This is a genomic window from Enterobacter sp. MGH119, assembly GCF_001037675.1.
GTDB classification, from domain to species: Bacteria; Pseudomonadota; Gammaproteobacteria; order Enterobacterales; family Enterobacteriaceae; genus Enterobacter; species Enterobacter hormaechei_C.
Map to the genome: position 1 here is coordinate 250,483 of NZ_KQ089929.1, position 115,343 is coordinate 365,825.

The 115,343-nt window shown below is 56.5% G+C and carries 96 protein-coding genes, 1 tRNA gene and 1 pseudogene (2 of these 98 only partly in view); 57 read left to right on the forward strand and 41 right to left on the reverse strand.

Going from position 1 to position 115,343, the window contains the following annotated elements:
- Together pta and ackA are read right to left on the reverse strand one after the other, a co-directional pair.
- Positions 1-630, reverse strand: the 5' end (the start) of a protein-coding gene (gene pta / locus SK53_RS01180) for a phosphate acetyltransferase (RefSeq protein ID WP_022651538.1). 1,512 nt of this gene lie to the left of the window's left edge; the window shows 630 of its 2,142 coding nt (coding positions 1-630); the start codon lies at positions 628-630; its stop codon lies beyond the left edge, outside the window.
- A 75-nt stretch (positions 631-705) separates the two neighbouring features.
- Positions 706-1,908, reverse strand: a complete 1,203-nt coding sequence (gene ackA / locus SK53_RS01185) for an acetate kinase (RefSeq protein WP_015572267.1) — start codon at positions 1,906-1,908, stop codon at positions 706-708.
- A 337-nt stretch (positions 1,909-2,245) separates the two neighbouring features.
- On the opposite strand from ackA, the gene yfbV reads away from it, so the two are divergent.
- The 4 genes from yfbV (at position 2,246) to SK53_RS01205 (ending at position 5,867) form a co-directional block, all read left to right on the forward strand.
- Positions 2,246-2,701 (forward strand): terminus macrodomain insulation protein YfbV, encoded by a 456-nt coding sequence (gene yfbV, locus SK53_RS01190; RefSeq protein WP_045345831.1) that lies wholly within the window; start codon positions 2,246-2,248, stop codon positions 2,699-2,701.
- A gap of 92 nt (positions 2,702-2,793) precedes the next feature.
- Positions 2,794-3,288, forward strand: coding sequence for a YfbU family protein (locus tag SK53_RS01195; RefSeq protein WP_003861461.1), 495 nt, complete (start codon positions 2,794-2,796; stop codon positions 3,286-3,288).
- 11 nt (positions 3,289-3,299) lie between these two features.
- Complete coding sequence (locus tag SK53_RS01200) at positions 3,300-3,959, forward strand: sugar phosphatase (RefSeq protein WP_003861463.1); 660 nt, start codon at positions 3,300-3,302, stop codon at positions 3,957-3,959.
- 75 nt (positions 3,960-4,034) lie between these two features.
- Positions 4,035-5,867, forward strand: a complete 1,833-nt coding sequence (locus tag SK53_RS01205) for an SLC13 family permease (protein ID WP_023314585.1) — start codon at positions 4,035-4,037, stop codon at positions 5,865-5,867.
- A gap of 53 nt (positions 5,868-5,920) precedes the next feature.
- On the opposite strand, the gene yfbR is transcribed toward SK53_RS01205, so the two are convergent.
- Both yfbR and alaA read right to left on the reverse strand, forming a co-directional pair.
- The gene (gene yfbR, locus SK53_RS01210) at positions 5,921-6,520 is read right to left on the reverse strand and encodes a 5'-deoxynucleotidase (protein ID WP_003861468.1); all 600 of its coding nucleotides are present in this window, start codon (positions 6,518-6,520) and stop codon (positions 5,921-5,923) included.
- Between the two features lie 117 nt (positions 6,521-6,637).
- Entirely contained in the window at positions 6,638-7,852 is a 1,215-nt protein-coding gene (gene alaA / locus SK53_RS01215; RefSeq protein WP_003861471.1) for an alanine transaminase AlaA, read from the reverse strand.
- Between the two features lie 937 nt (positions 7,853-8,789).
- On the opposite strand from alaA, the gene lrhA reads away from it, so the two are divergent.
- The 14 genes from lrhA (at position 8,790) to nuoN (ending at position 25,300) form a co-directional block, all read left to right on the forward strand.
- Positions 8,790-9,728: a transcriptional regulator LrhA gene (gene lrhA / locus SK53_RS01220; protein ID WP_003861473.1), complete on the forward strand. Its 939-nt coding sequence runs from the start codon at positions 8,790-8,792 to the stop codon at positions 9,726-9,728.
- A 631-nt stretch (positions 9,729-10,359) separates the two neighbouring features.
- The gene (gene nuoA / locus SK53_RS01225; RefSeq protein ID WP_003861475.1) at positions 10,360-10,800 is read left to right on the forward strand and encodes an NADH-quinone oxidoreductase subunit NuoA; all 441 of its coding nucleotides are present in this window, start codon (positions 10,360-10,362) and stop codon (positions 10,798-10,800) included.
- A gap of 15 nt (positions 10,801-10,815) precedes the next feature.
- Positions 10,816-11,490 (forward strand): NADH-quinone oxidoreductase subunit NuoB, encoded by a 675-nt coding sequence (gene nuoB / locus SK53_RS01230; RefSeq protein WP_048208308.1) that lies wholly within the window; start codon positions 10,816-10,818, stop codon positions 11,488-11,490.
- A gap of 89 nt (positions 11,491-11,579) precedes the next feature.
- A complete protein-coding gene (gene nuoC, locus SK53_RS01235) occupies positions 11,580-13,382 on the forward strand; it encodes an NADH-quinone oxidoreductase subunit C/D (RefSeq protein WP_003861484.1) in 1,803 nt (600 codons plus the stop codon).
- Positions 13,383-13,384: 2 nt separating this feature from the next.
- Positions 13,385-13,885, forward strand: a complete 501-nt coding sequence (nuoE, locus tag SK53_RS01240; RefSeq protein WP_003861486.1) for an NADH-quinone oxidoreductase subunit NuoE — start codon at positions 13,385-13,387, stop codon at positions 13,883-13,885.
- The gene (gene nuoF / locus SK53_RS01245) at positions 13,882-15,219 is read left to right on the forward strand and encodes an NADH-quinone oxidoreductase subunit NuoF (RefSeq protein ID WP_003861487.1); all 1,338 of its coding nucleotides are present in this window, start codon (positions 13,882-13,884) and stop codon (positions 15,217-15,219) included. The genes nuoE and nuoF overlap by 4 nt, the downstream gene beginning before the upstream one ends.
- A 54-nt stretch (positions 15,220-15,273) precedes the next feature.
- Positions 15,274-17,997 (forward strand): NADH-quinone oxidoreductase subunit NuoG, encoded by a 2,724-nt coding sequence (nuoG, locus tag SK53_RS01250; RefSeq protein ID WP_045894496.1) that lies wholly within the window; start codon positions 15,274-15,276, stop codon positions 17,995-17,997.
- Complete coding sequence (gene nuoH, locus SK53_RS01255) at positions 17,994-18,971, forward strand: NADH-quinone oxidoreductase subunit NuoH (RefSeq protein ID WP_048208311.1); 978 nt, start codon at positions 17,994-17,996, stop codon at positions 18,969-18,971. Before nuoG ends, nuoH begins: the two co-directional genes overlap by 4 nt.
- A 14-nt stretch (positions 18,972-18,985) precedes the next feature.
- Entirely contained in the window at positions 18,986-19,528 is a 543-nt protein-coding gene (gene nuoI, locus SK53_RS01260; protein WP_003861491.1) for an NADH-quinone oxidoreductase subunit NuoI, read from the forward strand.
- 10 nt (positions 19,529-19,538) lie between these two features.
- Positions 19,539-20,093 (forward strand): NADH-quinone oxidoreductase subunit J, encoded by a 555-nt coding sequence (gene nuoJ, locus SK53_RS01265; protein WP_003861493.1) that lies wholly within the window; start codon positions 19,539-19,541, stop codon positions 20,091-20,093.
- On the forward strand, positions 20,090-20,392 hold the full coding sequence (nuoK, locus tag SK53_RS01270; RefSeq protein ID WP_003861496.1) for an NADH-quinone oxidoreductase subunit NuoK: 303 nt from the start codon (positions 20,090-20,092) through the stop codon (positions 20,390-20,392). Before nuoJ ends, nuoK begins: the two co-directional genes overlap by 4 nt.
- The gene (gene nuoL, locus SK53_RS01275) at positions 20,389-22,230 is read left to right on the forward strand and encodes an NADH-quinone oxidoreductase subunit L (protein WP_048208313.1); all 1,842 of its coding nucleotides are present in this window, start codon (positions 20,389-20,391) and stop codon (positions 22,228-22,230) included. Before nuoK ends, nuoL begins: the two co-directional genes overlap by 4 nt.
- Positions 22,231-22,306: 76 nt before the next feature.
- On the forward strand, positions 22,307-23,836 hold the full coding sequence (gene nuoM, locus SK53_RS01280; RefSeq protein WP_003861498.1) for an NADH-quinone oxidoreductase subunit M: 1,530 nt from the start codon (positions 22,307-22,309) through the stop codon (positions 23,834-23,836).
- 6 nt (positions 23,837-23,842) lie between these two features.
- A complete protein-coding gene (gene nuoN / locus SK53_RS01285) occupies positions 23,843-25,300 on the forward strand; it encodes an NADH-quinone oxidoreductase subunit NuoN (protein WP_003861500.1) in 1,458 nt (485 codons plus the stop codon).
- 163 nt (positions 25,301-25,463) lie between these two features.
- Here the strand turns inward: nuoN and SK53_RS01290 are convergent, their stop codons facing one another.
- Together SK53_RS01290 and rbn are read right to left on the reverse strand one after the other, a co-directional pair.
- A complete protein-coding gene (locus SK53_RS01290; protein WP_003859465.1) occupies positions 25,464-26,468 on the reverse strand; it encodes a chemotaxis protein in 1,005 nt (334 codons plus the stop codon).
- Between the two features lie 64 nt (positions 26,469-26,532).
- The gene (gene rbn, locus SK53_RS01295) at positions 26,533-27,450 is read right to left on the reverse strand and encodes a ribonuclease BN (protein ID WP_045350226.1); all 918 of its coding nucleotides are present in this window, start codon (positions 27,448-27,450) and stop codon (positions 26,533-26,535) included.
- A 71-nt stretch (positions 27,451-27,521) separates the two neighbouring features.
- On the opposite strand from rbn, the gene SK53_RS01300 reads away from it, so the two are divergent.
- From SK53_RS01300 to menE, 8 genes are all read left to right on the forward strand, one after another.
- Positions 27,522-27,986 carry a GNAT family N-acetyltransferase gene (locus SK53_RS01300; RefSeq protein ID WP_003859462.1) on the forward strand — a complete coding sequence of 155 codons (465 nt, stop codon included), beginning with the start codon at positions 27,522-27,524 and terminating at the stop codon, positions 27,984-27,986.
- Between the two features lie 50 nt (positions 27,987-28,036).
- Entirely contained in the window at positions 28,037-28,342 is a 306-nt protein-coding gene (gene elaB, locus SK53_RS01305) for a stress response protein ElaB (RefSeq protein WP_017693006.1), read from the forward strand.
- A gap of 86 nt (positions 28,343-28,428) precedes the next feature.
- The gene (gene menF, locus SK53_RS01310) at positions 28,429-29,724 is read left to right on the forward strand and encodes an isochorismate synthase MenF (RefSeq protein WP_003859458.1); all 1,296 of its coding nucleotides are present in this window, start codon (positions 28,429-28,431) and stop codon (positions 29,722-29,724) included.
- A gap of 88 nt (positions 29,725-29,812) precedes the next feature.
- Complete coding sequence (gene menD, locus SK53_RS01315) at positions 29,813-31,483, forward strand: 2-succinyl-5-enolpyruvyl-6-hydroxy-3-cyclohexene-1-carboxylic-acid synthase (protein WP_023314582.1); 1,671 nt, start codon at positions 29,813-29,815, stop codon at positions 31,481-31,483.
- Positions 31,480-32,256, forward strand: a complete 777-nt coding sequence (gene menH / locus SK53_RS01320; protein WP_045350228.1) for a 2-succinyl-6-hydroxy-2,4-cyclohexadiene-1-carboxylate synthase — start codon at positions 31,480-31,482, stop codon at positions 32,254-32,256. The genes menD and menH overlap by 4 nt, the downstream gene beginning before the upstream one ends.
- Positions 32,253-33,110, forward strand: coding sequence for a 1,4-dihydroxy-2-naphthoyl-CoA synthase (gene menB / locus SK53_RS01325; RefSeq protein ID WP_023314580.1), 858 nt, complete (start codon positions 32,253-32,255; stop codon positions 33,108-33,110). The genes menH and menB overlap by 4 nt, the downstream gene beginning before the upstream one ends.
- Entirely contained in the window at positions 33,110-34,075 is a 966-nt protein-coding gene (gene menC, locus SK53_RS01330; protein WP_045345842.1) for an o-succinylbenzoate synthase, read from the forward strand. Before menB ends, menC begins: the two co-directional genes overlap by 1 nt.
- On the forward strand, positions 34,072-35,433 hold the full coding sequence (menE, locus tag SK53_RS01335; protein ID WP_048208315.1) for an o-succinylbenzoate--CoA ligase: 1,362 nt from the start codon (positions 34,072-34,074) through the stop codon (positions 35,431-35,433). The genes menC and menE overlap by 4 nt, the downstream gene beginning before the upstream one ends.
- Here menE and SK53_RS01340 read toward each other — a convergent pair whose 3' ends face one another.
- Genes SK53_RS01340 through SK53_RS01350 form a run of 3 tightly spaced genes read right to left on the reverse strand, consistent with a single transcriptional unit; the run spans position 35,434 to position 38,383 of the window.
- Entirely contained in the window at positions 35,434-36,948 is a 1,515-nt protein-coding gene (locus tag SK53_RS01340; RefSeq protein WP_003859445.1) for a tripartite tricarboxylate transporter permease, read from the reverse strand.
- 11 nt (positions 36,949-36,959) lie between these two features.
- Positions 36,960-37,391, reverse strand: a complete 432-nt coding sequence (locus tag SK53_RS01345) for a tripartite tricarboxylate transporter TctB family protein (protein WP_003859443.1) — start codon at positions 37,389-37,391, stop codon at positions 36,960-36,962.
- Between the two features lie 11 nt (positions 37,392-37,402).
- Complete coding sequence (locus tag SK53_RS01350; RefSeq protein WP_003859441.1) at positions 37,403-38,383, reverse strand: Bug family tripartite tricarboxylate transporter substrate binding protein; 981 nt, start codon at positions 38,381-38,383, stop codon at positions 37,403-37,405.
- 152 nt (positions 38,384-38,535) lie between these two features.
- Here SK53_RS01350 and tctD point away from each other — a divergent pair, with 152 nt between their 5' ends.
- The 4 genes from tctD to SK53_RS01370 all read left to right on the forward strand — a co-directional run bounded on the left by tctD (position 38,536) and on the right by SK53_RS01370 (position 42,581).
- Entirely contained in the window at positions 38,536-39,210 is a 675-nt protein-coding gene (gene tctD / locus SK53_RS01355) for a transcriptional regulator TctD (RefSeq protein ID WP_048208318.1), read from the forward strand.
- On the forward strand, positions 39,197-40,606 hold the full coding sequence (locus SK53_RS01360; protein WP_023314574.1) for a sensor histidine kinase: 1,410 nt from the start codon (positions 39,197-39,199) through the stop codon (positions 40,604-40,606). The genes tctD and SK53_RS01360 overlap by 14 nt, the downstream gene beginning before the upstream one ends.
- A gap of 129 nt (positions 40,607-40,735) precedes the next feature.
- Positions 40,736-41,278 carry a YfaZ family outer membrane protein gene (locus SK53_RS01365; RefSeq protein ID WP_048208320.1) on the forward strand — a complete coding sequence of 181 codons (543 nt, stop codon included), beginning with the start codon at positions 40,736-40,738 and terminating at the stop codon, positions 41,276-41,278.
- A gap of 94 nt (positions 41,279-41,372) precedes the next feature.
- Positions 41,373-42,581, forward strand: a complete 1,209-nt coding sequence (locus SK53_RS01370; protein ID WP_048208322.1) for a nicotinamide mononucleotide deamidase-related protein YfaY — start codon at positions 41,373-41,375, stop codon at positions 42,579-42,581.
- Between the two features lie 31 nt (positions 42,582-42,612).
- Here the strand turns inward: SK53_RS01370 and glpC are convergent, their stop codons facing one another.
- Genes glpC through glpA form a run of 3 tightly spaced genes read right to left on the reverse strand, consistent with a single transcriptional unit; the run spans position 42,613 to position 46,635 of the window.
- The gene (gene glpC, locus SK53_RS01375) at positions 42,613-43,803 is read right to left on the reverse strand and encodes an anaerobic glycerol-3-phosphate dehydrogenase subunit GlpC (RefSeq protein ID WP_003859431.1); all 1,191 of its coding nucleotides are present in this window, start codon (positions 43,801-43,803) and stop codon (positions 42,613-42,615) included.
- Positions 43,800-45,017, reverse strand: coding sequence for a glycerol-3-phosphate dehydrogenase subunit GlpB (gene glpB / locus SK53_RS01380; protein ID WP_003859428.1), 1,218 nt, complete (start codon positions 45,015-45,017; stop codon positions 43,800-43,802). Before glpB ends, glpC begins: the two co-directional genes overlap by 4 nt.
- Positions 45,007-46,635, reverse strand: coding sequence for an anaerobic glycerol-3-phosphate dehydrogenase subunit A (gene glpA / locus SK53_RS01385; RefSeq protein WP_048208324.1), 1,629 nt, complete (start codon positions 46,633-46,635; stop codon positions 45,007-45,009). Before glpA ends, glpB begins: the two co-directional genes overlap by 11 nt.
- A gap of 250 nt (positions 46,636-46,885) precedes the next feature.
- On the opposite strand from glpA, the gene glpT reads away from it, so the two are divergent.
- Together glpT and glpQ are read left to right on the forward strand one after the other, a co-directional pair.
- Positions 46,886-48,238: a glycerol-3-phosphate transporter gene (gene glpT / locus SK53_RS01390; RefSeq protein ID WP_003859423.1), complete on the forward strand. Its 1,353-nt coding sequence runs from the start codon at positions 46,886-46,888 to the stop codon at positions 48,236-48,238.
- 11 nt (positions 48,239-48,249) lie between these two features.
- Entirely contained in the window at positions 48,250-49,302 is a 1,053-nt protein-coding gene (gene glpQ, locus SK53_RS01395; RefSeq protein ID WP_023314569.1) for a glycerophosphodiester phosphodiesterase, read from the forward strand.
- A gap of 23 nt (positions 49,303-49,325) precedes the next feature.
- On the opposite strand, the gene yfaE is transcribed toward glpQ, so the two are convergent.
- The 4 genes from yfaE to ubiG all read right to left on the reverse strand — a co-directional run bounded on the left by yfaE (position 49,326) and on the right by ubiG (position 54,181).
- On the reverse strand, positions 49,326-49,580 hold the full coding sequence (gene yfaE, locus SK53_RS01400; RefSeq protein WP_003859419.1) for a class I ribonucleotide reductase maintenance protein YfaE: 255 nt from the start codon (positions 49,578-49,580) through the stop codon (positions 49,326-49,328).
- Positions 49,580-50,710 (reverse strand): class Ia ribonucleoside-diphosphate reductase subunit beta, encoded by a 1,131-nt coding sequence (nrdB, locus tag SK53_RS01405; protein WP_023314567.1) that lies wholly within the window; start codon positions 50,708-50,710, stop codon positions 49,580-49,582. The genes yfaE and nrdB overlap by 1 nt, the downstream gene beginning before the upstream one ends.
- Before the next feature lie 108 nt (positions 50,711-50,818).
- Positions 50,819-53,104, reverse strand: coding sequence for a class 1a ribonucleoside-diphosphate reductase subunit alpha (gene nrdA / locus SK53_RS01410; RefSeq protein WP_003859415.1), 2,286 nt, complete (start codon positions 53,102-53,104; stop codon positions 50,819-50,821).
- A 348-nt stretch (positions 53,105-53,452) separates the two neighbouring features.
- The gene (gene ubiG / locus SK53_RS01415) at positions 53,453-54,181 is read right to left on the reverse strand and encodes a bifunctional 2-polyprenyl-6-hydroxyphenol methylase/3-demethylubiquinol 3-O-methyltransferase UbiG (protein ID WP_003859413.1); all 729 of its coding nucleotides are present in this window, start codon (positions 54,179-54,181) and stop codon (positions 53,453-53,455) included.
- 146 nt (positions 54,182-54,327) lie between these two features.
- Between ubiG and gyrA the strand changes: the two genes are divergently transcribed.
- Both gyrA and rcsC read left to right on the forward strand, forming a co-directional pair.
- The gene (gene gyrA, locus SK53_RS01420; protein ID WP_047653831.1) at positions 54,328-56,964 is read left to right on the forward strand and encodes a DNA topoisomerase (ATP-hydrolyzing) subunit A; all 2,637 of its coding nucleotides are present in this window, start codon (positions 54,328-54,330) and stop codon (positions 56,962-56,964) included.
- Between the two features lie 135 nt (positions 56,965-57,099).
- Positions 57,100-59,946 (forward strand): two-component system sensor histidine kinase RcsC, encoded by a 2,847-nt coding sequence (gene rcsC / locus SK53_RS01425; protein ID WP_022651523.1) that lies wholly within the window; start codon positions 57,100-57,102, stop codon positions 59,944-59,946.
- Between the two features lie 111 nt (positions 59,947-60,057).
- Here rcsC and rcsB read toward each other — a convergent pair whose 3' ends face one another.
- Together rcsB and rcsD are read right to left on the reverse strand one after the other, a co-directional pair.
- Complete coding sequence (gene rcsB, locus SK53_RS01430) at positions 60,058-60,708, reverse strand: response regulator transcription factor RcsB (protein WP_003859405.1); 651 nt, start codon at positions 60,706-60,708, stop codon at positions 60,058-60,060.
- A 16-nt stretch (positions 60,709-60,724) separates the two neighbouring features.
- Complete coding sequence (rcsD, locus tag SK53_RS01435; protein WP_048208327.1) at positions 60,725-63,397, reverse strand: phosphotransferase RcsD; 2,673 nt, start codon at positions 63,395-63,397, stop codon at positions 60,725-60,727.
- Positions 63,398-64,141: 744 nt separating this feature from the next.
- Between rcsD and SK53_RS01440 the strand changes: the two are divergent.
- The 6 genes and pseudogenes from SK53_RS01440 to mgtE all read left to right on the forward strand — a co-directional run bounded on the left by SK53_RS01440 (position 64,142) and on the right by mgtE (position 71,485).
- Positions 64,142-65,236 (forward strand): annotated as a pseudogene (locus tag SK53_RS01440) (porin OmpC).
- 114 nt (positions 65,237-65,350) lie between these two features.
- Positions 65,351-66,406, forward strand: coding sequence for an FAD:protein FMN transferase ApbE (gene apbE / locus SK53_RS01445; RefSeq protein WP_003859399.1), 1,056 nt, complete (start codon positions 65,351-65,353; stop codon positions 66,404-66,406).
- A 72-nt stretch (positions 66,407-66,478) separates the two neighbouring features.
- Positions 66,479-67,537: a bifunctional DNA-binding transcriptional regulator/O6-methylguanine-DNA methyltransferase Ada gene (gene ada, locus SK53_RS01450; protein ID WP_048208329.1), complete on the forward strand. Its 1,059-nt coding sequence runs from the start codon at positions 66,479-66,481 to the stop codon at positions 67,535-67,537.
- Positions 67,537-68,187, forward strand: a complete 651-nt coding sequence (gene alkB / locus SK53_RS01455) for a DNA oxidative demethylase AlkB (protein ID WP_045343033.1) — start codon at positions 67,537-67,539, stop codon at positions 68,185-68,187. The genes ada and alkB overlap by 1 nt, the downstream gene beginning before the upstream one ends.
- Positions 68,188-68,263: 76 nt before the next feature.
- Positions 68,264-69,907, forward strand: coding sequence for a multidrug ABC transporter permease/ATP-binding protein (locus SK53_RS01460; protein WP_003859392.1), 1,644 nt, complete (start codon positions 68,264-68,266; stop codon positions 69,905-69,907).
- 141 nt (positions 69,908-70,048) lie between these two features.
- On the forward strand, positions 70,049-71,485 hold the full coding sequence (mgtE, locus tag SK53_RS01465; protein WP_006811337.1) for a magnesium transporter: 1,437 nt from the start codon (positions 70,049-70,051) through the stop codon (positions 71,483-71,485).
- Here the strand turns inward: mgtE and SK53_RS01470 are convergent.
- Positions 71,448-72,743 (reverse strand): SulP family inorganic anion transporter, encoded by a 1,296-nt coding sequence (locus SK53_RS01470; protein WP_032610259.1) that lies wholly within the window; start codon positions 72,741-72,743, stop codon positions 71,448-71,450. The two genes, mgtE and SK53_RS01470, sit on opposite strands and share 38 nt — an antisense overlap.
- 187 nt (positions 72,744-72,930) lie before the next feature.
- Between SK53_RS01470 and mqo the strand changes: the two genes are divergently transcribed.
- Positions 72,931-74,580, forward strand: a complete 1,650-nt coding sequence (mqo, locus tag SK53_RS01475) for a malate dehydrogenase (quinone) (RefSeq protein ID WP_003859385.1) — start codon at positions 72,931-72,933, stop codon at positions 74,578-74,580.
- 134 nt (positions 74,581-74,714) lie between these two features.
- On the opposite strand, the gene eco is transcribed toward mqo, so the two are convergent.
- Positions 74,715-75,224, reverse strand: coding sequence for a serine protease inhibitor ecotin (gene eco / locus SK53_RS01480; protein ID WP_047653827.1), 510 nt, complete (start codon positions 75,222-75,224; stop codon positions 74,715-74,717).
- Between the two features lie 202 nt (positions 75,225-75,426).
- Between eco and SK53_RS01485 the strand changes: the two genes are divergently transcribed.
- Positions 75,427-75,687: a DUF2534 family protein gene (locus tag SK53_RS01485; RefSeq protein WP_006811332.1), complete on the forward strand. Its 261-nt coding sequence runs from the start codon at positions 75,427-75,429 to the stop codon at positions 75,685-75,687.
- Positions 75,688-75,753: 66 nt separating this feature from the next.
- Here SK53_RS01485 and SK53_RS01490 read toward each other — a convergent pair.
- From SK53_RS01490 to SK53_RS01500, 3 genes are all read right to left on the reverse strand, one after another.
- Positions 75,754-75,830: transfer RNA gene (locus SK53_RS01490), tRNA-Pro, on the reverse strand.
- Positions 75,831-75,903: 73 nt separating this feature from the next.
- On the reverse strand, positions 75,904-77,664 hold the full coding sequence (gene yejM, locus SK53_RS01495) for an LPS biosynthesis-modulating metalloenzyme YejM (protein WP_003859380.1): 1,761 nt from the start codon (positions 77,662-77,664) through the stop codon (positions 75,904-75,906).
- 19 nt (positions 77,665-77,683) lie between these two features.
- Positions 77,684-77,911: a YejL family protein gene (locus SK53_RS01500; RefSeq protein WP_001135586.1), complete on the reverse strand. Its 228-nt coding sequence runs from the start codon at positions 77,909-77,911 to the stop codon at positions 77,684-77,686.
- A 134-nt stretch (positions 77,912-78,045) separates the two neighbouring features.
- On the opposite strand from SK53_RS01500, the gene yejK reads away from it, so the two are divergent.
- On the forward strand, positions 78,046-79,053 hold the full coding sequence (gene yejK, locus SK53_RS01505; RefSeq protein ID WP_017383403.1) for a nucleoid-associated protein YejK: 1,008 nt from the start codon (positions 78,046-78,048) through the stop codon (positions 79,051-79,053).
- A gap of 51 nt (positions 79,054-79,104) precedes the next feature.
- Here yejK and rplY read toward each other — a convergent pair whose 3' ends face one another.
- Together rplY and SK53_RS01515 are read right to left on the reverse strand one after the other, a co-directional pair.
- Positions 79,105-79,389 carry a 50S ribosomal protein L25 gene (rplY, locus tag SK53_RS01510; RefSeq protein ID WP_003859376.1) on the reverse strand — a complete coding sequence of 95 codons (285 nt, stop codon included), beginning with the start codon at positions 79,387-79,389 and terminating at the stop codon, positions 79,105-79,107.
- 125 nt (positions 79,390-79,514) lie between these two features.
- Positions 79,515-81,275: a DEAD/DEAH box helicase gene (locus SK53_RS01515; protein WP_048208332.1), complete on the reverse strand. Its 1,761-nt coding sequence runs from the start codon at positions 81,273-81,275 to the stop codon at positions 79,515-79,517.
- Between the two features lie 151 nt (positions 81,276-81,426).
- On the opposite strand from SK53_RS01515, the gene rsuA reads away from it, so the two are divergent.
- The 3 genes from rsuA (at position 81,427) to SK53_RS01530 (ending at position 83,970) form a co-directional block, all read left to right on the forward strand.
- Positions 81,427-82,134 (forward strand): 16S rRNA pseudouridine(516) synthase RsuA, encoded by a 708-nt coding sequence (gene rsuA / locus SK53_RS01520; RefSeq protein WP_003859374.1) that lies wholly within the window; start codon positions 81,427-81,429, stop codon positions 82,132-82,134.
- 15 nt (positions 82,135-82,149) lie between these two features.
- The gene (locus tag SK53_RS01525) at positions 82,150-83,349 is read left to right on the forward strand and encodes a Bcr/CflA family multidrug efflux MFS transporter (protein ID WP_003859373.1); all 1,200 of its coding nucleotides are present in this window, start codon (positions 82,150-82,152) and stop codon (positions 83,347-83,349) included.
- 276 nt (positions 83,350-83,625) lie between these two features.
- Positions 83,626-83,970 carry a YejG family protein gene (locus tag SK53_RS01530; RefSeq protein ID WP_048208333.1) on the forward strand — a complete coding sequence of 115 codons (345 nt, stop codon included), beginning with the start codon at positions 83,626-83,628 and terminating at the stop codon, positions 83,968-83,970.
- A 3-nt stretch (positions 83,971-83,973) separates the two neighbouring features.
- On the opposite strand, the gene yejF is transcribed toward SK53_RS01530, so the two are convergent.
- From yejF to SK53_RS01575, 9 genes are all read right to left on the reverse strand, one after another.
- Positions 83,974-85,563 (reverse strand): microcin C ABC transporter ATP-binding protein YejF, encoded by a 1,590-nt coding sequence (gene yejF / locus SK53_RS01535; RefSeq protein WP_023314556.1) that lies wholly within the window; start codon positions 85,561-85,563, stop codon positions 83,974-83,976.
- A 1-nt stretch (position 85,564) separates the two neighbouring features.
- On the reverse strand, positions 85,565-86,590 hold the full coding sequence (locus SK53_RS01540; RefSeq protein WP_023314555.1) for an ABC transporter permease: 1,026 nt from the start codon (positions 86,588-86,590) through the stop codon (positions 85,565-85,567).
- On the reverse strand, positions 86,590-87,684 hold the full coding sequence (locus SK53_RS01545; protein WP_003859369.1) for a microcin C ABC transporter permease YejB: 1,095 nt from the start codon (positions 87,682-87,684) through the stop codon (positions 86,590-86,592). Before SK53_RS01545 ends, SK53_RS01540 begins: the two co-directional genes overlap by 1 nt.
- Positions 87,685-87,693: 9 nt before the next feature.
- Complete coding sequence (locus SK53_RS01550; protein WP_032634211.1) at positions 87,694-89,499, reverse strand: extracellular solute-binding protein; 1,806 nt, start codon at positions 89,497-89,499, stop codon at positions 87,694-87,696.
- A 75-nt stretch (positions 89,500-89,574) separates the two neighbouring features.
- Entirely contained in the window at positions 89,575-91,128 is a 1,554-nt protein-coding gene (locus SK53_RS01555; protein WP_045343042.1) for a cyclic di-GMP phosphodiesterase, read from the reverse strand.
- A 126-nt stretch (positions 91,129-91,254) separates the two neighbouring features.
- Entirely contained in the window at positions 91,255-91,824 is a 570-nt protein-coding gene (gene mepS / locus SK53_RS01560) for a bifunctional murein DD-endopeptidase/murein LD-carboxypeptidase (RefSeq protein ID WP_003859364.1), read from the reverse strand.
- A gap of 415 nt (positions 91,825-92,239) precedes the next feature.
- Complete coding sequence (locus tag SK53_RS01565) at positions 92,240-92,953, reverse strand: phosphatase PAP2 family protein (RefSeq protein ID WP_048208335.1); 714 nt, start codon at positions 92,951-92,953, stop codon at positions 92,240-92,242.
- Positions 92,954-92,986: 33 nt separating this feature from the next.
- Entirely contained in the window at positions 92,987-93,973 is a 987-nt protein-coding gene (locus tag SK53_RS01570; RefSeq protein ID WP_003859361.1) for a CobW family GTP-binding protein, read from the reverse strand.
- A 123-nt stretch (positions 93,974-94,096) separates the two neighbouring features.
- On the reverse strand, positions 94,097-95,563 hold the full coding sequence (locus tag SK53_RS01575) for a mannitol dehydrogenase family protein (RefSeq protein WP_045350241.1): 1,467 nt from the start codon (positions 95,561-95,563) through the stop codon (positions 94,097-94,099).
- A 205-nt stretch (positions 95,564-95,768) separates the two neighbouring features.
- On the opposite strand from SK53_RS01575, the gene uxuA reads away from it, so the two are divergent.
- Positions 95,769-96,959 carry a mannonate dehydratase gene (gene uxuA / locus SK53_RS01580; protein ID WP_015572308.1) on the forward strand — a complete coding sequence of 397 codons (1,191 nt, stop codon included), beginning with the start codon at positions 95,769-95,771 and terminating at the stop codon, positions 96,957-96,959.
- Positions 96,960-97,075: 116 nt separating this feature from the next.
- On the opposite strand, the gene yeiP is transcribed toward uxuA, so the two are convergent.
- Positions 97,076-97,648: an elongation factor P-like protein YeiP gene (yeiP, locus tag SK53_RS01585; RefSeq protein WP_003859355.1), complete on the reverse strand. Its 573-nt coding sequence runs from the start codon at positions 97,646-97,648 to the stop codon at positions 97,076-97,078.
- A 164-nt stretch (positions 97,649-97,812) separates the two neighbouring features.
- Here yeiP and SK53_RS01590 point away from each other — a divergent pair, with 164 nt between their 5' ends.
- Positions 97,813-98,067, forward strand: coding sequence for a YkgJ family cysteine cluster protein (locus SK53_RS01590; RefSeq protein WP_003859353.1), 255 nt, complete (start codon positions 97,813-97,815; stop codon positions 98,065-98,067).
- Here SK53_RS01590 and setB read toward each other — a convergent pair.
- Both setB and SK53_RS23455 read right to left on the reverse strand, forming a co-directional pair.
- Complete coding sequence (gene setB, locus SK53_RS01595; RefSeq protein ID WP_032659595.1) at positions 98,064-99,245, reverse strand: sugar efflux transporter SetB; 1,182 nt, start codon at positions 99,243-99,245, stop codon at positions 98,064-98,066. The genes SK53_RS01590 and setB overlap by 4 nt on opposite strands.
- A 103-nt stretch (positions 99,246-99,348) precedes the next feature.
- On the reverse strand, positions 99,349-99,528 hold the full coding sequence (locus SK53_RS23455) for a hypothetical protein (protein ID WP_156174848.1): 180 nt from the start codon (positions 99,526-99,528) through the stop codon (positions 99,349-99,351).
- A 75-nt stretch (positions 99,529-99,603) separates the two neighbouring features.
- Between SK53_RS23455 and fruB the strand changes: the two genes are divergently transcribed.
- The 3 genes from fruB to fruA are packed head-to-tail and all read left to right on the forward strand — an operon-like array spanning position 99,604 to position 103,374.
- Positions 99,604-100,734 carry a fused PTS fructose transporter subunit IIA/HPr protein gene (fruB, locus tag SK53_RS01600; RefSeq protein WP_003859349.1) on the forward strand — a complete coding sequence of 377 codons (1,131 nt, stop codon included), beginning with the start codon at positions 99,604-99,606 and terminating at the stop codon, positions 100,732-100,734.
- The gene (gene fruK / locus SK53_RS01605; RefSeq protein ID WP_006811313.1) at positions 100,734-101,672 is read left to right on the forward strand and encodes a 1-phosphofructokinase; all 939 of its coding nucleotides are present in this window, start codon (positions 100,734-100,736) and stop codon (positions 101,670-101,672) included. The genes fruB and fruK overlap by 1 nt, the downstream gene beginning before the upstream one ends.
- A gap of 16 nt (positions 101,673-101,688) precedes the next feature.
- Positions 101,689-103,374 (forward strand): PTS fructose transporter subunit IIBC, encoded by a 1,686-nt coding sequence (gene fruA, locus SK53_RS01610; RefSeq protein ID WP_023314547.1) that lies wholly within the window; start codon positions 101,689-101,691, stop codon positions 103,372-103,374.
- Positions 103,375-103,420: 46 nt separating this feature from the next.
- Here fruA and nfo read toward each other — a convergent pair whose 3' ends face one another.
- Positions 103,421-104,278: a deoxyribonuclease IV gene (gene nfo, locus SK53_RS01615; RefSeq protein ID WP_048208339.1), complete on the reverse strand. Its 858-nt coding sequence runs from the start codon at positions 104,276-104,278 to the stop codon at positions 103,421-103,423.
- Between the two features lie 64 nt (positions 104,279-104,342).
- Positions 104,343-105,389 (reverse strand): YeiH family protein, encoded by a 1,047-nt coding sequence (locus tag SK53_RS01620; RefSeq protein ID WP_048208341.1) that lies wholly within the window; start codon positions 105,387-105,389, stop codon positions 104,343-104,345.
- Between the two features lie 97 nt (positions 105,390-105,486).
- On the opposite strand from SK53_RS01620, the gene yieE reads away from it, so the two are divergent.
- Together yieE and SK53_RS01630 are read left to right on the forward strand one after the other, a co-directional pair.
- Complete coding sequence (yieE, locus tag SK53_RS01625; protein ID WP_003859337.1) at positions 105,487-106,353, forward strand: DNA-binding transcriptional regulator YeiE; 867 nt, start codon at positions 105,487-105,489, stop codon at positions 106,351-106,353.
- A gap of 170 nt (positions 106,354-106,523) precedes the next feature.
- Positions 106,524-107,990: an amino acid permease gene (locus SK53_RS01630; protein ID WP_003859336.1), complete on the forward strand. Its 1,467-nt coding sequence runs from the start codon at positions 106,524-106,526 to the stop codon at positions 107,988-107,990.
- Positions 107,991-108,046: 56 nt separating this feature from the next.
- Here the strand turns inward: SK53_RS01630 and SK53_RS01635 are convergent, their stop codons facing one another.
- Both SK53_RS01635 and fghA read right to left on the reverse strand, forming a co-directional pair.
- A complete protein-coding gene (locus SK53_RS01635; protein ID WP_045896695.1) occupies positions 108,047-110,032 on the reverse strand; it encodes a ligand-gated channel protein in 1,986 nt (661 codons plus the stop codon).
- Between the two features lie 268 nt (positions 110,033-110,300).
- Positions 110,301-111,128: an S-formylglutathione hydrolase gene (gene fghA / locus SK53_RS01640; RefSeq protein WP_048208343.1), complete on the reverse strand. Its 828-nt coding sequence runs from the start codon at positions 111,126-111,128 to the stop codon at positions 110,301-110,303.
- 137 nt (positions 111,129-111,265) lie between these two features.
- Here fghA and SK53_RS01645 point away from each other — a divergent pair, with 137 nt between their 5' ends.
- The 4 genes from SK53_RS01645 to galS all read left to right on the forward strand — a co-directional run.
- Positions 111,266-112,414, forward strand: coding sequence for a YbfB/YjiJ family MFS transporter (locus SK53_RS01645; protein WP_003859330.1), 1,149 nt, complete (start codon positions 111,266-111,268; stop codon positions 112,412-112,414).
- A 102-nt stretch (positions 112,415-112,516) separates the two neighbouring features.
- Positions 112,517-113,185 carry a GTP cyclohydrolase I FolE gene (gene folE, locus SK53_RS01650; protein WP_003859328.1) on the forward strand — a complete coding sequence of 223 codons (669 nt, stop codon included), beginning with the start codon at positions 112,517-112,519 and terminating at the stop codon, positions 113,183-113,185.
- 18 nt (positions 113,186-113,203) lie between these two features.
- The gene (yeiB, locus tag SK53_RS01655; RefSeq protein ID WP_032659578.1) at positions 113,204-114,361 is read left to right on the forward strand and encodes a DUF418 domain-containing protein YeiB; all 1,158 of its coding nucleotides are present in this window, start codon (positions 113,204-113,206) and stop codon (positions 114,359-114,361) included.
- A gap of 155 nt (positions 114,362-114,516) precedes the next feature.
- Positions 114,517-115,343 carry the 5' portion of an HTH-type transcriptional regulator GalS gene (gene galS, locus SK53_RS01660; protein ID WP_048208345.1) on the forward strand. It continues 196 nt past the right edge of the window, so the window shows 827 of its 1,023 coding nt (coding positions 1-827); its start codon is at positions 114,517-114,519; its stop codon lies beyond the right edge, outside the window.

Consider the following 115,343-nt stretch of genomic DNA (forward strand, 5'->3'; position numbering starts at 1 on the left):
ATCCTGCAACTTAGCCGGGTCAACTTTGATGACTTTCGCTTTGGAGGAGTCGTCAAAAATTTCGGACAGGTCAGGACGCGTACGGCCCTGCTCATCTACTGGCGCGTTCAGCTTGTTAACAATCACGCCGGTGATGCTGGTGTTTTTCGCACCGCCGAAGCTGCTGCGCGTCAGTTCGATACGCTCTTTCAGCTGCTCTGGGGTATCCGTGCCCTGAGACATCACAAAAACGATCTCTGCGTTCAGGGTTTTCGCGATTTCAAAGTTCAGAGACTGGGCAAACTGGTGTTTACGGGTCGGGACCAGGCCTTCAACCAGCACCACTTCCGCATCCTGCGCGTTTGCGTGGTAGTTGGCAATGATCTCTTCCATCAGCACGTCTTTCTGGTTGCTGGAGAGCAGAGATTCAACGTGGCTCATCTTCAACGGTTCAGCCGCTGGCAGATTGGAGTTCTTGCGAACGATGGTGGTGGTCTGGTCTGGCGCATCGCCACCGGCACGTGGCTGGGCGATAGGCTTAAAGACGCTCAGACGAACGCCTTTGCGTTCCATAGCGCGGATCACGCCGAGGCTGACGCTGGTCAGGCCGACGCTGGTTCCGGTAGGGATCAGCATAATAGTACGGGACACGGTTTATCCTCTTTCGTTACCGCCGCGTTGGGCGGGTTACAAAACAGCACCGCCAGCATTGCTGGCGGTGTGGAATCAGGCAGTCAGGCGGTGTGCGTCTTGCGCGATGACCAGCTCTTCGTTAGTTGGAATAACGATAGCAGGGCGGGTGCCTTCTTTGTTGATGAAGCCAGACTTGCCGAAGCGGGCAGCCAGGTTACGCTCATGATCAACTTCGAAGCCCAGAACGCCCAGTTTGCCCAGGGACAGTTCACGTACCATTGCCGCGTTCTCACCGATACCACCGGTGAAGATAACAGCATCCAGACGGCCTTCCATCAGCGCGGTGTAAGAACCGATGTACTTCGCCAGGCGGTGGCAATAAACGTCCATTGCACGTTTAGCGTCAGCTTTTTCTGCGTAGTTGTCTTCAACGTAACGGCAGTCGCTGGTGACCTCGGTCAGACCCAGCAGGCCAGACTCTTTGGTCAGCATTTTGTTGATGTCGTCAACGCTCATGCCCAGGGTGTCGTGCAGGTGGAAGATGATCGCCGGGTCGATATCACCGGAACGGGTACCCATCACCAGACCTTCCAGCGGGGTCAGACCCATAGAGGTGTCAACACACTTACCGTTGCGGATAGCGGAAACAGAACCACCGTTGCCCAGGTGGCAGGTGATAATGTTGACTTCTTCAACCGGCTTGTTCAGCACTTTTGCGGCTTCCTGAGTCACATAGAAGTGGCTGGTACCGTGAGCGCCGTAACGACGGACGCCGTGCTCTTTGTACAGGCTGTATGGCAGGGCATAGAGGTAAGACTCTTCCGGCATGGTCTGATGGAACGCAGTATCAAACACGGCCACGTTTTTGTCTTTCAGACTCGGGAAGGATTTCAGTGCTTCAGCGATACCGATCAGGTGAGCCGGGTTATGCAGCGGTGCGAAAGACGCAGAGTCTTTGATACCCTGAATCACGGAGTCGTCGATTACCACGGAACTGGTGTATTTTTCGCCGCCGTGGACGATACGGTGACCAATTGCGGTCAGCTGAGCAGACAGTTCTGGTTTTTGTGCCAGAATAGTGTTAACGATAAAGTTCAGCGCTTCACTGTGAGCGGCGCCTGCACCTAAAGCCGCTTCTTGTTTGCTGCCGTCCATCTTCCACTTGATACGTGCTTCAGGCAGATGGAAACATTCGGCCAAACCAGAGAGGTACTCGTCACCGTTGAGCGCATCGATGATGGCGAATTTCAGTGAGGAGCTACCGCAGTTCAGAACCAGTACTAACTTACTCGACATGGAAGTACCTATTATTGATACGTGGCTAAAAAAACGTCAGTGAGTCTAAAAGCGTAACGCATGCTGACCCAGACATTTATGATTAACATCATGCCAAACGAACATTCTGGCAGGATGAAAGAAATACCTATGATTTTAAGCCATTTTGAACATTTTTCAGACAATGGCATAATATGCGATAATTTGACGAGTTAACGCTTATCGTCTACGGCCCTATCAGGCTGGCACAGGATACCCGATACGGGGTAGCGATGACAAAATATTTTGAACGTTGTCATAACCTGTTGTGGTTTTGCACGAAAATTTTAATTTTTATATGTGAAGTTGAGGTACAGCCATGTCGACACCCGAAATCCCGTCCGTGAACTTTTTTAGTCTGTTTCGTCGGGGACAGCATTACGCAAAGACATGGCCGATGGAAAAGCGCCTCGCGCCCATGTTTATTGAAAATCGCACTATTCGCGCCACGCGCTATGCGATTCGCTTTATGCCCCCGATTGCCGTTTTTACCCTGTGCTGGCAGATAGCGTTAGGTGGGCAGCTTGGCCCTGCCGTCGCGACGGCGCTCTTTGCGTTAAGCCTGCCGATGCAGGGGCTATGGTGGTTAGGTAAACGTTCCGTCACGCCACTTCCGCCTTCTATTTTACACTGGTTTTATGAAGTGCGTGGAAAACTGCAAGAGGCTGGCCAGGCGCTGGCACCGGTTGAAGGTAAGCCGGACTATCAGGCGCTGGCGGATACCCTCAAGCGTGCGTTTAAACAGCTTGATAAAACATTCCTCGATGACTTGTGATTGATCATCGAAACGACGACCAAAAGAAGGCACAGTAACAATCAGTTACCGTGTCTTTTTTTTACAGTGCAATGCGCTACAGGAGTCGAAAGATGGAAATGACCCATGCTCAACGTCTGATTTTGTCTAACCAGTACAAGATGATGACTATGCTTGATCCCGATAACGCTGCGCGCTACAGCCGCCTGCAAACCATTGTTGAACGTGGTTTTGGCTTGCAGATGCGCGAACTGGATCGCGAATTTGGCGAACTGAAAGAGGAAACCTGCCGTATCGTTATCGACATCATGGAGATGTACCATGCGCTGCATGTGTCCTGGACCAATCTGAAAGACCAGCAGACCATTGACGAGCGCCGCGTGACGTTCCTGGGCTTTGATGCTGCGACGGAAGCGCGCTATCTGAGCTATGTACGCTTTATGGTGAATACCGAAGGGCGCTACACCCATTTTGATGCGGGTACGCACGGCTTCAACGCCCAGACCCCGATGTGGGATAAGTATCAACGTATGCTGAGCGCGTGGCACGCCTGTCCGCGTCAGTACCATTTAAGCAGCAACGAAATTCAACAAATCATTAATGCCTGACGGAGGTGCGTGTGCAGTGTAAAGGTTTTCTGTTTGATCTGGACGGTACGCTGGTGGATTCGCTGCCGGTGGTGGAGCGCTCGTGGTGCCACTGGGCCGACCGGCACGGCATTGACCATCAGGACGTACTGAATTTCATCCATGGCAAACAGGCCATTACCTCATTGCGGCACTTCCTGGCGGGACGTTCTGAGGAAGAGATTCAGGCGGAGTTCCGCTATCTTGAGCAGATTGAAGCTACCGATACCGAGGGTATCACCGCGCTGCCCGGTGCGCGCGAACTGCTTGAGCACCTGAATGAAGCGCAGATCCCGTGGGCTATCGTCACCTCCGGCTCGGTTCCCGTCGCGCATGCACGCCATAAGGCGGCAGGTTTGCCGACGCCGGACGTCTTCATTACCGCTGAGCGCGTGAAGCGCGGCAAGCCTGAACCGGATGCGTTCCTGCTCGGCGCTGAACTGCTCGGCCTTGCGCCAGCAGAGTGCGTGGTGGTGGAAGACGCGGCGGCAGGCGTGCTGGCCGGGCTGAACGCCGGCAGCCACGTCATTGCCGTTAACGTCCCGGCGGGTTCCCCCCGGCTGGAGGAGGCGGATTTCGTGCTTAACACCCTGACCGCCATCGACGTCTCGAAGGCGTCAGACGGAGTTGTAACCGTCTCGCTAAAAATGTAATCCCATGATATAGCCCCGCATTACCGGGGCTTTTTTATGGCAGAATTGCTTCTCCTCCACTGACAAGGACATGTTGTGAACGGTGAACTGATTTGGGTCCTGAGCCTGCTGTTAATCGCCATCATTCTTTTTGCCACGGGCAAGGTGCGCATGGATGCCGTCGCCCTGTTTGTGATTGTCGCATTCGTTCTGAGCGGTACCCTTTCCCTGCCGGAAGCCTTTTCCGGGTTTAGCGATCCCAACGTTATTTTGATTGCCGCTCTGTTTATTATTGGCGACGGGCTGGTACGCACCGGCGTGGCGACGATGATGGGGTCGTGGCTGGTGAAAGTGGCGGGCAGCAGCGAAACCAAAATGCTGATTTACCTGATGCTGACGGTCGCCGGGCTGGGCGCGTTTATGAGCTCTACGGGCGTCGTGGCCATCTTTATTCCGGTCGTGCTGAGCGTCTGCATGAGGATGCAGATCTCCCCGTCGCGGCTGATGATGCCGTTGAGCTTCGCCGGGCTCATCAGCGGCATGATGACGCTGGTCGCGACGCCGCCGAACCTCGTCGTGAACAGCGAACTGATCCGTGAGGGGCTTGAGGGGTTTAGCTTTTTCAGCGTTACGCCGATCGGGCTGGTGGTACTGGTGATGGGCATTATCTATATGCTATTGACCCGTTTTGCGCTGAAAGGGGAGAAGCAGGATAAAGCCAAAGAGGGCTGGAAGCGGCGCTCTTTCCGCGATCTGATTAAAGAGTATCGTCTGACCGGGCGTGCCCGACGTCTGGCTATCCGCCCGGGGTCGCCTATGGTGGGGCAGCGGCTGGATGACCTTAAGCTACGCGAACGCTATGGCGCGAACGTCATCGGGGTTGAGCGCTGGCGTCGTTTTCGTCGGGTGATCGTTAACGTGAACGGGGTGTCAGAGTTTCGCGCGCGTGACGTCCTGCTGATTGATATGTCCACCGCAGACGTGGATCTGCGGGAGTTTTGTAGTGAGCAGCTGCTGGAGCCGATGGTCCTGCGCGGCGAGTATTTCTCTGACCAGGCGCTGGATGTGGGAATGGCCGAGGTGTCGCTGATCCCGGAATCGGAGTTATTGGGCAAAACCGTGCGTGAAATCGGCTTTCGTACCCGCTATGGCCTCAACGTGGTAGGCCTGAAGCGCGATGGCGTAGCCCTTGAAGGGGCGGTGGTGGATGAGCCGATCCTGCTGGGGGATATCTTCCTCGTGGTCGGCAACTGGAAACTGATTAGCCAGCTCGGGCAGAAAGGCCGCGATTTTGTGGTGCTAAATATGCCGATTGAAGAGAGCGATGCATCACCGGCGCACAGCCAGGCGCCCCATGCGATTTTTTGCCTGGTATTGATGGTTGCCCTGATGCTGACGGACGAGATCCCTAACCCGGTGGCGGCAATAATCGCCTGTCTGTTAATGGGCAAATTCCGCTGTATCGACGCCGAAAGCGCTTACAAAGCGATTCACTGGCCGAGCATCATTCTCATCGTCGGGATGATGCCCTTCGCCCTGGCGCTACAGAAAACCGGCGGGGTGGATTTGATCGTAAAAGGCTTAATGGACGCGGGCGGGGGATATGGTCCGTACCTGATGATGGTTTGCCTGTTCGTCATGTGCGCCACCATTGGTTTGTTCATCTCCAATACCGCAACGGCGGTGCTGATGGCGCCCATTGCGCTGGCGATGGCAAAATCGATGGGCGTTTCGCCGTATCCGTTTGCGATGATGGTTGCGATGGCGGCGTCCGCGGCATTTATGACGCCGGTCTCTTCCCCGGTCAATACGCTGGTGCTGGGGCCCGGGAATTATAGGTTCAGTGATTTCGTGAAGCTGGGTGTGCCGTTCACCGTGCTGGTAATGCTGGTATGCGTGGTGTTAATTCCGGTGTTATTCCCGTTTTAGCGTGAGTGCAGAAACGTAGGCCGGGTAAGGCGGAGCCGCCACCCGGCAAAAAACTACAGCGGCGAATCCTGGCTAATCTCATCCAGTGACAAATGGAAGCTCGGCACAAACACGCGCATAAAGTAGTCCATCTCTTCGCTGCGACGAGATTCCAGCGTTTTTTCCAGACGCGTTTTTGCCAGTAAAAATTCGTTATTCCCGGCGGACAGCTCTTCCAGACACTTCAGGTAGGCGCACAGCGCATCGGCCTGCTTAACCAGAGATTTCTCCTCTTCCGTATACTGATGCTCGTCGATGAGCGGCCCGAAGATATCGCGCAGCTCTTCAGGCACCATGTCGATCAGCTTCTGCTGGGCAATCTTCTCAATAGCTTTATATTCCTGGGCAATCTGCGAGTTGAAATATTTCACCGGCGTAGGCAGATCCCCGGTCAGCACTTCCGATGCATCGTGGTACATCGCCAGCAGGGCGATACGTTCGGCATTCACCTGCCCGTTGAATTTGCGGTTTTTAATCGCGGCCAGCGCGTGCGCGACCATGGCAACCTGTAAACTGTGCTCAGACACATTTTCAGTGCGCACGTTGCGCATCAGCGGCCAGCGGTTGATGAGTTTCAGGCGGGAGAGGTGGGCAAAGAAATGACTCTGACTCATAGGTTACCTTATGTCTTCACTGCGACAGACTTCATTGTGCGGGGAGGGGAGGGAAGATGCAAATTTGCGGATGTTGCAGGCCGGGTAAGCGCAGTGCTACCCGGCGGATAGTCAGCGCTACTGATGGTACCCGGAGAGGAAGCGCCCGAAGCGGCTGATGGCCATTTCGAGATCGTCTTCGCGCGGCAGGGTGACGATACGCACGTGATCCGGCCACGGCCAGTTAAACGCCGTACCCTGAACCAGCAGCACTTTTTCCTGCAACAGGAAGTCGAGCACCATTTTCTGGTCGTCGTGAATATTAAAGCGCTTCGCGTCGATTTTCGGGAACATGTACAGCGCGCCGTTAGGCTTCACGCAGGAGACGCCCGGAATATCATTAATCAATTCCCATGCACGGTTGCGCTGTTCATACAGGCGGCCGCCTGGGACGATAAACTCGCTGATGCTTTGATAGCCGCCGAGTGCTGTCTGGATCGCATGTTGCGCCGGTACGTTGGCGCACAGACGCATGGATGCCAGCATCTCCAGCCCTTCAATGTAGCCTTTCGCATGTTTTTTCGGACCGTTCAGTACCATCCAGCCCTGACGGAAACCGGCAACGCGGTAAGTTTTAGACAGTCCGTTAAAGGTGACCGTTAGCAGATCGGGTGCTAGCGCGGCGATAGAGTGGTGCTGCGCCGCGTCGTACAGGATCTTGTCGTAAATCTCGTCGGCAAAGATGATCAGGTTGTGCTGGCGGGCGATCTCGACGATCTCCATCAGCAGCTCTTTTGAATAGACCGCGCCCGTCGGGTTATTCGGGTTAATGATCACGATACCCCGGGTGCGCGGGGTAATTTTGGCGCGAATATCATCCAGATCCGGGAACCAGTCAGAGGATTCGTCGCACAGGTAGTGCACCGCTTTACCGCTGGACAGGGACACCGCAGCCGTCCACAGCGGATAATCTGGGGCAGGAACCAGCATTTCATCGCCGCTGTTCAGGAGCGCCTGCATCGCCTGAACGATCAGTTCCGAGACACCGTTGCCAATGTAGATATCTTCAACGGTGACGTCGCGCATACCGCGAGCCTGATAGTGCTGCATGATGGCTTTACGGGCGGAGTAAAGCCCTTTTGAATCGCAGTAGCCTTGTGCAGTGGGCAGGTTACGGATCACATCCACCAGGATCTCATCCGGCGCTTCAAAACCAAATGGCGCGGGGTTGCCGATGTTGAGTTTCAGAACCTTATTGCCTTCCTCTTCAAGGCGTTTTGCCTCTTTGAGTACCGGGCCACGGATGTCGTAACAGACGTTGTCGAGCTTGCTGGATTTTTCGATAGGGGACATGAACCTTTAACCTTTTCGCTATTATTGCAACTTCCTGCCGTGGAAGTGTGCACGGAACAATGTACTCCCCCCGCGCTTCGTTTTGAAGGGCGCACAGAAGAAGATTTCGTTCCACCGGGGAATGTCGCTGTGATCGCTTACTCTAACGAGGGAGTGATTTTGTGCCTGAATTTATCGTAATAAAGGTTATTAATGGGTTTTTTATGCTAAAAATTGCATGTAACTATGAATTTTATTCTGATGTAAATAAAAAGACGATTCGGGCTGATGCATTAGTCCCCCTGAGTGATCATTCGTAAAACCTGAATGCTGAGATACCGATTGCCATATTAGCAAAGCCAGGCTAAAAGTTACTCATGTGAAATTAATGTTAAGGGTTATTAATGAATGGCCTGAATCTAAATTAAACTTTATTTATTATTAACGACGAAAATGCAACTTTCGTTAATTTTAATAAAAAGAGTGTAGTTGCTTATCATTGGCGGTAACTCCTTAATATTGCAATAAGACTTATAAATATAGTGGATTTGGGTTAAGATGTGTTTCGGGAATGCAGCATAGCGATAGGCCTGTTACGTATATCGGCTTCTGCTTTTCTGTATTAATCGATTGTTATTGTTAAAGTTATCTCTGGCTGATTGGGTAAGTCACATCTTGCTACGCTGGCAACGCTGCGATATAGATGGCAGAAAACATGTCTTACTCTTTATGGTATTTACATCAACCTGCAAACAAAGAAATATCCTGGACGCAAGAGAATAAAAATAACGTCATGAAACGTGATTTCTGACTGGTGATATACCGCAGTACAATAACTATCTGTCAGGCAGTCTGCCGGGCCGGGATGCGAGGGAAACTCTTCAGAAGGAATTGCTTAACTGTTACACACAGCTTCAACCCGGGCAGCTCCGCACGAGCAACCTGAAAGTGAAAAGATATGATAAATGCAAATCGTCCGATAATGAATCTCGACCTCGATCTGCTGAGAACGTTTGTTGCGGTCGCCGATCTCAACACTTTTGCAGCAGCTGCTGCCGCCGTTTGCCGTACCCAGTCCGCCGTGAGTCAGCAAATGCAGCGGCTGGAACAACTGGTTGGTAAAGAGCTTTTTGCGCGTCATGGGCGTAATAAGCTTTTAACAGAACATGGTATTCAGCTTCTGGGTTATGCCAGAAAGATACTGCGCTTTAATGATGAAGCCTGTATGTCATTAATGTTTAGCAACCTTCAGGGAGTGTTAACATTAGGGGCGTCAGATGAATCAGCAGATACCATTTTACCCTTCCTTCTCAACCGAATTAGCTCGGTTTATCCGAAGCTTGCCCTGGACGTTAGCGTTAAACGCAATGCCTTCATGGTTGAGATGCTGACAGAAAACGAGGTTGACCTGGTGGTCACCACGCATCGACCTGGCCAGTTTGACAGCCTGACGCTGCGTACTTCTCCAACGCACTGGTACTGTGCCGCGGAGTATGTATTGCAGAAAGGTGAGCCGATACCCCTGGTCCTGCTGGATGATCCCAGTCCGTTCCGCGATATGGTGCTGGCAGCGCTCAACGAAGCCAGTATTCCATGGCGCCTGGCGTACGTGGCGTCAACCTTGCCCGCAGTGCGAGCGGCGGTGAAGGCTGGGCTTGGCGTAACGGCCCGTCCGGTGGAAATGATGAGCCCCGATCTGCGTGTGCTGGGTCAATCCGAGGGACTCCCGTCGTTGCCGGATACGGAGTACCTGCTGTGCCATAACGCCGCCAGCAACAACGAGCTGGCAAAAGTGGTATTCGAGGCAATGGAAAACTACCACAATCCATGGCAGTACGCGGCTGTTACTCCCGAAGGAGGGGATGACTCCCTGATTGTGGAAGGGGATTTTGAGTGATCATTCCCTCAAAATTCTCGTAACAAAATGTAAGTGCAAAAAAGAGCCACTCGCATGATTTTTTCCTGCGAGTGGTTTTTTTTGCTATTCATAACCGCGGGCGGAGCAGGGATAAAGCAAATACCGCTTATTTATCAATGCAGAAAATGCTTTTGATTAAGATGTAAACAAGACCTGTTCTAACTTACCTCATACCCCACCGATGTTAAAAAAACAGGAAATATGTTGCTGTTTTTTTGATTGAATTAACAAAAGCGTGTCTCAGATCAAGAAAATACTCCCATTTGGGGGGAGGAATCGTTGGCAAATCCTGTCAAAATAGGAGGGTTATTTTTTTTACTTCCAAAACGGACACGATTCAACAAGATGCATTTGACGGAAAGTCATGTACCCACCAGGGTTAAAGGGCACCAAATGTTAATGAGAATCGCACGTTGTAATTTAATGTGAAGAAACCTTTGTTAAAGTTGACAAAAGGTTATAGAAAGGAGTAAAAAACCCCATCATTTTGCTGTCTATGTCTCATTTCTGACAGTTAGTGTAAGGTTATTTTGTTCCTCCCCATGAATCGATGTGATGCCCATCTGCCAGCAAGAGCAGTGTCGTCGGTATCACTTTTGATGAGTAAGCAATGAGTATGTCAACATCCACAGAAGTCATCGCTCATCACTGGGCATTCGCAATCTTTCTTATTGTAGCCATTGGCCTGTGCTGCCTGATGTTAGTCGGCGGCTGGTTCCTGGGCGGTCGCGCCCGCGCAAGGCACAAAAACACACCTTTCGAATCAGGTATTGATTCAGTAGGTACCGCTCGCTTACGCCTGTCTGCCAAGTTTTACCTGGTAGCCATGTTCTTCGTCATTTTTGACGTGGAAGCGCTTTACCTCTTCGCGTGGTCTACCTCCATTCGCGAAAGTGGTTGGGTGGGCTTTGTCGAGGCCGCAATTTTCATTTTAGTGTTACTGGCCGGTCTGGTTTATCTGGTGCGTATCGGCGCGCTGGACTGGACACCTGTGCGTTCACGCCGTGAACACATCAACCCGGAAAACAGTATCTCTAATCGTCAGCAGTAACAGCGAGGCAATAAGATGGATTATACGCTCACCCGCATAGATCCTAACGGTGAGAATGACCGTTACCCCCTGCAAAAACAGGAGATCGTAACCAACCCCCTGGAGCAAGAAGTCAACAAAAGCGTGTACATGGGCAAGCTCGAACATGCCATGCACGACATGGTCAACTGGGGTCGTAAGAACTCCATCTGGCCATACAACTTTGGCCTTTCTTGCTGCTACGTTGAAATGGTGACGTCATTCACTGCGGTGCATGACGTTGCGCGTTTTGGGGCCGAGGTACTGCGTGCTTCTCCGCGTCAGGCTGACCTGATGGTGGTGGCAGGGACCTGCTTTACCAAGATGGCACCGGTTATTCAGCGTCTTTATGACCAGATGCTGGAGCCAAAATGGGTTATCTCCATGGGCGCATGTGCAAACTCCGGCGGTATGTACGACATTTATTCCGTTGTGCAGGGCGTTGATAAGTTCATTCCGGTGGATGTGTACATCCCGGGTTGCCCGCCGCGTCCAGAGGCCTATATGCAGGCGCTGATGCTGCTCCAGGAGTCAATTGGTAAAGAACGCCGCCCGCTTTCATGGGTTGTTGGCGATCAGGGTGTCTATCGCGCGAACATGCAGTCTGAGCGCGAGCGTAAACGTGGTGAACGTATTGCCGTCACCAACCTGCGTACGCCTGACGAAATTTAATTTGCGCCTGTGGGCCTGGAGAACACCTTCGCATATCACTACTCAAATAGCGCGAAGCCAGGCTTAACAGTCACCACGGACCATTTGCAATGGTGAACAATATGACCGACTTAACCGCGCAAGAAGCCGCCTGGCAGACTCGGGATCATCTCGATGACCCGGTCATTGGCGAACTGCGCAACCGTTTTGGGCCGGATGCCTTTACTGTTCAGGCCACCCGCACCGGGGTACCCGTTGTTTGGGTGAAGCGTGAGCAATTACTGGAAGTTGTCGATTTCCTCAAGAAATTGCCAAAACCTTACGTCATGCTGTTTGACTTACACGGCATGGACGAACGTCTGAGAACGCACCGCCAGGGTCTCCCTGCCGCGGATTTTTCCGTTTTCTACCACCTGATCTCAATAGACCGCAACACGGATATCATGCTCAAGGTGGCATTGTCTGAAAACGACATGCATCTGCCGACGATCACCAAACTTTTCCCGAACGCCAACTGGTACGAGCGTGAAACCTGGGAAATGTTCGGCATGACCTTCGACGGCCACCCGCATCTGACGCGCATCATGATGCCGCAGACCTGGACCGGCCACCCGCTGCGTAAAGACTACCCGGCACGCGCCACCGAATTCGACCCGTTTGAGCTAACCAAAGCCAAGCAGGATCTGGAGATGGAAGCGCTGACCTTCAAGCCGGAAGACTGGGGCATGAAGCGCGGCACCGAAAACGAGGACTTCATGTTCCTCAACCTCGGTCCGAACCACCCGTCTGCGCACGGTGCTTTCCGTATTATCCTTCAGCTTGACGGCGAAGAGATTGTCGACTGCGTGCCTGACATCGGCTACCACCACCGTGGTGCCGAGAAGATGGGCGAGCGTCAGTCCTGGCACAGCTACATTCCGTATACCGACCGTATCGAATACCTCGGCGGCTGCGTGAACGAAATGCCATACGTGCTGGCCGTTGAGAAACTGGCAGGCATCACCGTCCCGGATCGCGTTAACGTGATTCGCGTAATGCTGTCTGAACTGTTCCGTATTAACAGCCACCTGCTGTACATCTCCACGTTCATTCAGGACGTCGGCGCGATGACGCCGGTCTTCTTCGCCTTTACCGACCGTCAGAAAATCTACGATCTGGTGGAAGCGATTACCGGTTTCCGTATGCACCCAGCCTGGTTCCGTATCGGTGGTGTGGCGCACGATCTGCCGCGCGGTTGGGACCGTCTGCTGCGTGAATTCCTCGACTGGATGCCGAAACGTCTGGCGTCTTACGAGAAAGCCGCGCTGCGTAACTCCATCCTGAAAGGCCGTTCCCAGGGCGTTGCTGCCTACGGCGCGAAAGAAGCGCTGGAGTGGGGGACTACCGGTGCTGGCCTGCGTGCGACCGGGATTGATTTCGACGTGCGTAAAGCGCGTCCTTACTCTGGTTACGAGAACTTCGACTTTGAAGTCCCGGTTGGCGGCGGTGTTTCCGACTGCTACACCCGCGTGATGTTGAAAGTGGAAGAGCTGCGCCAGAGCCTGCGCATCCTTGAGCAGTGCCTCAACAACATGCCGGAAGGCCCGTTCAAGGCGGATCACCCGCTGACGACGCCGCCACCGAAAGAGCGCACGCTGCAACATATCGAGACCCTGATCACCCACTTCCTGCAAGTTTCCTGGGGCCCGGTCATGCCAGCACAGGAATCCTTCCAGATGATTGAAGCGACCAAGGGTATCAACAGCTACTACCTCACCAGCGACGGCAGCACCATGAGCTACCGCACCCGCGTGCGTACGCCAAGCTTCGCGCACTTGCAGCAGATCCCGGCCGCCATTCGCGGCAGTCTGGTCTCCGACCTGATTGTGTATCTGGGTAGTATCGATTTTGTTATGTCAGATGTGGACCGCTAATTATGCACGAGAATCAACAACCACAAACCGAGGCTTTTGAGCTGAGTGAAGCAGAGCGTGCCGCCATTGAGCACGAGATGCACCACTACGAAGACCCGCGTGCGGCGTCCATTGAAGCGCTGAAAATCGTACAGAAACAGCGTGGTTGGGTGCCGGATGGGGCGATCTATGCGATCGCAGAAGTGCTGGGCATTCCGGCAAGTGACGTAGAAGGCGTAGCCACGTTCTACAGCCAGATCTTCCGTCAGCCGGTAGGCCGCCATGTGATCCGCTACTGTGACAGCGTGGTCTGCCACATCACCGGTTATCAGGGCATTCAGGCTGCGATTGAGAAGAAACTCAATATTAAGCCGGGCCAGACCACCTTCGACGGACGTTTTACTCTGCTGCCAACCTGCTGCCTGGGTAACTGCGACAAGGGGCCGACCATGATGATTGATGAGGACACTCACAGCCATCTGACGCCGGAAGCGATTCCTGACCTGCTGGAGCAGTACAAATGAAAACTGTAATTCGTACTGCTGAGACGCATCCGCTGACCTGGCGTCTGCGTGATGACAAACAGCCGGTATGGCTCGACGAATATCAGAGCAAAAACGGCTATGCCGGTGCGCGTAAAGCCCTTGGCGGCATGGCGCCGGACGACATCGTTAACGCGGTGAAAGAGTCTGGCCTGAAAGGCCGCGGTGGTGCGGGCTTCTCCACCGGTCTGAAGTGGAGCCTGATGCCGAAAGATGAATCCATGAACATCCGTTACCTGCTGTGTAACGCCGATGAAATGGAGCCGGGTACCTATAAAGACCGTCTGCTGATGGAACAGCTGCCGCACCTGCTGGTGGAAGGCATGCTGATCTCCGCGTTCGCGCTGAAAGCGTACCGTGGCTACATCTTCCTGCGCGGCGAATACATCGAAGCGGCGGAAAACCTGCGTCGTGCGATTGCCGAAGCCACCGAAGCGGGACTGCTGGGTAAAAACATCCTGGGCACCGGGTTTGACTTCGAGCTGTTCGTGCACACCGGTGCCGGGCGTTATATCTGCGGTGAAGAAACCGCGCTGATTAACTCCCTGGAAGGCCGCCGCGCGAACCCGCGCTCCAAGCCACCGTTCCCGGCAAGCTCCGGCGTGTGGGGTAAACCGACCTGCGTCAACAACGTCGAAACCCTGTGTAACGTCCCGGCGATCCTTGCGAACGGCGTGGAGTGGTATCAGGGCATCTCCTCAAGCAAAGATGCCGGTACCAAGCTGATGGGCTTCTCCGGTCGCGTGAAGAACCCTGGCGTCTGGGAGCTGCCGTTCGGCACCACCGCACGCGAAATTCTTGAAGACTACGCCGGCGGCATGCGCGATGGCCTGAAATTCAAAGCCTGGCAGCCGGGTGGGGCAGGGACGGACTTCCTGACCGAAGCCCACCTTGACCTGCCAATGGAGTTCGAAAGCATTGGTAAAGCAGGTAGCCGTCTGGGTACCGCGCTGGCGATGGCCGTCGACCACGAGATCGGCATGGTATCCCTGGTGCGTAACCTGGAAGAGTTCTTCGCCCGCGAGTCCTGCGGCTGGTGCACACCGTGCCGTGATGGTCTGCCGTGGAGCGTGAAGATCCTGCGTGCTATCGAACGTGGCGAAGGCCAGCCTGGCGATATCGAGACACTTGAGCAACTGTGTCGATTCTTAGGACCGGGTAAAACCTTCTGTGCCCACGCACCGGGCGCCGTCGAGCCGCTGCAAAGCGCGATTAAATATTTCCGCGACGAATTCGAAGCAGGCATCAAGCAGCCGTTCAGCAATACCCATTCGATCAATGGTATTCAGCCGAACCTGCTGAAAGCGCGCTGGTAAAAACAGAATTTTGATTAACGCTCGGTTTCGGCCGAGCCAACTGGAAGCATGCTAATGGCTACGATTCATGTAGACGGCAAAGAATACGAAGTCAACGGGGCGGACAACCTGCTGGAAGCTTGTCTGTCTCTTGGCCTCGATATTCCGTACTTTTGCTGGCATCCGGCGCTGGGCAGCGTCGGTGCTTGCCGCCAGTGTGCGGTGAAGCAATATCAAAACGCGGAAGACACGCGTGGTCGCCTGGTGATGTCCTGTATGACGCCAGCCGCCGAAGGCACCTTTATTTCGATTGATGACGAAGAAGCCAAACAGTTCCGTGAAAGCGTGGTGGAGTGGTTGATGACCAACCACCCACACGACTGTCCGGTGTGTGAGGAGGGCGGTAACTGCCACCTTCAGGATATGACCGTCATGACCGGTCACAGCTTCCGTCGCTATCGCTTTACCAAGCGTACCCACCGTAACCAGGATCTGGGGCCGTTCATCTCTCACGAAATGAACCGCTGCATCGCCTGCTACCGCTGCGTGCGTTACTACAAAGATTATGCAGACGGTCAGGATCTGGGCGTGTATGGCGCGCATGACAACGTCTACTTCGGTCGTCCGGAAGACGGTACGCTTGAAAGTGAATTCTCCGGTAACCTGGTAGAAATCTGTCCGACCGGCGTGTTTACCGATAAAACCCACTCTGAACGTTACAACCGTAAATGGGACATGCAGTTTGCGCCAAGCATCTGCCAGCAGTGCTCCCTCGGCTGTAACACCAGCCCGGGTGAACGTTACGGCGAACTGCGTCGTATCGAAAACCGTTACAACGGTACCGTTAACCACTACTTCCTCTGCGACCGCGGTCGTTTCGGCTATGGCTATGTGAACCTGAAAGACCGTCCGCGTCAGCCGGTTCAGCGCCGTGGCGATGACGTCATTACCCTCAACGCTGAGCAGGCGATGCAGGGCGCGGCAGATATTCTGCGTCAGTCGAAGAAAGTGATCGGCATTGGCTCCCCGCGTGCCAGCATCGAAAGCAACTTCGCGCTGCGCGAGCTGGTTGGAGCGGAAAACTTCTACACCGGTATCGCCCAGGGCGAGCAGGAACGTCTCCAGCTGGTGCTGAAAGTGCTGCGTGAAGGCGGTGTTCACACGCCTGCGCTGCGCGAAATCGAATCCTATGATGCGGTTCTGGTGCTCGGGGAAGACCTGACGCAGACCGGCGCACGCGCGGCTCTGGCGGTTCGCCAGGCGGTGAAAGGCAAAGCACGTGAAATGGCAGCGGCGCAGAAAGTGGCTGACTGGCAGATTGCGGCCATCCTCAACATCGGTCAGCGCGCGAAGCATCCTCTGTTTGTGACTAACGTCGACAACACCCGTCTGGACGATATCGCGGCGTGGACCTACTGCGCGCCGGTTGAAGATCAGGCGCGCCTCGGATTTGCCATTGCCCACGCGCTGGACAGCAACTCGCCGGCCGTTGAACTGGATCGCGACCTGCAAAACAAGGTCGACGTGATTGTTCAGGCGCTGGCGGGGGCGAAGAAACCGCTGATTATTTCCGGTACCAACGCCGGTAGCGCTGAAATCATTCAGGCCGCAGCGAACGTTGCCAAAGCCCTGAAGGGACGCGGCGCTGACGTTGGTGTGACCATGATTGCCCGTGCGGTGAACAGCATCGGTCTGGGTATGATTGGCGGCGGCTCGCTGGAAGACGCGTTAAGCGAACTGGAATCCGGTGCCGCTGACGCCGTTGTGGTGCTGGAAAATGACCTGCATCGCCATGCTTCTGCCGCTCGCGTTGACGCCGCGCTCTCCAGAGCGCCGCTGGTGATGGTTATCGACCATCAGCGCACCGCGATCATGGACAAAGCGCATCTCGTTCTCTCTGCGGCAAGCTTCGCAGAAAGCGACGGGACGGTGATCAACAACGAAGGTCGCGCCCAGCGTTTCTTCCAGGTTTATGACCCGGCCTACTACGACAGCAACACCGTGATGCTGGAAAGCTGGCGCTGGCTGCACTCTCTGCACAGCACCGTGCAGAGCCGTGAAGTTGACTGGACGCAGCTCGACCACGTTATCGACGCGGTTGTTGAGAAACTGCCTCAGCTGGCGGGTATTAAAGATGCCGCGCCGGATGCAAGCTTCCGCATTCGCGGCCAGAAACTGGCGCGTGAGCCGCACCGCTACAGCGGTCGTACCGCGATGCGCGCCAACATCAGCGTGCACGAACCGCGTCAGCCGCAGGATAAAGACACCATGTTCGCCTTCTCGATGGAAGGGAACAACCAGCCGTCTGCGCCGCGTTCGCAAATCCCGTTTGCATGGGCACCGGGCTGGAACTCCCCGCAGGCATGGAACAAATTCCAGGCTGAAGTGGGCGGTCACCTGCGCCACGGCGATCCGGGCGTGCGTCTGATTGAAGCCTCCGAAACCGGTCTGGACTTCTTCACCACCGTTCCGGCGAGCTTCCAGGCGCAGGAAGGTCACTGGCGTATTGCACCGTACTACCATCTGTTCGGTAGCGACGAAATGTCCCAGCGTTCTCCGGTATTCCAGCAGCGTATGCCGCAGCCGTACATCAAGCTCAACCCGGCGGATGCCGCGAAGCTTGGCGTTAACGCGGGTGCGAACATTGCCTTTAGCTACGACGGCCAGACAATCAGCCTGCCGCTGATTATTTCTGAACGCCTGTCAGCAGGGCAGGTGGGTCTGCCGATGGGTATGCCTGGCATCGCGCCGGTCCTGGCGGGTGCGCATCTTGATAACCTTCAGGAGGCAAAAGCATGAGTTGGTTAACGCCGGATCTTATCGACATCCTGCTGAGCATTCTGAAAGCGGTTGTGATTCTGCTGGTGGTGGTCACCTGCGGCGCGTTCATGAGCTTTGGTGAACGTCGTCTGCTCGGTCTGTTCCAGAACCGTTACGGACCGAACCGCGTGGGCTGGGGTGGTTCACTCCAGCTGGTCGCGGACATGATCAAGATGTTCTTTAAAGAGGACTGGGTTCCGCGCTTCTCGGACCGCGTGATCTTTACGCTGGCGCCGATGATCGCCTTCACCTCGCTGCTGCTGGCGTTTGCTATCGTTCCGGTCAGCCCGACCTGGGTGGTCGCTGACCTGAACATCGGCATTCTGTTCTTCCTTATGATGGCAGGCCTCGCGGTTTACGCGGTGCTGTTCGCAGGCTGGTCCAGTAACAACAAATACTCGCTGCTGGGTGCGATGCGTGCTTCCGCGCAGACGCTGAGCTACGAAGTGTTCCTGGGTCTCTCCCTGATGGGCGTGGTGGCGCAGGCCGGTTCATTTAACATGACCAACATCGTCAACAACCAGGCCGACATCTGGAACGTTATCCCGCAGTTCTTTGGGTTTATTACCTTTGCCATCGCGGGCGTGGCGGTGTGTCACCGTCACCCGTTTGACCAGCCAGAAGCCGAACAGGAACTGGCCGACGGTTACCACATTGAATATTCCGGTATGAAGTTCGGTCTGTTCTTCGTGGGCGAGTACATCGGTATCGTCACCATTTCGGCGTTGATGGTAACCCTGTTCTTTGGTGGCTGGCATGGCCCGTTCTTACCGCCGTTCATCTGGTTCGCGCTGAAAACCGCGTTCTTCATGATGATGTTCATTTTGATTCGCGCAGCGTTACCGCGTCCGCGTTATGACCAGGTAATGTCCTTCGGCTGGAAAGTGTGCCTGCCGCTGACGCTCGTCAACTTGTTGGTAACGGCGGCTGTCATTCTCTGGCAGCAGCCATAAGGGGCTTTGAGATCATGACCTTAAAAGAATTATTGGTAGGTTTCGGCACCCAGGTACGCAGTATCTGGATGATCGGCCTGCATGCGTTTGCCAAACGCGAAACCCGGATGTACCCGGAAGAGCCGGTATATCTGCCGCCGCGCTACCGTGGACGTATCGTGCTGACGCGCGACCCGGACGGTTCCGAGCGTTGCGTTGCCTGTAACCTGTGTGCGGTAGCGTGTCCGGTGGGCTGTATCTCTCTGCAAAAAGCAGAGACGGTAGACGGCCGCTGGTATCCTGAGTTCTTCCGCATCAACTTCTCACGCTGCATTTTCTGCGGTCTGTGTGAAGAAGCGTGCCCAACCACGGCGATTCAGCTGACTCCAGACTTTGAGCTGGGTGAGTACAAGCGTCAGGATCTGGTGTACGAGAAAGAGGATCTGCTGATTTCCGGTCCGGGCAAATACCCGGAATATAACTTCTACCGGATGGCGGGTATGGCAATCGACGGCAAAGATAAAGGCGAAGCAGAGAACGAAGCTAAGCCTATCGACGTCAAGAGCCTGTTACCGTAAGGAGAGGGCAATGGAATTCGCTTTTTATATCTGTGGCCTTATCGCCATCCTGGCTACGCTGCGAGTGATCACGCACACCAATCCGGTGCATGCGCTGCTGTATTTAATCATCTCGCTGCTGGCTATTTCCGGGGTGTTCTTTGCGCTGGGCGCGCACTTCGCCGGTGCGCTGGAAATCATCGTCTACGCCGGGGCCATCATGGTGCTGTTCGTGTTCGTGGTGATGATGCTCAACCTGGGCGGCTCTGAAATTGAGCAGGAACGTCAGTGGTTAAAACCGCAGGTGTGGATTGGCCCGGCGATTCTGTCGGCCATCATGCTGGCGGTGATTGTTTACGCCATTCTGGGCGTCAACGACCAGGGTATCGACGGGACGCCAATCAGCGCGAAAGCCGTGGGTATCACCCTGTTTGGTCCGTACGTTCTGGCGGTTGAGTTGGCCTCGATGCTGCTGCTGGCGGGTCTGGTTGTGGCCTTCCACGTTGGCCGCGAAGAGCGTGTCGGCGAGGTGCTGAGCAACCGCACTGACGACCGCGCGAAAAGAAAAACGGAGGAACGCGCATGATCCCCTTAACACATGGACTGATCCTCGCTGCGATTTTATTCGTTCTGGGCTTAACCGGTCTGGTTATCCGCCGCAATCTGCTGTTTATGCTGATCGGTCTGGAAATCATGATCAACGCTTCCGCGCTGGCCTTTGTGGTCGCCGGCAGCTACTGGGGCCAGACCGATGGTCAGGTGATGTACATTCTCGCCATCAGCCTCGCGGCTGCTGAAGCGAGTATTGGCCTGGCGCTGTTGCTACAGCTCCATCGTCGCCGCCAGAACCTGAACATCGATTCAGTAAGTGAGTTGCGTGGATGAACATGCTTGCCTTAACCATTATTTTTCCGCTGATTGGCTTCGTGCTGCTGGCGTTTTCTCGCGGCCGCTGGTCTGAGAATCTGTCTGCCACCGTGGGCATTGGCTCTATCGGCCTGGCTGCGCTGGTCACAGCGTATGCGGGTATCGACTTCTTTAACAATGGACGTCAGGCCTACAGCGTACCGCTGTGGAACTGGATGTCGGTCGGTAACTTCAACATCGGTTTCAACCTGGTGCTGGATGGTCTGTCTCTGACCATGCTCTCCGTGGTCACCGGCGTCGGCTTCCTGATCCACATGTTCGCCTCCTGGTACATGCGCGGTGAAGAGGGATACTCCCGCTTCTTCGCCTACACCAACCTGTTTATCGCCAGCATGGTGGTTCTGGTGCTGGCCGATAACCTGCTGCTGATGTATCTGGGCTGGGAAGGCGTGGGTCTGTGCTCTTACCTGCTGATCGGTTTCTACTACACCGATCCGAAGAATGGCGCAGCGGCCATGAAAGCGTTCGTCGTGACCCGCGTGGGTGACGTCTTCCTCGCTTTCGCGCTGTTCATTCTCTACAACGAACTGGGCACGCTGAACTTCCGCGAAATGGTGGAACTGGCGCCGGCGCACTTCGAAGCAGGCAACAACATGCTGTGGTGGGCAACGCTGATGCTGCTGGGTGGCGCCGTGGGTAAATCCGCGCAGCTGCCGTTGCAGACATGGCTGGCCGACGCGATGGCGGGTCCAACCCCTGTCTCCGCGCTGATCCACGCCGCGACCATGGTTACCGCCGGTGTCTACCTGATTGCGCGTACCCATGGCCTGTTCCTGATGACCCCGGAAATTCTGCATCTGGTGGGTATTGTCGGTGCGGTTACGCTGGTGCTGGCAGGCTTTGCCGCGCTGGTGCAGACCGACATCAAACGCGTTCTCGCGTACTCCACCATGAGCCAGATTGGTTACATGTTCCTGGCGCTGGGCGTTCAGGCGTGGGACGCAGCCATTTTCCACCTGATGACGCACGCGTTCTTTAAAGCGCTGCTGTTCCTCTCATCCGGTTCGGTGATCCTGGCCTGCCACCACGAGCAGAACATCTTCAAAATGGGCGGACTGCGTAAGTCCATCCCGCTGGTCTATGTCTGCTTCCTGGTGGGCGGCGCGGCGCTGGCGGCACTGCCGCTGATTACCGCGGGCTTCTTCAGTAAGGACGAAATCCTTGCGGGCGCCATGGCGAATGGTCATATCAATCTGATGGTTGCGGGTCTGGTCGGTGCGTTCATGACCTCCCTGTACACCTTCCGTATGATTTTCATCGTCTTCCACGGTAAAGAACAAATTCACGCTCACACAGGGAAGGGGATTACCCACCACCTACCGCTGATTGTGCTGCTGGTCCTGTCCACCTTCGTTGGCGCGATGATTGTGCCACCGTTGCAGGGTGTACTGCCGGCAACAACCGAGCTTGAGCACGGTCGCGTTCTGACGCTTGAAATCACCTCCGGCGTAGTGGCTATAGCGGGCATCCTGATTGCCGCATGGCTGTGGCTGGGCAAACGCACGCTGGTGACTGCCGTTGCCAACAGCGCGCCGGGCCGTCTGCTGGGCACCTGGTGGTACAACGCGTGGGGCTTCGACTGGCTGTACGACATGATCTTCGTGAAGCCGTTCCTGGGCATTGCGTGGCTGCTGAAGCGCGATCCACTGAACAGCCTGATGAATATCCCGGCGATCCTCTCTCGCTTTGCAGGTAAAGGCCTGCTGTTCAGCGAGAACGGTTATCTGCGCTGGTATGTGGCGTCCATGAGCATCGGTGCGGTTGTCGTACTGGCGCTGCTGATGGTGTTGCGTTGATCGTAAAGTGAATTTTATTCGAATTCGTTGAAAATCAGGCCCCTGCTGGGGGCCTTAAAAAGGAATGTAAATCGCCATGTTACTACCCTGGCTAATATTAATTCCCTTCATCGGCGGCTTCCTGTGCTGGCAGACCGAACGCTTTGGCGTGAAGATGCCGCGCTGGATCGCGCTGATCACCATGGGATTGACGCTCGCGCTTGGCCTGCAACTGTGGTTGCAGGGTGGCTACTCACTGACCCAGTCTGCGGGCCTTCCGCAGTGGCAGTCTGAGTTTATCCTGCCGTGGATCCCACGTTTCGGTATCACGATCCACCTCGCGATTGACGGTCTGTCGCTGCTGATGGTGGTGCTGACCGGTCTGCTCGGCGTTCTGGCGGTACTTTGCTCCTGGCGAGAAATCGAAAAATACCAGGGCTTCTTCCACCTGAACCTGATGTGGATCCTGGGCGGCGTGATCGGCGTGTTCCTGGCCATCGACATGTTCCTGTTCTTCTTCTTCTGGGAGATGATGCTGGTGCCGATGTACTTCCTGATCGCGCTGTGGGGCCATAAGGCGTCCGACGGTAAAACGCGTATCACGGCGGCCACCAAGTTCTTCATCTACACCCAGGCGAGTGGTCTGGTGATGTTGATTGCCATCCTGGCGCTGGTGTTTGTGCATTACAACGCGACCGGTGTCTGGACCTTCAACTACGAAGACCTGCTGAAGACCCCGATGTCCCACGGCGTGGAATACCTGCTGATGCTGGGCTTCTTTATCGCCTTCGCGGTGAAAATGCCGGTGGTTCCGCTGCATGGCTGGCTGCCAGACGCGCACTCTCAGGCGCCAACGGCAGGTTCCGTTGACCTGGCGGGCATCTTGCTGAAAACCGCGGCTTACGGTCTGCTGCGTTTCTCCCTGCCGCTGTTCCCGAACGCCTCCGCAGAGTTCGCGCCGATTGCCATGTGGCTGGGCGTGATCGGTATCTTCTACGGTGCATGGATGGCCTTCACGCAGTACGACATCAAACGTCTGATTGCTTACACCTCCGTTTCCCACATGGGCTTCGTGCTGATTGCCATCTACACCGGCAGCCAGCTGGCGTACCAGGGCGCGGTGATCCAGATGATTGCGCACGGCCTGTCCGCTGCCGGTCTCTTCATCCTGTGTGGTCAGCTGTACGAACGTCTCCATACCCGCGACATGCGTATGATGGGCGGTCTGTGGGGCAAAATGAAATGGCTGCCGGCGCTCTCGATGTTCTTCGCGGTGGCGACTCTGGGTATGCCGGGTACCGGTAACTTCGTCGGCGAGTTTATGATCCTGTTCGGCAGCTTCAACGTGGTACCGACGATCACCGTCATCTCCACCTTTGGTCTGGTGTTTGCCTCCGTGTACTCGCTGGCGATGCTGCACCGCGCTTACTTCGGTAAAGCGAAGAGTGAAATTGCTGCACAAGAATTGCCGGGGATGTCGCTGCGAGAGCTGTTCATCATCCTGCTGCTGGTCGTACTGCTGGTGCTGTTGGGCTTCTATCCGCAGCCGATTCTGGATACCTCGCACTCCGCGATGGGTAACATCCAGCAGTGGTTTGTTAATTCTGCTTCTACTACAAGGCCGTAATTCGCCATGACAATAACTCCACAACAACTGATCGCGCTGCTACCGCTGCTGATCGTCGGATTGACGGTGGTGGTTGTGATGCTCTCCATTGCGTGGCGACGCAATCACTTCCTGAATGCGACCCTGTCCGTTCTGGGTCTGAACGCTGCGTTAGTCTCCCTCTGGTTTGTTGGCCAGGCGGGAGCGATGGACGTCACGCCGCTGATGCGCGTTGACGGCTACGCCATGCTCTACACCGGTCTGGTGCTGCTGGCGAGCCTGGCAACCTGTACCTTTGCGTACCCGTGGCTCGAAGGGTACAACGACAACAAAGAAGAGTTTTACCTGCTGGTACTGATTGCTGCACTGGGCGGCATTCTGCTGGCGAACGCGAACCACATGGCCGCGCTGTTCCTTGGTATTGAGTTGATCTCACTGCCGCTGTTCGGCCTGATTGGTTACGCCTTCCGTCAGAAGCGCTCTCTGGAAGCGGCTATCAAGTACACCATTCTGTCTGCTGCCGCGTCGTCGTTCCTGCTGTTCGGTATCGCGCTGCTGTATGCACAGACGGGTAACCTCTCCTTCCTGGCCATCGGTAAGAGCCTCGGCGACGGCATGATGCATGAGCCGCTGCTGCTGGCGGGTCTGGGCATGATGATTGTTGGCCTTGGCTTTAAACTCTCTCTGGTTCCGTTCCACCTGTGGACGCCAGACGTCTACCAGGGTGCGCCTGCACCGGTCTCTACCTTCCTGGCGACGGCGAGTAAAATCGCTATCTTCGGCGTGGTTATGCGTCTGTTCCTGTACGCCCCGGTGGGTGATAGCGAAGCGGTTCGCGTGGTGCTGGGCATTATCGCGTTCGTTTCTATCATCTTCGGTAACCTGATGGCGCTGAGCCAGACCAACATCAAGCGTCTGCTGGGCTACTCCTCTATCTCCCATCTGGGTTACCTGCTGGTGGCGCTGATTGCGCTGCAAAGCGGTGAGATGTCGATGGAAACCGTGGGTGTGTATCTGGCCGGTTACCTGTTCAGCAGCCTCGGCGCGTTCGGCGTGGTGAGCCTGATGTCCAGTCCGTACCGTGGTCCGGATGCAGATTCCCTGTTCTCCTACCGTGGATTGTTCTGGCACCGTCCGATTCTGTCTGCGGTAATGACCGTGATGATGCTCTCTCTGGCGGGTATCCCGATGACGCTGGGCTTTATCGGTAAGTTCTACGTGCTGGCCGTCGGTGTGCAGGCGGGTCTGTGGTGGCTGACGGCGGGTGTCGTTATCGGCTCCGCGATTGGTCTCTACTACTACCTGCGCGTTGCCGTGAGCCTGTACCTGAGCGCGCCTCAGCAGCTCAACCGCGATGCGCCGTCCAACTGGCAGTACAGCGCCGGCGGTATCGTGGTGCTAATCTCCGCGCTGCTGGTGCTGATCTTCGGTATCTATCCGCAGCCGCTGATTGATATCGTGCAGCGAGCGATGCCGCTGATGTAAAAACAAAAAACCCGCCTCGGCGGGTTTTTTATTGTTTTCTCCCTCTCCCCGTGGGAGAGGGCCGGGGTGAGGGCACCAGCCCGCACAGAGTAAAACATGCCCAGGGCGCTACGCTTGCAGGGCATACGGGTCTTGTAGGTCGGGTAAGCGAAGCGTCACCCGACTAAGCTAACTGCTTCCTGCTTATAAGCGGCCCTTCAATCTTCTTCATCGAGCGGTCCAGCACCTCTTCAATCACCGACGATAGCTCATTTAGCTCAAACTTCGCCACATAGCCGTCCGCCTTCACTTTGCGAATATGATCTTCGTTCGCGTTGCCGGAAAGAGACGAGTGGATCACCACCGGAATATCTTTCAGTACCGGGTCGGTTTTGATTTTGCGCGTCAGCGTAAAGCCGTCCATCTCCGGCATTTCGAGGTCGGTCAATACCAGGGCAATCTTATCGGTAACGGGGACGCCCTCAGCCTGAGCCTGCGCGGCCAACTGAGTGATTTTCTCCCACGCGTCTTTGCCGGTGATATGCAGCTGGGCCGGGATCTCCATCGCCTGCAATCCCTTCTCCAGCATTGAGCGCGCCACTTTCGAATCTTCTGCAACAATCGCGACAGAGCCAGGCTTGATGTTGAATTTGGTGGTTTCCAGATGGGTGGCGTGCAGATCGTGGTTCGCCGGGGTGATGTCGTACAGGATCTGCTCCACGTCCAGCACCATCGCCAGATCGTTGGTATCCGTCTTCTCGTCCAGGCAGGCAATGCTGGTAATGTAGCGACCGCTGACGGCAGTTTCCGCAGCATGCACCTGCTTCCAGTCCAGACGCATGATGTTTTCCACCGATTCCACAGCAAACGCCTGCACGCTGCGGGCATATTCGGTGATCAGCAGGATGTTCAGCCCGGTGGCTGGCTTGCAGCCGGCGACGGCGGCCAGATCGATCACCGGGATCACCTGGTCGCGAATGTTCACCATCCCCATCAGCGGAGACTTCATTCCCGCCGGTTTGGTGAAGGTCGGCATCGGCACAATTTCGCGCAATTTGAACACGTTGATGCCGAACAGCTCGGATTTATTTTCGTTCAGAGAGGTGCCAAGACGGAACAGCAACAGTTCAAAACGGTTGGACAGGGTCAGGTTCGCCCTGTCATCAATATCTTTCTGGAAATTATCCATTCTACCCTCAAGAGAAATGCTGGCCTTTTAATCGTTATCGGCACGCTGAGGGAAAAATGAAGGACTAAACGCTGACCTGAGCAAAATCTTCCGCCAGCTCGCATGCCGGAAATACTTCCCGGCACTCTGCCAGCAGGCTTTCAGCGCCGCGGACGTCATAGCGTGAGCTGACGTGAGTAACAATCAGTTTTCGGACGCCAGCCTCACGCGCCAGCTGCGCCGCCTGACGCGTTGAGCTGTGCCCCCGGCTGTTGGCTTTTTCTTCCATCGCCGCTTCCAGCGTCGCCTCATGCACCATCACATCTACACCTCTGGCAAGCCTGAGCGCCGAAGAGCAGGGGGCGGTATCCCCAAAAATAGCCAGTTTTTTGCCCGGCTGCGGTGGGGCGAGGTAATCCTGACCGTTGATGACGCGCCCGTCTTCCAGCGTGACGGTCTCGCCGTGCTTCAGACGCTGGAACAGCGGGCCAGGTTTCACTCCATCGGCCTGCAACGCGGCGGCGTTCAGCGCCCCGGGCTTGTCATGCTCCTCAACGCGATAGCCGTAGCATTCCACCGGATGGTTAAGCGGGTAAGCGCGCACCAGGTAATCTCCGTCATCGAACACCAGACCCTCGCCGATCTCTAACACCTCCAGCGGATAATCGGTCCACGAGCCGCTCAGGCGCAGCGTGGTTTCAACGAATTCCTGAATACCCGCGGGGCCATAAATGGTCAGCGGGTTAGCGTTACCGGCCATCGAACGGCTACACAGCAGGCCCGGCAGGCCAAACAGATGGTCGCCGTGTAGATGGGTGATAAATATTTTATCCACTTTCCCCGGGTGGTATGAGGTATGCAGCAGCTGATGCTGCGTACCCTCGCCGCAGTCAAACAGCCACAGCCCACCGCGGGTAGGATGCTTAAGATCCAGCAGAATCGCCGTCACGTTTCGTGAGCGGGTTGGCACCCCGGCGGACGTACCCAGAAAAATCAGTTCCATAACGCAATCAGCCCTTTGCCGAATGGGAAGGGGTTTAGTATAACGTGATGAACCCCAGGAAGGAGAAACACATGATCCAGTGGCAAGATCTACACCACAGCGAACTGACCGTGCAGTCACTCTACGCCCTGCTCAAACTGCGCTGTGAAGTCTTCGTGGTTGAACAAACCTGCCCGTATCAGGATATCGACGGCGATGACCTGGTCGGCGAGAACCGGCACATCCTCGGCTGGCGCGATAACGAGCTGGTGGCGTATGCGAGGATTCTGAAAAGCGAAGAGGAATTTGACCCTGTCGTCATTGGGCGCGTCATTATCAGTGGCCGCGCGCGCGGTGAAAAGCTGGGCTATCAGCTGATGGAAAAAACGCTGGACGCATGCCAGAAACAGTGGCCGGACAAGGCGTTATACCTGGGCGCGCAGGCGCATTTGCAATCATTCTATGGCCATTTTGGTTTTACCCCGGTCACGGACATTTACGACGAAGATGGCATCCCACACATCGGCATGGCGCTCGAAGCGAAACAGGCGCAATAGCAAGACGTTGTCTATAGTTACCGGACTGGTGTACTAACATGGAGAAAAAAATGTCATTTCAATCCTGGGATACCCGAGTCGACGACGACCTGACGCTGCTAAGCGAAACGCTGGAAGAAGTGCTGCGCTCTTCAGGCGATCCTGCCGATCAGAAGTACATTGAGCTCAAAGCCCGCGCCGAGCAGGCGCTGCATGATGTGAAAAACCGCGTCAGTAACGCCTCCGACAATTATTACTACCGCGCCAAACAGGCGGTTTATCGTGCCGACGATTATGTGCATGAAAAACCGTGGCAGGGCATTGGGGTCGGTGCGGCCGTAGGGCTGGTGCTGGGTCTGCTGTTAGCCCGTCGTTAAGCCGGTAAACCACTCCCTACACGTGGGTACTGCTATTTATCGTCAGTACCCCGTATAATATAAGGCTTTAACAGGGAGAGGTTCGCGTGCACTCGATTTTCCTCGCGCTGCAAAGCCTGCGCACTCAGCTTGCGCAAGCATTGCCTGCTATACCCGGTTTACGCCATTTCGATGTCTCTTTCCCGTTAAACGACGCCTTCGATCCGCTGGCCTGGCTGGGTGTGCAGCGATGCTATCCTCAGTTTTACTGGCAACAGCGCAGCGGCGATGAAGAACTTGCCGCGCTCGGAAGCCTCGCCCAGTTTGATTCTCTGGCTTCGGCCTCGCGGTTTTTGCATGCCCATGACGTAGCCAATGACACCCGTATCTGCGGCCTGAACGCCTTCAACCCGGCGCAGGGCAAGCTGTTTTTACCGCGCCTTCTCTGGCGACGGTCTGGCGGGGTCGCCACGCTGCGTCTGCAACTGTGGAGCGAAACGTCGCTGCGGGAAGATGCCCGTGAGGCGCTGAATTTTGTCGATAACCTGCGCGACGCCGCGCCGATCCGCCCGTTGTCCGTGCAGATTGTGCAGGAAACCCATCATCCGGAAAAACCGGACTGGCTGGCGTTGATTCGTCAGGCGACGGATACCCTTGCTCGCGGTGATTTTGAGAAAGTGGTGCTCGCACGTGCTACAGACGTTCAGTGCCAGCAGCCCGTGAACGCCATCGCGCTGATGGCTGCAAGCCGCGCGCTAAACCTCAACTGCTATCATTTTTGTATGGTCTTTGACGCCAGCAATGCCTTCCTCGGCTCGACGCCCGAGCGCCTGTGGCGGCGACGCGGCACGCTGCTGCGCACTGAAGCGCTGGCAGGCACCGTCGCCAGCCATTCTGACGATAAGCAGGCCCAGCGTCTGGGCGACTGGCTGATGAACGACGATAAAAATCAGCGGGAAAATATGCTGGTGGTGGAAGATATCTGCCAGCGTCTTCAGCACCATACCCGGACGCTGGAGATCCTGCCTGCGCAGGTGCTGCGTCTGCGCAAGGTGCAGCATTTACGCCGCTGTATCTGGACCGAACTTAAACAGCCTGACGACGAACAGTGTCTGCATATTTTGCAACCGACGGCGGCGGTGGCCGGGCTGCCGCGACAGGCGGCCCGAGAATTTATTGCGAAAGTCGAGCCGTTTGACCGGGAGTGGTACGCCGGTTCGGCGGGCTATTTATCGCGCGATCAGAGCGAATTCTGTGTGGCATTACGCTCCGCCCGCGTTCACAACGCTGCGCTGCGTCTTTATGCGGGGGCGGGCATCGTCAGCGGCTCCGATCCTGAGCAGGAGTGGCAGGAGATCGAAAACAAGGCCGCCGGGCTGCGTTCCCTTCTCCTAAGGGATTAATACTGATTCGTGCAATCCCGATTCATATCAAAATTCTGACTTTTTCTATTATTTATACTGTGTCGCATTCTTGATACTGGACAATCTCATGTCAGTAAGTTCTTTTAACCGACGCTGGGCGGCGGTGATCCTTGAAGCCCTGACCCGTCATGGTGTCAGGCATGTGTGTATTGCCCCGGGCTCTCGCTCCACGCCGCTCACCCTTGCTGCCGCGGAAAACCGGGCTTTTATTCACCACACCCATTTTGATGAGCGTGGTCTGGGCCATCTGGCGCTCGGGCTGGCGAAAGTCAGTAAAGCGCCCGTGGCGGTGATCGTCACCTCCGGCACGGCGGTGGCGAACCTCTATCCGGCGCTGATAGAAGCGGGATTAACCGGCGAAAAGCTGATTTTACTCACCGCCGACCGTCCCCCGGAACTTATCGACTGCGGCGCTAACCAGGCGATTCGTCAGCCTGGCATTTTTGCCTCGCATCCTTCACAGACGGTCTCGTTGCCGCGCCCCACCCAGGACATTCCCGCCAGCTGGCTGGTCTCAACCCTCGACCACGCCATGAACGCACTGCGCAGCGGCGGGCTACACATTAACTGCCCGTTTGCCGAGCCGCTGTACGGTGAAATGAACGATACTGGCCTCGTCTGGCAACAGCAGCTGGGAGACTGGTGGGAGAGCGAAAAAACCTGGCTGCGCGAGCAGACGCATCTGGAAAGCGCTAAACAGCGCGACTGGTTCTTCTGGCGTCAGAAGCGCGGCGTGGTGATAGCCGGGCGGATGAGTGCGGCGGAAGGTAAGCTTGCGGCGGAGTGGGCACAAACGCTTGGCTGGCCGCTGATTGGTGACGTGCTTTCCCAGACGGGCCAGCCGCTGCCCTGCGCCGACCTCTGGCTGGGGAACGCGAAAGCGGTCACCGAGCTGGCGCAGGCGCAGATTGTCGTCCAGCTGGGATCGAGCCTGACGGGGAAGCGTCTGCTCCAGTGGCAGGCCACCTGTACGCCTGAAGAGTACTGGCTGGTGGACCCGCTCGAAGGACGCCTTGACCCGGCGCACCATCGTGGCCGCCGCCTGGTGAGCGATATTAACAGCTGGCTGGAATTGCATCCGGCGGAAAAACGCAAACCCTGGGCGGTGGAGATCCCGGCGCTGTCACGTCAGGCGTGGGAACTCACCAAAGCGCAGTGCGAGGCGTTCAGTGAAGCCGGGCTGGCGCACCGTATCCGCAAATATCTTCCCGAGCAGGGACAACTTTTTGTCGGTAACAGCCTGGTGGTGCGCCTGATTGACGCCTTTTCGCAGCTGCCGGCGGGTTATCCGGTGTACAGCAACCGGGGCGCGAGCGGCATTGACGGCCTGATCTCCACCGCCGCTGGCGTACAGAGGGCCAGCGCGAAATCCACGCTGGCGATTGTGGGGGATCTCTCAGCCCTCTACGATCTCAACGCGCTGGCGCTCCTGCGTCAGGCGTCGGCCCCGTTCGTGCTGATTATTGTGAACAATAACGGCGGGCAGATTTTCTCGTTGCTGCCGACGCCGCAAAGCGAGCGTGAGCGCTTCTATCTGATGCCGCAAAACGTGCAGTTCGAACACGCCGCCGCCATGTTCAGCCTGAAGTACCATCGCCCGGAAAACTGGGACGCGCTGGAGACGGCGCTGAACACCGCCTGGCGGCAGCCTGGCGCGACGCTCATTGAGCTGGTGGTAAACGATGCTGACGGCGCGCAGAAGCTGCAACATCTGCTTGCGCAGGTGAGTCACCTGTGATCCTCGCAGGCGTCTCCCAGCCAGGAAATCCAGGCTACCCCTGGCTGGTTTTCCTGCACGGTTTTTCCGGCGACTGTCGCGAGTGGCAGGCTGTCGGGGCGTCGCTGCATGACTACCCCCGGCTCTACATTGACCTGCCCGGGCACGGTGGTTCAGCGGATACGGGCGTGACGGGGTTTGCAGAGGTAAGTGAATTGCTCTCGCATACCCTTGTTAGTTACAACATACTAAGATACTGGCTCGTGGGGTACTCCCTCGGCGGCCGCATTGCGATGTTCCATGCCTGCCAGCATCCTGCGGGGTTAGACGGGGTGATTGTGGAAGGTGGACACCCGGGCCTGCAAGACGCCGATGCGCGCCAGGCCCGGCTGATCTCTGACCGCCGCTGGGCGTCACGGTTTCGCAGTGAGCCGCTGGAGGCCGTCTTTGCCGACTGGTATCAACAGCCGGTCTTTGCCTCACTTACGGATGATCAGCGCAGGGCGCTGATCGCGCTGCGCAGCCGGAACAACGGCCCGAGGCTGGCAGAGATGCTGGAGGCCACCTCGCTTGCCGTTCAGCCTGATTTACGTCCCGCGCTCATCGCGCGTGATTTTTCTTTTGACTATCTCTATGGCGAACGTGACGGGAAGTTTGCAGCTATCGCCACTGAACTTAACGCCACGCGTCATGCTATCCCTCACGCCGGACACAACGCCCACCGGGACAACCCGGAAGCTGTTGCCGCGAGTCTGGCTCAGATACTGCGTTATCGAACAAAGGACACGCTATGATCTATCCTGATGAACACATGCTTTACGCGCCGGTTGAATGGCAGGACTGCTCCGAAGGCTACACCGACATTCGTTACCACAAATCCGCCGATGGTATCGCCAAAATCACCATCAACCGTCCACAGGTGCGCAACGCGTTTCGTCCGTTGACCGTAAAAGAGATGATCCAGGCGCTGGCGGATGCCCGCTATGACGACACTGTCGGCGTCATCATCCTCACCGGGGAAGGGGAGAAAGCCTTCTGCTCCGGCGGCGATCAGAAAGTCCGCGGTGACTACGGCGGATACCAGGATGATGCGGGCACGCACCACCTGAACGTGCTGGATTTCCAGCGCCAGATCCGCACCTGTCCAAAACCGGTGGTCGCGATGGTGGCAGGGTATTCCATCGGCGGCGGTCACGTGCTGCACATGATGTGTGACCTGACGATCGCGGCGGAAAATGCCATTTTCGGTCAGACTGGCCCGAAAGTCGGCTCTTTCGACGGCGGCTGGGGCGCGTCCTATATGGCGCGCATTGTCGGCCAGAAAAAAGCCCGCGAAATCTGGTTCCTGTGCCGTCAGTACAATGCGCAGGAAGCGCTGGATATGGGGCTGGTTAACACCGTGGTGCCGATCGCCGATCTGGAAAAAGAGACCGTGCGCTGGTGTCGCGAAATGCTGCAAAACAGCCCAATGGCGCTGCGCTGCCTGAAAGCGGCCCTCAACGCCGACTGTGACGGTCAGGCGGGCCTTCAGGAGCTGGCGGGCAACGCCACCATGCTGTTCTATATGACCGAAGAGGGTCAGGAAGGGCGCAACGCGTTCAACGAAAAACGCCAGCCGGACTTCAGCAAATACAAACGGAACCCGTAATGCGTCGCGCGCAGGTTTACCGCTGGCAGATACCGATGGACGCGGGCGTGGTGCTGCGTGAACGGCGGTTAAAAACCCGTGACGGCTTTTTCATGCATCTCCGGCAGGGCGAGCGGGAAGGGTGGGGCGAAATCGCCCCGCTTCCGGGCTTTAGCCTGGAAACGCTCGACGAGGCGCAGGCCGCGCTGATGGCCTGGACGCACGCCTGGCGCGAGGGAGAAGATCCGGCGCTGCCGGACGTTCCTTCCGTCGCGTTCGGCATCAGCTGCGCGCTGGCAGAGCTGGACGGCAGTTTGCCGGAGGCGGCGAACTATCGCGCCGCGCCGCTCTGTACTGGCGATCCGGATGAACTTTTCGCGCTCCTTTCCGCGATGCCTGGCGAGAAGGTGGCGAAAATAAAGGTCGGCCTGTACGAAGCGGTGCGCGACGGGATGGTGGTTAATCTGTTACTGGAAGCCATTCCCGATCTGCACCTGCGCCTGGACGCCAACCGCGCCTGGACACCGCTCAGGGCGCAGCAGTTTGCGAAGTACGTCAACCCGGCGTACCGCAGCCGCATCGCGTTTCTCGAAGAGCCGTGCAAAACGCGCGACGACTCTCGCGCCTTCGCCCGGGAAACCGGCATCGCCATCGCCTGGGATGAGAGCCTGCGCGAAGCCGATTTCGCGTTTGCCGCCGAGCCGGGCGTCAGGGCCGTGGTGATTAAGCCAACGCTGACCGGCAGCCTCGACAAGGTGCGCGAGCAGGTTGCTGCGGCCCATGCCGCAGGGCTGACGGCGGTGATCAGTTCATCCATCGAATCCAGCCTCGGCCTGACGCAGCTGGCGCGCATCGCTGCATGGTTAACGCCGGACACCGTTCCCGGTCTCGATACGCTAAACCTGATGCAGGCCCAGCTGATTCGCCAGTGGCCTGGCAGCACCTTGCCGTGCCTCGACGTCGGGGCGCTGGAGCCATTGCGATGAGTTTTACCGACTGGCCGTGGCGGCACTGGCGCACCCGGCGTGCCGATAAACCCGCGCTGCGTTTAGACGATGTAACGCTCAGTTGGACTCAGCTGGGCAAGCGTATCGATCGTCTGGCAGCCGGTTTTCAGTCTCAGGGCGTTGCTGACGGTGACGGCGTCATGCTGCTCGCCCACAACCACCCGCAGACCCTGCTGGCCTGGCTGGCTCTGCTTCAGTGCGGCGCCCGCATTTTGCCGGTGAACCCTCAGCTTCCCCGTCCGCTGCTGGACGTCCTCCTGCCGCAGATGACCCTGCGTTTTGCGCTGGTGCTTAACGGTGAGTATGACGGTCTGCCCGCGCTGGCATTAAGAGAGGGCGAGGGGCAGGGGGGCGTGACGTGGCGGGCAGAACGACTGGCCTCAATGACGCTCACCTCCGGCTCCACCGGTTTGCCAAAAGCGGCGGTGCACACCTGTGCCGCCCACCTTGCCAGCGCAAAAGGGGTGCTGGCGCTGATGCCTTACGGCGAAAGCGACGACTGGCTGCTCTCTCTGCCGCTGTTTCACGTCTCCGGTCAGGGGATTTTGTGGCGCTGGTTACAGGGCGGAGGCCGTCTCACCGTACGCGAAAAACAGCCGCTTGAGCAGGCGCTACAGGGCTGTACCCACGCCTCGCTGGTGCCAACGCAGCTGTGGCGACTGCTTAATTCACACCATCCCGTCGCGCTGAAAGCCGTGCTGCTCGGCGGGGCGGAAATCCCCGTTGCGCTGACCGAACAGGCGCGCGAGCAGAGGATCCGTACATTCTGCGGCTACGGTCTGACCGAGTTCGCCTCCACCGTCTGCGCCAAAGAGGCCGACGGCGCGCCGGACGTGGGCAGCGCGCTGCCGGGCAGAGACGTTCAGGTGGTAAACGGTGAAGTCTGGATCCGGGCGGAAAGCATGGCGGCGGGCTACTGGCGAGACGGCGCATTATTGCCGCTGGTCAATGCGCAGGGCTGGTTCGCCACCCGCGATCGCGGCGAGTGGCATGACGGACGCCTGACCATTCTGGGCCGAATGGACAATCTCTTTTTCAGCGGCGGAGAAGGGATCCAGCCGGAAGCGCTGGAGCGCGTTATCGCCACGCATCCGCAGGTAAGCCAGGCGTTTGTCGTTCCGCTGGATGATGCTGAGTACGGGCAACGTCCGGTGGCGGTAGTGGAATGCGAGCCGGGCACGGATATCACGCTGCTGCCGGAGTGGGTTCAGGGCAGGCTGGCGCGCTTTGAGCAGCCGGTACACTGGCTGGCGCTGCCGTCAGAACTGAAAAATGGCGGGATTAAAATCTCCCGCCAGGCGTTAAAGCAGTGGGTCAATGCCCTGTTGAGGGGCTAATCAGCCGATATCCGGCTGCGGTTTGTGCTGGCGTCGGCGGATCCAGCGCAGCACCGGCGGCACGACAATCACCATAATCGCCATTGCCAGCAGGATCTTCGTTACGCTGCTCTCCCACAGGATCCCCATGTTGCCGTTGCTGATGGAGAGGGCGCGGCGCAGGTTCTGCTCCAGCATTTCCCCCAGCACAAACCCTAAAATCAGCGGCGACATCGGGAAGTGCATCTTGCGCAGAATGTAGCCCAGCACGCCGAGCAGCACCATCAACACCAGGTCGAAGGTGGTGCTGTGCACCGCGTACACCCCAACCGCAGAGACGGCGGCGATGGCCGGGACCAGGAACCACAGGGGAATGGTCAGCATGCGGGTGAACAGGCCGATCAGCGGGATGTTCATTACCAGCAACATCACGTTGGCGATCAGCAGGGCGGCAATTAAACCCCAGACGATATCGGGCTGCTCGGTAAACATCGCCGGACCCGGGGTGATGTTATAGAGCGTCAGCGCGCCCATCATTACCGCCGTGGTGCCGGAGCCCGGCACGCCGAGGGTCAGCATCGGGATAAACGAGCCGCAGGCCGAGGCGTTATTCGCCGCCTCCGGCGCCGCCACGCCGCGGATATCGCCTTTGCCGAAGCTGTCGCTGTTACCGCTCAGCTTTTTCTCGGTCATGTAGGTGATGGCGCTGGCGATAGTAGCCCCCGCGCCGGGCAGAATGCCGACGAAGAAACCGATCACCGACGAACGCAGGGTGGCACCCACACACTGCGCCCCCTCTTTGGCATTAAAGAGCATACGTCCGGTTTTACGCACCAGCGTCTGCCCGCTGCTGGTATGTTCCAGCATCAGTAAGATTTCTGAGACAGAGAACAGACCAATCACCACGACGATAAACTGCACGCCGTCGGAGAGATGAACGCTGTCGAAGGTAAAACGATAAACCCCGGTGTTGGCATCCACGCCGACGGTGGCCAGACTGAGGCCAATCAACGCAGACAAAAACGACTTCAGCGGATTCTGCGCCATCATGCTGCCGAGACAGGCGATGGCGAACACCATCAGGGCAAAATACTCGGCCGGACCAAACGCCAGCGACCACTGGGCCAGCGCCGGGGCGAAGAGGATGATGCCGCCAATGGCGATCAGGGAGCCAAAGAACGAGCTGACGGCGGAAATAGAGAGCGCCACGCCGCCGCGTCCCTGCTGCGCCATTGGATAGCCATCCAGCGCGGTCATAATGGCGGCGGCATCGCCGGGCACGTTAAGCAGAATCGAGGAAATACGCCCCCCGTATTCGCAGCCGATATAAACCGTCGCCAGCAGGATCAGCGCCGATTCCGCAGGCAGGTGCAGCGCAAAGGCCAGCGGCAGTAAAATCGCCACGCCGTTGATAGGTCCAAGGCCCGGCAGCAGGCCGACGATGGTCCCGACGAAACAGCCGATCAGGGCGATCACCAGGTTTTCCGGGGTCATCGCTACCGCGAACCCCTGAGAGAGATAGATCCAGGTATCCATAGCGTGCTCCGTTAGTTAAACCATGCGCCAAGCGGCAGGGTCACGTCCAGCAGGCGGTCGAAGGCGTACCAGAGTAAAATGCCCAGTACGACCCCGGAGATCCCCGCCGCAGGCAGCGAGGCGTTAAATAGTATGCCAATCACCATCGTCAGCAGGGCGGTGGCAATCGGGAAGCCGAGCCATTCAAAGCCCCACGCGTACATCAGCAGGACAATCACCATTACCAGCAGACGTTGCAGCGTTCGGCGTGGCGGCCACTCCACGGTATCCGGATGGCGCAGCAGCAGCGCCACCGAACAGAGCAGCATCAGGCCGACAATGCCGACGGGAAAGGGGCGTGGCCCCACGGGTTCATAGCTGTATTCGCTGTGGATCTGCCAGGCGACGAACATGCCGCCAATGCAGAGCAGCAGCCATATCCCGGCAAAAATGCGATCGCTCATAGCGCCTCCGGTTATTTCGCCAGGCCAAAGGCTTTCGCCTGTTCGCGGTAGTCATTCACCTGTTTTTTGACATACTCGTCCAGCTGCTTGCCGTTCAGGTTGAACTCAAACAGCCCGCGCAGATCGCGCTGTTTTTTGAACTCCTCGGTTTGCTGAAGTTTTGCGAAGGTATCCACCCACCACTGGTATTCGGCGTCGGTCACTTTTGGCCCGACGAAGAAGCCGCGGATGATCGGCCAGACCAGGTTATAACCCTGCTCTTTGGCGGTTGGGACGTCTGCCAGCTGGCCCGGCAGACGGTTTTCTGAGAAGACCGCCAGCACACGGATCTTATCCCCGCTCAGGTAGGGCACCATTTCGCTGAGATCGCCCGATACCGCCTGGACGTGATTGCCCATCAGCGCCGTCACCGGCTCGCCGCCGCCTTCAAAGGCCACGTAACGCATCTTGTGCGGATCCACTTTGGCCTGCTGCGCCAGCAGCGCGGCTTTCATCCAGTCCTGGCTGCCGATAGAGGCGCCTGCGCCAATGACCACGCTGTTCGGATCTTTTTCCATGGCGGTCAGCAGATCTTTCAGGGATTTCCACGGAGAGTCCGCGCGCACGGCGATCATGCCGTAATCGGTGCCTACGGTGGCGAGCCAGCGCACGTCGTCCACGTCATAACGGCCAAATTTCCCCTGTGACAGATTCAGCAGCGAACCGCCGGAGAAGGCCACCACGGTGCCCGCTTCGGCAGGGCGCTGGGCGACGATGGCGTTATAGGCTACCGCGCCCACGCCGCCGGGCATGTAGGTAACGCGCATCGGTTTCTCAATGGCCTTCGTCTCTAGCAGGCTGACCTGAATCAGCTTACAGGTCAGGTCGAAGCCGCCGCCGGGTTTGGCCGGGGCGATACATTCGGTACGGGATGGCGCGTCCTGCGCCTGGACGACAGAGGCACTCAACAGCAATACGCTTGCAGCAAGGGTAGAAAGTAATTGTTTTTTCATCGTTTATCCTCACGCCGGAGAACCGGGAGTACGGGTACGGGTGTCTTTTTTCTGATTATGTGAACCACCTTGTAGCGGTTCCGTTGCGTGATTGTTAAAACAATAACCTTTCATTTCCCTTTCACTGCGACACCAACTTTACAGGATGTGATATGCGTCTCTTACTCGCGGAAGATAATCGTGAGCTGGCTCACTGGCTGGAAAAAGCGCTGGTACAAAACGGATTTGCCGTGGATTGCGTCAACGATGGACGGGCGGCCGATCATCTTTTGCAGGGAGAAAACTATGCCGTCGCGATCCTTGATATCGGCATGCCCGGTTTCGACGGGCTGGAGGTGGTGCATCGGCTGAGAAAGCGCGGGCAGACGTTGCCCGTGCTGTTTCTTACCGCCCGCAGCAACGTGGCAGACAGGGTTAAGGGGCTGAATGCCGGGGCGGATGACTACCTGCCGAAACCGTTCGAGCTGGAGGAGCTTGATGCCCGCCTGCGTGCGCTGCTGCGCCGCAGTGAAGGGCGAACCCAGGAGCGCCAGCGGCTGGGAGAGCTGGAGTACGATGATGAAGGCTTTTTTCTGCTGCGCGATGAACCCCTTTCCCTCACGCCGCGCGAACTCTCTTTGCTGAAGGTGCTGATGCACCGCCGGATCCGTCCCGTCTCCCGGCAACAGCTTTTCGACCAGGTATTCAGCCTGAACGACGACGTCAGCCCCGAGAGCATCGATCTCTATATTCACCGCCTGCGTAAGAAGCTGACCGGCAGCGGCGTGCGGATCACCACCCTCCGGGGGCTGGGCTACGTGCTGGAGTGCGGCGATGAAGTGGGTTAAGCCGCAGTCGCTTTACCTGCAACTTTTGCTTTTTCTGGGTTTGCCGCTGCTGCTGTTATGGGGGCTGTCAGCCTTTAACAGCTACGTTAGCGCGCTACAGGCGGCGACGCAGGCCTATGACCGCACGCTGTTATCCTCGGCGCGCACGGTGTCAGAGCGGCTGGTGGTGCACAACGGCAAGCTCCAGGTGAACGTGCCGTGGGTCGTGCTCGACAGCTTCGAGCTGAACATGAACGATCGCCTCTACTACAAGGTCGTGGACCCTGACGGGCGGACGATCTCCGGCTATGACGATCTGCCGAATATGCCCCCCTCCACGTCGCGGACCTCCCACTATCCGGCGCTGGCGTGGTTTTATCATACCGAGTATCGCGGGCAGGCGATCCGCGTGGCGAAGCTGCTCCAGCCGGTTAACGAGGAGAGTGTGTTCGGCATGGCGGAAATCTACGTCGCCGAAACGTTGCAGTCGCGTCGCTATCTGGCCACTCAGCTGCTGTTTTCCTCGCTCGTGTCGCAGGGGCTGCTGGTGCTGCTGACGCTGGTCCTGACCGCGTGGCTGCTGCGTCGCGTGCTGCGCCCGATGCGGCAGCTCTCTTCGCTGATGGTGCGCCGTGAGCCCGGGCTACTGGCCCCGCTGCCGGAGCTGCTGCCCTGGTCGGAAACGCGGCTGCTGATTGTGGCATTTAACCGCTATATCGACAGGTTACGCGGCGTGCTTTCGCGACAGGCGCGCTTTAATGCTGACGCCTCACACCAGCTCAAAACGCCGCTGGCGGTGCTGAAAACCCAGGTATCGGTTGCCCTGACGCGTAACGATCCGGCCCTGTGGCAGGAGAGCTTACGGGCGATGAACGTCACGCTGGATAACACCATCGTGCTGACGGAAAGGCTGTTGCAGCTTTCAGCGGTGAAGCGAAAAGAGCAGGGGGAGCGACAGTTTGCCCCTGTCGATCTGGTGCAGGTGGTGCAAAACTGCTGCTTTTCCCGGCTGGCGCAGGCGCGCAGCAAGGGTATCGATCTCGGTTATGACGGCGTACAGCAACCGGTAATGATTGAGGGTGATGACGTGCTGCTGGGTGAACTCTGCGCCAACCTGCTGGAGAACGCGATCAAATACACGCCGGAGCAGGGCATCGTGACGGTGTACCTGCGCACGGCTAACGATGCCGTTGAGCTGAGCGTGGAGGACAGCGGACCGGGTATTGCTGAAGACCAGATCTCCCAGGCCATGCTGCCGTTTCATCGTCTGGAAAACGTGGGTGATGCCGCCGGGTCCGGCATTGGCCTGGCGCTGGCTAACGATATTGCCCGCCTGCACCGCAGCCATCTTCAGCTGATGCCCAGTGAAAATCTGGGTGGGCTGAGCGTGAAAATGCGCTTTCTGATGCTGATATAAATGCCGATATTATCAAATCGTTACAAACTAATTGCCTGCCGTACGCGGAGTCCATTGATCACACAGGCAGGCAGGTTAAAATCTCGCGGTTTTTGGACATCTCTGAATAAATTGTGCGGGATCACGACAATGAAAAAAGTGGCATTAATGGGCTTAGGCGGCCTGATGTTTGTTTCAGCAGCGGCAAACGCAATTTCCTTCAACGGCTCGGCGGGACAAGATTATACCCATCTGGGCTTCGGTCTTGGCACGGACAGCGCAGGCCTGGCAATGACCGGCGGCTGGACGCATAACGACGACGACGGCGATGCGGCAAGCCTGGGCCTCGGCTTCAACGTGCCGTTGGGTCCCTTCCTGGCGACCGTCGGCGGTAAAGGCATTTACACCAACCCGAACGAGGGCGACGAAGGCTACGCGGCGGCAGTGGGCGGCGGCTTGCAGTGGAAAATTGGCGACAGCTTTGGCCTGTTCGGTGAGTACTACTACTCTCCTGATTCCCTCTCCAGCGGCATCGACAGCTATCAGGAAGCTAACGCCGGCGCGCGCTGGACCATCGTGCGTCCAATCACCATCGAAGCGGGTTATCGCTATCTGAACCTGGCCGGTAAAGACGGCAACCGCGACAACGCCCTGGCAGACGGCCCGTACGTTGGCGTTAGCGCCGGTTTCTAATCCTCTCGGCGCGGCGTTCAGTCGCGCCAGTTTCTCTCTTCCCCCAGTCTTTGATTGCGCTATAGTGTTTTGACCATTGAAATGGGAGAACACAATGATAAACGTGGAAATGTTATCCACTGGCGACGAAGTGCTTCATGGGCAAATCATTGATACCAATGCCGCCTGGCTCGCCGATCTCTTCTTTGAGCAAGGATTATCGTTAACGCGCCGCAACACCGTAGGTGACAACCTTGAGTCGCTGGTCAACGTTCTGCGCGAGCGCAGCGAGCGCAGCGAACGCTGCGACGTGCTGATTGTGAACGGCGGGCTGGGACCTACCAGCGACGATCTCAGCGCGCTGGCCGCCGCCACGGCCAAAGGCGAAGGCCTGGTCCTGCACGAGGCGTGGCTGGCGCAGATGGAGCGCTTTTTCTCCGGGCGTGGCCGCGTGATGGCCCCCAGCAACCGCAAGCAGGCTGAAATTCCCGCCAGCGCGGAACTGATTGATAACCCGGTCGGCACCGCCTGCGGGTTTGCCGTTCAGTTGAACCGCTGCCTGATGTTCTTCACTCCGGGCGTGCCGTCGGAATTTAAAGTGATGGTCGAGCAGCAGATCCTGCCGCGCCTGCGCGCGCGCTTTACGCTGCCTGAACCGCCGCTGTGCCTGCGTCTGACCACCTTTGGTCGCTCGGAAAGCGATCTCGCTCAGAGCCTCGATCACCTGCAACTGCCTCCCGGCGTGTCGATGGGCTATCGCTCCTCCATGCCGATTATTGAACTGAAGCTGACCGGACCGGCGTCAGAGAAAGCCGCTATGCTGGCACTGTGGCCGGAAGTGCGGCGCGTCGCCGGGGAAAGCCTGATTTTCGAAGGCACGGAAGGGCTGCCGGCGCAGATCGCAGCGCATTTGCAGTCCCGCCAGCTGAGCGTGACGTTAAGCGAGCAGTTTACCGGTGGGCTTCTGGCGCTTCAGCTTACCCGGGCGGGTGCGCCGCTGCTGGCCAGTGAAGTGGTGCCGTTCCAGCAGGAGACGCTGGCGCAGACGGCGCGCTGGGCATCCGAGCGCAGAGTGAAGCATTTCGCCGGACTGGCGCTGTTTGTGGGCGGGCTGGATGAGGAGCACCTCAACTTTGCCCTGGCAACGCCGGAAGGAACGCACGCCCTGCGCGTCAGGATGAGCATTACCCGCCACAGCCTGGCCGTACGTCAGGAGGTGTGCGCGATGATGGCGCTGAACATGCTGCGCCGCTGGCTGAACGGGAAAGAGGTCGCCAGTGAGCACGGCTGGATCAACGTCGTGGAATCGCTGTTCGTAGAGTGAGAGTGTGCCGGGGCAGTGTCCCCGGCAACGGTTACGCCAGCGCTTTTGCCAGCAAGGTAATGGGATGTTCACAGCGTTTGCTGGTGGACATCTCGATCTGCCACTTGCAGGTTTCACAGTCCGTCACCACGATATCTGCGCCGCTCTCTTCAATCTGCCGGAACAGCGGCGCGCCAATGGCCTGTGACGTTGGGTAGTTTTCACGCTTGAAGCCGTAGGTGCCAGCGATGCCGCAGCAGCGTGAGTCCAGCACCGTCAGCTCCAGCCCCGGGATCAGCCGCAACAGCTCAAGCGTATAGATCGACCAGCCCATCTTCTCCATATGACATGGCGTGTGATATACCACCTTCAGCGGCAATTTGCCCAGCGGTAACGTCTGCCCGCTGTCCAGTTTGCGCCAGAGAAAACGGGTCGCCAGCTCAATGTGCTCGCGCAGGCCGGTGTTATCCACATCCAGCAGATGCGGATATTCATCGCGCAGCGTGAAGGTACAGGTTGACGACGTCGCCAGTACCGGTATCCCTTTGTCGACGATCGCCTCACGTAAAGAGGTGACGTTGCTGCTCGCCTGCTTGCGCGCTTTGTCGATGAAACCGTTGGCAATCAGCGGAACGCCGCAGCACTTCTCTTTGCTCAGCAGCTGAACGCCCGTCCCCATGGCGTTCAGCACTTTCAGCAGGTCTTTTCCCAGCTGCGGATGGTTGTAGTTCACGTAGCAGCCGTGGAAGAAGGCGACCTGCTCAGCGAACTGCGCCTGTTCTGCCGCCACGGATTTATACCAGCGGCGGAAGGTGCCGTGAGAATATTTCGGCAGACTGCGGTGATGGTCGATTTTGAGCGTCGCATCCAGCAGCCTGCGCACCGGCTTCAGGGCGGTGGCGGCATTGACGACCGGTGCGAAAGGCGTCGAGAGGCTGCCCATTAGATCGGTGTGGCTCAGTATCGCGTCACGCAGCGTCGGTTTTTTCGTACTGTAGCGGGCGCGGGCGCGCTGGATGATATCGCCTATTTTCACGTCCGACGGGCAGGCAACTTCGCAGCGTTTGCAGTTGATGCAGTATTTCAGCGCCTCGTCGTAGAGCGCGCCATCCTTCAGGCGCAGACGCTCCCCGTCGGGACCGGCCTGTTTCGGGCCGGGATAGCGCGGATCGACGCCGCTGACCGGGCAAACCGTGGTGCAGACCGTGCATTTGATACAGCTTTCAAATCGGGTGTCGTTCATTGTGCTCTCTCCCTGCGCTGGATAATCTGCTCCGCGACATGCAGCGCGGTGACGGCGCAGACGCCGCCACCGCAGCCCTGCGCCACGGGATCGTACCCGCCCAGAACCGAGCCGATGGCGTAAAGATTTTCAACCGGTTCCCCGCCCAGCCGCGGGCGCAGTTGGCTGTCGACGATCACGCCGAACTGCTGCCAGGGCTGCGGGGTGAAGAAATCGCTTTGATACCAGTCCGCGCGGGAAGCGCTTTGCCGGACATCCAGCCCGAGTATTGCCTCACGCACGCCATCCCGGCTGCTTAGCAGACCGTTACTGAAGAAACTGCCGCTTGCCAGCACCGTATAGCGTGCGCGAAGCGGGATGTCGCCGTGGTTGCGGGTCCAGATATCGCTTACCGCGCCCTCAGCCAGGGTGATTTTTTTCACTTCGTCGCCTGCCATCCAGACGCCACCCTGGGCGACAAACTGACGCTGAAGCTGGGTATGCAGACGAATGCCGGGCACGGAAGGGGGGAGCGTCGGCAGTAAACCGAGCGTACAGGGCAGGCGCGCCGAGAGCCAGCGCCAGAGCCGGTTGTCCGTTAAGCCAAAACAGGCGGGCATAAACAGGGCGTCGCAGGTCTCGCCGAGCGGTTGAAGCGCCGCGTACAGCTGCGGCCAGTAACTTTCATTATCCAGCAGGCGGGCAATGTTCACCGCACGAAACTCGCTGGGGTTTTCGCGCAGCACGTCGAGTTCGGGGAGATCAATCTCCGCTGTATCCACCTGAACACCCTGCTGTCTGAGAGACGCGGCGGCCAGATGTGGCTGGAAATCAAGGAAACCGCTGATCCCCACCACCCGCACGCGCTCGGCAGCGATGGGAGCGACAGGCACCTCTTCCGGGCTAAGCCAGGCGGCGCGCAGGGTGCCGAGTGGCGTGACGCGCTGATGGTTTTGCTCGGCGTCACCCTGCATGCGTGCGCCGCAGGCAGTGAGCAGGTGTTCGGTTTCGCAGGCAAAGCGGGCCATATTCTCTGCGCCCGTCAGGCGGTAGGGATGTTCAGGCGGCAGATCGGCGAACGATAGCGCGCCCAGTAAATCCAGCGAGCCGGAGGAGAAGTGCAGAGCACTCTGACCGCGAGTGACAATGGCGCAGCGCAGACCCCGCTGCGTCAGTTTGAGGCCGCACAGCAGGCCCGCCAGCCCCCCACCCACAATCACGGTATCAAATTTCATGGTTGTGCTCCTTCTCCAGACCGCAAAGCCCCTGATAGACCCAGCGGGTAAATTCGCTTTCGCGCAGGGCATCGCCCCAGGCGACGGGCTGAATGCCTTTCCAGCGCTCGTTTAAAAAATCGCTGAGTTGGGCAAGCGACTGGGTTGACGTGATGGCGTGAAAACGTTGCAGCAGCCCGGCGGCACGGCAGGCGCACAGCTCTCCCTGACAGGTGCCCATCCCGACGCGCGTGCGGCGGCGTAAATCGAGCAGGTTGTTCACCGTCAGGTTTTCCACGGCATACTGCACCTCGCCTGCGGTCACGGCTTCGCATTCGCACACCAGGCTGCGGCTGAGTCGCCCTTCACCGAGCCAGGTCGGGGTGCGGTCGCCGTGGCGGTAAATCGCCGAACCGCGAAGCGGGGCAGGGAGTGAAATGATTTTGTGCAGCGTTTTTTCTGTCGATTGCTGCGAGCCGGGCAGGGCCTGTTCCGCCGTCACGCACGGCGCGGTGTTGCCGAGCTTACGGCAGACGGCATCGGTGGCCCACTGGGCCATCAGCCGGTAGGTCATCAGCTTGCCGCCGGTAATGGTGATAAATCCGTCCATGCCGTCACGTTCGGCGTGATCGAGCAGTACGATGCCGCGGCTGACGTTACGCCCGCTCGGATCGTTATCGCTGGCGACGAGGGGACGCACGCCCGCGTAGGCACGCAGAATACGCGTCTGCGCCATCACCGGGGCCAGCTTTTCCCCTTCGCGCAGCAGGATATCCACCTCTTCAGCGGTGACGCGGTTGTAATCAATTTCGCTGTAGTCCACATGCATTGAGGTCGTGCCGATTAACGAAATGGTGTCCCCCGGCACGAGGATATCGGCGTCAGACGGTTTACGGCAGCGGTTGATGACATGGTTATTGATGCGGTGGTCGAGGATCAGCAGCGAGCCTTTCGCCGGGAACATGCGCACCGACAGGTCCGCGTATTCCGCGATGCGCTGGCCCCAGATCCCCGCCGCGTTGACCACGACGGCGGCATACAGCTCGCGGTGTTCGTTGTACTGCGCATCAAACACGCGCACTCCGCGCACGGTATTCCCTTCGCGAATAAGCCCGGTGACGTGATGCCCGGTCAGGATCTGGGCGCCATGTTCCCGCGCGTCGAGCATATTGGCGGCGGTCAGGCGGAAAGGATCAACGGTTCCGTCCGGTACTTTTACCGCGCCCAGTAACGCCGGGTTTACCGAGGGTTCAAGACGGCGCGCCTGCGCAGGATCGATCGCCTCGGCCTGAATGCCTGCCGCCGTGCAGGCGGTGATAAAGGTTTGCTGAAAGCCGAGGTCGTCTTCTGGAAGGGTGATAAAAAGACCGTTGGTCGGTTCAACGCAGTGGCGGGCGATGCGCCTGAGGATCTGGTTTTCAGCGATACACTCGCGCGCTGACTCAGCGTCAGTGACCGCATAGCGGGCGCCGCTGTGCAACAGACCGTGGTTACGTCCCGTCGCGCCGGTGGCGATATCGTGGCGTTCCAGAAGCGTGACGCTCAATCCCCGCAGGGCGCAGTCGCGTGCGATGCCGGCACCCGTCGCGCCACCGCCAATGATAATCACATCGCTGAAGCGTGGATCGTGAATTGTCATTGCCTTTCCTCTATGTTCGTTTTTTTGCATTTAGCCACATTGATCGTGTGGTTTGTTTGATTTCGAACATAAACGCGCGAAATTCGAAAGTGAAACGTGATTTCATGCGCTTTTTTGCGCATTCTGTCATATTTCTGTAACAATCTGTGCGTTGATTCACAGTAACATTCACCGTGATTTCTTAACATCGCCGCCTCTGTAGCCGGGCGCGAGATGCCCGGTCATTTTTTGAAAGGCCACGGAGGCTGTTATGCTCAGTATCTTTAAACCTGCGCCACATCGGGCGCGACTGCCAGAGGCAGAGATTGATCCTCTCTACCGCCGTCTGCGTTGGCAAATCTTCCTCGGGATCTTCTTCGGGTATGCGGCGTACTATCTGGTACGTAAAAACTTTGCGCTCGCCATGCCGTACCTGGTGGAGCAGGGCTTCTCTCGCGGCGATCTGGGATTTGCGCTGTCGGGGATCTCCATCGCGTACGGTTTTTCAAAGTTCATTATGGGGTCGGTGTCGGATCGTTCGAATCCGCGCGTGTTCCTGCCCGCCGGTCTGATCCTCGCGGCAGCGGTGATGCTGTTCATGGGCTTTGTGCCGTGGGCGACCTCAAGCATTGCCATCATGTTCGTGCTGCTGTTCCTCTGCGGCTGGTTCCAAGGGATGGGATGGCCGCCATGCGGACGCACCATGGTTCACTGGTGGTCACAGAAAGAGCGTGGTGGAATTGTATCGGTCTGGAACTGTGCGCATAACGTCGGGGGCGGGCTTCCGCCGCTGCTGTTCCTGCTGGGGATGGCCTGGTTCAACGACTGGCACGCGGCGCTCTATATGCCTGCCTTTGGCGCCATTCTGGTGGCGATTATCGCCTTCGCTCTGATGCGCGACACCCCACAGTCCTGCGGCCTGCCGCCGATTGAAGAGTACAAAAATGACTATCCGGATGATTACAGCGAGAAGCACGAAGAAGAGCTGACCGCGAAGCAAATCTTCATGAAGTACGTGCTGCCGAACAAGCTGCTGTGGTACATCGCGGTGGCGAACGTGTTTGTCTACCTGCTGCGTTACGGCATCCTCGACTGGTCCCCGACTTACCTGAAAGAGGTGAAGCATTTCGCGCTGGATAAATCTTCCTGGGCCTATTTCCTGTATGAATACGCGGGCATTCCCGGCACGCTGATCTGCGGCTGGATGTCGGACAAAGTGTTTAAGGGCAACCGTGGGGCAACGGGCGTGTTCTTTATGACGCTGGTGACCATCGCGACGGTCGTTTACTGGCTTAACCCGCCGGGTAATCCGGGTGTGGATATGGCCTGTATGATCGTCATCGGCTTCCTGATTTATGGTCCGGTTATGCTGATCGGCCTGCACGCGCTGGAGCTGGCACCGAAGAAAGCGGCAGGCACGGCTGCGGGCTTTACCGGTCTGTTCGGCTATCTCGGCGGTTCGGTCGCGGCGAGCGCCATTGTGGGCTATACCGTTGACTTCTTCGGCTGGGACGGCGGCTTTATGGTGATGATCGGCGGAAGCGTGCTGGCGGTACTGCTGCTGGTTGTTGTGATGATCGGTGAAAAACGTCACCACGCCGAAGTGCTGGCGCGTCGTCAATAAGGAGCATTGCGATGAAATTAACTCAGTTAGCAACCGGCCTGCTGCTGGCGGGCCTGATGACAGGCTCCGCGCTGGCGGCAGATAAGATCGTGATCGCCCACCGTGGCGCCAGCGGTTATCTGCCGGAGCATACGCTGCCGGCAAAAGCGATGGCCTATGCCCAGGGCGCGGATTATCTGGAGCAGGATCTGGTGATGACGAAGGACGACCAGCTGGTCGTCCTGCACGACCATTATCTTGACCGCGTGACGGACGTGGCAGAGCGTTTCCCGGATCGCGCCCGTAAAGATGGTCGCTACTACGCTATCGACTTCACGCTGGCGGAGATCCGCTCGCTGAAGTTTACCGAGGGCTTCGAGATTGAAAACGGTAAGAAGGTACAGGTCTATCCGGGACGTTTCCCGATGGGCAAGTCTGACTTCCGTATTCACACCTTCGAAGAGGAGATCGAGTTTGTTCAGGGGCTGAACCACTCGACAGGAAAAAATATCGGTATCTACCCGGAAATCAAAGCGCCGTGGTTCCACCATCAGGAAGGAAAGGACATTGCCGCGAAGACGCTGGAGGTACTGAAAAAGTACGGCTACACCAGCAAGCAGGATAAGGTTTTCCTGCAATGTTTCGATGCCGCGGAACTGAAGCGCATCAAAACTGAGCTGGAGCCGAAGATGGGGATGGATCTCAATCTGGTGCAGCTGATTGCCTATACCGACTGGAATGAAACCCAGGAGAAACAGCCGGACGGGAAGTGGATGAATTACAGCTACGACTGGATGTTCAAGCCGGGCGCGATGAAGCAGATTGCGCAGTACGCTGACGGCATCGGGCCGGATTATCACATGCTGGTGGCGGAAGGCTCAACGCCTGGCCACGTGAAGCTGACGGCGATGGTGAAAGAGGCGCACGCCAGCAAGATGCAGGTGCATCCGTACACGGTGCGTGCCGATCAGCTGCCGCCATATGCCACCGATGTGAATCAGCTTTACGAGGTGTTGTATAAGCAGGCGGACGTGGACGGGCTGTTTACGGATTTCCCGGATAAAGCGGTGACGTTCTTAAAATAGAAAAAGGGCCGTAAGGCCCTTTTTTACATCTCGATCTCAATATCGCCTTTTGCCCGGCAGCAGCAGGGCAAAATTTCCCCTTCACTGATAAAGGCCAGCGGTTCGGTCAGCCAGTCCACCTGGCCTGCGACCAGACGGCAGCGGCAGGAACCGCAATAGCCTTCACGACACTGGTACTCTACCTCAACCTGATGCGCTTCAAGCGCCACCAGCAGAGAAGGATGCTCTTCCTGGCACAACACCTCTGTACCAGAAAGGCTCAGCGTTACGCGGCTCATCAGAGCTGGAAGTCGCTCAGGTCGTCGGTGTTGACTTCAGAATCAATCTGACCGACCAGATAAGAGCTCACTTCCACTTCCTGCGGCGCAACCTGCACGTTATCGGACACCAGCCAGGTATTGATCCACGGAATTGGGTTAGAGCGCGTCTGGAATGGCAGATCGAGACCCACAGCCTGCATGCGGATGTTAGTGATGTACTCCACGTACTGGCACAGAATGTCTTTGTTCAGGCCAATCATGGAGCCGTCGCGGAACAGGTAGTCTGCCCACTCTTTCTCCTGCTGGGCGGCCTGCAAGAACAGGTCGTAGCACTCCTGTTTGCACTCTTCGGCGATTTCCGCCATCTCCGGGTCGTCCGCACCGCTGCGCAGCAGGTTTAGCATATGCTGGGTGCCGGTCAGGTGCAGGGCTTCGTCACGGGCGATCAGACGGATAATTTTGGCGTTACCTTCCATCAGCTTGCGCTCGGCAAAGGCGAAGGAGCAGGCGAAGCTCACGTAGAAGCGGATCGCTTCCAGCGCGTTGACGCTCATCAGGCACAGATAGAGCTGCTTTTTCAGGGCCCGCAGGTTTACGGTAACGGTTTTGCCGTTCACGTTATGCGTGCCTTCGCCCAGCAGATGCCAGTAGCTGGTCATCTCGATCAGCTCGTCGTAGTAGTGCGCAATGCCTTCGGCGCGCTTCTGGATCTGTTCGTTGGTGACGATATCGTCAAACACCACCGCCGGATCGTTCACAATGTTGCGGATGATGTGGGTGTAAGAGCGGGAGTGGATCGTCTCGGAGAACGCCCAGGTTTCTACCCAGGTTTCCAGCTCAGGAATCGAGATTAGCGGCAGCAGCGCCACGTTCGGACTACGTCCCTGAATGGAGTCCAGCAGCGTCTGGTACTTCAGGTTGCTGAGGAAGATGTGCTTTTCGTGTTCCGGCAGCGCCTGGAAATCGATACGGTCGCGGGAAACGTCAACTTCTTCCGGACGCCAGAAGAAGGAGAGTTGCTTTTCAATCAGCTTTTCGAAGATGTCATATTTTTGCTGATCGTAGCGTGCCACGTTGACCGGCTGGCCGAAGAACATCGGCTCTTTGAGCTGGTCGTTTTTCGTCTGTGAAAAGGTGGTATATGCCATTGCGGTGAGTCCTGTGGTGTTATTTCCCCTCACCCCGGCCCTCTCCCACAGGGAGAGGGGGAAAGAGTTCCCTCTCCCTGTGGGAGAGGGTTAGGGTGAGGGAATTTATTAGATCTTACATGCGCCGCTTTCGCAGCCATCGTCCTGAATTGACGGCGCCAGGTCGTCCTGGGCGTCTTCCGCACCATCACGGGTGTTGTGATAGTACAGCGTTTTCACGCCAAATTTGTAGGCGGTCAGCAGGTCTTTCAGCAGCTGCTGCATCGGTACCTTGCCGGACGGGAAGCGCGTCGGGTCGTAGTTGGTATTGGCAGAGATCGACTGGTCGATAAACTTCTGCATGATACCCACCAGTTGGAGGTAGCCGTCGTTGTTTGGCATTTCCCACAGCAGCTCGTAGTTGTCACCCAGCGTTTCGTAATCCGGTACCACCTGACGCAGCACGCCGTCTTTCGACGCTTTAATGCTGACGTGCCCGCGCGGTGGCTCAATACCGTTAGTGGCGTTGGAGATCTGCGAAGAGGTCTCGGACGGCATCAGGGCAGAGAGCGTGGAGTTACGCAGGCCGTGAGTTTTAATGGACTCGCGCAGGCCTTCCCAGTCGAGGTGCAGCGGCTCGCTGACGATCGCATCCAGGTCTTTTTTATAGGTGTCGATCGGCAGAATGCCTTTCGCGTAGGTGGTTTCGTTGAACCACGGGCACGCGCCTTGCTCTTTCGCCAGCTCGTTAGAGGCTTTCATCAGGTAGTACTGGATCGCTTCGAACGTCTGGTGCGTCAGATTGTTGGCGCTGCCGTCGGAGTAACGCTTGCCGTTTTTCGCCAGCCAGTAGGCGAAGTTGATTACGCCGATACCTAAAGTGCGACGGCCCATTGCGCCGCGTTTTGCCGCCGGGATTGGGTAATCCTGGTAGTCCAGCAGGGCGTCGAGGGCACGAACAGCCAGCACCGCCAGCTCTTCCAGCTCGTCCAGGCTCTTAATGGCACCCAGGTTGAACGCAGAGAGCGTACACAGCGCGATTTCGCCGTTTTCGTCGTTCACATCGTCCAGCGGTTTGGTCGGCAGGGCGATCTCCAGGCACAGGTTAGACTGGCGCACTGGCGCAACCACCGGATCGAACGGGCTGTGGGTGTTGCAGTGGTCAACGTTCTGGATGTAGATACGGCCGGTAGAAGCACGTTCCTGCATCATCAGGGAGAACAGATCGACCGCCTTCACGCGCTGCTTACGGATGCTGTCGTCTTTTTCATATTTGGTGTACAGACGCTCGAACTCATCCTGATCGGCGAAGAACGCGTCATACAGGCCCGGGACGTCGGATGGGCTGAACAGGGTGATGTCTTCCCCTTTCAGCAGGCGGGTGTACATCAGCTTGTTGATCTGCACGCCGTAGTCCATGTGACGCACGCGGTTGCCTTCCACGCCGCGGTTGTTCTTCAGAACCAGCAGGCTTTCCACTTCCAGGTGCCACATCGGGTAGAACAGGGTCGCAGCGCCACCGCGCACGCCGCCCTGAGAGCAGGATTTTACTGCCGTCTGGAAGTGCTTGTAGAACGGGATACAGCCGGTGTGGAACGCTTCACCGCCGCGGATTGGGCTGCCAAGCGCACGGATACGACCGGCGTTGATGCCGATACCGGCACGCTGGGAAACGTATTTCACGATGGCGCTGGAGGTCGCGTTGATGGAATCCAGGCTGTCACCACACTCGATCAGGACGCAGGAGCTGAACTGACGGGTAGGGGTACGCACGCCAGACATGATTGGCGTAGGCAGAGAAATCTTGAACGTAGAGACCGCATCGTAGAAACGCTTCACGTAGTCCAGACGGGTTTCGCGTGGATAATTAGAGAACAGGCAGGCTGCCACCAGAATATAGAGGAACTGGGCGCTTTCGTAGATCTCACCGGTTACACGGTTCTGAACCAGGTATTTGCCTTCGAGCTGCTTCACCGCCGCGTAGGAGAAGTTCATGTCGCGCCAGTGATCGATAAACCCGTTCATCTGCTCGAACTCTTCTTCCGTATAGTCTTCCAGCAGATGCGTGTCGTATTTGCCCAGCTCAACCATTTTCACTACGTGATCGTAAAGCTTCGGCGGCTCGAACTGACCGTAGGCTTTTTTACGCAGGTGGAAAATCGCCAGACGCGCAGCGAGGTACTGATAATCCGGTGCGTCGCGGGAGATCAGATCTGCCGCTGCTTTGATAATGGTTTCGTGGATATCAGACGTTTTGATGCCGTCGTAGAACTGAATGTGAGAACGCAGTTCAACCTGGGAGATAGATACGTTGTTCAGTCCTTCTGCTGCCCAGTCGAGAACTCGATGGATTTTGTCCAGATTGATACGCTCGGTGGTACCGTCGCGCTTTGTCACCAGCAGACTCTGATTCATGTGGGTTTTTACCTGTCCGTGAAATAAAAAATATCCCCCGCTTATCCACAGACCCGTCTTGTGACTAACTCTGTGGATAAATACTACATATAGGGGTTTTGCGATAAGAAGAACGCTATATGGTGAGTATTCTAGTAAGGATTCTTTTCAGTACAAGGGTTGATTTTGACGTTAAATTGAGGTTGTGAAAGGGTAAAAAAGGCTAAGTCCTCGTGCCGTAAGGCCTGGAAGAGATGTCAATAATTAAGAAAAAAAATTCAAAATTTGATCGAGTGCTGATTTCTTCAACGGGAGGTCAGAATTGCGCAACATGATGTCGCGCAATCTTTATAAGAATAACGAATGACGTTAGTCGTTTTTGGCGGTTGTGTGCAACATATAGTTAACATCCACGCCCGGGGCAAGTTTGAATTTATCGGTCAACGGGTTGTAGTGCAGGCCCGTCATGTGCTGCTCCTTAAGCCATGTCTGGTCAACCCAGCCCAGCAGTTCGGCAGGCTTGATGAACTTCTTCACGTCGTGCGTCCCTTTCGGCACCATGCGCAGCACATATTCCGCGCCTACCACGGCCATCAGCCAGGCTTTGCCGTTGCGGTTGATGGTCGAGAAGAAGACCTGTCCACCCGGTTTCACCAGGTTTGCACAGGCGCTGACGACCGACTGCGGATCGGGAACGTGCTCCAGCATCTCCATGCAGGTCACCACGTCATACTGGTGCGCATGTTTTGCCGCGTGCTCTTCCACGGTTTCCTGAACGTATTCTACCTGTATGCCGGACTCCAGCGCATGAAGACGCGCAACCTGTAGAGGTTCGAAGCCCATGTCCAGACCGGTGACGGTGGCCCCTTCACGCGCCATACTTTCCGCCAGGATGCCGCCGCCGCAGCCGACGTCGAGCACTTTCTTACCGAACAGACCGCCGGAACGCTCCGCGATATAGCCCAGACGCAGCGGGTTAATACGATGCAGAGGTTTGAACTCACCTTCGAGATCCCACCAGCGGGACGCCACCGCTTCAAATTTGGCAATCTCTTCGTGGTCAACGTTGTGAGCCACCGGGGATTTTTCGGCATTCATGGGCGCTTTTACTCCTTATTTAGCAAGACAAATGAGTATATCAGGCAATCCCTGTGAATAAAGCGTATAGGTTTACCTGTATCACCGCGGCTGTGTTATAATTTGCGACCTTTGAATCCGGGATACAGTAGAGGGATAGCGGTTAGATGAGCGACCTTGCGAGAGAAATTACACCGGTTAACATCGAGGAAGAGCTGAAAAGCTCCTATCTGGACTATGCGATGTCGGTCATTGTTGGCCGTGCGCTGCCGGACGTCCGCGATGGCCTGAAGCCGGTACACCGTCGCGTACTATACGCCATGAACGTATTGGGCAATGACTGGAATAAAGCCTACAAAAAATCTGCCCGTGTCGTTGGTGACGTAATCGGTAAATACCATCCTCATGGTGATTCCGCGGTGTACGACACCATTGTCCGTATGGCGCAGCCCTTCTCGCTGCGTTACATGCTGGTAGATGGTCAGGGTAACTTTGGTTCTATCGACGGCGACTCCGCCGCGGCAATGCGTTATACGGAAATCCGTCTGGCGAAGATTGCCCATGAGCTGATGGCTGACCTGGAAAAAGAGACGGTTGATTTCGTTGATAACTACGACGGCACGGAAAAAATTCCTGACGTCATGCCAACGAAGATCCCAAACCTGCTGGTGAACGGTTCGTCCGGTATCGCCGTCGGTATGGCAACCAACATTCCACCGCACAATATCACGGAAGTGATCAACGGCTGCCTGGCCTACATTGACGATGAAGACATCAGCATTGAAGGGCTGATGGAACACATCCCGGGCCCGGACTTCCCGACGGCGGCAATCATCAATGGCCGTCGCGGTATTGAAGAAGCGTACCGTACCGGTCGCGGCAAGATTTACATCCGTGCCCGCGCCGAAGTGGAAGCGGACGCCAAAACCGGCCGTGAAACCATTATTGTTCACGAGATCCCGTATCAGGTGAACAAAGCGCGACTGATTGAAAAAATCGCCGAGCTGGTAAAAGAAAAACGCGTTGAAGGCATCAGCGCGCTGCGTGACGAGTCTGACAAAGACGGTATGCGCATCGTGATTGAAATCAAGCGCGACGCGGTGGGTGAAGTTGTGTTGAACAACCTTTACTCCCAGACTCAGCTTCAGGTCTCCTTCGGTATCAACATGGTTGCGCTGCACCATGGCCAGCCGAAGATCATGAACCTGAAAGAGATCCTGAGCGCGTTCGTGCGTCACCGCCGTGAAGTGGTGACTCGCCGTACCATCTTCGAACTGCGCAAAGCGCGCGACCGTGCCCATATCCTTGAAGCACTGGCCGTTGCGCTGGCGAACATCGACCCGATCATCGAGCTGATCCGCCGTGCGCCGACGCCAGCAGAAGCGAAGGCGTCGCTGGTTGCGCGTCCATGGGATCTGGGCAACGTGGCGGCGATGCTGGAACGTGCCGGCGATGACGCTGCGCGTCCTGAGTGGCTGGAGCCGGAATTCGGCGTGCGTGACGGTCAGTACTACCTGACTGAACAGCAGGCCCAGGCGATTCTGGATCTGCGTTTGCAGAAACTGACCGGCCTTGAGCATGAAAAACTGCTCGACGAGTACAAAGAGCTGCTGGAGCAGATTGCCGAGCTGCTGCATATCCTGGGTAGCGCAGAGCGCCTGATGGAAGTGATCCGTGAAGAGCTGGAGCTGGTTCGCGATCAGTTCGGCGACGAGCGTCGCACCGAAATCACGGCCAACAGCTCTGATATCAACATTGAAGATCTGATCAACCGCGAAGACGTGGTAGTGACGCTGTCTCACCAGGGCTACGTGAAGTATCAGCCGTTGACCGACTACGAAGCTCAGCGTCGGGGCGGTAAAGGCAAATCTGCGGCGCGTATTAAAGAAGAAGACTTCATTGATCGTCTGCTGGTGGCGAACACCCATGACACGATCCTCTGCTTCTCCAGCCGGGGCCGTCTGTACTGGATGAAAGTCTATCAGCTGCCGGAAGCAAGCCGTGGCGCGCGTGGACGTCCAATCGTCAACCTGCTGCCGCTGGAAGCGAACGAACGTATCACCGCCATTCTGCCAGTACGCGAGTACGAAGAGGGCGTGAACGTCTTTATGGCGACCGCGAGCGGTACCGTGAAGAAAACCGCGCTGACCGAATTCAGCCGTCCACGTTCCGCCGGGATTATCGCGGTGAACCTGAACGAAGGCGACGAACTGATCGGCGTGGATCTGACGTCCGGTTCTGATGAAGTGATGCTCTTCTCTGCCGCCGGTAAAGTGGTGCGCTTCAAAGAGAACGCCGTTCGCGCAATGGGTCGTACGGCGACCGGCGTGCGTGGTATCAAGCTGGCGGGTGAAGACTCCGTTGTTTCCCTGATCGTTCCTCGTGGCGAAGGCGCAATCCTGACCGTCACCCAGAACGGCTACGGTAAACGTACGGCGGAAAGCGAATACCCGACCAAGTCTCGCGGCACGCAGGGCGTTATCTCCATCAAAGTGACCGAGCGCAACGGTTCCGTTGTTGGCGCGGTGCAGGTGGACGACGCGGACCAGATCATGATGATCACCGATGCCGGTACGCTGGTGCGTACGCGCGTGTCTGAGATCAGCGTGGTAGGTCGTAACACCCAGGGCGTTATCCTCATCCGCACTGCGGAAGATGAAAACGTCGTCGGTCTGCAACGCGTTGCTGAGCCGGTGGATGACGAAGAGCTCGACTCTATCGACGGCAGCGTCGCGGAAGGGGATGATGAAATCGCCCCGGAAGCGGACATCGATGATGAAGCAGCGGATGACGCTGACGAGTAACGTCTCCTGACGCATAAAGGGCCGGTTTCCGGCCCTTTTGTTTTGCGCAAGCAGACAAGTGAACGTTGCGACAAGCCGCGTTTACCGCTACCTTAACCACATTCTTTTTGACCCCGACGGCGGAGCCTCGCCCCTTTGAAATACCTCGTCTCCTTTCGTACCACGTTAAAAGTCTCCCGCTATCTGTTTCGGGCGCTTGCGCTACTGCTATGGTTGCTGGTGGCACTGCTCTCGGTGTTTTACATCGTTAACGCGTTACACCAGAAAGAAGCGGAGATCCGCCAGGAGTTTAATTTGAGCTCGGATCAGGCTCAGCGCTATATCCAGCGTACGTCTGACGTGATGAAAGAGCTTAAGTATATTGCTGAGAATCGACTGACGGCGGAGAACGGCATTCTTGCCATCCGCGGTCGGGATGAAAAAACCGAAGTGCCTGATTTCGAACCGCTCTTCCCGGATTCCGATTGTTCCGCCATGGGCAAAGCCTGGCGTGGTTCACTGGAGTCCCTGTCATGGTTTATGCGCTACTGGCGCGATAACTTCTCGGCCGCTTACGATCTGAACCGTGTCTACCTGATTAGCAACGAAAATCTCTGCATGGCGGATTTCGGCCTGCGGGATATGCCCGTCGAACGCGAAGACGCGCTGAAAAGCCTGCATGAGCGCATAGTGAAATACCGTAATGCGCCTCAGGAAGAGCGCGGGAACAACATCTTCTGGATAAGCCAGGGGCCGCGCATGGGGGTCGGCTATTTCTATGCCCTGACTCCGGTTTACCTCGGAAACCGCCTGCAAGCGCTGCTGGGGATTGAACAAACCATCCGCATGGAAAACTTCTTCACGCCGGGCAGTCTGCCGATGGGCGTGACCATTCTGGATGAAAACGGCCATCCGCTCATCTCCCTTACCGGGCCTGAAAACCGCCTGAAGGTGGAACCCAGCTGGATGCAGGAGCGGTCATGGTTTGGCTATACCTCCGGGTTCCGCGAGCTGGTGCTGAAGAAAAGTTTACCGCCATCGTCGCTGAGCATTGTCTACTCGCTGCCGGTGGACAAGGTCCTGGAGCGCATTCGCATCCTGATCCTTAACGCCATTTTGCTGAACATCGCGGTAGGCGTCGCGCTGTTTATGCTGGCGAGAATGTATGAGCGGCGGATCTTTATTCCGGCGGAGGCGGATGCTCAGCGTCTGGAGGAGCACGAGCAGTTTAACCGTAAAATTGTCGCCTCGGCACCGGTGGGGATCTGCATCCTGCGTACTCAGGACGGGACAAATATCCTCAGTAACGAGCTTGCCCATAACTACCTGAACATGCTAACGCATGAAGACCGTCAGCGGTTAACGCAGATCATCTGTGGGCAACAGGTTAACTTTGTGGATGTGCTGACCAGCACCCACACCAACCTGCAAATCAGCTTTGTCCATTCGCGCTACCGTAATGAAAACGTGGCGATTTGCGTGCTGGTGGACGTCTCTGCGCGCGTGAAAATGGAAGAGTCGTTGCAGGATATGGCGCAGGCGGCGGAGCAGGCCAGTCAGTCGAAATCGATGTTCCTCGCGACCGTCAGCCATGAGCTGCGTACGCCGCTGTACGGTATTATCGGTAACCTCGATCTGCTCCAGACCAAAGAGCTGCCGAAAGGGGTCGACCGGCTGGTGACGGCCATGAACAACTCGTCCAGCCTGCTGCTGAAAATCATCAGCGATATTCTCGACTTCTCTAAAATTGAATCCGAGCAGTTGAAAATAGAGCCGCGCGAGTTCTCCCCGCGCGAGGTGATGAACCATATCTGCGCTAACTATCTGCCGCTGGTGGTGCGTAAACAGCTTGGGCTGTACTGCTTTATCGAGCCGGATGTGCCCCTGACGCTGCATGGCGATCCGATGCGTCTGCAACAGGTCATCTCAAACCTGCTGAGCAACGCCATCAAATTCACCGATATCGGCTGTATTGTGCTGCACGTCTGTCGGGCAGGGGAGTACCTGACCATTCGCGTGCGCGACACGGGGGTGGGGATTCCGGCGAAAGAAGTTGTTCGCCTGTTCGATCCGTTCTTCCAGGTGGGAACCGGCGTCCAGCGTAATTTTCAGGGGACCGGGCTAGGTCTGGCGATTTGCGAGAAGCTTATCAGCATGATGGACGGGGATATCTCCGTCGATACTGAGCCGGGTATGGGCAGCCAGTTCACCATTCGTATTCCGCTCTATTCGGCGCATTATCCGGCGAAAACCACGGTCGACGGCCTGAGCGATAAGCACTGCTGGCTGGCGGTGCACAACGCCTCCTTACATGATTTCCTGACCTCAATGCTGACCAGCAGCGGCGTGCGGGTTTCGCGCTACGAAGGCCAGACGCCGGGCGCGGATGACATGCTGATCACCGACGTTGAGCCGGAACAGGCGTGGGCGGGGCGCGGCGTGGTGATGTTCTGCCGCCGTCATATCGGTATTCCGCTTGAGCGTTCGCCTGGAGTATGGGTGCACAGCGTGGCGACACCGCACGAGCTGCTGGGCTTGCTGGCGCGCATTTACAGCGTGCAGCTTGAAGACAGCGACGGCGCCACCGTGCTGGCTTCCCCTGATGAGCTGGCGTCGGTGAACGACGATATGATGATTCTGGTCGTCGACGATCATCCGATTAACCGTCGTCTGCTCGCAGACCAGCTTGGCTCTCTGGGCTATCAGTGTAAAACGGCCAATGATGGCGTGGATGCCCTGAATGTCTTAAGTAAGAACCATATTGATATTGTGCTCAGCGATGTGAACATGCCTAACATGGACGGCTACCGTCTGACGCAGCGTATCCGGCAGCTGGGGCTGACGCTGCCGGTGGTGGGGGTGACAGCCAACGCGCTGGCGGAGGAGAAGCAGCGCTGTCTGGAGTCGGGAATGGACAGCTGCCTGTCGAAGCCGGTCACGCTGGATGTACTGAAGCAGACGCTATCCGTCTATGCGGAGCGGGTACGAAAAGCGAGACAATAAAAAAGGCCCGAAAGGGCCTTTTTTATGTGCCCGGCGGCGCTGCGCTTGCGCGGGCCTGCGGGGTTTGTAGGCCGGGTAAGCGCGAGCGCCACCCGGCATAGACAGCGAAGATCAGTCTTTGTCCGTTGCGCTCAGCGTCACGGAAGAGAGATAGTTCAGCAGGGCGATATCGTTATCCACACCCAGCTTCATCATCGCGGATTTTTTCTGGCTACTGATGGTTTTAATACTGCGGTTCAGCTTCTTGGCGATTTCAGTGACCAGGAAACCTTCAGCGAACAGACGCAGAACTTCACTCTCTTTAGGCGAGAGACGCTTGTCGCCATAACCACCCGCGCTGATTTTTTCAAGCAGGCGTGAGACGCTCTCAGGAGTGAATTTCTTCCCTTTCTGTAGCGCCGCCAGCGCTTTTGGCAGATCGGTAGGTGCGCCTTGTTTCAGCACAATCCCTTCAATATCGAGATCCAGAACGGCGCTCAGGATCGCCGGGTTATTGTTCATGGTCAGAACAATGATCGAAATGTCCGGGAAGTGGCGTTTAATGTATTTGATGAGCGTGATCCCATCACCGTATTTATCTCCAGGCATGGAGAGATCGGTAATGAGCACGTGCGCATCAAGTTTAGGCAGGTTGTTAATGAGGGCTGTGGAATCTTCAAATTCACCGACTACATTCACCCACTCGATCTGTTCAAGTGATTTGCGAATACCGAACAGTACAATCGGATGGTCATCGGCAATAATTACGTTCATATTGTTCATGTATAAGGCTACCTTGCTACAGCAAGCTCTTGACGTAAGCGTCAATGTCGCTGATGTATTTTTCAATGCCAGAGGCATCTTTCTCACGAATTAGATGTTCCAGCGTTTCACATAACTGCTTGCCGGGAACCAGATTAAGCATGGCAAACACCCCTTTAAGCCGGTGTGCTGTCTGTGCCAGCGCTGCAAAATCCTGCGCAGCGGACTCAGTATACAACCGCTTAACATCATCTGGTACTGTATCAACGAAGAGCGAATAATATCCGCTGGCATGGAGTTCGGCATTTTCATCGCCGCCTAACGGTGACTCCAGGATCTCTTCCTGCGCCAGATTCTCTTCAATCAGTTGTAATACAGCTTCCTGCATTGCATTGCTCATATTAAAGTTGACGCGCAGCTGCCCAGGGCCGATTTTCCGCACGCCTGGCTCATCATCGCTTAAAAGCAAGCCTGAGGCAGTAAGATTAGACGGATTATCAGTTAAAAATAGATCAAATTCTTGACTCGCGAGCCTTTCGTCCGGGGTAATGCAGGACGCACCCCAGTTTTCCAGCTGACGTACGACGATATTTCGGATCTCACTGGAGGTCACATCCACCATCACCACCACATCGTCCAGCAGACGCTCTTCATCCTCTTCCTGTGGATTCGCCGCCATTTTAACGTGTAAAGAGTAGCGGGTGCCGAGGGATTCGCGCGCCTTAATGTTCAGATGACCGCCCAGCTTACGCGCCAGCTGATCGCAAAGCCAGAAGGTGAGGGCATTCGCCTTACCGTAGTGGTCGCGCTGGGTATCGTTCAGGAACGGGAAGTGCAGGTTATCAATTTCGCTCACGGTCACGCCTTCACCCGTATCAAGGATGCGGAACGTCAGACGATCGTCGGTGGACTCATCGGTGCTGACTTCAAGGGTGATCTTGCCGATCTGCGTCGTGGTGACGGCATACTGAATCAACATCATCAGGATGCGACGCAGGGCATCGCGATCGCCATGACGTTCGTCGTTGGCCGGTAAATGGTTGTTGATCAGCAGCTGGAGTCCCTTGCGCTTGATCACCGGCAGGACTTCCGGCACCACCTCATCAATCAGGTCCTGGATGGAGAAGAGCGTAGGGGTGCCCTTCCAGATGTCATTCTCCAGCATGTTCGCAAGCTGGATTTCATCCACCAGACGAACCAGTGAATCGGCCTGGCTGCTTAGCTGTCGGCTTTCTGGCGTGCTCAGATCAGCAATCTGCGTGGCGAGTGACTTCAACGGCTGTTTAAAGGCATCGCCAATATTTTGCATAAATGCGGCGCGGCCATGCTGGTTTTTCTCGTACAGCCTTTGCGCCTGCTTGAGCTTTTTATTCACCAGCACTTCGCGATCCTGATCGCGAATGATGAAGATTTGCGTGCGCGACGCGACCTGACTGCGGAACTGACGGATCTCATACAGTTCATTATTAATGGTGGCCTGGATGACACCCTGATGCTGGTCCGCCATGGCCGTAATATTTTGCAGGTTAAGATGCGGCAGAAGGTGATCGGCAATTTTATTGCTCATTACCGTGCGGTTTGCCTCCTGATCGTGAACGAGCACCCCAAGCGGCAGCACGGAAATAATCTCTTCATTCAGGGCACGAAGAATGCGCAGCTCGTTGCTGGTCCCGGCTGATACCGACGTCGAGTCGCTCTGGCGGCCCGACTGGAAACGGAAGGTGCTGTAACCAAACAGCGCCAGCGCCAGCAGGCCGATATTCAGCAGCAGCGGCAGCAGAATGTTTTGCAGAGTATCAAGCATCAGGGTGCCAAAAGGCACCTGCCACACCAGACGCATACCGGTTGAGTTGAGCGATGAGGCAATCTCAATCTTTGAGCCATTAAATGAGATCGCTACGCTGTCCGCGCCTTCTTTATCCGACGGCGAGCGCATATTTTGGGTGCTATTGTCTGGCTCCAGACGGAAGCTGTCCAGCGGCATATCCGGTGGGATGAGATCGTTAATCGGCAGGTCGAAGGCAACCACGGTCGCCAGATGGCCCGGCTGGTTAAAGGTGGTTCGCAGCGTAAAGTAGTGACCATTCTGCCAGGCAAGACGGCGTAATGACGAGAAACTTTCGCGCTCGTCCAGCGCGTTGGCCTGTTGCAGCATTTCTGCCCGACGGGAATCGACAATACTGCCAACGGTGGTCTCTTTAAAGCCCGACGAGAGATCCTTAAGCGGCAGGGTCGAGATCAGGATCATGCTGTTGTCCTGACCGTTCAGGTAATACATTGACCACGGTACGGTCTCGGCGCCCCACAGGGTGTCCAGATAGGAGGAGATCCGCTGCGTCATCTCAAGCGTTGCGCTGTCGTGCGAGCCGAAAATCAGGGCTTCCGTCTTGCGCTGCGGTTTTTCAAGGTAATACACATCCTGCTTAAGGCGCGTTTCCTGCAGCCCTTCGCCTGACGAGGTGGCAGGCGCGGCAGCGATATTGTCGTAGATTTGCCAGGTCGCATAGCGCCACGTATCAATGCGCTTGTGCACCGCATGGGTGATATCGACGATTTGATAGCTTTTATCTTTAAGCCAGGTATTAACGGCGCTCTGAACCATCACCCCCATTGTGACTAACAGCACAACGATCAACAGAAGAAAGAAACGGGTGATGCTGCCCGGTAGAAGGGAGAATTTGCTCGGGGCGGTAGTTTCAGTCTGACTCATCGATGTGTTTAACCCGTAATGGCCGCGCGGTAATGGGATAGGGCAGTATAAAGGGTAATAACTGAATTTCCAGCGTCGTTAACGGTATGACCTTGACTTTTTATCCGGGTAACCGGCTTCAACGTCCCCGGATGAAAGGTGTACAAAACCCCGTGAAATGTATAAATACGCGATCGCACCGGCAGGAAAATAGCACGAATAAACAAGAAATTAATTTCAATAGCATAAAAAAGAATTCAGCGAAAGCCGGATGCTGGATTTAGTTAATAGTCGTTATCATTTCTGAGGGGTAGCACATAAAATGTAGGCTGACGTAAAGAAAGGTAAAAAAAAACCGAATGCGAAGCATCCGGTTCAATTAGGGATAAACAGACATTCAGAACTGAATGACGGTAATAAATAAAGTTAATGATGATAGCGAGAGTTATTTTAGTGGTGTTGAAGGGAATTTTTTTGTCATTCAGTGCTGTACTGTTTTTTAAGATAAACACTTGTATTAAATAGAATATATTTTTGTTTTGATTATCCGTGCTATATTTTTAAACTATTTATGCTCTGTAAAAGTACCTTCAAATTTACAAATTGAAACATGTTGATGGTAAAGTGAAACATCTTCAAAGTTTTCGTATCATATTCCTGTTGGATTATTCTGCATTTTTGAGGAGAATGAACTTGCCGACTGGTTAAGAGGGTTGACCAGTAAGCAGTGGTAAATAATAAGGCATATAACAGAGGGTTAATAAAATGAAAGTTAAAGTACTGTCCCTCCTGGTACCAGCTCTGCTGGTGGCAGGCGCAGCAAATGCGGCTGAAATTTATAACAAAGACGGCAACAAATTAGATCTGTACGGTAAAGTGGATGGCCTGCACTATTTCTCTGATGACGACAGTGCAGACGGCGACCAGACCTACATGCGTCTGGGCTTCAAAGGCGAAACTCAGGTTAACGACCAGCTGACCGGTTACGGCCAGTGGGAATACCAGATCCAGGGTAACTCTGGTGAGAACGAAAACAACTCATGGACGCGTGTGGCGTTCGCAGGTCTGAAATTCGCTGATGCGGGTTCATTCGACTATGGTCGTAACTACGGCGTTGTTTACGATGTAACTTCCTGGACCGACGTTCTGCCGGAATTCGGCGGCGATACCTACGGTTCTGACAACTTCATGCAGCAGCGTGGTAACGGCTTCGCGACCTACCGTAACCAGGACTTCTTCGGTCTGGTTGATGGTCTGAACTTCGCGTTGCAGTACTAGGGTAAAAACGGCAGCGCAAGCGGCGAAGGCCAGACCAACAACGGTCGTGAGGCACTGCGTCAGAACGGTGATGGCTACGGCGGCTCTCTGACCTATGATCTGGGCGAAGGCTTCGCTATCGGTACGGCAGTCACCAGTTCTAAACGTACTGCTGACCAGAACGCTGCGCGCTACTACGGTGAAGGCGATCGCGCAGAGACCTACACCGGTGGTCTGAAATATGACGCGAACAACATCTACCTGGCTGCACAGTATACTCAGACTTACAACGCGACCCGTGCGGGCGACCTGGGCTGGGCTAACAAAGCGCAGAACTTCGAAGTGGTTGCGCAGTATCAGTTCGACTTCGGTCTGCGTCCATCCGTGGCGTACCTGCAATCTAAAGGTAAGGACCTGGAAAACGGCTACGGCGACCAGGATCTGCTGAAATATGTTGATGTTGGCGCGACTTACTACTTCAACAAAAACATGTCCACCTACGTTGATTACAAAATCAACCTGGTTGATGAGAACGACTTCACTCGCGCAGCAGGTATCGGTACTGACGATATCGTCGCGCTGGGTCTGGTTTACCAGTTCTAATTGCTCATACAGCGACAAAGGGGCCATCAGGCCCCTTTTTTCATGCTTTTTTAGGGTCTTACAAATACGCTGTTTTAGTGTACTCTTGCCGCCCTGGCATGAGGATAATAACCAATGGATATGACTTTTTTACGCGCCAGCGTTCTGGCGACTTTTTTACTCCTGACCGCGTGTGACTCTTCCACACAGCCCGCAAAAATCGACGCACCCGCCGCGACGGTGCTGGAAGGGAAAACCATGGGGACCTTCTGGCGCGTCAGCGTGATGGATATTGATAAATCCCGCGCTGAAGAATTACGCGGTAAAATTCAGGCGCAGCTGGATGCCGACGATCAGCTACTCTCTACCTATAAAAATGACTCAGCGCTGATGCGTTTCAATCGCTCCAGCAGCACCTCGCTGTGGCCGGTGAGCGAAGCAATGGCCGATATCGTCACGGAAGCCATGCGCGTGGGCTACAAAACCAACGGCGCAATGGATGTGACCGTGGGGCCGCTCGTGAACCTGTGGGGATTTGGCCCCAACAAGCAGCCGGTGACTACACCCGATCAAGCCGCCATCGACGACGCCCGCGCGCGTACAGGGTTACAGCATCTGACGGTGATCTCCCAGTATGGTCAGCAATACCTGCAAAAAGATATTCCCGACCTGTTTGTGGATCTCTCCACGGTAGGCGAGGGGTATGCTGCGGATCATCTCGCGGCCCTGATGGCGCAGGAAGGCATTCCGCGTTATCTGGTTTCCGTCGGGGGCGCGCTCGTCAGCCGGGGCATGAACGCCAGCGGCAGGCCGTGGCGAGTGGCCATCCAAAAACCAACCGATCAGCAAAACGCGGTGCAGGCGATTGTCGACATCAACGGGCATGGTATCAGCACCTCCGGAAGCTACCGCAACTATTACGAGCTGGATGGCAAACGTATCTCGCACGTGATTGATCCGCAAACCGGACGCCCGATTACCCATAACCTGGTGTCCGTGACGGTGATAGCCCCAACCGCGCTGGAGGCGGATGCCTGGGATACCGGATTGATGGTGCTCGGCACGGAGAAGGCCAAAGAGGTAGTGCGTCAGGAAGGGCTGGCCGTCTATATGATCACTAAAGAGGCTGACGGATTTAAAACCTGGAGTTCGCCGCAGTTCAACAGCTTCCTGGTGAGCGAAAAAAATTAAAAAGCAAGGTTGCGGGTTTTTGTTCGGTGGCGTTCAGGCAAGCTGAGCGTATGCTTGTGAGAGGAGCCGATGATGAAAAACACAACCTATCTTACCGATGAGGATCGCTGGGAGGCCGTACTGGCCCGCGATCCGCGTGCGGATAACCAGTTTGTCTTTGCCGTGCAGACGACCGGCATTTATTGTCGTCCGTCCTGTCGCGCCCGCCACGCGCTGCGTAAAAATGTCTGCTTTTATCCTGATGCTCACCAGGCCGCGCAGGCGGGTTTCCGCCCCTGTAAGCGCTGTAGGCCGGACCAGGGCGACCCAATGGCACAGAAAAAGGCCAACATTGCGCTGGCCTGTCGACTGCTTGAACAGGATGCCTCGCTGAACCTGGAGGCACTGGCGCAGCAGGTTGCCATGAGTCCGTTCCATTTCCACCGCTTGTTTAAATCCGTCACCGGCATGACGCCGAAAGCATGGCAGCAGGCCGCGCGTGAACAACGCCTGCGCAGCCTGCTTGCACAGGGCGGTAAAATCACCGACGCCGTACTGGCCGCTGGCTTTCCGGACGGCAGCAGTTACTACCGTAAAGCCAACGGCGCGCTGGGCATGACGGCAAAACAGTACCGCAACGGAGAGGCTGCGGTCCGCTATGCCATCAGTGACTGCTCGCTGGGCCGCTGTCTGGTGGCGGAAAGCGAGCGCGGGATCTGCGCAATACTGCTGGGTGATGACGACGCCGGGCTGACGGCTGAGCTGCTGTCACTGTTTCCGCTTGCCGTCCGTGAACCGATGGAAGGCGCATTTGCCGGGCGTGTTCGTCAGGTGATTGCCTCTGTCGACAGCCGCGCGACGTCGCTGACGCTGCCGCTGGATATCCGGGGTACCGCCTTCCAGCAGCAGGTCTGGCAGGCGCTGCGGGCTATCCCCTGCGGTGAAACGGCAAGCTATCAGCAGGTGGCAAAGGCCATTGGTAAACCCAATGCCGTACGTGCCGTGGCGGGGGCCTGCGGTGCCAACAAACTGGCGATAGTCATCCCCTGTCACCGCGTGGTGCGTAACGACGGTGCGCTGTCGGGTTATCGCTGGGGCGCAGCGCGTAAGGTGCTATTGTTGAAACGTGAGGCGAACAACCCGGAGGAATAATGCTCGATCTTTTTGCTGATGCTGAACCCTGGCAGGAGTCGCTCGCGCCGGGGGCGACGATCCTGAGACGCTTCGCGCTTTCCCGCGCGGCGGCGCTGTTCGACGGCATTAAAGCCGTCACCACCCGTTCGCCGTTTCGCCATATGGTTACGCCAGGCGGGTATACCATGTCCGTGGCGATGACCAACTGCGGCGAACTGGGATGGGCGACGAATGAGCGGGGCTATGTATATGCCGCGTACGATCCGCTGACGGATCAGCCGTGGCCGCCGATGCCGGAGGCGTTTCAGGCGCTGTGTCATGATGCCGCCGTGGCGGCCGGCTATCCTGATTTTCGACCCGATGCCTGTCTTATTAACCGTTATGCCGTTGGGGCAAAGCTCTCCTTGCATCAGGATAAGGACGAGCCGGACCTGCGCGCGCCGATTGTCTCGGTATCCCTTGGGCTGCCCGCTGTCTTTCAGTTTGGCGGCCTGCGGCGCAACGACCCGCTCAAACGGCTGATGCTGGAGCATGGCGATGTGGTGGTCTGGGGCGGGGAATCACGGCTTTTTTATCACGGTATTCAGCCGCTTAAACCAGGCGATCACCCGGTGGCGGGGGCGTTTCGCTACAACCTCACGTTCCGCCAGGCAGCGTACAGAGAATAAAAATAAGAATTATTCTTGATGTGTGTGAAAGGCAGTTTACACTGCTGGCTGATTTTTCTTGTCCGGATTGCTCTGCATGCAACTACTTCTTCTTGTCTGGCGGCAGTATCGCTGGCCTTTTATCGCGGTGATGGCGTTAAGCCTTGCCAGCGCGGCGCTGGGGATCGGCCTGATTGCCTTCATTAACGTGCGTTTGATCGAAATGGTCGACACGTCACTCTCCGTCCTGCCGGAATTTCTGGGTTTACTGCTGCTGCTGATGGCAGTCACGCTCGGGTCACAGCTGGCGCTGACCGCGCTCGGCCACCACTTCGTTTTCCGTCTGCGCAGTGAGTTCATCAAACGGATCCTTGATACTCAAGTGGAACGCATCGAACAGCTGGGAAGTGCTTCTCTGCTGGCGGGGCTGACCAGCGATGTGCGCGCCATTACCATCGCCTTTGTGCGCCTGCCGGAGCTGGTGCAGGGGATCATCCTGACCTTTGGCTCGGCAGCCTATCTCGCCTGGCTCTCCAGCAAAATGCTGGCGGTAACGGCGCTGTGGATTGTTATTACCATCTGGGGCGGGTTCCTGCTGGTATCACGCGTCTATAAGCACATGGCGGTGCTGCGCGAAACGGAAGACAAGCTCTATAACGATTACCAGACGGTGCTGGAAGGGCGTAAAGAGCTGACGCTGAACCGCGAGCGCGCCGAACATATCTTCAACCATCTCTATATCCCGGATGCGCACGAATATCGTCATCACATTATTCGCGCCGATACGTTCCACCTGAGCGCTGTGAACTGGTCCAACATCATGATGCTGGGCGCGATTGGCCTGGTGTTCTGGATGGCGAACAGCCTGGGGTGGGCGGATACCAACGTGGCGGCAACCTACTCCCTGACGCTGCTGTTTTTACGCACGCCGCTGCTGTCGGCCGTTGGCGCACTGCCGACGCTGCTGAGCGCACAGGTGGCCTTCAACAAGCTGAAGAAGTTCGACCTTGCGCCGTTTAAGGCTGAGTTCCCGCGCCCGCAGGCCTTCCCGAACTGGCAAACGCTGGAGCTGCGTAACGTTACCTTCCGCTATCAGGATAACGCCTTCTCAGTGGGGCCGATCAACCTGACCATTCACCGCGGCGAACTCCTGTTCCTGATCGGCGGTAACGGCAGCGGCAAATCCACGCTGGCGATGCTGCTGACGGGCCTCTATCAGCCGCAGTCGGGTGAAATTTTGCTGGATGGTAAAGCGCTGAGCGCGGAGAAACCGGAGGACTACCGCAAGCTCTTCTCGGCGGTATTTACCGACGTCTGGCTGTTCGACCGGCTGCTGGGACCGGAAGGGCAGCAGGCGGATCCGGCGCTGGTGGAGAAGTGGCTTGCGCACCTGCAAATGTCGCACAAGCTGGAGCTTCAGGATGGCAAAATCCTGAATCTCAAGCTGTCGAAAGGGCAGAAGAAGCGCGTGGCGCTGCTGCTGGCGCTGGCCGAAGAGCGCGACATCATCCTTCTGGATGAATGGGCCGCCGATCAGGACCCGCACTTCCGTCGCGAGTTTTATCAGGTCCTGCTGCCGCTGATGCAGGCGATGGGAAAAACCATTTTTGCCATCAGCCATGACGATCACTACTTCATTCACGCCGACCGTCTGCTGGAGATGCGCGACGGCAAGCTGAGCGAGCTGACCGGCGATGAGCGCGATGCGGCGTCACGGGACGCGGTGGCGCGTACGGCCTGATTGCAATTGTGCCGGGTGAACCCCGGCACACTAATTTTTTCATATATGCCGTTTTTTTCTCCATCCCGACCCGCCGTTTATTCTTATTTACATATCCCCGCGCTATGCTTAACGCCAACTCATTTAATGGATTTATGATTGATGTCGGTATTAAAGAAAAACAGCGCCAGGCAGCGTGACCAGGAGCGTGCGCGGCTCATCTGGCTCCTGACGACCGATAAAGCGGTCACGTCAACGTTATTGGGTAAGCTAACCCTGGCTGAGCAATATGATGTCGGCACGCTGGCCGACGATATTGCTGAGGTAGGTGCGCTGGTTGCACATTTACCACCTCCGGATCTGGCGGACACCCTGGAGGCATTGCCTTCCGAGGAGCGCCACGCCCTGTGGCGGCTGGTGCAGGATCACGAGCGCGGTCAGGTGCTGCTGGAAGCCTCGGAAAACGTCTGGGATGACCTTATCGATGAGATGAGCGACCGGGACATTCTTGACGCACTGCAAACGCTGGATATCGATGAGCAGATTTACCTCGTTCAGCATCTTCCGCGCAACCTGACCGGACGCCTGCTGGCTTCCCTGCCTGCCGAAGAGCGGGCGCGCGTGCGTCAGGTGATGCACTACGAGAAAAACAGCGTCGGCGCGATCATGGAGTTTGGCGTCATCACCGTGCGTCCGGACGTCACCCTGGGGACGGTGCAGCGCTATCTTCGTCGCCTGGGCAGTATGCCGGACAACACCGATAAACTGTTCGTCACCTCGCGGGATAAAACCCTGCTCGGGGAGCTGGAGCTGAAAACGATCCTGCTGAACAGCACCCAGCAGCGGGTGAGTGAGGTCATGGAAACCGAGCCGATGGTCTTCTCGCCGGAAGACGATGCCGAAAAAGCGGCGCGTACTTTCGAACGTGATGACCTGGTGAGCGCGGCGGTGGTGGATTCGGTGGGCAAGCTGATGGGGCGTCTGACCATCGATGAGATCGTTGACGTGGTCTATGAAGAGACCGATAACGACCTGCGTGCCCTTGGCGGGATCAGTGCCGAAGACGATGTTCATGCCTCCGTCGGCAAGGCCGTCAAAACCCGCTGGGCGTGGCTCGCCATCAATTTATGCACCGCGTTCGTGGCGTCCCGCGTTATTGACGGCTTCGAACATACCATTTCCCAGCTGGTGGCCCTGGCGTCGCTGATGCCGATTGTGGCGGGGATCGGCGGGAACACCGGCAACCAGACTATCACCATGATCGTTCGCGCCCTGGCGCTGGAAAACATTCAGCCGGGTAATTTTTCGTGGCTGATTTTCAGGGAGATGGGCGTCGCGCTGATTAACGGCCTGGTCTGGGGCGGCATCATGGGCGGCATTACCTGGTGGCTGTACGATGATATGGCGCTGGGCGGGGTCATGATGCTGGCGATGGTGCTGAACCTGCTGGTGGCGGCGATGATGGGCGTGATTATCCCATTGACGATGACCCGGCTGGGGCGCGACCCCGCGGTGGGGTCGAGCGTGATGATCACCGCCATTACCGATACCGGCGGTTTCTTTATTTTTCTTGGACTGGCGACGATTTTTCTTCTGTAGCCAGTGCTTTTTGCTTAAGTCGGGCAGGGAGGATGAACATCATCACAATCCCGCCCAGCACGCCAATCGCCAGGTTGCCGGTGTAAACCGTTGCCACAACCGTCACCAGCATCACGACGGTTTCAGCCACCGGCGCGTTTTTCAGCGTTCCGGGCTGAACGCTATGCCAGCTAAAGGTCTTGACGGCCACAATGGCCATAATACCCGCCAGTACCGCCATCGGGATTTTGGCCATCACCTCGCTGAGCGCCGTAACCAGCACCAGCAGTACGATACCCGCCGCAAGGGTGGAGATACGGCTTCTGCCTTTCCCCATCTCCACGTTTACGATGGTCTGCCCAATCATCGCGCAGCCCGCAATGCCACCGTAGAACCCGGCCATAATATTCCCCACGCCCAGACCGATGCTCTCGCGACGCTTACTGGAGGGGGTCGCGGTCAGTTCATCCACCAGTTTTGCCGTCAGCAAGGATTCCAGCAGGCCAACGAAAGCGATACTTAGCGCGCACGGCCAGATAATGCTCAGGGTTTCCAGATTGAGCGGCACCAGCAGTTGCGTAAAGCCCGGCAAACCGCCGCTCATGGAGCCTTCATCCCCTACCGTCGGCAGAATTTGCCCGCTGGTGACGGTGAACAAAGTCAGCAGCACAATGGCAATCAGCGGGGAGGGCACGCTTTTGATATAGCGTGGCACCCACAGCACAATCAGCAGCGTCAGCACGAACAGGCCCACAATCAGCGGGCTTCGGCTCCAGAAATGGGGCACCTGGGCAAAGAAAATCAAGATGCCAAGGGCGTTAACAAACCCGGTCATCACCGACTGGGGAATAAAGCGCATCAGCCGCGCCATACCCAGCGCGCCGAACAGGATCTGAATCATGCCTGCCATCACCACCGCGGGCAGAATGTACTGTACGCCGTGTTGATGGACCATCGGGCCAATCACCAGCGCGACGGAACCTGCCGCCGCCGTCACCATGGCCGGACGCCCGCCGAGCAGGGAAAGGGCGAAACAGAGCACCACGGAGGCGATAAGACTCACTTTCGGATCCACGCCCGCGACCACGGAAAACGAAATCACTTCCGGGATCAGCGCCAGCGCGGTAATCACACCGGCCAGGGTTTCGCGCATCAGACGGTGAGGCGAACGTAAAACAGTGGCGACATGGCCTTCTTGAGGTACAGACGAGTGGGGTAATGACATAACAATTCGCTGGTAGGGGCAGGCTTCCGTGCGCGCGATCACAAAGTGCAGCATCATAGCCAGGAAAATCGTCGGGTGCCAGCCTGTCTGCCAAAACCCTACAAACAATCCATCATTAAATTTCACAATTACAATAATTTCGTAACCTTTAAACAATATTTAAAAGTTGCTACCGTGCCACCGCAGCGTGTTTCACCTGTAATTTCCACGCATCAAGCACTATTCAACTAAGGCATAAATGATGAAAAAAATGACTGCCGTGCTCTTTTCTCTGGCCGTGGGGCTGAACGCCGTCTCGCTGGCGGCGAAGGCTGACGCACCAAAAGAGCAGGAAACGGATGTCCTTTTAATTGGTGGCGGCATCATGAGCGCCACGCTGGGAACGTATCTTCAGGAATTAGAGCCGAACTGGTCCATGACCATGGTCGAGCGCCTCGATGGCGTGGCACAGGAAAGCTCTAACGGCTGGAACAACGCCGGGACGGGGCACTCGGCACTCATGGAACTGAACTATACGCCGCAGAAAAAGGACGGTTCCATTAGTATCGAGAAGGCGGTAGAGATCAACGAAGCGTTCCAGATCTCACGTCAGTTCTGGTCTCACCAGGTGAACAGCGGTGTGTTGCACAATCCGCACTCCTTCATCAACACCGTACCGCACATGAGCTTTGTGTGGGGCGATCAAAACGTCAACTTCCTGCGCGCGCGCTACGCTGCCCTGCAACAGAGCACGCTTTTCCGCGGGATGAAATACTCTGAAGATCACGCTCAAATCAAAGAGTGGGCGCCGCTGGTCATGGAAGGCCGCGATCCGAACCAGAAAGTGGCGGCGACCCGCACTGAAATTGGTACTGACGTTAACTACGGTGAAATCACCCGTCAGCTGGTGGCCTCTCTGAAGAAAAAAGAGAACTTTAACCTGCAACTCAGCTCCGAAGTGCGTGGTTTCAAGCGCAATGCGGATAACAGCTGGAGCGTGACCGTTGCCGATCTGAAAAACAACGAAGCCGAGCATGTGATTAAGGCGAAGTTCGTGTTTATCGGTGCGGGCGGCGCGGCGCTGAAACTGTTGCAGGAGTCCGGTATTCCGGAAGCGGACGACTACGCGGGCTTCCCGGTTGGCGGCCAGTTCCTGGTGTCGGAAAACCCGGAAGTGGTTAACCGTCATCTGGCGAAAGTGTACGGTCAGGCCTCTGTGGGCGCACCACCGATGTCCGTTCCGCATATCGACACCCGCATGCTGGACGGTAAGCGTGTAGTGCTGTTCGGGCCGTTCGCCACATTCTCCACCAAGTTCCTGAAAAACGGTTCCCTGTGGGATCTGTTGAGCGCGACCACAACGTCAAACGTCAAGCCAATGATGGACGTGGGGCTGGATAACTTCGATCTGGTGAAATACCTGATTAGCCAGGTGATGCTCTCTGATGAAGAACGCTTCGAGGCGCTGAAAGAGTACTATCCGCAGGCGAAGAAAGAAGACTGGCGTCTGTGGCAGGCAGGTCAGCGTGTGCAGATCATCAAACGCGATCCGAAAGAGGGCGGCGTGCTGCGTCTGGGTACCGAAGTGGTAAGCGATAAGGATGGCACCATTGCCGCGCTGCTGGGGGCATCTCCGGGGGCGTCTACCGCTGCGCCAATCATGCTGCACCTGATGGAAAAAGTGTTTAAAGACAAAGTATCCAGCCCGGAATGGCAGGCGAAGCTGAAAACCATTATTCCATCCTACGGTACGAAGCTGAACGGTAACGTTGAGGCCACGGAACAAGAGCTGGAATACACCAGCCGCGTTCTGCAACTGCAATACGTCAAACCGCAGGCTGCGGATGCTGCGCCAAAGGCAGAGCTGAAGCCTCAGGCGGAAAGCAAGCCGGTAGCGGATATCGCGCTGTAAGGTAAACGCAAAACGGTAACATCCGTTACCGTTTTTAGTGTTTTCACCCTCTCCCGGTGGGAGAGGGTTGGGGTGAGGGCGCCAGAACGCACCCTTTCCAGGTCGGGTAAGCGTGAGCGCCACCCGACTTATTTTTAACGAACTACCGCTTGTCCTACCGTCTCATCCGCCTTCCATACGCGATATTTCACATCCACGTTTTCCGGCGTATATACGACGATCGGCAGCTTGCTGTTATAGCGCAGCAGACTGTTATCGCCCAGATACGCGGTAATAAATTTCTTCTCTTTCTTGCCGTCCGGGCACGCCATCATGGTGGAGACTGGCGAGGTTACTTTGTCGAAGACATAGTAGTCATAGCCCCAGCCTTCCAGCGTTTTGCTTTCCAGCTGGCCGCCCAGGCGATGCTGGTTGCAGTCCACTTCCAGCGTCTGGCCGATTAACAGCTCAACTTTGAAATTTGCTTCATCCTGCTGAGCCGGGAGCTGAATAACCTGGCGCTTCATCCCTTTGTCCGCTTGCGGATACGGAGCAACTTTTTCCAGCGGCTGCTCTTTCTGGGTTTCGCTGGCGAAAGCACTGCTGCTGGCGCACGCAGCGGCGATGAGGGCGATGGCAAATTTAGGTGCGTTTTTCACTATCATTCCTTTTTGTTAAAACGATCCTGGAAAGACTAACATAATATACGTGAATGGTTGGCGTAATTTACTAACATTTTCATTTTAAACGGAGTAATGCACTGCTTTTGTGTTCTTTTATTGGTGTTTAATGCTGTAGTGGAGTCGGTGCGGCGATCGTGTTATTTTACGCGTTAATTATTGTTATTTATCTGTAAAGGGAGGAGAGATGGTACGGGAAAAACTGAAGACACCTGAAGGCCGCAAGTTCCTGCTGGCGTTACTGGTTGTGTTTATGATTGCTGCTGCATGCGTGGGGCGAGCAACCATTGTCGGTGTGATTGAGCAGTACAACATCCCGCTCTCTGCCTGGACAACCAGCATGTTTGTCCTGCAATCGGCGATGATCTTTGTTTACAGCTTGGTGTTCACCGTGCTGCTGGCGATTCCGCTGGGGATTTTCTTTCTCGGTGGGCGTGAAAAACACTAAGCATTGCGCATGCGGAGACAGGCAATAAAAAACCAGCCATAAGCGGCTGGTTTTTTTGTGTAGTTTTGGTCGGCACGAGAGGATTTGAACCTCCGACCCCCGACACCCCATGACGGTGCGCTACCAGGCTGCGCTACGTGCCGACGCATAAAAGGAATACTACTCTATTCCTTTTTGAATGCAAGGGGCAAGCAACGCTAACTGATTCATAAATAATCAGTTAGCGATAAAGCGCTTCTCGTCTGTCAGCACCTGCAACAGCAAACTGAGCTGCGGTTTCTGGTCTTTCAGCTTCTCACCTTCGAGGCTATACGTCTGGTAATTGCCGTTGCTGTTCAACACCAGGGACAACGTCGGTGTGGTCACCACCAGCGTGTTTCCGCCAGCAGCCGTGACCCAGTTATGACGCCGCGTGGCGCTAAAGAGGTCTTGGCCCTGCGAGTACTCAATTGCCGGTGTGCTGACGTGCAGCAGCCGCTGCATTAACGTGGTCATGACGTCTTTATGGTCGGTCAGCATGTTGATGCGCTGCGCGGGAGTGCCCGGCCAGTGGATCACCAGGGGAACATGCAGGTTCGGACGCGACCACTCCATGCCCTTCGCCTCGTCGCCGAGCGGCACGCCATGCCCCGCCGTGATAATCACGACCGTATTATCCAGCTTGCCCGCGTCGCGCAGGGCGGTCAGCACGCGGCCGATCTGCGCATCAACATCGCCCGCCGCACGGCTATAGCGGCGCGCGAAGCCTTTCTGATTGCTGTCATCAAGCGTTGTGCCGTTAAACGCAACCCAGGAGAACCAGCGGTTATCTTCCTGCGCATAGCGCTTCAGCCAGTCTATCCACTGGTCAGCGGTCCGATCGTCAGACTGGCTCTGCGCGGCGGGCAGTGAGAAATCAGACAGCAGCGCCTGGCGGTACAGCGAGCTGTTGAAACCATCAGAGGCGAACAGCCCCAGCTGGTAGCCCTGCTGATTAAGCCCGGTAATCAATGCCGCCGGAATACGGGCCGACAGCACGCCGTCCATATAGCTCGGTGAAATGCCATAGAACAGGCCGAAAATACCCGCGTCGGTCGAATTACCGGAGCTCATATGCTGAGTGAATACGATATTGTTCTCAGCGAATTCAGCCAGCGCTGGCATCTGCTTCTCATAGCGGGAATAGTTCAGGCCATCGACGGTAATCAGCAGCACGTTCTGACCGCGCCCCATGTCGCGATATTTCAGATCGCTCAGGGGATACTGCACGCTGACCGCTTCCGGATTACCCTGTTCGACCAGACGACGCTGATACTCCTGCGCGTCCAGCAGGCCGTGTTTTTCGAGGAAACGACGCGCCGTCATCGGATAGGAGAGCGGCAGGTTTGCGCGCTGCATGGTAATCGGGCGGTAGAAGTTCGCATCTGCCCAGATATACATCAGGTGCGAACCGATAAATGAGGCGAAAAAGAGCGCCGCGACGGGCTTCGCATAATGGCGGCGTCGGGTCAGACTGCGGAGTTTTTGCCAGCTCCACGTGGCGAACAGCATTTCGATCAGCAGGATAATCGGCACGCTGATAAACATCAGCTGCCAGTCGCGCGCGGTCTCGTTCTGATCCGGGTTAATCACCAGCTCCCAGACGACAGGATTCAGGTGCAGGTGGAATCGGGTAAAGACTTCGCTGTCGATCAGCAACAGCGTCATGCCCGCCGTTGCAAGAATGGCAGACAGGAAGCGCATCAGCCGCTGCGACATGACGATAAACGTCAGTGGGAACAGGATCAGCAGATAGGTGGCGAAGACCAGAAAGCTAAAGTGACCCACAAGGCTCATCCACGAGTAGACGCGCCCGGTTAATGTGGTTGGCCAGTCCGCCACAAACAGATAACGGCAGCCGAGCACCATCGCCAACAGAATGTTGAACAGGGCAAACCAGTGCCCCCAGCTGACCATCTGGGAGACTTTTTCACGGTAGCGCTGACGATTCGTCACCATAAACTGTTGTTCGTTTCCCTTAGTGTGCCTGGTCGTCGCTAACGGAGGACTGCAAAGCCTGGGCGAAAGATTTGGCGATCGCCTGACGCTGAGCCGGAGCAACGCTGGTATTGATCAGGTTGGTAACCATATTTCCCAAAACCATCAGGGAGAGATCGGTTGGCGTTTTATGTTTTTCCAGTACGTTGACCAGCTCACTGAGCAGTTGTTCAACGTGTTCGTCACTGTAGCGGGAATGTTGTGGCATAAATCAAAATCAGTTTGTTGGGAGAAGGGCGACATATTACCGTAGCAACAGCTTTTTTTCCCCTTTTTTATCTTCTGTTGCACACATGCGTTGGTGGTGGTTGAATACCGCCCGGTCTAAAAGGAGAGTTTATCATGAGTCTGGAAATCAACCAGATTGCCTTGCACCAGCTTATCAAGCGTGATGAGCAAACCCTTGAAGTGGTGCTGCGCGATTCGTTACTGGAACCAACGCCTACCGTTGTCGAGATGATGGCGGAGTTGCATCGCGTCTACAGCGCGAAAAATAAAGCCTATGGCTTGTTCAGCGAAGAGAGCGAACTGGCGGATAGCCTGCGCCTGCAACGTCAGGGCGAAGAGGATTTCCTGGCATTCAGCCGCGCTGCTACTGGCCGTCTGCGTGACGAGCTGGCGAAATATCCCTTCGCCGATGGCGGTATCGTCCTGTTCTGCCACTACCGCTATCTGGCGGTAGAGTATCTGCTGGTCACCGTGCTGAATAACTTAAGCAGCATGCGCGTGAACGAGCAGCTGGATATCAGCTCAACGCACTACCTGGATATCAACCATGCGGATATTGTGGCGCGTATCGATTTAACCGAATGGGAAACCAACCCGGAATCGACGCGCTACCTGACCTTCCTTAAAGGTCGCGTGGGCCGCAAAGTGGCCGATTTCTTTATGGACTTCCTCGGCGCCAGCGAAGGGCTGAATGCCAAAGCGCAGAACAAAGGTCTCCTCCAGGCGGTGGATGACTTTACGGCTGAGGCGCAGCTTGATAAATCTGAGCGTCAAAACGTGCGTCAGCAGGTTTACAGCTACTGCAACGAGCAGTTACAGGCCGGGGAAGAGATTGAGCTGGAGTCGCTGTCCAAAGAGCTGGCAGGCGTCAGCGAAGTCAGCTTCCAGGAATTTACCGCGGAAAAAGGCTATGAGTTGGAAGAGAGCTTCCCGGCGGATCGCAGTACGCTGCGTCAGCTGACGAAATTTGCCGGTAGCGGCGGTGGGTTAACCATTAACTTTGATGCCATGCTGCTCGGGGAACGTATCTTCTGGGACCCGGCCACCGACACGCTGACCATTAAGGGCACGCCGCCGAATCTGCGCGACCAGCTTCAGCGTCGCACTTCAGGCGGTAAGTAACAGCCATAAAAAAACCCCGCAAACGCGGGGTTTTTCTCGACAGGTTTGCGATTACGCGCGAACGAAGTCGATGTGAGTCAGTTTTGGCTTGAACGCGTGACGCTGAACAGCCTGAACTTTCACTTTTTCTTCTTTACCGCCAACAACGATGGTCAGAACTTCGCTGTAGAACTCAGCTTTGGTCTGCATGTTCCATACTTTGTCGTGATCCAGTTCAATAGCAACTGGAGCAGCTTCGCCACCGTAAACGATAGCCGGGAACTTGTTTGCGGTACGCAGGCGGCGGCTCGCACCCTTACCCTGCACGTTACGTACTTCTGCTTCGATAGTGAACATTGATTTCTCTCTGTATTTAAAACCCTACTACAGGCGACCCAGCAGCAGGTGAGTGTTCTGCCTCACGGATGTGAAGCGGGCGGCATTTTATACTCAAATGGCTCGCGCATCAACGAAAAGTCCCGTTAACCGCGCAATTCGTTTGCCCGGCGAAAGCGTCCTTCATAGTCAAAGACCTTCTCACGTACCTGCCAGAACTGCCCTTTTTTGCGGGCGACAACAAAATCAGGATGCCGCAGCAACGCCTGCTGGCGCACGATATCGGCAACGGTTAGCCAGCGCAGCGGTACGCCAGGCGTGCGGGTATGCGGGCGGATAAAGAGCTGCTCGAACGCGGTGCGCTGGGCGGACGTCTGGACCCGGAACCGCTCGCTGACGTCTGCGCCATCCTCGTCGTAATAGGTGATTTTTAGCCACTCGCCTTTTTCATCCGCGCCCGGCTGTAAAACCATGCCGGAACAGCGTAGCACCAGCGCATCTTTCAGCTTCAGCGCTGCTTTCAGCATGTCGTCCGGGTCGACCAGGACCGTGTCGCACTCCCGGCAGCGGCGGGCGGCAATGTCGTTTTCGGCATTGCACTGCGGGCAGTTTTTGAAGCGGAAGCGGAAATCACACTGTTCGCGATGGCCTTCATCGTCTTCAAACCAGCCCTGACAGCGGCGGCCAAAATGTTCGATCAGCGTGCCGTCGGCGGTGGTTTTCCCCCAGAAGGTGTTGGCAAACCCGCAGGCAGGGCAAAAAACCTGAACGGGCACGTTGTCGCTCTTGCCTTTTGGCGTGCCGACTTCCGGCGAATAGAGATCGTGCGGGTTACCGGCGTAATCAAGGATCAGACAGTCGGTTTTGCCCGGCGCCAGGCGCAGCCCGCGGCCGACAATCTGCTGATACAGGCTGACGGATTCCGTCGGGCGAAGAATCGCAATCAGGTCGACGTGCGGGGCGTCAAAGCCGGTGGTTAGTACGGAGACATTCACCAGATAGCGGAACCGCTGAGCTTTGAAGGCCTCAATCAGGCTGTCGCGCTCCGGGCCGGGGGTTTCACCGGTAATTAACGCCGCGTCGTCGGCGGCCAGCAGCCCCGTAATTTCGCGCGCGTGTTCGACAGTGGCAGCAAAAATCATCACCCCTTTGCGCGTTTGTGCGAACTCTTCAATCTGGCTGATGATATGGGGCGTGATCCGCTTCTGTTTTTTCAGCTCATGGTTAAGATCTGCCTCGCTGAACAGCCCGTTGCTCTGCGCCTGTAAGCGGCTGAAATCGTACTGAACGACGGGCATATCCAGCCGCTCCGGCGGCGTCAGGTAGCCGTGCTTGATCATGTAGCGCAGCGGAAGCTCATAGATACAGTCGCGGAACAGGGCCTTTTCATCGCCACGCACCATGCCGTGATAATGAAACTGATAAATCCAGCCCTTGCCCAGACGAAACGGCGTGGCGGTGAGGCCAAGCAGACGGAGGTGAGGATTCACCTTTTTCAGATGAGTGAGGATTTGCTGATACTGGCTGTCGTCGTCATCGCTGATGCGGTGACACTCATCGACAATCAGCAGGGAAAACTCGCTGCGAAACAGTTCCAGGTTGCGCGCAACGGATTGTACGCTGCCAAACACCACTTTTCCGTGGCTCTCTTTGCGCTTCAGTCCGGCGGCAAAAATGTCGGCCTCCAGGCCGAGCGCGCAATATTTGGCGTGGTTTTGCGCCACCAGCTCTTTGACATGCGCCAGCACCAGCACGCGTCCGCGGGCCAGGCGCGCCAGTTCGGCAATCACCAGGCTTTTGCCGGCTCCGGTCGGGAGTACGATGGCGGCGGGCTCCCGATGCTTGCGAAACCAGGCGAGGGTGGCATCAACGGCTTCCTGCTGATAGGGGCGTAATGTGAACGTCATGGCTTCTCTATTCAGTTAACTCGCATATAGTATGCCACGAAACTTTTTCCCTTGAGTGGCGCAACCAGACCATTATACTGAACTGTTTCTGACTGCTTCTTTTTCGGACGCGTAGTCCGACTTCCAGCACCATTAAGGCTAAAAAGATTTCATGCGACTTGATAAGTTTATCGCTCAGCAACTCGGCGTAAGCCGCGCTATTGCCGGGCGTGAAATTCGCGCCAGCCGCGTAACCGTGGACGGCGACATTGTGAAAGACAGCGCTTTTAAACTCCAGCCTGAGCACCAGGTGGAGTATGACGGCAACCCGCTGACCCAGCAGAATGGCCCGCGCTACTTCATGCTCAACAAACCGGAAGGTTACGTCTGTTCAACGGACGATCCGGATCACCCGACGGTGCTCTACTTCCTCGACGAACCTGTGGCGCACAAGCTGCATGCGGCAGGGCGACTGGATATTGATACCACCGGCCTGGTGCTGATGACCGATGACGGCCAGTGGTCGCATCGCATCACCTCCCCGCGCCATCACTGTGAGAAAACCTATCGGGTGACGCTTGAGTCTCCGGTCTCGGATGACACGGCAGAGCAGTTCGCAAAAGGCGTTCAGCTGCATAATGAAAAAGATCTGACCAAACCGGCGGTGCTGGAAATCATCACTCCAACTGACGTGCGCCTGACCATCAGTGAAGGCCGCTATCACCAGGTGAAACGGATGTTTGCCGCCGTGGGCAACCACGTTGTGGGGCTGCATCGTGAACGTATCGGCGCGATTGAACTCGATCCAGACCTGGCGCCAGGGGAATATCGCCCGCTGACGGAAGAAGAGATTGCCAGCGTCGGGCTGCCTTCACGCTAAATTCAGGAGAACTCAGTGACCACCAGGCCACACTCGTCGTTTAAAATTGTATTTATCCTTGGCCTGCTGGCCATGCTGATGCCGCTGTCTATCGATATGTATCTGCCCGCGCTGCCGGTGATTTCCGCGCAGTTTGGCGTACCGGCAGGCAGCGCGCAGATGACGCTCAGCACCTACATTCTTGGTTTTGCCCTCGGTCAGCTCTTTTATGGCCCAATGGCCGACAGCCTGGGGCGTAAACCAGTTATTCTGGGGGGGACATTGATATTTGCCGCGGCGGCGGTGGCCTGCGCGCTGGCGCAGAGTATCGATCAGCTGATTGTGATGCGTTTCTTCCATGGCCTGGCGGCGGCTGCGGCAAGCGTGGTAATTAACGCGCTGATGCGCGACGTCTACCCGAAGGAAGAGTTCTCACGCATGATGTCGTTCGTCATGCTGGTCACGACAATTGCGCCGCTGGTCGCCCCCATGGTGGGCGGGGCGGTGCTGGTTTGGTTCAGCTGGCATGCGATTTTCTGGATCCTGGCGATTGCCGCGCTGCTGGCCTCGGTGATGATCTTCGTCTTTATCGATGAAACGCTGCCGGTCGAGCGACGTCAGAAGTTCCACGTTCGCACCACGCTTGGCAACTTTGCCTCGCTGTTTCGCCATAAGCGTGTGCTCAGTTATATGCTTGCCAGCGGCTTCAGCTTTGCCGGAATGTTCTCGTTCCTGAGTGCGGGGCCGTTTGTGTACATCGAACTGAACCATGTGTCACCCCAGCATTTTGGTTACTACTTCGCGCTGAATATTGTGTTCCTGTTTGTGATGACCATTATCAACAGCCGCTTTGTCCGGCGGGTTGGGGCGCTGAATATGTTCCGCGCCGGGCTGTGGATCCAGTTCGTGATGGCTATCTGGCTGGTATTGAGCGCGTTGCTGGGCGTCGGTTTCTGGGCGCTGGTGGTGGGCGTGGCGGCGTTTGTCGGCTGCGTGTCGATGGTTTCATCCAACGCGATGGCGGTGATCCTCGACGAATTCCCGCATATGGCGGGCACCGCCTCGTCGCTGGCAGGAACGTTCCGTTTCGGGATAGGCGCGATAGTCGGGGCGCTGCTCTCGACGGCAACGTTTAATACCGCCTGGCCGATGCTGTGGGCGATTGCCCTCTGCGCGACCTGCTCCATTCTTTTTTATCTTTACGCCAGCCGGCCGCGAAAGACGGCGCATAAATAACCACTTAAGGCCCGATACGGGCCTTTTTGTTGACCCATATCAACCAACCCTACGTTCGTTTACCCTGTGTTTGTTTCTTTTATGTAAAATCTATTTATGTAAAAAGTCACATCATTGTATTTAAAAAGGTTGAGTTAGATCGCAGAAACGGGTACATATAGCGCCGACGCGGGCCTGCAACGCCTATAAAATCCGCTAAACAGTGCAGGTTGGCGATGATGTGTTACTATAAATGTAAATAAATTGTGAAGTAAATTTGCTTCCGGGGATCTGAACGTGAATACATTACAACTCTCCATTGTCCATCGCTTGCCCCAGAGCTATCGCTGGTCGACGGGTTTTGCAGGTTCGAAAGTTGAACCGATTCCGCAAAGCGTTGCCGGGGAGGATAATTGCCTGGTGGCGCTCAAACTGCTCAGCCCGAGCGATGAAAATGCGTGGCCGGTTATGGAACGTCTCAGCCAGGCGCTGACGGACATCGAAGTGGACAGCTCCGTGCTGGAATACGAAGGTGAGCCGTGCCTGTTTGTTAACAGCCAGGATGAGTTTGCCGCCACCTGTCGTCTGAAAAACTTCGGCGTGGCCATTGCCGAGCCGTTCTCCGGTCAATACCCTTTCTGAGTGCTAGTCAGCGGACAATAGCTGGCGCGTGTAATCCTGCGTCGGCGCGGTGAATACGCGCTGGCACTCTCCCTGCTCCACGACTTCTCCCTGCCGCAATACCACCACCTGATGGCAAAGCGCACGCACCACCTGTAAATCGTGGCTGATAAAGATATAGGCCAGCCGATGCTTTTCCTGTAGCCCCTTCAGCAGCGCCAGAATTTGCGCCTGCACGGTGCGGTCCAGGGAAGAGGTTGGCTCGTCCAGCACGATCAGCTCCGGTTTCAGGATCAGCGCGCGGGCAATCGCTATACGCTGGCGCTGTCCGCCAGAAAACTCAGCCGGATACCGGTGCCGGGTCTCGGGATCTAAACCCACTTCCTCCATCACCCGCTTCACGTCGATTTCACGCTGTTGCGCCGTCATTGTCGGCTGGTGGACGCGCAGGCCCTCTTCAATAATCTGTAATACGCTCAGGCGCGGGTTAAGCGAAGAGTTTGGATCCTGAAATACCACCTGCATCCGCGGGCGGACAGGAAGCATCATCCGGCGATTCAGGTTTTGCAGCGGCATGCCGTCAAAGACAATGCTTCCCTGAGAGGCGATCAGGCGCAGCAGCGCCAGGCCGGTGGTGCTTTTGCCCGAGCCGGATTCGCCCACAAGCCCAAGCGACTCGCCCGGACGCAGAGCGAAACTCATGTCTTTCAGGACATGATTGTGATCGACCACGCGACGGAGAATGCCTTTGCGGATCGGGAATGACACCGACAGCCCCTCAACGCTCAGCAACGGCGCGCAGTCAGCGTTAAGCGGAACCGGGTCGCCAGCGGGTTCGCTATCGAGCAGGCGCTGTGTATACGGGTGCTGAGGCGCGCTCAGCAGGGCGGATGCCCGGTTCTGTTCCACGCAGCGGCCGTTTTGCATCACGGCCACCGTGTCAGCAAGCTTTTTCACGATGCTCAGGTTGTGCGTAATGAACAACAGGCTCATGTTCAGCTCGTCGCGAAGCTCGCGCAGCAGTTGCAGAATTTGCGCCTGCACCGTGACGTCCAGCGCGGTGGTGGGTTCATCGGCAATCAGCAGTTCGGGGCGTGTGAGCAGGGCCATTGCGATCATCACGCGCTGGCGCTCGCCGCCGGAAAGCTGGTGCGGGAAATCGTTCAGCCGTTTCGCCGCATGACGAATACCGGTGCGTTCAAGGCAGTCCAGAATTTCACCCCGCGCTGCCTCTTTACGCATTCCCCGATGAAGGGACAGCACTTCATAGAGCTGTTTTTCCAGCGTATGCAGAGGGTTGAGCGACACCATCGGCTCCTGAAAAATCATGGCGATCTTATTGCCACGAATGCCGCGCAGGGTTTGCTCGTCAGCGTTCAGCAGCGATTGTCCATGGAACAGAATATCCCCCTGCGGATAGCTGACCGGCGGGGAGGGGAGCAGGCGCAGCACCGAAAGTGCCGAGACGCTTTTACCGGAACCGGATTCCCCGACCAGCGCCAGCGTCTCTCCGCGCTGGATCTGCAACGATAAATCCGTCACTACCGTGCGTGATTCGCCCTGCTTTGAAAACGCAATCGACAGGTTTTCTATGCTCAGAAGAGGCCGGGTCATGTCATACCGCCTTGTTGGGATCGAAGGCATCGCGCACGGCTTCGCCAATAAAAATCAGCAGGGAAAGCAGCACCGCCACGGAGAGGAATGCGGTGATGCCCAGCCAGGGGGCCTGGAGATTGTTTTTGCCCTGCAACAGCAGTTCGCCAAGGGACGGTGAGCCCAGTGGCAAACCGAAACCAAGAAAATCAAGCGACGTCAGGGTGGTAATGGAGCTGCACAAAATAAACGGCAGGAAGGTGAGGGTCGCCACCACCGCATTGGGAAGCATGTGGCGGAAGATAATTGCGCGATCGCTCACGCCTAACGCTTGCGCGGCGCGAATATAGTCGTAATTCCGCGTGCGCAGAAACTCCGCGCGCACCACGCCGACCAGCGCCATCCAGCCGAACAGGACGGTGATCCCGAGCAGCCACCAGAAGCCAGGCTGTACCACACTGGACAGCAGGATAATCAGAAACAGCGTTGGCATACCGGACCAGACTTCAATCACGCGCTGTCCCCATAAATCTATTTTACCCCCGTAATAGCCTTGCACGGCGCCCGCCACAACGCCCATTACGCTGCTAAAGAGCGTCAGCATCAGCCCAAACAGGAGCGAGATGCGGGTGCCATAGAGGATGCGCGCCAGCACATCGCCGCCGTTGGCGTCCGTTCCCAGCCAGTTTTGCGCGGAAGGCGGCGAAGGGAAGGGGGTAGACGTGGCGAAGTTAATACTGTTCGCGCCAAAACGAATCGGTGCCCAGATAGCCCAGCCGTGCTGCGCTATCTGCTCACGTAACCAGGGATCCTGGTACTCGGCTGGCGTCGCAAATGGGCCGCCAAAATCGCTTTCGCTATAGGTAGTAAGCACCGGAACGTACCAGCGGTCTTTGAAATGCACCAGCAGGGGTTTATCGTTGGCAATCAGTTCCGAACACATACTTAAGGCGAACAGGACGGCGAAGATCCACAGCGACCAGTAGCCGCGACGGTTGTGGCGAAAGCGCGCCCAGCGGGCCTGATTGACGGGGCTTAAACGCGACATCAGCGGCCCTCAAAATCGATACGGGGATCGACCAGCGTATAGCTGATATCGCTGATGATGTTCAGCAGCAGGCCGATCAGGGTGAAAATGTAGAGTGTGCCAAACATCACCGGATAATCACGGGAGACGGTGGCCTCATAGCCCAGCAGCCCTAATCCGTTGAGCGAGAACATCACTTCTATCAGCAACGAGCCGGTAAAAAACATACTGATGAACGTGGCGGGGAAACCTGCAATCACCAGCAGCATGGCGTTACGAAAAACGTGCTTCCACATGATCTGCTTTTCACCGACGCCTTTGGCGCGCGCGGTGACGACGTACTGTTTGCGGATCTCATCAAGAAAGGCGTTTTTGGTCAGCATCGTAAGCGCCGCAAAACCGCCGATGACCGTCGCCAGCACCGGCAGCGTGATGTGCCAGAAGTAATCGGTGATTTTCTGATACCACGGCAGCGTGCTGAAATCCGCGGAGACCAGCCCGCGCAGCGGGAAGAGGTCGAAATAACTGCCGCCTGCGAAAAACACAATCAACAGCACGGCAAACAGAAACGCCGGAATAGCGTAGCCGATGATAATAAACGTACTGCTCCAGATATCGAAACGGCTACCGTTGTAGACCGCTTTCCTTATCCCCAGCGGAATGGAGACCAGATAAATAATCAGCGTCCCCCACAGTCCGAGCGTGATGGAAACCGGCAGGCTTTGTTTGATCAGGGTTAACACCGAGGCGCTGCGAAACAGGCTGTCGCCAAAATCGAAACGGACATAATCCCATAGCATCCTGAAATAGCGCTCGTGCAGCGGCTTGTCAAAACCATAGCGATGGGTGATCTCGGCGATCACCTCCGGATCCAGTCCCCGACCGCCCCGGTAGTGGCTTTCGCTGATGTTGCCCACGCCCGTCCGGGCATGGCTGGCCCCCATTCCTTCGCCGCCGCCGCCCGGCATGCCGCCAGCGTGACCAAATTCTATTGCCGCAATCGCCTGGTCCACCGGACCGCCGGGGGCGATCTGGACGATAAAAAAGTTAATGGTAATGATGGCCCACAGCGTCGGGATCACTAACAGCAGCCGGCGGATAAGATAAGCGCCCATCGTCACTCCTTAACGCCGCTCTGCGGGCAATTTTGCGGCTTTATTCACGTCATACCACCAGGTGTCAAAGCCGAGGGTGTAAACCGGGCGAACGGCAGGCAGGGAGAATTTATCCCAGCGGGCCACGCGATCTTCGCCCATATACCACATCGGCAGCATGTAATAGTTCCAGGTTAATACCCGATCGAGCGCGCGGCCAAGCGGCAGAAGCTTGTTCTTATCGCCCTGAGCGGCCACAATTTTTGCAATCAGCGCATCAATCACCGGGCTCTTTACGCCCGGGGCGTTGTAGGAGGAGTCGATATACCCCGATGCCCAGGAGATTTGCAGATCTGAACTCGGCCACGGCTGGGCGGCCCACAGGGTCTGCATCATATCGTAATCGCGACTGCGCTTGCGGTTAGTCAACTGGGCCATATCGACCTGGCGGATATTCATAGTGACGCCAAGCCGGGCAAGGTTCTTCTTAAACGGCAGCACCCACTGATCGTTTGCGCCAGAGGCAATCAGCAGTTCGAAGCTGAGCGGTTTACCGGTTTGCGCATTAACCCGTTGCCGATTTTTCAGCACCCAGCCAGCGTCATCCAGCAGGCTGCTGGCTTTCAGCAGGTTGTCCCGGTCGAACCCGTTTCCGTCGGATTTGGGCGGTTCAAATATGCGGGTGAACACCTCCGGCGGTAGCTCCGCTTTCAATGGCGCCAGCAAAACCAGCTCGTCCGCGTGGGGATAATCACGGGCGGCATATTCAGTATTCTGGAAATAGCTGTTCGCCCGGCTGTAGGCTCCGTAAAACAGCGCTTTGTTCATCCATTCGAAATCAAACGCCAGAGTAATGGCTTCACGCACCCGACGATCGGAAAAAACCGGGCGCTGAATATTAAACGCCAGCCAGCGCGTGTCCTGCGCGGATTCGTTTTTGTGTTCGTCTTTAACGATATAGCCTTTCGCGAAATTTTTTCCGATATAGCGGGTCGCCCAGTTTTTGGCGCTGTTCTCGACACGTAAATCAAATGCGCCTGCCTTAAATGCCTCGAAGGCCACGTTATCATCCAGGTAGTAGTCGTAGCGGATTGTATCGAAGTTCCAGCGGCCCCGGTTTACCGGCAGCGTGGCTGCCCAGTAATCTTTCACACGGGAATAGATCACATACTGGCCCATTCGCCAGTCGGTAATGCGATACGGCCCTCCGGCCAGCGGCGGGGTAGAGAGGGGATCGCTCAGCTTATGGTTTTTCCAGAAGGATTCGGGCATGACGGGCAGGGAGAACAGGCTCAGCATATTCTCTTTGTTCGCCTCAGGGAGTTCGATTCGCACGGTCAGCGGGGCGATGGCTTTCACCGTGGTGCCCTTGTACACCAGACGAAACTGCGGCACGCCTTCGGTCATAAATTTATGAAAGGTGAACGCCACGTCGCGGGCGCTAACCGGCGTACCGTCGTGAAAACGCGCCCGCGGATTAATCGCGATTTCTGCCCAGCTGAAATCTTCGGCGTAACGTACGTTCTCGGCGACCAGGGGATAATAGCTGCCGGGCTCGTCGTCGGAGGTGACGAACAGCGTGTCATAGAGGGATTCGGTACGCGCTGCCGCTACGCCGCGCAGGGCAAAGCGGTTAAAGTTGTCAAATGTTCCCGTGGCGGAAAGCGTCACGTTTCCGCCTTTCGGGGCGGCTGGGTTGACGTAATCGTAGTGGTTAAAGTTAACCGCGTACTTCGGCTCGCCAATGACGGCAAAGGCCGTGCTCTCTTTGATGGTCTGCGCCTGGCTCGACAGGCTCACCAGCGCCAACAGCGTCAACACAACGCGCATAATCATAGTGCGGCGGATCCCTTTGTTCACAGACAGGCTCGGTTGAACAGAATAATAAGGGACAGCGCCGTGATTGTGAAATTATTCCCCGAGCGTGATATCGGGTTGCCACGTCCTGAACTGCTCCAGCGGCATCGGGCGGCCAATCCAGTAGCCCTGAAGATAGTTTACGCCATGCTCGCGCAGCCACGCCGCCTGCTCGGGCGTTTCAACACCCTCGGCGACGGTTATCATATTCAGACGTTCTGCCAGCGTCAGCACCGCGTCAAGCACTGGCGAGGTGACGGTTTCAGTCCCGATGGCATTCACGAAGCCACGGTCAATTTTCAGGTAATCCATCGTGAAGCGTTCCAGATAGATCAGCGCGCTGTGGCCAGTGCCAAAATCATCGATGGCGATTTCAAAACCTTCATTGTGCAGCCATTCGAACAGCTGATTTGCCTCGCGGTGGTTAATCATGTCGCGCTCGGTTATTTCCAGCACAATCTGGAAGTGATCGGGCGGAAGGGCGGCGAGAAACGCGCGCATATCACCTTTAAAGCTTTCCGCATGCAGATGCCCGGGCGCGATGTTGATCCCAAACTTGGCCCCAGGCGGGAGCACCGTTTGCAGAACAGGGGCATCGCGGATAATCAGGTCAAAAAGATGCAGCGTCAGCGGGACAATCAGCTTCTGCGCTTCAGCGAAGTTAATAAAGGCATCCGGTGGAATTTCGCCCATCACCGGATGCTTCCAGCGCATCAGGACTTCCAGCCCGGTCATTCTGAGCGACTGCGCATCCACGACGGGTTGATAGACCACGTAAAACTGGTCGTGCTTGATGGCCGTGAGGATCTCTTTCCCCGGATTGAGACGGATAGTAAGAATATAGAAATTCAACAGGCCCGCCGCGATACCGCAGACCAGGCCGAAAAACACCGCGTAGAGCAGTTCATCGGTTGTCCAGGCTTGCGCATAAACGTTAACGGTCAATGGAATATTTTTCAGCGTGGCGCTACGGGCAGGGACGTCAGGCAAATCCCGCGCCTGGATCAGCATTCCGGACTGTGTAGATAACGCGGAATCGCCAATGACGATCGATATCCCGGCAAATTCATCCTGACGTGACGTATAGAGAAGATAAGGCGACAGGTTGAGGTTGACGGACGTAAACACGCCGCCGTCTTTCACCAGCGGATTGCGATACCAGATGGCGATCGCGGGCTTATCCGGCAGCATTGGCGTGCCCGGCAGGAGCGCGATATCAATAGGTTTGCTGATATGTAGCTGAGGGATAAGCTTTTCCATCGGGGTATTCATCGGGCCTGTTGCCGAGGAGCAGAAGGCCTGTTTATCCCTGACCAGCAAAAAGGCGCGCACGTTGATGCTAAAGGCCGCCCGGGAGGTCAGGGCGGCACTCACTTCCTCGCAGCTGTTCAGCGTGAGTGGCTGGAGCGTATCAATCGACATTTTGAGCTCATCGAAATAGCTCTCCATGTAAACGCTTAAATCGGTAATGAGAGTATCGAATCTGACGTCTCGCTTGTGATAACTCCAGTAAAACTGTAATGCTCCCAGAAGCAGGGCAGTGAATAACCCTGTAAGGAAACTGATAAACAGTATCTTGCGGTTGCTGGAGAAGTAGCGGGTTAACATAGATGTCGTGATTCCTGAAATGCCGCTGGATAGTTATCAGTGTAACGGGCAAAAAAAACACTGCCGGAGCAGTGCTTTTTTTATCGTATCGCCAGCCAAGGGATAACCAACGATACGACAACAATATTAACTACGGCTCAGAACGCGGCGAGCTTCGTTGTAGCGTTTCTTCCAGTAAGGTTCGTTCATGCTGGAAATCGTCACACCGCTGCTGGTGGAAGCATGGACAAACTGATCGTTACCGATATAGATGCCAACGTGTCGACCGGTTGAACCTGCTCTGAACAGGACTAAATCGCCCGTGCGTAGTTTAGTACGCGAAATGGACTTGCCCATTTCCTGCTGTTCATAGGTAGAACGCGGAAGGTCTAACCCAAACTGCTCACGGAACGTACGCTGTACGAAAGCGGAACAATCGATGCCTTTCTTGGTGCTGCCGCCCAGACGGTAACGCACGCCTTTCCAGTCAGCATACTGATCCATAATACGCGACTTAACGTCGAGATTACGTACCATATTTTCAAATTCATCCTGAGAGGCTTGCAGTGAAGAGGAATCTTCCATTCCCACAACACGCGTCTCAGGATGCATATTCTTCGCGGTATTCGTCGTACTACATGCCGAAAGCAGAACCGCCACTGCAATCGCCGGGATCCCCCGCAAGATATATCTCAAGATTGGTTGAGATTTGACCATTTTGTTTGTTTTCCCTTGAAGTCCTTAACGAAAATATCGTTATAAAAATGCCAACCGTGACGAGACTAATTATCTGTTCACAATGAGACAATTCTTTATGGTGAAAACTGTGGCTCAACGCACAAAATTATTCACCATGATAATAATTATCTCAGTGGGGCAAAACGAGTTTGAGGTTAACCGATTGCACGGGGTATTGCGAGCAAAAAAGTCCGATTTTTTATAAGAAAATGTGATACACAAAGTTACAGCGCGGAATTGCTCAAAATGCCGCCATTCATACAGATAATCCCTGCAATTGCTTCATTTTTATCACGAATTGTATGACAGGATGATGACAGCGTTGAATGACGCCCGAAAGAAGAGACTCAGGGACCGAAAACGATCCCTGATGAATGGTGTTAATTTGCGTTATTTATCTGTTTCTGACTTGTTTAAATTTACCGGGAAGATAGCGATCAAAAATACCTATTACGCGATCGCTCAGTGGGGTCATCAGCACCCACGGTAAACCAATTAACACCGCTGTGAGGGAGCCTACGACGATATCTGTCAGCCAGTGAGCACCAATCATCACTCGCGGGAATGCAAATACCACCACAATAAACAGGGCGATGGCGAAGGCTTTTTTACCAAAATAGCGCAGCATGAAGCCAGCAAAAATCAGCAGCATCATACCGTGGTCGCCCGGGAAGCTGTCCTTCGACGCGTCTTTGGTTGGAATATGAAGCAGCTCGCTGACGCGGTTAATATTCGGGAAAAAGAGCGAAGGACTGGCGCGTTTAACCGGCATCAGATGCTGCGCCAGCTGGTTGATAATCACGGCTGCCAGCAGCATCACCAGACCGATAATCAGAATACGGCGACGACCCGTTTTGTCTTCCTTCAGCCAGAAGGAGAGCATCAGACAGCCCATTGCCAGCAGCGAACAGCCGTCAAACGCGCGGTTGTTGGTGATCGCCACCAGCCACAGGAAGGCTTCACTCTTCGCCAGCGCCTGGTTAAAGAAGTGGAACAGCCCGGAATCCAGCGGGAACCAGAAACCGTGATCCGCCGGGATATACCAGGAGAAAAAGAGCGCCAGACCGGCAGCGTTGAGCAATAAAATAGCAGGAAGTCGAGTCGTCATAGTCTTCAGCAATGTGTGAAATCAGGGGCAACGTTAGCCGCCCAAACTTAAACGAAGCTTCAACAGGCTTGACTGGAGGGCATTCCAGTCGGTATTAACCGCACTAATTAACTCTATCCGGCTGTCGGGTGGCGCGACATTCTGGGTTTCAATAAAGAAATCCTCGCCCTGACGGTTAATGCGCACCAGACCATCCGGAGTGCGCATGATCCCTTTTACCCGCTCAACCGGCGCCAGTCTCGCCCATTCCAGTATACCAATGGTGTCGAAAACCGTATCGGCATCGAAGATCCACCCGCAGGCCTGGTGCCCCTGACCGCTGTTCAAATTTCGACGCCAGCGCTGATGTTCCGGCAGGCTCAGTGCAGCCAGGCCTTGCTTCGCGCCGTGGCTATGCGAATGCTCTGCGCTGGCAGGCAGTTGCGTCTGGTTGAGGCGGGGAAGATCGAGCAGGGCGCCATCAATGTTGCCCTGGGTGGTCTGCACGTACTGACGTCCACCGCCAGCCTGCTGCCACCAGGACTCGAACGCGGCCTGACTCTCAGCCGTCGCGCGATCGGATTTATTCGCCACGATAATATCTGCCGAGGCGAGCTGGTCGCGGAAATTGTCGTTGTTGATCGTTTTTTCATCCAGCAGCTGGCGGGGGTCTAACAGGCAAAGCGTCGCACGCAGCTCAAGCCACGGCTCGTAGACCGGGGCGGTCAGTAAATCAAGGATTTGCTTAGGATGACCCAGCCCGGTAGGCTCAATCAGCAACCGGTCCGGCTTGCCCTGACGCAGCAGCGTATTCAGCCCGACCTGCATCGGCAGACCATTCACGCAGCACATACACCCGCCCGGGATCTCTTTCACCATCGCGCCGCTGTCGGCGAGCAACGCGCCGTCGATGCCGACTTCGCCAAATTCGTTGACCAGCACGGCCCACTTTTCCGCCGGATCTTTATTGGCCAGCAAATGCAGAATGGACGTAGTTTTACCGCTGCCGAGAAAACCGGTGATCAGGTTGGTTTTGGTCACGTGCGCTCCGATAAATAATTGTGATGTAGTAACAACTACCTATCATCCTGACGAAAAAATCGGGCATTGAGAAGAGGGAGGGCGAACGGAGCGTAAAACCGTTCGCCTTAAACGCAATAATCGCTAAATTTTTAACGTTTCGATAACGGCCTGGTGCGCGCCGAGCCGGACGAGGCGCTGGTACGCGCCGGTAATTGCCTCGACAAAGACAGGGTTTTGCGGCAGGTTGTCGCCAAAGATTTCATTTAACGTCAGCAGGGCGCTAACGCGTTCTGCGTCGCTGCTGGTGGCGACAATGGCCTGAAACTTGTCGCTCAGCGGATCGCGGACGTCAATGGCGTTGCCCTGTTCGTCCGTACCGCTGACGTAGCGCATCCAGCCCGCCACCCCCAGCGCCAGTAATGGCCAGGCGGTGTTACGCTCAAGATGCATGCGGATCCCATCCAGCATGCGCTGAGGCAGCTTCTGGCTGCCGTCCATGGCGATTTGCCATGTACGATGCTGTAGGGCCGGATTGGCGAAGCGGTCAAGCAGGCTGTCAGCATAGGCTGTCAGATCAACGTTGGTGATGCGCAGCGTAGGAGCCTGCTCATTCAGCATCAGCCTGCGGGCAGCCTCGCGGAAGCTGTCGTCCTGCATACATTCATTTATGTGCGCGTAGCCGGCAAGGTAGCCCAGATACGCCAGGAAGGAGTGGCTGCCGTTCAGCATCCGCAGCTTCATCTGCTCCCAGGGCAGGACATCCTCAACCATCTGTACGCCTGCAACCTCCCATTCCGGACGCCCGGCGACAAAGTTATCTTCCACTACCCACTGAATGAACGGTTCACAGCTGATGGCGCAGGGATCTTCAACGCCAAGTTCCTGGGTGATTTCCGCGAGTGAGGCGTCGGTGGCGGCGGGCACGATTCGGTCGACCATGGTACCAGGGAAGCTCACGTGCGCCTCGATCCATGCGGCCAGCTCTGCGGAACGCTTTCCGGCCATGCCGAGAACGGCATTTTTCACCACGTGGCCGTTGTCGGGAATATTGTCGCAGGAGAGCACGGTAAACGCCGGCAGGCCACGCTCGCGGCGGCGATGAAGCGCTTCGACCAGAATACCCGGTGCGGAATGTGGTTCAGACGGATGCTCGAGATCGTGCAGGATACGGCTGTTCTGCATATCCAGTTTTCCCGTCGCCGGATCGATGCAGTAGCCTTTTTCGGTAATGGTGAGGGAGACAATTGCCACCTGCGGTTCGCAGAATTTCTCAATAATGGCTGCCAGCGAGTCGAGTTTGGCGTTAAGGCACTCTTTTACCGCACCGATAATAATGGGCTGATTGCCTTCGGCACCTTTCTCCAGCACGGTAAACAGATGATCCTGCGCCCGGAGCTGGCCCATAAGGACATCGCCGCTAAAGAGGCTAATCTCACAAATTCCCCAGTCGCCTCCTCTGGCATTCAGTACCCGGTTTGTTAACAACGCCTGATGCGCCCGGTGGAACGCGCCAAAACCGAAATGGACGATGCGGGAGCGTAACTGCTCACGATCGTAGCGGGGCTGCTGGACATGAGCAGGAAGCGCGGTGGAGGCAATAGTCTTCATGTAGTACACACCTGATTAACCATTAATTAACAATGCCAGTGTAAAGTTATATGACAACAAATTAAATTGGTAAGCCGTAAATATCCCTGTTATGTGAGTTTGATCAATCAATGTCACGCGCTGTATTGACCACTTCGATTAAACATGTATGGTAGTCGTCATTGAGGTAACACATATTGGTATAACAACTTGAGAGGGTGGGGCAATGGAACAAACCTGGCGTTGGTACGGGCCGAACGATCCGGTTTCTCTTGATGATGTGCGTCAGGCTGGCGCAACGGGTGTGGTCACGGCGCTGCATCATATTCCGAACGGTCAGGTGTGGCCGGTGGAGGAAATCCAAAAGCGTCAGGCTCAGCTGGCAGAGAAGGGGTTAACCTGGTCTGTTGTGGAAAGTATTCCGGTTCACGAAGATATCAAAACCCACTCCGGTGAGTGTGATACCTGGATTGCGAATTATCAGCAGAGCATTCGTAACCTGGCAGCCTGCGGTATTGATACCGTCTGCTACAACTTTATGCCGATTCTGGACTGGACGCGTACCGACCTGGAATATGAAATGGCCGATGGTTCGAAGGCGCTGCGTTTCGATCAAATCGCTTTTGCGGCTTTCGAGCTGCACATTCTGAAGCGTCCGGGTGCGGAAGCAGACTACACCGCCGAAGAGCAGCAGCAGGCGCTGGCGTGGTTCAATGCCGCCAGTGAAGCGGACATTGAGAAGCTGGTTCGCAATATCATCGCGGGCCTGCCGGGGGCGGAAGAGGGCTATACCCTCGATCAGTTCCGCGCGCGCCTGGCGGAATATGGCGATATCGATAAAAACCAGCTGCGTGAAAACATGGCGCACTTCCTGCGCGCTATCGTGCCGGTGGCAGAAGAAGTCGGCGTGCGGCTGGCGGTTCATCCGGACGATCCACCGCGTCCTATCCTCGGCCTGCCGCGTATTGTGTCTACGATTGAAGATATGCAGTGGCTAAAAGAGACGGTAGATAGCATCTACAACGGCTTTACCATGTGTACGGGCTCGTATGGGGTGCGGGCGGATAACGATCTGGTGCGGATGATCGAAACCTTCGGCGATCGCATTCATTTCACCCACCTGCGTGCAACCTGCCGTGAAGAGAATCCAAAAACCTTCCACGAAGCAGCCCATCTTGGCGGCGACGTGAACATGGTTGCGGTGGTGGATGCCATTCTCTCTGAAGAGGTTCGTCGTAAGCAGGCGGGAGATGTTCGTCCTATCCCGTTCCGTCCGGATCACGGGCACCAGATGCTGGACGATCTGCGCAAGAAAACGAATCCAGGGTATTCGGCGATTGGCCGTCTGAAAGGGATGGCGGAAGTGCGCGGTATCGAGCTGGCGCTGAAAATGACGAAGTATCCTGAACTTCTTTAAGTCTCATTGCCCGGTGGCGCTACGCTTACCGGGCCTACGAAAAACCGGCTCTGAGGCCGGTTTTTGTGTTTTTGTAGGCCGGGTAAGGCGTAGCCGCCACCCGGCAAATGCCACAATCAGTCAGCACGACCCATATAGCGTTTTTCTTCGATATGGATACGGATTTTCTCGCCCGCCGACAGGTACTCTGGCACCTGTACGACCAGACCGGTAGTCAGGGTAGCCGGTTTGTTACGCGCACTTGCAGACGCGCCTTTGATGCCCGGTGCCGTTTCAACGATTTCCAGATCAACTGTCTGCGGCAGCTCCAGCGCCAGCAGCACGCCATCCCAGGTCAGCACCTGCATGTCCGGCATTCCACCTTCAGGAATAAACAGCAGCTCTTCTTCGATCTGATCTTTGGTGAAGATATACGGGGTGTAATCTTCTTTATCCATGAACACGTATTCGTTGCCGTCAATGTAGGAAAAATCAACGTAGCGACGGGTCAGGGTTACGGTATCGACGATATCGTCGCCTTTAAAACGTTCTTCCACTTTCAGGCCGGTGCGGACATCGGAGAAACGCATTTTGTACAGCGTTGCTGCGCCACGGGCGCTGGGTGCCTGAATGTCGATATCTTTCACAATCAGCAGTTTGCCGTTGTAATTCAGTACCATACCTTTCTTAATTTCGTTCGCTCTTGGCATTGCAGTAATCCTGTTTACGGGAGGTAAAAAATATCGCGCCAAATTACTCGCGCGCGGCCTTTCAGGCAAGCGGAATTCGTGGGTTTTGCTATCAATACATAAAAGGTGTTACTGTGCGCGCAATGCCCGACTGCGCGGGCATCTGCCACCAACAGAGAGCATGTATGGATTGTCGTTCCGACTGTGGCGCGTGCTGTACCGCACCGTCCATCTCAAGCCCCATTCCAGGCATGCCGGAGGGCAAGCCTGCCAATACCCGCTGCGTTCAGCTCTCTGACACTAACCTGTGCATGATCTTTGGCTCGCCCCTGCGCCCGAAGGTGTGCTCCGGGCTCCAGCCAACCGCCGAAATGTGCGGCAGTACGCGGCAGCAGGCCATCACTTATCTGCTTGAGCTGGAAGCGCTCACCGCGCCTTAAACGTCTTTGATCCGCGTCAGGCAGCTCAGCGTCATGACGCACATCACCAGCGCAATCCAGAACACCGTATGATAGTTCCAGATTTCAGCCACAACGCCCGCCAGTGAGCCTGCAATAATCCAGCCCACGCGGGTGGTATTCGTATAAAGGGTGGTGGCAGAGCCTGCCTGACCCGGCATCAGGTCCTGAAAGTAGAGCATGCCGATACCGGCCAGAATACCGATGTAAATGGCGTTCAGCAGCTGTAAAGCCAGAAGCAGGGCTGGCGTATGAACCGTCAGCATACCGACATAAAACAGCAGCCCGGCTACGGCGGCGACGCGCATCAAAAAGCGCTTGCCGAAGCGCTTCGCGTAATAGCCCGCAATCAGCATGGTGGGGATCTCAAGCCCCGCGGCGGTTCCCATCATGATCCCGGCCAGCTTCTCCGGCAGATGCAGCTCATCAATAATAAACAGCGGCATATTAATGATATAGAGGCTGTTCGTTCCCCACATCAGCGTACAGATAATGAATAACAGCAGCGCGTCGCGGCGGTTGCGTCGAGGTGCCTCTAGCGTGCCGGTCGCCACTTTCGGCTCTTTGCGCATGGAGGGGAGGAAGAACCAGACCATCGCGCCGCACACAACGAAGGCCACGGCTGCGCTGAGGTACATCACCGTAAAGCCAAAACCCATCGCCAGCGCGTAGGCAAGCGGGGGGCCAATCACCCACGCCAGCGACACCTGCGCGCGCAGTATCGAGCTGAACATCACCGCTTCCCGCCCGGTGTGGTCGGCATGCTCGCGGGCAAGGGCGAACATCTGCGGGTTGGCGGTCGAGCCGAAACTGCTCAGGAAGACGCCCACAACCAGCAGAATGAAGTAGTTACGGTTCCAGGCAAACAGCAGGCAGGCAAACACCCCGAGCAGGCAGCAAAAAACGATCAGGCTTTTGCGATCGCCTTTTCTGTCTGAACGACCGGCAAGAAACTGGCTGACAAAAATGCCGATGATGGCGCTCCCGGTGAAGAAGAAGCCAACCATCGCCGGGCGGGCGTGGACTTCGTTGGTCAGAAAGAGGCTCAGCGTAGGCGTTTGTAACGCACCGGCGATACCGGTGAGGAAAGCAACGATCAAAAACGCCGTTGACGTCAAATCAAAGGGCTTTGGTGAGGCGGCAGCGGGGGTGTTATGCATGTTCAGTCTTTGCGAGTAACAGAGAGAGGCGGAGTTTACGCCGCCCGTCATTAAATAAACAGAGGGTAAAGTCAAGATTGCTACAAAAAATCAAAATGGCATTTCACTTTCGCGCCGCATCGCTGAAGCGTGCTGAACCTGTTTGCTGAACATCAACAAAAACCTCCCGACTGAAGAAGAAATGTGCTGCACTTCTAAATTCTGCAACAAGAAATGTAACTTTTCTTGCAACCTTTTGTAGAAAAGACAAGACTTCTTGAAACGTTTCAGCGCTATCTTGCATGTCCTGAAGAAGCAGGTTAGCGCCTATTTTCTCAGTTAAGCTGAAACGATTCAATTTCAGCAGGAGAGGAGAATCATGTTCCAGTTATCTGTTCAGGATATTCACCCGGGCGAACAGGCCGGGAACAAAGAAGAGGCTATTCGCCAGGTCGCCGCTGCGCTCGTGCAGGCTGGCAACGTGGCTGACGGCTACGTCAACGGCATGCTGGCGCGTGAACAGCAGACCTCCACCTTCCTCGGTAACGGTATTGCAATTCCGCACGGCACCACGGACACCCGCGATCAGGTGCTGAAAACCGGTGTGCAGGTCTTCCAGTTCCCGCAGGGCGTGCTGTGGGGCGAGGGTCAGGTGGCTTATGTGGCGATCGGCATCGCGGCCAGCGGTGACGAACACCTGGGCCTGCTGCGTCAGCTGACGCACGTGCTGAGTGATGATGCCGTCGCGGAACAGCTTAAATCCGCCACCACTGCTGAAGAACTGCGTGCCCTGCTGATGGGCGAAAAACAGAGCGAAGCGCTGAAGCTGGATAATGAAACCCTGACGCTGGACGTCGTTGCGTCCGATCTGGTAACGCTCCAGGCGCTGAATGCGGCTCGCCTGAAAGAGGTCGGTGCGGCGGATACCGCTTTTGTGACGCGCGCAATCAATGATAAGCCATTAAACCTGGGGCAGGGCATCTGGCTGAACGACAGCGCTGAAGGTAACCTGCGCAGCGCTATCGCGGTCAGCCGTGCTGCGGTTGCCTTTGAGACCGACGGCGAACGCGCCGCGATGCTGGTAACGGTTGCCATGACTGACGATCAGCCGGTTTCCGTGCTGAAGCGTCTGGGCGATCTGCTGCTGAACAATAAAGCTGAAAAACTGCTGAACGCAGACGCGGCGACGGTGCTGGCTCTGCTGACCAGCGACGATGCGCTGACGGATGACCTGCTGAGCGCAGAGTACGTGGTGCGTAACGAACATGGCCTGCATGCCCGTCCGGGCACCATGCTGGTGAATACCATTAAACAATTTGAAAGTGAGATCACCGTGACCAATCTGGACGGTTCGGGTAAACCAGCCAACGGGCGTAGCCTGATGAAAGTTGTCGCGCTGGGCGTGAAGAAAGGCCATCGTCTGCGCTTTACCGCGCAGGGTGCGGATGCTGAACAGGCGCTGAAAGCGATTGGCGACGCCATCGCGGCTGGTCTGGGGGAGGGCGCATAATGAGCAGACGTGTTGCGACCATTACGCTGAACCCGGCTTACGATCTGGTGGGGTTCTGCCCGGAAATTGAGCGTGGCGAAGTTAACCTGGTGCGGACGACCGGCCTGCATGCCGCAGGGAAAGGCATTAACGTGGCGAAAGTGCTGAAAGATCTCGGCATCGACGTCACCGTTGGCGGCTTCCTCGGTAAAGACAACCAGGACGGTTTTCAGCAGCTGTTCAGCGAGTTGGGCATCGCCAACCGTTTTCAGGTTGTGCAGGGCCGTACCCGCATTAACGTTAAGCTGACCGAGAAAGACGGTGAAGTGACCGATCTGAACTTCTCCGGCTTCGAAGTGACCCCGGCTGACTGGGAGCGCTTTGTTGCCGATTCCCTGAGCTGGCTGGGCCAGTTTGACATGGTGTGCGTCAGCGGCAGTCTGCCCTCCGGCGTCAGCCCGGAAGCGTTCACCGACTGGATGACGCGCCTGCGCAGCCAGTGCCCGTGCATTATTTTCGACAGCAGCCGCGACGCGCTGGTCGCCGGTCTGAAAGCCTCTCCGTGGCTGGTTAAGCCTAATCGCCGCGAACTGGAGATCTGGGCGGGCCGTAAGCTGCCAGAATTAAAGGATGTGATTGACGCTGCCCATGCGCTGCGCGAGCAGGGTATCGCTCACGTGGTGATTTCGCTGGGTGCAGAAGGTGCCCTGTGGGTTAACGCCTCCGGGGAATGGATTGCCAAACCGCCTTCAATGGAGGTGGTCAGCACCGTGGGTGCCGGGGATTCGATGGTTGGCGGTCTGATCTACGGTCTGCTGATGCGCGAATCCAGTGAACATACCTTACGTCTTGCTACCGCCGTTGCGGCCCTGGCCGTGAGCCAGAGCAATGTCGGTATTACCGATCGTACCCAGTTAGCCGCGATGATGGCGCGCGTTGACTTAAAACCTTTTAACTAACAGCAGGAGAGGAATAATGAAAACGCTGCTGATCATTGACTCCGGTCTCGGACAGGCTCGTGCCTATATGGCGAAGACCCTGCTGGGCGCGGCGGCACAAAAAGCGCACCTGGATATCATTGATAACCCGGGTGATGCTGAAATGGCGATTGTTCTGGGCGACAAAATCCCCGCTGACAGCGCCCTGAACGGCAAAAAAGTGTGGCTGGGTGATATTAATCGCGCGGTGGCACATCCTGAACTGTTTCTGAGCGAAGCAAAAGGTCATGCGACGGTTTACAGCGCACCTGTTGAGGCGGCGCCGGTTGCCGCCGTTGGGCCGAAACGCATTGTTGCGGTAACGGCCTGCCCGACAGGTGTGGCGCACACCTTTATGGCGGCTGAAGCCATTGAAACCGAAGCGAAAAAACGTGGCTGGTGGGTGAAGGTTGAAACTCGCGGCTCTGTTGGCGCGGGCAATGCCATCACGCCTGAAGAGGTGGCGGAAGCCGATCTGGTGATTGTGGCGGCGGATATCGAAGTGGATCTGGCGAAGTTTGCCGGCAAGCCGATGTACCGTACCTCTACCGGCCTGGCGCTGAAGAAGACCGCGCAGGAGTTTGATAAGGCGCTGGCAGAAGCCAAACCGTATCAGGCAACCGGTGCGGCTAAAACTGCGACTGAAGGGAAAAAAGAGTCTGCGGGTGCGTATCGTCACCTGCTGACCGGCGTGTCCTACATGCTGCCGATGGTGGTGGCGGGCGGCCTGTGTATTGCGCTCTCCTTCGCCTTTGGTATCGAGGCGTTTAAAGAGCCGGGCACGCTGGCGGCCGCGTTGATGCAGATTGGCGGCGGCTCCGCGTTTGCGCTGATGGTGCCAGTGCTGGCGGGCTTTATCGCCTTCTCCATTGCTGACCGTCCGGGTCTGACGCCGGGTCTTATCGGCGGTATGCTGGCCGTGAGCACCGGTTCTGGCTTTATCGGCGGTATCATTGCCGGTTTCCTCGCCGGTTATGTGGCGAAGCTGATCAGCTCGAAGCTGAAGCTGCCGCAGAGCATGGAAGCGCTGAAGCCTATCCTGATCATCCCGCTGATTTCCAGCCTGGTGGTCGGTCTGGCGATGATTTACCTGATCGGTAAGCCGGTCGCGGGCATTCTGGAAGGTCTGACCCACTGGCTGCAAACCATGGGGACGGCGAACGCGGTGCTGCTGGGCGCAATCCTCGGCGGTATGATGTGTACCGACATGGGTGGTCCGGTGAACAAAGCGGCATATGCGTTTGGCGTTGGCCTGCTGAGTACCCAGACCTACGCGCCGATGGCGGCGATCATGGCGGCAGGTATGGTGCCACCGCTGGCGCTTGGCCTGGCGACGATCATTGCCCGTCGTAAGTTCGATAAAACGCAGCAGGAAGGCGGTAAAGCTGCGCTGGTGCTGGGCCTGTGCTTCATCACCGAAGGCGCAATTCCGTTTGCGGCGCGCGATCCAATGCGTGTTCTGCCGTGCTGTATCGTGGGTGGTGCGGTGACGGGGGCTATCTCCATGGCCGTAGGTGCGAAACTGATGGCGCCGCACGGCGGTCTGTTTGTCCTGCTGATCCCTGGCGCCATCACGCCGGTGCTGGGTTATCTGCTGGCGATTGTTGCCGGTACGCTGGTGGCGGGCCTCTCTTACGCGGTGCTGAAACGTCCGGAAGCGGAAGTTGTGGCGAAAGCAGCGTAAGCGGTAAGCAATAAAAAAGCCGGGTGCTAATGCAACCCGGCTTTTTTTATGCCGCCTGTTCAGCGGTTTGCTGTGCCTTCAGCCAGGCAATCTCTTCTGCCCAGATGTCCGGATTGATGGTTTCCAGCACCATCGGAATACCGTCGAAGCGAGCGTCCTGCATGATAAAGCGGAACGCATCGTGGCCGATGCTGCCTTCGCCCAGGCTGTGATGGCGGTCAACGCGACTACCAAAGGCGCTTTTCGCATCGTTTAAGTGCATACCGCGAAGATATTTAAAACCAACAATACGCTCGAACTCCTCGAAGGTATTTTTTGTGGCCTCAGTTGTGCGCAGGTCATAACCGGCCGCAAACGCGTGGCAGGTATCAATGCACACGCCCACGCGGGATTTGTCTTCCACGCCGTCGATGATCGCCGCCAGATGCTCAAACTTAAAGCCGAGGTTGCTGCCCTGACCGGCGGTATTCTCAATCACTGCCGTCACGCCCTGGGTTTTATCCAGCGTCATGTTAATTGACTCGGCGATGCGCGCCAGACAGGCGTCTTCGTCGATTTGCATCAGATGGCTGCCGGGATGGAAATTCAGCAGCGTTAGCCCCAGTTGCTCACAGCGCTGAACCTCATCCAGGAACGCTTCGCGGGATTTTTCCAGCGCCTCGGCAACCGGGTGACCGAGGTTAATGAGGTAGCTGTCATGGGGAAGGATCTGGCCAGGCCCGTAGCCGTATTTCTCGCAGGCGGCTTTAAAGTCATCAATCACTTCCGCGGTGAGGGGAGCTGCGCGCCACTGGCGCTGGTTTTTGGTGAACAGGGCGAAAGCGGTCGCCTCGATTTCGGCGGCGCGAATGGCGGCATTCGCAAGGCCACCAGCAGCGCTGACGTGCGCTCCAACATATTTCATAAAAAGACTCCTGTTAACCCGAAATGCCTATGATAACGGGTTAACAGGAGAAGGACGAGATGGTTTATGCCAACAGGCTGTGTACCGCAAGGTTAATCGCACCGCCGCCAACTATCAGCCAGATGAACAGCACCAGCGCCATCAGCAGCGGTTTCGCCCCGGCTTTTTTCAGCGCGCTGACGTGCGTGGTGATGCCCAGCGCCGCCATTGCCATCGCCAGCAGGACCGTATCCAGCGTGACCAGCATATCCACCATCGCTTTTGGCAGCAGGTGGAAAGAGTTGAAGACAGCGACCACGATGAACAGGATCGCAAACCACGGAATGGTGATTTTGCTTTTCTCGCTGCCGCCTGCCGGAGCAAGCTGTTTAACCTGCGCCGCGAGGAAAATCAGGAACGGGGCCAGCATCATCACGCGCAGCATTTTGGCGATGACCGCCGCGTTTTCCGCTTCCGGGTTAATGGCGTGACCTGCCGCCACCACCTGCGCCACTTCGTGCATGGTTGAGCCGATATAAATGCCGTAGGTTTCCGGACTAAACCAGTGCGCCACCAGCGGATACATGGCCGGATACAGGAAGATCGCCAGCGTACCGAAGATAACTACCGTCGCGACGGCAACCGTGACTTTACTGGCTTCGGCTTTAACGACGGGTTCTGTTGCCAGTACCGCCGCCGCGCCGCAGATGCTGCTACCCGCACCGATCAGCCAGCTGGTCTGTTTGTCCAGCCCAAAGATCTTCTGGCCGATAAAGCACGCCAGTAAAAAAGTGCTCGAAAGGGTCAGGACGTCAATGGCAATCCCGCTGACCCCCACATCCGCAATCTGCGAAAAGGTGAGACGGAAGCCATAAAGGATGATCCCGAGACGTAATAAATGCTGCTTGGCGAAAATCACGCCGCCGTCGCAGGGTTTCCAGATGTGCGGGTAAACGGTGTTCCCGACCACCATGCCGAGCAGAATGGCCAGCGTCAGGGCGCTGAACCCTGCACCGGCAACCGCCGGTATACTGCCGCCCCATAAGGCCACGCCGGTAACCACGGCGCTGAGCGCGAGACCCGGCACGAAGTGCCACACTGTACGATGATGTTGTAAGGTGATTTCTGACATAACCTTCTCCTTTGTCTGGCTAAAGGTTACGGCGCTCTGGCTTAAAAATAAAATTGATTATATATTTATAATCAATCTTTATAAGTGGTAAGCAACCATGCACATTACATTGCGTCAGCTGGAAGTTTTTGCCGAGGTGCTGAAAAGCGGCTCGACAACCCAGGCGTCACAAATGCTGGCGCTCTCGCAGTCCGCCGTTAGCGCGGCCTTGACCGATCTTGAAGGGCAACTGGGCGTCCAGCTTTTCGACAGGGTAGGGAAGCGGCTGGTGGTGAACGAACATGGCCGCCTGCTGTATCCGCGTGCCCTGGCTTTACTGGAGCAGGCGACGGAGATCGAACAGCTGTTCCGCGAGGACAACGGCGCTATTCGCGTCTACGCTAGCAGCACGATCGGTAACTACATCCTGCCGGAAGTGATTGCCCGCTACCGCCGGGATTTTCCGACCCTGCCGCTGGAGATGAGCGTCGGCAACAGCCAGGACGTGATCAACGCGGTGATTGATTTCCGCGTGGACATCGGGCTTATCGAAGGGCCGTGCCACAACGTGGATATCATTGCGGAGCCCTGGCTGGAGGATGAGCTGGTGGTGTTTGCCTCTCCGGCCTCTTCTTTACTCCAGGGCGAGGTCACGCTGGAGCGGCTGGCGCAAGCGCAGTGGATCCTGCGAGAGCAGGGCTCCGGCACGCGTGAGATTGTCGATTATCTGCTGCTGTCCCATCTACCGCAGTTCCAGTTAGGGATGGAATTAGGTAACTCCGAGGCCATTAAGCATGCCGTACGCCATGGTCTGGGCATTAGCTGTCTTTCCCGACGGGTGATTGCCGAACAGCTGGAAACCGGCTCACTGGTTGAGATCCCCGTTCCGCTGCCGAAGCTGGTGCGCACGCTGTGGTGCATCCATCATCGTCAGAAACACCTTTCCAGCTCGCTCCAGCGTTTTCTGCGCTACTGCGAGATGTAAAAGCGCACCTCACCCTGGCCCTCTCCCCAAAGGGGAGAGGGAAAAATTATGCTTTACTTATAATCCTGGCCGAGTCATGAAGCTCTCTTATAACTGAGTATTTCTGCCGGAAGCAACGCAGATCGTCTGCTACAATCGCGCCTCATTTATTGAATGGACAGCATTTTCACATGGTTTCAGAAACTAAAACCACACAAGCGCCCGCGCTACGTCGCGCACTTAAGGCGCGTCACCTGACGATGATCGCCATTGGCGGCTCAATCGGTACAGGTCTTTTCGTTGCCTCTGGCGCAACGATTTCGGCAGCCGGCCCGGGTGGGGCATTATTCTCTTATATCCTGATTGGCCTGATGGTCTACTTCCTGATGACCAGCCTGGGTGAACTGGCGGCATACATGCCGGTGTCTGGTTCGTTTTCGACCTACGGACAAAAATACGTTGAGGAAGGCTTCGGCTTCGCTCTGGGCTGGAACTATTGGTACAACTGGGCGGTGACCATCGCCGTTGACCTCGTCGCGGCACAGCTGGTAATGACCTGGTGGTTCCCGGACACGCCCGGCTGGATCTGGAGCGCCCTGTTCCTGGCGGTCATCTTCCTGCTGAACTACATCTCCGTGCGCGGTTTCGGCGAAGCGGAATACTGGTTCTCTTTGATTAAAGTGGCAACCGTCATCATCTTTATCGTCGTCGGTGTGGCGATGATCGTTGGTATTTTCAAAGGGGCTGAACCGGCGGGCTGGAGTAACTGGACAATAGGCGATGCGCCGTTTGCCGGGGGCTTCTCGGCGATGATTGGCGTGGCGATGATTGTCGGCTTCTCCTTCCAGGGTACCGAGTTGATTGGCATTGCGGCCGGTGAATCCGAAAACCCGGAGAAGAATATTCCGCGCGCGGTGCGTCAGGTGTTCTGGCGTATCCTGCTGTTCTATGTGTTCGCGATCCTGATTATCAGCCTGATCATTCCGTATACCGACCCAAGCCTGCTGCGTAACGACGTAAAAGACATCAGCGTCAGCCCGTTCACGCTGGTCTTCCAGCACGCGGGTCTGCTCTCAGCGGCGGCGGTGATGAACGCGGTGATCCTGACGGCGGTACTGTCTGCGGGTAACTCCGGGATGTACGCCTCCACCCGCATGCTCTACACCCTGGCCTGCGACGGTAAAGCGCCGCGTATTTTCTCGAAACTGTCTCGCGGTGGCGTGCCACGCAACGCGCTGTATGCGACCACGGTGATTGCGGGTCTCTGTTTCCTGACCTCCATGTTCGGCAACCAGACGGTCTACCTGTGGCTGCTGAACACCTCTGGTATGACGGGCTTCATTGCCTGGCTGGGCATTGCCATCAGCCACTACCGTTTCCGTCGCGGGTACGTCAAGCAGGGGCATGATCTGAATAACCTGCCGTACCGGTCAGGATTCTTCCCGCTGGGGCCGATCTTCGCCTTCGTTCTGTGCCTGATTATTACCCTGGGTCAGAACTATGAGGCCTTCCTTGCGGACACCATTGACTGGGGCGCCGTCACGGCCACCTATATTGGCATTCCGCTGTTCCTGATCATCTGGTTTGGCTACAAACTGACGAAAGGAACACGCTTCGTTCGCTACAGTGAAATGGATTTCCCGGAACGATTTAAATAATAACCGCACTTCCTCTCTTTTAGCCCGCTCAGTTGAGCGGGCTTTTTTATGGCAGATCAGAAGCTGTAGGTCATGCCAACGGTATAGCGGCGGCCATCCAGCACGGTGTCATACGTATCGTAATCAATCTGCTTATCGAGCACGTTATACACACCGGCAGTAACCAGCAGGTTTTTGTTGGCGTTGTAGCGCATACCGACATCAATCTGAGTGTAGGACGGCGTACCCTGGGACATTGACGTGCGGCTCAGGTACTCAGACGTTTTACCGCGCAGGTTCAGACGGCTCCAGAACCCGACGTCTGGCGTCGCCTGCCAGTCCAGGGTGGTGTTGAACATGTGTTTCGGCATTTTGTTCAGTGGCTTGCCGGAGAACTGGCCGCTCTTCTGCTCGGACTCTGTATAGGTGTAGTTTGCAGTCCAGTTCACATCACGCGTGATCTTCCACCCGAAGGAGGACTCCACACCGCGCATGTTGGCTTTGTCCACGTTGACGCGATCGCTGACGAAATCATAGCTGTGACCGCCAATCGTACAGGCGGGATCGGCGCTGCTGTTACAGCGGCGAACTTCCGTAATTTTGTCCTTGAAGTCGGTATTAAACAGCGTTACGCCGGCATTCAGGTCATCGTTGTTATCCCAGAGCAGGGCGAGCTCTTCGCTCAGGCTCTTCTCTGGTTTCAGATCCGGGTTGCCGACGATGATACCGTCAAGACGGCCGCCACCTGTCACCTGGCCCCAGCTGGCAGACGACTGACGCAGATCCGGCGCACGATAGCCAGCAGAAACCCCGCCTTTCAACGTCCACTGATCGGCCAGGTGCCATACGCCGTAACCGCGCGGCGTCCAGTTAGTACCGTAGTTTTGGTCTTTGTCCATACGCAGGCCGCCGGTCAACGTAAAGCTTTCCGTCATTGACCATTCATCTTCGGCAAACAGGGCCCAGCTCCAGCGCGTCAGTTTGTTCAGGCCGTCAGCAGCTTCCAGCTGATTACCGTTGTCGCGCAGTTTCTCATAGCGATACTGCCCGCCGAGGGTCAACGTATGATCGCCGAGGAAAATTTGGTTCTGGTTGTTGAAGGTGGTGTTATAGGAGCGCATTTCGCGACCTGGATTATTGGTCTCTTCCTGCTGGATATAGCTGGTGGTATTGAAGTCTTCGTAATAACCACTGTGGGTTAACGAGTAGGTCGTGTGCTCATAGCGCGAGTCGCTTTTGGTATTTGGCGTACAGGTTGTTCCCCGGCAGGTTTCAGCCGCTTTCGACATCCCCGGGGTGCTGTTTCTGTCCTGAAGTTCGCGAGCAAAGTCGAGGTCGAAATCGTTCTTCTCGTCCGGCGTGAAGTTCAGCGTAATGCCACCGTTACGCATTTTCTGCTCGTTATAGCCGTTCACGATTTTATCTTCTGCGCGGCGTGACAACAGCCCCGTCACCTTTGCGCCCAGAAGTCCGTCGATCAGGGGACCAGAGGCGTAGGCGTTGGTCTGGAAGATATCGCCGGAATCATGATTTTCCTGGAAGGTTGCATCGCCATGCAACGAACCGGTCCAGGCTTTGGTGTTCGAGACTTTTTTGGTAATGACGTTAATGACGCCACCCATCGCATCGGAGCCGTAAAGCGAGGACATCGGGCCGCGGATGACCTCGATGCGCTCAATGGACTCAAGCGGCGGCAGCCAGCCTTGTTCAATACCCGAGTTGTCGCTGTTGGGGCGGGTGCTTCGCGTACTGACGCGTTTGCCGTTCACCAGGAACAGGGTGTACTGAGAGGCCATGCCGCGAATACTGATATCACTGCTGCTCCCGCCGCCAGTGACGACAACACCCGGGACATCTCTCAGGGCATCGGTAACATCACGGTAGGCTTTATCTTCAATCTGCTGTTTCGAAATCACAGAGATGGAGGCGGGGGCATTCTGGATCTTTTGTTCAAAACCCGTTGCAGTGACGACAACGGTGTCCTGATCGGCTGCGTGAACGAAGGGGGAACATGTGGCAGCGCCAATGGCGACGGCCAGGAGCTTAATGCGTGGTATTGTCATTTGTACATTCCGTATAAAAATGAAAAAAACTCCATCGGGATAACCCTGAGAACTGTATGTTTTTGTCTTGTAAGAACTCTTTGAGATGGAGAAGAGTCTGGAATTGTACAAAAGAATGTAGAATTGTAAACACAAATGATAATTGAAATCATTTGTGTTTGAGTGATGACGACGGAAAACAGGCTGGATTCAAGCGGATAGAAGTATGTAAAGAGGGGGAGGGGAAAGACCCGGCAGGCAGGAGGCGCTACCGGGCAAAAGGCGGAACTTACCTGAACAGATGTTCCGCATGGAAGCAAAGATGATCCTCAATAAAGGACGCCATGAAGTAATAGCTGTGGTCGTATCCCGGTTGAATGCGCAGCGTTAGCGGCCAGTCCTTCTGGCGCGCGGCTTCCGCCAGCACCGCAGGCTGTAACTGCCCGGCGAGGAACTGATCGGCATCACCCTGATCCACCAGCATCGGGATAGCGTCTTCTGACTGGCTCGCCAGCATCAGCGCGCAGCTATCCCATTCCTGCCATTTATCTACATCTTCACCCAGATAGTGCCTAAAGGCTTTTTGCCCCCACGGCACCTGCGTTGGGTTCACAATCGGCGCAAATGCGGACACGCTGGTGTATTTCCCCGGATTTTTCAGCGCCATTATCAGCGCCCCGTGGCCACCCATCGAATGTCCGCTTATCGCGCAGCGCTCGCTGACCGCGAACTGAGAGTGCACCAGGGCAGGCAGTTCATCGCGAATGTAGTCATACATGCGGTAATGGCTCGCCCACGGTTGTTCCGTGGCGTTGAGATAGAAGCCAGCGCCTTTACCCAAGTCGTATCCGGCATCGTCGGCCACGTCCTCGCCACGCGGGCTGGTATCTGGCATCACCAGCGCAATGCCCAGTTCGGCGGCAATACGCTGGGCGCCCGCTTTGGTGGTGAAGTTTTCGTCGTTGCAGGTCAGGCCTGAAAGCCAGTACAGCACCGGTGGATTGTCCGCAGGGGGCAGGAAAATGCTGAACGTCATAGCACAATTCAGCGTGGTGGAGTCGTGCCGCCAGCGCTGCTGTCGACCTTCAAAACAACGATGCTCTTCGAGCAGTTCCATGCAGGGCTCCTTATACGAAAGACTATTCATAAAACGCATAATACAGAGTTTTCATTGACCTGTGAGCAACTTTCACTTTCGCAGGACGGCGAGATGTTGCATCATAAATTTACTTTTCTTTAACAATTGGAGCGATCATGGCGCTGCGTATCGCGCTCAGCGGATTTGTGGTTCTGGTCGTGGCGATGGGGATAGGACGCTTCGCCTTCACACCTCAGGTGCCGCTGATGATAGCCGCCGGGCAACTCACGCTTACCAGCGCGGGGCTGGTGGCGGCAATGAACTATCTGGGCTATCTGGTAGGGGCATGGGATGCCATGCGCGCCCATCGCTTCGTTGAAACACGTCTCTGGCTTGGCATCACCGGTGCGGTGGCGCTGACGCTGCTCTCCGCGGCGGCAGAGAATGCCGTTGTTCACGGTCTGCTGCGCTTTGTGATCGGCTGCATGAGCGGCTGGTCGATGGTGCTGATTGCCGCCTGGACCAACGAGCGGCTGGGGCAGCTGGGCAAACCGGGACTCAGTGCGGCCGTCTTTGCCGGACCCGGGGCCGGCATCGCCCTGAGCGGCCTGCTGGCGGTCTATATTCAGGCGAAATCCTTGTCCGCCGGGGCGGCATGGCAAATCTACGGCGTACTTGCGCTGGTGCTGATCGTACTGGTGGCGCGCTACCTGCCGCGCGCAGGTCAGCTTCATCGCCCTGGTACCGCGCCTGAGCCGTTGCTGCTGACTGCGGATCTCCGGCGTCTGGTCTGGAGCTACAGCCTGGCAGGGTTCGGCTATATCCTCCCGGCGACCTTTTTATCGCAAATGGCGGCGGTGCGTTTTCCCGGCAGCCTGTTTGCCCAGTTTGTCTGGCCAATATTTGGCGCCGCCTCGGTGGTGGGGATTGCGCTGAGCATTGCCCTGCGGCATACATCAAGCGCTAACCGCAGGCTGGCGATTGTTCTTTGGTTACAGGGGATTGGCGTGCTGGCGGCCTGGTTGCTGCCGGGCATAGGCGGCTTGCTGACGGGTGGGCTGCTGGTGGGCGGCGGGTTCCTCTGCGCCGTGCAGCTCTCTCTTCTGTACGGTCGCGAGCTGGCGCCAGACCACACGCGTTACATGGCGGGACTGCTCACCACCGGGTATGCCATTGGTCAGCTGGTGGGTCCGGTCACGTCGGCTCTGTCGACCTGGCTCACGCACCGTCTGGAACCTGCGCTGGGGCTGGCGGGGATCGCGCTGTTCGTTGGCGGAGCGTTAGTCTGGAACCGTCAGGCTGAAAGGCAACAGCAATTGCAATAATTATCGTCGTGAATACTGGATTATGTGCGTCGCCTCACGCACAATGAGCGCACACTTTTGCCACAACGAGGGCAAAAGACGCCACACCTGCAGGAGAAAAGAATGTCATCACTCAGTAAAGAAGCAGCCCTTGTCCATGAAGCGCTGGTTGCGCGCGGTCTTGAAACGCCACTGCGCCCGCCCGTGCAGGAGCTGGACAATGTTACCCGCAAGCGTCTGATCGCCGGCCATATGACGGAGATCATGCAACTGCTGAATCTCGATCTGAGCGACGACAGCCTGATGGAGACGCCGCACCGCATCGCGAAGATGTACGTCGACGAAATTTTCTCCGGCCTGGATTACGCGAACTTCCCGAAAATCACCGTCATTGAAAATAAGATGAAGGTCGATGAGATGGTGACGGTACGCGATATCACGCTGACCAGCACCTGCGAGCATCACTTTGTGACCATCGATGGTAAAGCAACGGTGGCCTATATTCCAAAAGATACGGTCATTGGCCTGTCCAAGATCAACCGCATTGTGCAGTTCTTTGCCCAGCGTCCGCAGGTGCAGGAACGTCTGACGCAGCAGATCCTGACCGCACTGCAAACCCTGTTGGGGACTAACAATGTGGCGGTGTCTATCGACGCGGTGCACTACTGCGTGAAAGCGCGCGGCGTGCGTGATGCTACCAGCGCAACCACCACCACTTCGCTGGGCGGCCTGTTCAAATCGAGCCAGAACACCCGCCAGGAGTTCCTGCGCGCCGTGCGTCACCACAACTAATCAGACAGGGCAGGGACCATGGAGCGAAACGTCACGCTCGATTTTGTTCGCGGCGTCGCCATTCTCGGTATCCTGCTGCTGAATATCAGCGCCTTCGGTCTGCCGAAGGCCGCCTATCTGAATCCTGCGTGGTATGGCGACATCACGCGTAGCGACGCCTGGACGTGGGCAATCCTCGATCTCTTTGCACAGGTGAAATTCCTGACCCTCTTTGCGCTTCTGTTTGGCGCGGGACTTCAGCTTCTCCTCAAACGCGGTACGCGCTGGATCCAGTCGCGTTTAACGCTGCTGGTTATCCTCGGTTTTATTCACGGGCTGCTTTTCTGGGACGGCGATATTCTGCTCGCGTATGGTCTGGTGGGCCTGATTTGCTGGCGGCTGATCCGCGACGCACCCGGTGTGAAAAGCCTGTTTAACACCGGCGTGATGCTCTATGTCATGGGACTGGCCGTGTTATTGCTGCTTGGCATGATTGCCGATGATTCCACCAGTCGTTCATGGATCCCGGATGCGGCCAACCTGCAATATGAGCAGTTCTGGAAGCTGAAAGGCGGCATGGAAGCGATCGGCAACCGGGCCGATATGCTCGGCGATAACCTGCTGGCGCTGGGCGCGCAATACGGCTGGCAGCTGGCGGGGATGATGCTGATGGGTGCAGCCCTGATGCGCACCGGCTGGCTGAAAGGGGAATTTAGCCTGCGACACTATCGTCGTACGGGTGCAGGGCTGGTGCTGCTCGGCGTGATCATCAACCTCCCGGCGGTGATGATGCAGTGGCATCTACAATGGGATTACCGTTGGTGTGCGTTCCTGTTGCAGGTGCCGCGCGAACTGAGCGCGCCGTTCCAGACCATTGGCTATGCGGCGCTGATCTATGGCTTCTGGCCCCAGCTTTCTCGCCTGTGGATCGTCAGTGCGGTGGCCTGCGTCGGGCGGATGGCGTTAAGCAATTACATCCTGCAAACGCTGATATGCACCACGCTTTTCTACCGATTCGGCCTGTTTATGAAATTCGATCGCCTGACGCTGCTGGCGTTTGTTATTCCGGTCTGGATTGTTAACGTGGTGTTTTCAGTTGTCTGGCTGCGTTTTTTCCGTCAGGGCCCGCTGGAATGGGCATGGCGACAGTTAACCGCTCGTGCTTCGGGCGTGTCATTGCGTAATACATCCAGATAACGATCTGGATCACAATCATTAACAAAACGGATGTAAGCGTTTTCATCTGTGTGAGCTTCTTCACGTAGTCTCCTCTCTCTCGCTGCCAGAATAGCCACCTTGCTAAACACAGGGGGTGTCTGTGAGTTGCTGCAATCCTTTAAAGGGTGGTGAATATGATCACCATTCGTGACGTCGCCCGCCAGGCGGGTGTTTCTGTTGCTACTGTCTCCCGTGTGCTGAACAACAGTGCGCTGGTCAGCCCTGAAACGCGTGAAACCGTAATGAAAGCCGTGACCCAGCTGGGGTACCGGCCAAACGCCAATGCCCAGGCGCTGGCGACGCAGGTCAGCGATACCATTGGCGTAGTGGTGATGGACGTGTCGGACGCCTTCTTCGGCGCGCTGGTCAAAGCGGTGGATGTGGTTGCCCAGCAGCACCAGAAATATGTGCTGATTGGCAACAGCTATCACGAGGCTGAAAAAGAGCGTTATGCCATTGAGGTACTGATCCGCCAGCGCTGTAACGCCCTGATTGTGCACTCAAAAGCCCTGAGCGATGAAGAGCTGGCCGGGTTTATGGAGCAGATCCCCGGCATGGTGCTGATCAACCGTATCGTCCCCGGCTACGCGCATCGCTGCGTCGGTCTGGATAACATCAGCGGCGCGATGATGGCGACGCGGATGCTCATCAGCAACGGCCATCAGCGCATAGGTTATCTGGCTTCCAGCCACGGTATTGAAGACGACATGATGCGCCGCGAGGGCTGGCAAAACGCCCTGAAAGAGCAGGGCATTGCGCCGCTGGAGAGCTGGGTAGGTAACGGTTCGCCGGACATGCAGGGCGGTGAAGCGGCAATGGTTGAACTGCTGGGGCGTAATCTTCAGCTGACGGCCGTGTTTGCCTATAACGACAGCATGGCGGCAGGTGCGCTTACCGCGCTGAAAGATAATGGCATTGCGGTGCCGCAGCATTTATCGCTGATCGGTTTTGATGATATCCC

What these genes read in the sequence shown, in the direction of transcription:
- SK53_RS01635 (WP_045896695.1), bottom strand. Translation starts at nt 110,032, where the DNA reads ATGACAATACCACGCATTAAGCTCCTGGCCGTCGCCATTGGCGCTGCC.
- SK53_RS01515 (WP_048208332.1), bottom strand. Translation starts at nt 81,275, where the DNA reads ATGACGTTCACATTACGCCCCTATCAGCAGGAAGCCGTTGATGCCACC.
- nuoF (WP_003861487.1), top strand. Translation starts at nt 13,882, where the DNA reads ATGAAAACTGTAATTCGTACTGCTGAGACGCATCCGCTGACCTGGCGT.
- eco (WP_047653827.1), bottom strand. Translation starts at nt 75,224, where the DNA reads ATGATAGTGAAAAACGCACCTAAATTTGCCATCGCCCTCATCGCCGCT.
- ubiG (WP_003859413.1), bottom strand. Translation starts at nt 54,181, where the DNA reads ATGAATGCCGAAAAATCCCCGGTGGCTCACAACGTTGACCACGAAGAG.
- nuoA (WP_003861475.1), top strand. Translation starts at nt 10,360, where the DNA reads ATGAGTATGTCAACATCCACAGAAGTCATCGCTCATCACTGGGCATTC.
- nfo (WP_048208339.1), bottom strand. Translation starts at nt 104,278, where the DNA reads ATGAAATATGTTGGAGCGCACGTCAGCGCTGCTGGTGGCCTTGCGAAT.
- nuoK (WP_003861496.1), top strand. Translation starts at nt 20,090, where the DNA reads ATGATCCCCTTAACACATGGACTGATCCTCGCTGCGATTTTATTCGTT.
- nrdB (WP_023314567.1), bottom strand. Translation starts at nt 50,710, where the DNA reads ATGGCATATACCACCTTTTCACAGACGAAAAACGACCAGCTCAAAGAG.
- nuoC (WP_003861484.1), top strand. Translation starts at nt 11,580, where the DNA reads ATGGTGAACAATATGACCGACTTAACCGCGCAAGAAGCCGCCTGGCAG.
- SK53_RS01370 (WP_048208322.1), top strand. Translation starts at nt 41,373, where the DNA reads ATGATAAACGTGGAAATGTTATCCACTGGCGACGAAGTGCTTCATGGG.
- mqo (WP_003859385.1), top strand. Translation starts at nt 72,931, where the DNA reads ATGAAAAAAATGACTGCCGTGCTCTTTTCTCTGGCCGTGGGGCTGAAC.
- SK53_RS01300 (WP_003859462.1), top strand. Translation starts at nt 27,522, where the DNA reads ATGATCCAGTGGCAAGATCTACACCACAGCGAACTGACCGTGCAGTCA.
- SK53_RS01545 (WP_003859369.1), bottom strand. Translation starts at nt 87,684, where the DNA reads ATGGGCGCTTATCTTATCCGCCGGCTGCTGTTAGTGATCCCGACGCTG.
- nuoJ (WP_003861493.1), top strand. Translation starts at nt 19,539, where the DNA reads ATGGAATTCGCTTTTTATATCTGTGGCCTTATCGCCATCCTGGCTACG.
- SK53_RS01555 (WP_045343042.1), bottom strand. Translation starts at nt 91,128, where the DNA reads ATGTTAACCCGCTACTTCTCCAGCAACCGCAAGATACTGTTTATCAGT.
- yeiP (WP_003859355.1), bottom strand. Translation starts at nt 97,648, where the DNA reads ATGCCAAGAGCGAACGAAATTAAGAAAGGTATGGTACTGAATTACAAC.
- glpC (WP_003859431.1), bottom strand. Translation starts at nt 43,803, where the DNA reads ATGAACGACACCCGATTTGAAAGCTGTATCAAATGCACGGTCTGCACC.
- ackA (WP_015572267.1), bottom strand. Translation starts at nt 1,908, where the DNA reads ATGTCGAGTAAGTTAGTACTGGTTCTGAACTGCGGTAGCTCCTCACTG.
- SK53_RS01565 (WP_048208335.1), bottom strand. Translation starts at nt 92,953, where the DNA reads ATGACGACTCGACTTCCTGCTATTTTATTGCTCAACGCTGCCGGTCTG.
- SK53_RS01350 (WP_003859441.1), bottom strand. Translation starts at nt 38,383, where the DNA reads ATGAAAAAACAATTACTTTCTACCCTTGCTGCAAGCGTATTGCTGTTG.
- SK53_RS01540 (WP_023314555.1), bottom strand. Translation starts at nt 86,590, where the DNA reads ATGTCGCGTTTAAGCCCCGTCAATCAGGCCCGCTGGGCGCGCTTTCGC.
- fruB (WP_003859349.1), top strand. Translation starts at nt 99,604, where the DNA reads ATGTTCCAGTTATCTGTTCAGGATATTCACCCGGGCGAACAGGCCGGG.
- SK53_RS01575 (WP_045350241.1), bottom strand. Translation starts at nt 95,563, where the DNA reads ATGAAGACTATTGCCTCCACCGCGCTTCCTGCTCATGTCCAGCAGCCC.
- nuoH (WP_048208311.1), top strand. Translation starts at nt 17,994, where the DNA reads ATGAGTTGGTTAACGCCGGATCTTATCGACATCCTGCTGAGCATTCTG.
- SK53_RS01340 (WP_003859445.1), bottom strand. Translation starts at nt 36,948, where the DNA reads ATGGATACCTGGATCTATCTCTCTCAGGGGTTCGCGGTAGCGATGACC.
- SK53_RS01645 (WP_003859330.1), top strand. Translation starts at nt 111,266, where the DNA reads ATGGCGCTGCGTATCGCGCTCAGCGGATTTGTGGTTCTGGTCGTGGCG.
- rsuA (WP_003859374.1), top strand. Translation starts at nt 81,427, where the DNA reads ATGCGACTTGATAAGTTTATCGCTCAGCAACTCGGCGTAAGCCGCGCT.
- SK53_RS23455 (WP_156174848.1), bottom strand. Translation starts at nt 99,528, where the DNA reads ATGCAAGATAGCGCTGAAACGTTTCAAGAAGTCTTGTCTTTTCTACAA.
- SK53_RS01550 (WP_032634211.1), bottom strand. Translation starts at nt 89,499, where the DNA reads ATGATTATGCGCGTTGTGTTGACGCTGTTGGCGCTGGTGAGCCTGTCG.
- SK53_RS01620 (WP_048208341.1), bottom strand. Translation starts at nt 105,389, where the DNA reads ATGTCAGAAATCACCTTACAACATCATCGTACAGTGTGGCACTTCGTG.
- lrhA (WP_003861473.1), top strand. Translation starts at nt 8,790, where the DNA reads ATGATAAATGCAAATCGTCCGATAATGAATCTCGACCTCGATCTGCTG.
- folE (WP_003859328.1), top strand. Translation starts at nt 112,517, where the DNA reads ATGTCATCACTCAGTAAAGAAGCAGCCCTTGTCCATGAAGCGCTGGTT.
- yeiB (WP_032659578.1), top strand. Translation starts at nt 113,204, where the DNA reads ATGGAGCGAAACGTCACGCTCGATTTTGTTCGCGGCGTCGCCATTCTC.
- ada (WP_048208329.1), top strand. Translation starts at nt 66,479, where the DNA reads ATGAAAAACACAACCTATCTTACCGATGAGGATCGCTGGGAGGCCGTA.
- menE (WP_048208315.1), top strand. Translation starts at nt 34,072, where the DNA reads ATGAGTTTTACCGACTGGCCGTGGCGGCACTGGCGCACCCGGCGTGCC.
- fghA (WP_048208343.1), bottom strand. Translation starts at nt 111,128, where the DNA reads ATGGAACTGCTCGAAGAGCATCGTTGTTTTGAAGGTCGACAGCAGCGC.
- yieE (WP_003859337.1), top strand. Translation starts at nt 105,487, where the DNA reads ATGCACATTACATTGCGTCAGCTGGAAGTTTTTGCCGAGGTGCTGAAA.
- nuoI (WP_003861491.1), top strand. Translation starts at nt 18,986, where the DNA reads ATGACCTTAAAAGAATTATTGGTAGGTTTCGGCACCCAGGTACGCAGT.
- SK53_RS01360 (WP_023314574.1), top strand. Translation starts at nt 39,197, where the DNA reads ATGAAGTGGGTTAAGCCGCAGTCGCTTTACCTGCAACTTTTGCTTTTT.
- yejK (WP_017383403.1), top strand. Translation starts at nt 78,046, where the DNA reads ATGAGTCTGGAAATCAACCAGATTGCCTTGCACCAGCTTATCAAGCGT.
- fruK (WP_006811313.1), top strand. Translation starts at nt 100,734, where the DNA reads ATGAGCAGACGTGTTGCGACCATTACGCTGAACCCGGCTTACGATCTG.
- SK53_RS01590 (WP_003859353.1), top strand. Translation starts at nt 97,813, where the DNA reads ATGGATTGTCGTTCCGACTGTGGCGCGTGCTGTACCGCACCGTCCATC.
- alkB (WP_045343033.1), top strand. Translation starts at nt 67,537, where the DNA reads ATGCTCGATCTTTTTGCTGATGCTGAACCCTGGCAGGAGTCGCTCGCG.
- nuoN (WP_003861500.1), top strand. Translation starts at nt 23,843, where the DNA reads ATGACAATAACTCCACAACAACTGATCGCGCTGCTACCGCTGCTGATC.
- yejM (WP_003859380.1), bottom strand. Translation starts at nt 77,664, where the DNA reads ATGGTGACGAATCGTCAGCGCTACCGTGAAAAAGTCTCCCAGATGGTC.
- glpB (WP_003859428.1), bottom strand. Translation starts at nt 45,017, where the DNA reads ATGAAATTTGATACCGTGATTGTGGGTGGGGGGCTGGCGGGCCTGCTG.
- yfbV (WP_045345831.1), top strand. Translation starts at nt 2,246, where the DNA reads ATGTCGACACCCGAAATCCCGTCCGTGAACTTTTTTAGTCTGTTTCGT.
- gyrA (WP_047653831.1), top strand. Translation starts at nt 54,328, where the DNA reads ATGAGCGACCTTGCGAGAGAAATTACACCGGTTAACATCGAGGAAGAG.
- nuoG (WP_045894496.1), top strand. Translation starts at nt 15,274, where the DNA reads ATGGCTACGATTCATGTAGACGGCAAAGAATACGAAGTCAACGGGGCG.
- menB (WP_023314580.1), top strand. Translation starts at nt 32,253, where the DNA reads ATGATCTATCCTGATGAACACATGCTTTACGCGCCGGTTGAATGGCAG.
- yfbR (WP_003861468.1), bottom strand. Translation starts at nt 6,520, where the DNA reads ATGAGTCAGAGTCATTTCTTTGCCCACCTCTCCCGCCTGAAACTCATC.
- nuoB (WP_048208308.1), top strand. Translation starts at nt 10,816, where the DNA reads ATGGATTATACGCTCACCCGCATAGATCCTAACGGTGAGAATGACCGT.
- rcsD (WP_048208327.1), bottom strand. Translation starts at nt 63,397, where the DNA reads ATGAGTCAGACTGAAACTACCGCCCCGAGCAAATTCTCCCTTCTACCG.
- elaB (WP_017693006.1), top strand. Translation starts at nt 28,037, where the DNA reads ATGTCATTTCAATCCTGGGATACCCGAGTCGACGACGACCTGACGCTG.
- alaA (WP_003861471.1), bottom strand. Translation starts at nt 7,852, where the DNA reads ATGTCCCCTATCGAAAAATCCAGCAAGCTCGACAACGTCTGTTACGAC.
- yfaE (WP_003859419.1), bottom strand. Translation starts at nt 49,580, where the DNA reads ATGAGCCGCGTAACGCTGAGCCTTTCTGGTACAGAGGTGTTGTGCCAG.
- nuoL (WP_048208313.1), top strand. Translation starts at nt 20,389, where the DNA reads ATGAACATGCTTGCCTTAACCATTATTTTTCCGCTGATTGGCTTCGTG.
- SK53_RS01195 (WP_003861461.1), top strand. Translation starts at nt 2,794, where the DNA reads ATGGAAATGACCCATGCTCAACGTCTGATTTTGTCTAACCAGTACAAG.
- mepS (WP_003859364.1), bottom strand. Translation starts at nt 91,824, where the DNA reads ATGGTCAAATCTCAACCAATCTTGAGATATATCTTGCGGGGGATCCCG.
- menC (WP_045345842.1), top strand. Translation starts at nt 33,110, where the DNA reads ATGCGTCGCGCGCAGGTTTACCGCTGGCAGATACCGATGGACGCGGGC.
- mgtE (WP_006811337.1), top strand. Translation starts at nt 70,049, where the DNA reads ATGTCGGTATTAAAGAAAAACAGCGCCAGGCAGCGTGACCAGGAGCGT.
- SK53_RS01470 (WP_032610259.1), bottom strand. Translation starts at nt 72,743, where the DNA reads ATGCTGCACTTTGTGATCGCGCGCACGGAAGCCTGCCCCTACCAGCGA.
- glpT (WP_003859423.1), top strand. Translation starts at nt 46,886, where the DNA reads ATGCTCAGTATCTTTAAACCTGCGCCACATCGGGCGCGACTGCCAGAG.
- menD (WP_023314582.1), top strand. Translation starts at nt 29,813, where the DNA reads ATGTCAGTAAGTTCTTTTAACCGACGCTGGGCGGCGGTGATCCTTGAA.
- glpQ (WP_023314569.1), top strand. Translation starts at nt 48,250, where the DNA reads ATGAAATTAACTCAGTTAGCAACCGGCCTGCTGCTGGCGGGCCTGATG.
- nuoM (WP_003861498.1), top strand. Translation starts at nt 22,307, where the DNA reads ATGTTACTACCCTGGCTAATATTAATTCCCTTCATCGGCGGCTTCCTG.
- SK53_RS01630 (WP_003859336.1), top strand. Translation starts at nt 106,524, where the DNA reads ATGGTTTCAGAAACTAAAACCACACAAGCGCCCGCGCTACGTCGCGCA.
- nuoE (WP_003861486.1), top strand. Translation starts at nt 13,385, where the DNA reads ATGCACGAGAATCAACAACCACAAACCGAGGCTTTTGAGCTGAGTGAA.
- yejF (WP_023314556.1), bottom strand. Translation starts at nt 85,563, where the DNA reads ATGACCCGGCCTCTTCTGAGCATAGAAAACCTGTCGATTGCGTTTTCA.
- rplY (WP_003859376.1), bottom strand. Translation starts at nt 79,389, where the DNA reads ATGTTCACTATCGAAGCAGAAGTACGTAACGTGCAGGGTAAGGGTGCG.
- tctD (WP_048208318.1), top strand. Translation starts at nt 38,536, where the DNA reads ATGCGTCTCTTACTCGCGGAAGATAATCGTGAGCTGGCTCACTGGCTG.
- setB (WP_032659595.1), bottom strand. Translation starts at nt 99,245, where the DNA reads ATGCATAACACCCCCGCTGCCGCCTCACCAAAGCCCTTTGATTTGACG.
- SK53_RS01500 (WP_001135586.1), bottom strand. Translation starts at nt 77,911, where the DNA reads ATGCCACAACATTCCCGCTACAGTGACGAACACGTTGAACAACTGCTC.
- nrdA (WP_003859415.1), bottom strand. Translation starts at nt 53,104, where the DNA reads ATGAATCAGAGTCTGCTGGTGACAAAGCGCGACGGTACCACCGAGCGT.
- apbE (WP_003859399.1), top strand. Translation starts at nt 65,351, where the DNA reads ATGGATATGACTTTTTTACGCGCCAGCGTTCTGGCGACTTTTTTACTC.
- SK53_RS01485 (WP_006811332.1), top strand. Translation starts at nt 75,427, where the DNA reads ATGGTACGGGAAAAACTGAAGACACCTGAAGGCCGCAAGTTCCTGCTG.
- SK53_RS01345 (WP_003859443.1), bottom strand. Translation starts at nt 37,391, where the DNA reads ATGAGCGATCGCATTTTTGCCGGGATATGGCTGCTGCTCTGCATTGGC.
- glpA (WP_048208324.1), bottom strand. Translation starts at nt 46,635, where the DNA reads ATGACAATTCACGATCCACGCTTCAGCGATGTGATTATCATTGGCGGT.
- SK53_RS01290 (WP_003859465.1), bottom strand. Translation starts at nt 26,468, where the DNA reads ATGGATAATTTCCAGAAAGATATTGATGACAGGGCGAACCTGACCCTG.
- uxuA (WP_015572308.1), top strand. Translation starts at nt 95,769, where the DNA reads ATGGAACAAACCTGGCGTTGGTACGGGCCGAACGATCCGGTTTCTCTT.
- rcsB (WP_003859405.1), bottom strand. Translation starts at nt 60,708, where the DNA reads ATGAACAATATGAACGTAATTATTGCCGATGACCATCCGATTGTACTG.
- SK53_RS01365 (WP_048208320.1), top strand. Translation starts at nt 40,736, where the DNA reads ATGAAAAAAGTGGCATTAATGGGCTTAGGCGGCCTGATGTTTGTTTCA.
- fruA (WP_023314547.1), top strand. Translation starts at nt 101,689, where the DNA reads ATGAAAACGCTGCTGATCATTGACTCCGGTCTCGGACAGGCTCGTGCC.
- SK53_RS01460 (WP_003859392.1), top strand. Translation starts at nt 68,264, where the DNA reads ATGCAACTACTTCTTCTTGTCTGGCGGCAGTATCGCTGGCCTTTTATC.
- rbn (WP_045350226.1), bottom strand. Translation starts at nt 27,450, where the DNA reads ATGGAACTGATTTTTCTGGGTACGTCCGCCGGGGTGCCAACCCGCTCA.